This is a genomic window from Paracholeplasma manati, from assembly GCF_025742995.1.
Classification (GTDB): Bacteria; Bacillota_I; Bacilli_A; order Acholeplasmatales; family UBA5453; genus Paracholeplasma; species Paracholeplasma manati.
The window spans coordinates 1-115,343 of record NZ_JAOVQM010000001.1 but is presented as its reverse complement, the minus strand read 5'-3'; the positions used below and the strand labels follow the sequence as shown (position 1 = coordinate 115,343).

At 35.5% G+C, this 115,343-nt stretch carries 93 protein-coding genes and 1 tRNA gene (1 of these 94 running past the window's edge); 78 read left to right on the top strand and 16 right to left on the bottom strand.

Going from position 1 to position 115,343, the window contains the following annotated elements; all coding sequences use genetic code 11:
• The 5 genes from N7548_RS00470 to N7548_RS00450 all read left to right on the top strand — a co-directional run.
• Positions 1-431, top strand: the final stretch of a protein-coding gene (locus N7548_RS00470; RefSeq protein ID WP_263607412.1) for a diacylglycerol/lipid kinase family protein. It extends 475 nt beyond the left edge of the window; 431 of the gene's 906 nt are visible here — the last part of the coding sequence; its start codon lies beyond the left edge, outside the window; it ends in the stop codon at positions 429-431.
• 138 nt (positions 432-569) lie between these two features.
• Positions 570-3,953 (top strand): efflux RND transporter permease subunit, encoded by a 3,384-nt coding sequence (locus N7548_RS00465; protein WP_263607411.1) that lies wholly within the window; start codon positions 570-572, stop codon positions 3,951-3,953.
• Positions 3,934-4,515, top strand: a complete 582-nt coding sequence (locus N7548_RS00460; protein ID WP_263607410.1) for a TetR/AcrR family transcriptional regulator — start codon at positions 3,934-3,936, stop codon at positions 4,513-4,515. The genes N7548_RS00465 and N7548_RS00460 overlap by 20 nt, the downstream gene beginning before the upstream one ends.
• A 209-nt stretch (positions 4,516-4,724) precedes the next feature.
• Positions 4,725-7,322 carry a bifunctional acetaldehyde-CoA/alcohol dehydrogenase gene (gene adhE, locus N7548_RS00455; protein WP_263607409.1) on the top strand — a complete coding sequence of 866 codons (2,598 nt, stop codon included), beginning with the start codon at positions 4,725-4,727 and terminating at the stop codon, positions 7,320-7,322.
• Between the two features lie 184 nt (positions 7,323-7,506).
• Positions 7,507-8,604, top strand: a complete 1,098-nt coding sequence (locus N7548_RS00450) for an RNA-guided endonuclease InsQ/TnpB family protein (RefSeq protein WP_263607408.1) — start codon at positions 7,507-7,509, stop codon at positions 8,602-8,604.
• Between the two features lie 107 nt (positions 8,605-8,711).
• Here N7548_RS00450 and N7548_RS00445 read toward each other — a convergent pair whose 3' ends face one another.
• The gene (locus N7548_RS00445) at positions 8,712-9,827 is read right to left on the bottom strand and encodes a GNAT family N-acetyltransferase (protein WP_263607407.1); all 1,116 of its coding nucleotides are present in this window, start codon (positions 9,825-9,827) and stop codon (positions 8,712-8,714) included.
• 84 nt (positions 9,828-9,911) lie between these two features.
• On the opposite strand from N7548_RS00445, the gene N7548_RS00440 reads away from it, so the two are divergent.
• The 6 genes from N7548_RS00440 to fabV all read left to right on the top strand — a co-directional run bounded on the left by N7548_RS00440 (position 9,912) and on the right by fabV (position 17,241).
• Positions 9,912-9,987, top strand: a tRNA-Thr gene (locus N7548_RS00440).
• Positions 9,988-10,320: 333 nt separating this feature from the next.
• Positions 10,321-10,905: a hypothetical protein gene (locus N7548_RS00435; RefSeq protein WP_263607406.1), complete on the top strand. Its 585-nt coding sequence runs from the start codon at positions 10,321-10,323 to the stop codon at positions 10,903-10,905.
• Positions 10,906-11,550: 645 nt separating this feature from the next.
• Positions 11,551-12,600 carry a Fic family protein gene (locus tag N7548_RS00430; protein WP_263607405.1) on the top strand — a complete coding sequence of 350 codons (1,050 nt, stop codon included), beginning with the start codon at positions 11,551-11,553 and terminating at the stop codon, positions 12,598-12,600.
• A gap of 395 nt (positions 12,601-12,995) precedes the next feature.
• Positions 12,996-14,288: an ATP-binding protein gene (locus tag N7548_RS00425; RefSeq protein WP_263607404.1), complete on the top strand. Its 1,293-nt coding sequence runs from the start codon at positions 12,996-12,998 to the stop codon at positions 14,286-14,288.
• A gap of 298 nt (positions 14,289-14,586) precedes the next feature.
• Positions 14,587-15,909 carry an APC family permease gene (locus N7548_RS00420; RefSeq protein ID WP_263607403.1) on the top strand — a complete coding sequence of 441 codons (1,323 nt, stop codon included), beginning with the start codon at positions 14,587-14,589 and terminating at the stop codon, positions 15,907-15,909.
• 120 nt (positions 15,910-16,029) lie between these two features.
• Positions 16,030-17,241: an enoyl-ACP reductase FabV gene (fabV, locus tag N7548_RS00415; RefSeq protein WP_263607402.1), complete on the top strand. Its 1,212-nt coding sequence runs from the start codon at positions 16,030-16,032 to the stop codon at positions 17,239-17,241.
• A gap of 45 nt (positions 17,242-17,286) precedes the next feature.
• On the opposite strand, the gene N7548_RS00410 is transcribed toward fabV, so the two are convergent.
• Positions 17,287-18,903, bottom strand: coding sequence for a leucine-rich repeat protein (locus N7548_RS00410; protein ID WP_263607401.1), 1,617 nt, complete (start codon positions 18,901-18,903; stop codon positions 17,287-17,289).
• 353 nt (positions 18,904-19,256) lie between these two features.
• Here N7548_RS00410 and N7548_RS00405 point away from each other — a divergent pair, with 353 nt between their 5' ends.
• Genes N7548_RS00405 through N7548_RS00395 form a run of 3 tightly spaced genes read left to right on the top strand, consistent with a single transcriptional unit; the run spans position 19,257 to position 24,159 of the window.
• Positions 19,257-21,962, top strand: coding sequence for an McrB family protein (locus N7548_RS00405; RefSeq protein ID WP_263607400.1), 2,706 nt, complete (start codon positions 19,257-19,259; stop codon positions 21,960-21,962).
• A gap of 5 nt (positions 21,963-21,967) precedes the next feature.
• Positions 21,968-23,521 (top strand): hypothetical protein, encoded by a 1,554-nt coding sequence (locus N7548_RS00400; RefSeq protein ID WP_263607399.1) that lies wholly within the window; start codon positions 21,968-21,970, stop codon positions 23,519-23,521.
• 11 nt (positions 23,522-23,532) lie between these two features.
• Positions 23,533-24,159, top strand: coding sequence for a chloramphenicol acetyltransferase (locus tag N7548_RS00395; protein ID WP_263607398.1), 627 nt, complete (start codon positions 23,533-23,535; stop codon positions 24,157-24,159).
• A 23-nt stretch (positions 24,160-24,182) separates the two neighbouring features.
• On the opposite strand, the gene N7548_RS00390 is transcribed toward N7548_RS00395, so the two are convergent.
• Positions 24,183-24,713, bottom strand: a complete 531-nt coding sequence (locus tag N7548_RS00390) for a hypothetical protein (RefSeq protein ID WP_263607397.1) — start codon at positions 24,711-24,713, stop codon at positions 24,183-24,185.
• Between the two features lie 282 nt (positions 24,714-24,995).
• Here N7548_RS00390 and N7548_RS00385 point away from each other — a divergent pair, with 282 nt between their 5' ends.
• Both N7548_RS00385 and N7548_RS00380 read left to right on the top strand, forming a co-directional pair.
• Positions 24,996-25,283 carry a hypothetical protein gene (locus N7548_RS00385; RefSeq protein WP_263607396.1) on the top strand — a complete coding sequence of 96 codons (288 nt, stop codon included), beginning with the start codon at positions 24,996-24,998 and terminating at the stop codon, positions 25,281-25,283.
• Positions 25,284-25,320: 37 nt separating this feature from the next.
• A complete protein-coding gene (locus N7548_RS00380; RefSeq protein WP_263607395.1) occupies positions 25,321-26,952 on the top strand; it encodes an InlB B-repeat-containing protein in 1,632 nt (543 codons plus the stop codon).
• A gap of 33 nt (positions 26,953-26,985) precedes the next feature.
• On the opposite strand, the gene N7548_RS00375 is transcribed toward N7548_RS00380, so the two are convergent.
• Complete coding sequence (locus N7548_RS00375; protein ID WP_263607394.1) at positions 26,986-27,333, bottom strand: DUF7670 domain-containing protein; 348 nt, start codon at positions 27,331-27,333, stop codon at positions 26,986-26,988.
• A gap of 218 nt (positions 27,334-27,551) precedes the next feature.
• Here N7548_RS00375 and N7548_RS00370 point away from each other — a divergent pair, with 218 nt between their 5' ends.
• Positions 27,552-31,100, top strand: coding sequence for a pectinesterase family protein (locus N7548_RS00370; RefSeq protein WP_263607393.1), 3,549 nt, complete (start codon positions 27,552-27,554; stop codon positions 31,098-31,100).
• A 32-nt stretch (positions 31,101-31,132) separates the two neighbouring features.
• Here N7548_RS00370 and N7548_RS00365 read toward each other — a convergent pair whose 3' ends face one another.
• Complete coding sequence (locus N7548_RS00365; protein WP_263607392.1) at positions 31,133-32,116, bottom strand: aldo/keto reductase; 984 nt, start codon at positions 32,114-32,116, stop codon at positions 31,133-31,135.
• 105 nt (positions 32,117-32,221) lie between these two features.
• The gene (heR, locus tag N7548_RS00360) at positions 32,222-33,049 is read right to left on the bottom strand and encodes a heliorhodopsin HeR (protein ID WP_263607391.1); all 828 of its coding nucleotides are present in this window, start codon (positions 33,047-33,049) and stop codon (positions 32,222-32,224) included.
• A 285-nt stretch (positions 33,050-33,334) separates the two neighbouring features.
• Between heR and N7548_RS00355 the strand changes: the two genes are divergently transcribed.
• Positions 33,335-33,967, top strand: a complete 633-nt coding sequence (locus N7548_RS00355) for a deoxynucleoside kinase (protein ID WP_263607390.1) — start codon at positions 33,335-33,337, stop codon at positions 33,965-33,967.
• Positions 33,968-34,004: 37 nt separating this feature from the next.
• Here N7548_RS00355 and N7548_RS00350 read toward each other — a convergent pair whose 3' ends face one another.
• Complete coding sequence (locus tag N7548_RS00350) at positions 34,005-34,517, bottom strand: SOUL family heme-binding protein (RefSeq protein WP_263607389.1); 513 nt, start codon at positions 34,515-34,517, stop codon at positions 34,005-34,007.
• A 139-nt stretch (positions 34,518-34,656) separates the two neighbouring features.
• On the opposite strand from N7548_RS00350, the gene N7548_RS00345 reads away from it, so the two are divergent.
• Together N7548_RS00345 and N7548_RS00340 are read left to right on the top strand one after the other, a co-directional pair.
• On the top strand, positions 34,657-36,042 hold the full coding sequence (locus tag N7548_RS00345; protein ID WP_263607388.1) for a TldD/PmbA family protein: 1,386 nt from the start codon (positions 34,657-34,659) through the stop codon (positions 36,040-36,042).
• A complete protein-coding gene (locus N7548_RS00340) occupies positions 36,042-37,352 on the top strand; it encodes a TldD/PmbA family protein (RefSeq protein ID WP_263607387.1) in 1,311 nt (436 codons plus the stop codon). Before N7548_RS00345 ends, N7548_RS00340 begins: the two co-directional genes overlap by 1 nt.
• A gap of 26 nt (positions 37,353-37,378) precedes the next feature.
• Here the strand turns inward: N7548_RS00340 and N7548_RS00335 are convergent, their stop codons facing one another.
• Entirely contained in the window at positions 37,379-37,834 is a 456-nt protein-coding gene (locus tag N7548_RS00335) for an ASCH domain-containing protein (protein WP_263607386.1), read from the bottom strand.
• A gap of 75 nt (positions 37,835-37,909) precedes the next feature.
• Here N7548_RS00335 and N7548_RS00330 point away from each other — a divergent pair, with 75 nt between their 5' ends.
• Positions 37,910-38,371 carry a GNAT family N-acetyltransferase gene (locus tag N7548_RS00330; protein WP_263607385.1) on the top strand — a complete coding sequence of 154 codons (462 nt, stop codon included), beginning with the start codon at positions 37,910-37,912 and terminating at the stop codon, positions 38,369-38,371.
• A gap of 159 nt (positions 38,372-38,530) precedes the next feature.
• On the top strand, positions 38,531-39,487 hold the full coding sequence (locus N7548_RS00325) for a sensor domain-containing diguanylate cyclase (RefSeq protein WP_263607384.1): 957 nt from the start codon (positions 38,531-38,533) through the stop codon (positions 39,485-39,487).
• 129 nt (positions 39,488-39,616) lie between these two features.
• Here N7548_RS00325 and N7548_RS00320 read toward each other — a convergent pair whose 3' ends face one another.
• Positions 39,617-40,402, bottom strand: a complete 786-nt coding sequence (locus tag N7548_RS00320; protein WP_263607383.1) for a helix-turn-helix transcriptional regulator — start codon at positions 40,400-40,402, stop codon at positions 39,617-39,619.
• Positions 40,403-40,699: 297 nt separating this feature from the next.
• On the opposite strand from N7548_RS00320, the gene N7548_RS00315 reads away from it, so the two are divergent.
• The 15 genes from N7548_RS00315 (at position 40,700) to N7548_RS00245 (ending at position 59,192) form a co-directional block, all read left to right on the top strand.
• Positions 40,700-42,487: a glycoside hydrolase family 3 protein gene (locus tag N7548_RS00315; protein WP_263607382.1), complete on the top strand. Its 1,788-nt coding sequence runs from the start codon at positions 40,700-40,702 to the stop codon at positions 42,485-42,487.
• Positions 42,488-42,507: 20 nt separating this feature from the next.
• Complete coding sequence (locus N7548_RS00310) at positions 42,508-43,386, top strand: HAD family hydrolase (RefSeq protein WP_263607381.1); 879 nt, start codon at positions 42,508-42,510, stop codon at positions 43,384-43,386.
• Between the two features lie 24 nt (positions 43,387-43,410).
• A complete protein-coding gene (locus N7548_RS00305; RefSeq protein WP_263607380.1) occupies positions 43,411-44,913 on the top strand; it encodes a sugar ABC transporter ATP-binding protein in 1,503 nt (500 codons plus the stop codon).
• A gap of 13 nt (positions 44,914-44,926) precedes the next feature.
• On the top strand, positions 44,927-45,904 hold the full coding sequence (locus N7548_RS00300) for an ABC transporter permease subunit (protein WP_263607379.1): 978 nt from the start codon (positions 44,927-44,929) through the stop codon (positions 45,902-45,904).
• 38 nt (positions 45,905-45,942) lie between these two features.
• A complete protein-coding gene (locus N7548_RS00295; protein ID WP_263607378.1) occupies positions 45,943-47,106 on the top strand; it encodes a sugar ABC transporter substrate-binding protein in 1,164 nt (387 codons plus the stop codon).
• A 61-nt stretch (positions 47,107-47,167) separates the two neighbouring features.
• Entirely contained in the window at positions 47,168-48,196 is a 1,029-nt protein-coding gene (locus N7548_RS00290; RefSeq protein WP_263607377.1) for an ABC transporter permease, read from the top strand.
• 95 nt (positions 48,197-48,291) lie between these two features.
• Positions 48,292-50,541, top strand: a complete 2,250-nt coding sequence (locus tag N7548_RS00285) for a glycoside hydrolase family 2 protein (RefSeq protein WP_263607376.1) — start codon at positions 48,292-48,294, stop codon at positions 50,539-50,541.
• Between the two features lie 93 nt (positions 50,542-50,634).
• Positions 50,635-51,426 carry a Cof-type HAD-IIB family hydrolase gene (locus N7548_RS00280; RefSeq protein ID WP_263607375.1) on the top strand — a complete coding sequence of 264 codons (792 nt, stop codon included), beginning with the start codon at positions 50,635-50,637 and terminating at the stop codon, positions 51,424-51,426.
• A gap of 189 nt (positions 51,427-51,615) precedes the next feature.
• Entirely contained in the window at positions 51,616-53,097 is a 1,482-nt protein-coding gene (locus N7548_RS00275) for a tagaturonate epimerase family protein (protein WP_263607374.1), read from the top strand.
• Positions 53,098-53,118: 21 nt separating this feature from the next.
• Positions 53,119-54,192 (top strand): PfkB family carbohydrate kinase, encoded by a 1,074-nt coding sequence (locus N7548_RS00270; protein WP_263607373.1) that lies wholly within the window; start codon positions 53,119-53,121, stop codon positions 54,190-54,192.
• Positions 54,193-54,204: 12 nt separating this feature from the next.
• Positions 54,205-55,659, top strand: a complete 1,455-nt coding sequence (gene gnd, locus N7548_RS00265; protein ID WP_263607372.1) for a decarboxylating NADP(+)-dependent phosphogluconate dehydrogenase — start codon at positions 54,205-54,207, stop codon at positions 55,657-55,659.
• Positions 55,660-55,669: 10 nt separating this feature from the next.
• Positions 55,670-56,521: an SDR family oxidoreductase gene (locus N7548_RS00260; protein ID WP_263607371.1), complete on the top strand. Its 852-nt coding sequence runs from the start codon at positions 55,670-55,672 to the stop codon at positions 56,519-56,521.
• Between the two features lie 2 nt (positions 56,522-56,523).
• Entirely contained in the window at positions 56,524-57,789 is a 1,266-nt protein-coding gene (locus N7548_RS00255; RefSeq protein WP_263607370.1) for a nickel-dependent putative hexonate epimerase, read from the top strand.
• 26 nt (positions 57,790-57,815) lie between these two features.
• On the top strand, positions 57,816-58,358 hold the full coding sequence (locus N7548_RS00250; protein ID WP_263607369.1) for an ECF transporter S component: 543 nt from the start codon (positions 57,816-57,818) through the stop codon (positions 58,356-58,358).
• Between the two features lie 72 nt (positions 58,359-58,430).
• Positions 58,431-59,192, top strand: coding sequence for a uridine kinase family protein (locus N7548_RS00245; RefSeq protein WP_263607368.1), 762 nt, complete (start codon positions 58,431-58,433; stop codon positions 59,190-59,192).
• A gap of 158 nt (positions 59,193-59,350) precedes the next feature.
• On the opposite strand, the gene N7548_RS00240 is transcribed toward N7548_RS00245, so the two are convergent.
• A complete protein-coding gene (locus N7548_RS00240; RefSeq protein WP_263607367.1) occupies positions 59,351-59,527 on the bottom strand; it encodes a hypothetical protein in 177 nt (58 codons plus the stop codon).
• A 307-nt stretch (positions 59,528-59,834) separates the two neighbouring features.
• On the opposite strand from N7548_RS00240, the gene N7548_RS00235 reads away from it, so the two are divergent.
• The gene (locus tag N7548_RS00235) at positions 59,835-61,478 is read left to right on the top strand and encodes a hypothetical protein (protein ID WP_263607366.1); all 1,644 of its coding nucleotides are present in this window, start codon (positions 59,835-59,837) and stop codon (positions 61,476-61,478) included.
• Between the two features lie 2 nt (positions 61,479-61,480).
• On the opposite strand, the gene pdxT is transcribed toward N7548_RS00235, so the two are convergent.
• Together pdxT and pdxS are read right to left on the bottom strand one after the other, a co-directional pair.
• Complete coding sequence (pdxT, locus tag N7548_RS00230; RefSeq protein ID WP_263607365.1) at positions 61,481-62,053, bottom strand: pyridoxal 5'-phosphate synthase glutaminase subunit PdxT; 573 nt, start codon at positions 62,051-62,053, stop codon at positions 61,481-61,483.
• Positions 62,053-62,928: a pyridoxal 5'-phosphate synthase lyase subunit PdxS gene (gene pdxS, locus N7548_RS00225; protein ID WP_263607364.1), complete on the bottom strand. Its 876-nt coding sequence runs from the start codon at positions 62,926-62,928 to the stop codon at positions 62,053-62,055. Before pdxS ends, pdxT begins: the two co-directional genes overlap by 1 nt.
• A 236-nt stretch (positions 62,929-63,164) precedes the next feature.
• Between pdxS and N7548_RS00220 the strand changes: the two genes are divergently transcribed.
• From N7548_RS00220 to N7548_RS00140, 17 genes are all read left to right on the top strand, one after another.
• The gene (locus N7548_RS00220; RefSeq protein ID WP_263607363.1) at positions 63,165-65,195 is read left to right on the top strand and encodes an ABC transporter ATP-binding protein/permease; all 2,031 of its coding nucleotides are present in this window, start codon (positions 63,165-63,167) and stop codon (positions 65,193-65,195) included.
• Positions 65,196-65,331: 136 nt separating this feature from the next.
• Positions 65,332-66,708: a MocR-like pyridoxine biosynthesis transcription factor PdxR gene (gene pdxR, locus N7548_RS00215; RefSeq protein WP_263607362.1), complete on the top strand. Its 1,377-nt coding sequence runs from the start codon at positions 65,332-65,334 to the stop codon at positions 66,706-66,708.
• Positions 66,709-66,811: 103 nt separating this feature from the next.
• Positions 66,812-69,478, top strand: a complete 2,667-nt coding sequence (locus N7548_RS00210) for an ABC transporter ATP-binding protein/permease (protein ID WP_263607361.1) — start codon at positions 66,812-66,814, stop codon at positions 69,476-69,478.
• 164 nt (positions 69,479-69,642) lie between these two features.
• Entirely contained in the window at positions 69,643-72,357 is a 2,715-nt protein-coding gene (locus N7548_RS00205; RefSeq protein WP_263607360.1) for a glycosyl hydrolase, read from the top strand.
• Between the two features lie 223 nt (positions 72,358-72,580).
• Entirely contained in the window at positions 72,581-73,276 is a 696-nt protein-coding gene (locus tag N7548_RS00200; RefSeq protein WP_263607359.1) for an InlB B-repeat-containing protein, read from the top strand.
• A 22-nt stretch (positions 73,277-73,298) separates the two neighbouring features.
• Positions 73,299-74,651 carry a hypothetical protein gene (locus N7548_RS00195; RefSeq protein ID WP_263607358.1) on the top strand — a complete coding sequence of 451 codons (1,353 nt, stop codon included), beginning with the start codon at positions 73,299-73,301 and terminating at the stop codon, positions 74,649-74,651.
• A gap of 20 nt (positions 74,652-74,671) precedes the next feature.
• Positions 74,672-75,376 carry an InlB B-repeat-containing protein gene (locus tag N7548_RS00190; protein WP_263607357.1) on the top strand — a complete coding sequence of 235 codons (705 nt, stop codon included), beginning with the start codon at positions 74,672-74,674 and terminating at the stop codon, positions 75,374-75,376.
• 126 nt (positions 75,377-75,502) lie between these two features.
• On the top strand, positions 75,503-75,997 hold the full coding sequence (locus tag N7548_RS00185; protein ID WP_263607356.1) for a hypothetical protein: 495 nt from the start codon (positions 75,503-75,505) through the stop codon (positions 75,995-75,997).
• Positions 75,998-76,125: 128 nt separating this feature from the next.
• Positions 76,126-76,626 carry a hypothetical protein gene (locus tag N7548_RS00180; protein ID WP_263607355.1) on the top strand — a complete coding sequence of 167 codons (501 nt, stop codon included), beginning with the start codon at positions 76,126-76,128 and terminating at the stop codon, positions 76,624-76,626.
• A gap of 42 nt (positions 76,627-76,668) precedes the next feature.
• A complete protein-coding gene (locus N7548_RS00175; RefSeq protein WP_263607354.1) occupies positions 76,669-77,517 on the top strand; it encodes a hypothetical protein in 849 nt (282 codons plus the stop codon).
• 24 nt (positions 77,518-77,541) lie between these two features.
• A complete protein-coding gene (locus tag N7548_RS00170) occupies positions 77,542-78,915 on the top strand; it encodes a nuclease-related domain-containing protein (RefSeq protein ID WP_263607353.1) in 1,374 nt (457 codons plus the stop codon).
• Positions 78,916-79,149: 234 nt separating this feature from the next.
• Positions 79,150-79,545 (top strand): hypothetical protein, encoded by a 396-nt coding sequence (locus tag N7548_RS00165; RefSeq protein WP_263607352.1) that lies wholly within the window; start codon positions 79,150-79,152, stop codon positions 79,543-79,545.
• 11 nt (positions 79,546-79,556) lie between these two features.
• Positions 79,557-80,024: a hypothetical protein gene (locus N7548_RS00160; protein WP_263607351.1), complete on the top strand. Its 468-nt coding sequence runs from the start codon at positions 79,557-79,559 to the stop codon at positions 80,022-80,024.
• A gap of 15 nt (positions 80,025-80,039) precedes the next feature.
• Positions 80,040-81,143: a WYL domain-containing protein gene (locus N7548_RS00155; RefSeq protein WP_263607350.1), complete on the top strand. Its 1,104-nt coding sequence runs from the start codon at positions 80,040-80,042 to the stop codon at positions 81,141-81,143.
• 1 nt (position 81,144) lies between these two features.
• A complete protein-coding gene (locus N7548_RS00150) occupies positions 81,145-81,390 on the top strand; it encodes a hypothetical protein (RefSeq protein ID WP_263607349.1) in 246 nt (81 codons plus the stop codon).
• Between the two features lie 21 nt (positions 81,391-81,411).
• Complete coding sequence (locus N7548_RS00145; protein ID WP_263607348.1) at positions 81,412-81,693, top strand: hypothetical protein; 282 nt, start codon at positions 81,412-81,414, stop codon at positions 81,691-81,693.
• A gap of 16 nt (positions 81,694-81,709) precedes the next feature.
• Positions 81,710-82,000, top strand: coding sequence for a hypothetical protein (locus tag N7548_RS00140; protein ID WP_263607347.1), 291 nt, complete (start codon positions 81,710-81,712; stop codon positions 81,998-82,000).
• 187 nt (positions 82,001-82,187) lie between these two features.
• Here N7548_RS00140 and N7548_RS00135 read toward each other — a convergent pair whose 3' ends face one another.
• Positions 82,188-83,012: a hypothetical protein gene (locus N7548_RS00135; protein ID WP_263607346.1), complete on the bottom strand. Its 825-nt coding sequence runs from the start codon at positions 83,010-83,012 to the stop codon at positions 82,188-82,190.
• A 260-nt stretch (positions 83,013-83,272) separates the two neighbouring features.
• Between N7548_RS00135 and N7548_RS00130 the strand changes: the two genes are divergently transcribed.
• The 22 genes from N7548_RS00130 to N7548_RS00025 all read left to right on the top strand — a co-directional run bounded on the left by N7548_RS00130 (position 83,273) and on the right by N7548_RS00025 (position 108,669).
• A complete protein-coding gene (locus N7548_RS00130) occupies positions 83,273-84,013 on the top strand; it encodes a hypothetical protein (RefSeq protein WP_263607345.1) in 741 nt (246 codons plus the stop codon).
• The gene (locus N7548_RS00125) at positions 84,010-84,444 is read left to right on the top strand and encodes a hypothetical protein (protein WP_263607344.1); all 435 of its coding nucleotides are present in this window, start codon (positions 84,010-84,012) and stop codon (positions 84,442-84,444) included. The genes N7548_RS00130 and N7548_RS00125 overlap by 4 nt, the downstream gene beginning before the upstream one ends.
• Before the next feature lie 14 nt (positions 84,445-84,458).
• On the top strand, positions 84,459-84,776 hold the full coding sequence (locus N7548_RS00120) for a hypothetical protein (protein WP_263607343.1): 318 nt from the start codon (positions 84,459-84,461) through the stop codon (positions 84,774-84,776).
• 215 nt (positions 84,777-84,991) lie between these two features.
• Positions 84,992-85,273: a hypothetical protein gene (locus tag N7548_RS00115; RefSeq protein ID WP_263607342.1), complete on the top strand. Its 282-nt coding sequence runs from the start codon at positions 84,992-84,994 to the stop codon at positions 85,271-85,273.
• On the top strand, positions 85,263-85,649 hold the full coding sequence (locus N7548_RS00110; RefSeq protein WP_263607341.1) for a hypothetical protein: 387 nt from the start codon (positions 85,263-85,265) through the stop codon (positions 85,647-85,649). The genes N7548_RS00115 and N7548_RS00110 overlap by 11 nt, the downstream gene beginning before the upstream one ends.
• The gene (locus tag N7548_RS00105; RefSeq protein WP_263607340.1) at positions 85,646-86,236 is read left to right on the top strand and encodes a hypothetical protein; all 591 of its coding nucleotides are present in this window, start codon (positions 85,646-85,648) and stop codon (positions 86,234-86,236) included. Before N7548_RS00110 ends, N7548_RS00105 begins: the two co-directional genes overlap by 4 nt.
• Before the next feature lie 260 nt (positions 86,237-86,496).
• Positions 86,497-89,145 (top strand): RNA-dependent RNA polymerase family protein, encoded by a 2,649-nt coding sequence (locus tag N7548_RS00100; protein ID WP_263607339.1) that lies wholly within the window; start codon positions 86,497-86,499, stop codon positions 89,143-89,145.
• Positions 89,146-89,357: 212 nt separating this feature from the next.
• Positions 89,358-91,307 carry a DUF262 domain-containing protein gene (locus N7548_RS00095; protein ID WP_263607338.1) on the top strand — a complete coding sequence of 650 codons (1,950 nt, stop codon included), beginning with the start codon at positions 89,358-89,360 and terminating at the stop codon, positions 91,305-91,307.
• A 67-nt stretch (positions 91,308-91,374) separates the two neighbouring features.
• On the top strand, positions 91,375-92,274 hold the full coding sequence (locus tag N7548_RS00090; RefSeq protein ID WP_263607337.1) for a hypothetical protein: 900 nt from the start codon (positions 91,375-91,377) through the stop codon (positions 92,272-92,274).
• Complete coding sequence (locus tag N7548_RS00085) at positions 92,255-92,728, top strand: hypothetical protein (protein ID WP_263607336.1); 474 nt, start codon at positions 92,255-92,257, stop codon at positions 92,726-92,728. Before N7548_RS00090 ends, N7548_RS00085 begins: the two co-directional genes overlap by 20 nt.
• Positions 92,725-93,780: a DUF4238 domain-containing protein gene (locus N7548_RS00080; protein WP_263607335.1), complete on the top strand. Its 1,056-nt coding sequence runs from the start codon at positions 92,725-92,727 to the stop codon at positions 93,778-93,780. The genes N7548_RS00085 and N7548_RS00080 overlap by 4 nt, the downstream gene beginning before the upstream one ends.
• Before the next feature lie 244 nt (positions 93,781-94,024).
• Entirely contained in the window at positions 94,025-94,438 is a 414-nt protein-coding gene (locus N7548_RS00075; RefSeq protein ID WP_263607334.1) for a hypothetical protein, read from the top strand.
• A 1-nt stretch (position 94,439) separates the two neighbouring features.
• Entirely contained in the window at positions 94,440-96,263 is a 1,824-nt protein-coding gene (locus N7548_RS00070) for an AAA family ATPase (protein WP_263607333.1), read from the top strand.
• 602 nt (positions 96,264-96,865) lie between these two features.
• Positions 96,866-98,647 (top strand): type I restriction-modification system subunit M, encoded by a 1,782-nt coding sequence (locus N7548_RS00065; RefSeq protein WP_263607332.1) that lies wholly within the window; start codon positions 96,866-96,868, stop codon positions 98,645-98,647.
• Positions 98,640-99,872: a restriction endonuclease subunit S gene (locus N7548_RS00060; RefSeq protein WP_263607331.1), complete on the top strand. Its 1,233-nt coding sequence runs from the start codon at positions 98,640-98,642 to the stop codon at positions 99,870-99,872. The genes N7548_RS00065 and N7548_RS00060 overlap by 8 nt, the downstream gene beginning before the upstream one ends.
• Positions 99,873-100,292, top strand: coding sequence for a hypothetical protein (locus N7548_RS00055; RefSeq protein WP_263607330.1), 420 nt, complete (start codon positions 99,873-99,875; stop codon positions 100,290-100,292).
• 4 nt (positions 100,293-100,296) lie between these two features.
• Positions 100,297-103,290: a type I restriction endonuclease subunit R gene (locus N7548_RS00050; RefSeq protein ID WP_263607329.1), complete on the top strand. Its 2,994-nt coding sequence runs from the start codon at positions 100,297-100,299 to the stop codon at positions 103,288-103,290.
• A 98-nt stretch (positions 103,291-103,388) separates the two neighbouring features.
• Positions 103,389-105,449 (top strand): DUF262 domain-containing protein, encoded by a 2,061-nt coding sequence (locus N7548_RS00045; RefSeq protein ID WP_263607328.1) that lies wholly within the window; start codon positions 103,389-103,391, stop codon positions 105,447-105,449.
• A gap of 201 nt (positions 105,450-105,650) precedes the next feature.
• Positions 105,651-106,547, top strand: coding sequence for a nucleotidyltransferase domain-containing protein (locus tag N7548_RS00040; RefSeq protein ID WP_263607327.1), 897 nt, complete (start codon positions 105,651-105,653; stop codon positions 106,545-106,547).
• A 92-nt stretch (positions 106,548-106,639) separates the two neighbouring features.
• On the top strand, positions 106,640-107,587 hold the full coding sequence (locus tag N7548_RS00035) for a macro domain-containing protein (protein WP_263607326.1): 948 nt from the start codon (positions 106,640-106,642) through the stop codon (positions 107,585-107,587).
• 105 nt (positions 107,588-107,692) lie between these two features.
• Positions 107,693-108,337 (top strand): vWA domain-containing protein, encoded by a 645-nt coding sequence (locus N7548_RS00030; protein ID WP_263607325.1) that lies wholly within the window; start codon positions 107,693-107,695, stop codon positions 108,335-108,337.
• Positions 108,338-108,423: 86 nt separating this feature from the next.
• The gene (locus tag N7548_RS00025) at positions 108,424-108,669 is read left to right on the top strand and encodes a hypothetical protein (protein ID WP_263607324.1); all 246 of its coding nucleotides are present in this window, start codon (positions 108,424-108,426) and stop codon (positions 108,667-108,669) included.
• A 76-nt stretch (positions 108,670-108,745) separates the two neighbouring features.
• Here the strand turns inward: N7548_RS00025 and N7548_RS00020 are convergent, their stop codons facing one another.
• The 3 genes from N7548_RS00020 to guaB all read right to left on the bottom strand — a co-directional run bounded on the left by N7548_RS00020 (position 108,746) and on the right by guaB (position 114,179).
• Positions 108,746-111,328 carry an ABC transporter ATP-binding protein/permease gene (locus tag N7548_RS00020; RefSeq protein WP_263607323.1) on the bottom strand — a complete coding sequence of 861 codons (2,583 nt, stop codon included), beginning with the start codon at positions 111,326-111,328 and terminating at the stop codon, positions 108,746-108,748.
• 201 nt (positions 111,329-111,529) lie between these two features.
• Positions 111,530-113,059 (bottom strand): glutamine-hydrolyzing GMP synthase, encoded by a 1,530-nt coding sequence (gene guaA, locus N7548_RS00015; RefSeq protein WP_263607322.1) that lies wholly within the window; start codon positions 113,057-113,059, stop codon positions 111,530-111,532.
• The gene (guaB, locus tag N7548_RS00010) at positions 113,052-114,179 is read right to left on the bottom strand and encodes an IMP dehydrogenase (RefSeq protein WP_263607321.1); all 1,128 of its coding nucleotides are present in this window, start codon (positions 114,177-114,179) and stop codon (positions 113,052-113,054) included. Before guaB ends, guaA begins: the two co-directional genes overlap by 8 nt.
• 172 nt (positions 114,180-114,351) lie before the next feature.
• Here guaB and N7548_RS00005 point away from each other — a divergent pair, with 172 nt between their 5' ends.
• Complete coding sequence (locus N7548_RS00005) at positions 114,352-115,140, top strand: CPBP family intramembrane glutamic endopeptidase (protein ID WP_263607320.1); 789 nt, start codon at positions 114,352-114,354, stop codon at positions 115,138-115,140.
• Positions 115,141-115,343: the final 203 nt, after the last annotated feature.

The following is a 115,343-nucleotide window of genomic DNA, read 5'->3' as shown; positions in this document are numbered from 1 at the left end:
TTGTCAGAGGTATTACAGATCTGTTATTTGATTATAAAATGCCTATGAAGATCACTTATGATGGTGGTGTACTAGAAAAAACCTTTACGTTATTATTATTCTTAAACGGGCCACGTGTGGGTGGTAGAAACCTATACTTGATGAAAAAATCCAAACTCAACGATGGTAAGATTGAAGCTCGCATTTTCGAACACAGACGCTTTTGGATGTTGATTAAAATATTGACATTCTTCGCGATTGGTGGCTTGGTGATGCGTGGGGGACACCGATTAACATCCTCTTTTTATGAGATAGAAGTTGAACACGATCAAGCCGATATCGATTGGAACACCGATGGCGAAAAAACAGAGAAAAACAGTGTTCGGATCGATGTCATTCAAGAAGCCATAGAGATTTATGTCTCGAAGAGAGCAGCCAAATACATTTTCTAAACCACCACCCGGTGGTTTTATTTTTCGTAAAATACACATATTCGTAAAAAGTGTGCAAAGTCATTGATTGTGTGTGCGTATGATGGTATACTTTGAAATACCGACCGACCGTTCGGTCGGCTTTGTGGAGGATTATACATGAGCGGATATAGTGTTAGAAAACCGATCACTGTGATCATGGGTGTACTCATCGTCATCGTGTTAGGGTTATTCTCAATAACCAGATTACCTTTAACCTTGTTTCCAGATATTGAGTTACCATTTGTCGTAACCATTACCGAGTATCAAGGGGCATCACCAGAAGAAGTGGAATCAGAGGTCTCGAAGAAAATCGAATCCACTGTCGCAACCATTTCAAACTTCTCAGAAGTGTCTTCGATGTCGAATGAACATTTCGCGATTTCCATCGTCACATTCGCCGATGGTGCGAACATGGATTCGGTTGTCATCGAACTACGTGAATTACTCAATAACATCCAATTTGTGGATGGGGTTGGTAACACGCGTATTTTAAGAATCAGTCCAGATATGTTACCGGTAATGACAGTGACACTATTCAGAGATTATGAAGAAACATTGACCGATGAAGAAATCTTGATTCGCAACACCGAATGGATTCAAAGGGATTTACTCATCGATTTACAAAGCATTCCGGGGGTCGCTGACGTATCGATTTCAGGACAAGCGGACGTTGTTTTACAAATCAATTTGGACAATAACAAATTAACTACCTATGGGTTAGACCACGCAGCTGTTTTACAAACCATTGAAGATCAAAACGAAGGTGGTTTGATTGGGGTTGCGTTAGACTCTGGCGAATTACGCATGCTATATTTAGGGAACAAAATTACCCAATTGGATGAAATCGCAGCGTTACCGATCTATTTTGATGGCGCTGAAGTGATTTATCTAAGTGATTTGATCGTCGATAATGGTATTAAATATATCAACGCGAATACCGATACCTATTCTAAGATTAATGGTACCCAAGGTATTCAAGTGTCATTCACCAAACAATCCAACTATGGTATTACTGAAGTCTCGAACGCGATTGCAGACCGTTTAGACGATGTCATGGCGCGTGAAGGTGAAGCCGCTCATTATGAGATATTGCTTGACCAAGGTGAATACATCACACAATCCATTGGGTCTGTACTCAATAACTTAATTGTGGGTGGTGTACTCGCGATTGTCATCCTATTCTTATTCTTACGAAACATCAAACCAACCATCATTGTTGGTTTAGCCATCCCAACGTCTGTCGTTGGTGCATTCATGTTGATGTACTTTACAGGTGTCACATTAAACCTCATTTCGATGGGTGGATTGGCACTCGGTATTGGGATGTTGGTTGATAACGCCGTCGTTGTCATCGAAAACATTTACCGTATGATTTCTGAAGGTAAATCCAAACGCGAAGCAGCCACACAAGGGGCGAAAGAAGTCGCTGGTGCGATTACCTCATCGACCATCACCACTGTCGCAGTATTCTTACCAATTGTCTTCATCGAAGGCATCATCGCTGACGTCTTTATTTCCATGGCGTTAACCATTGCTTACTCATTAGGCGCATCGCTCATCATCGCTTTAACACTCGTACCGATGATGGCGTCCCGCATGCTTGATGACCACAAACCTCAACACGATGGTAAGTGGATGGTATGGATGAAAAAGGCCTATGAAAACTCCGTTTTATTTACCCTCAAACATAAAATTACAACCTTGATCGTGGTCTTATTATTGTTGGTAAGTTCGGTATGGATTGTCGCTTCTAAAGGGTTCATTTTACTCCCTGAATCGGATGAAGGTGTCATCGATATTACCGTGCTAACAACCTCACAAACCACTTTCGAATCCAAAGCTGCATATACCGATTTATTGACTGAACGATTATTAGAAAATGGCGATGTTGAGACCGTTTCCGCTTCTATTGGTGGGGCTGGCGGTTTCGGTGGTTTCGCAGCGATGATGGGTGGCAGTTCAGATATCGAACTCTCCATCAATTTAAAAGATAATCGTGCAAAATCAACCAAAGAAAACGAAGCCATCATTAAATCACTGTTGGCTGAATTTGATTATTCCAGCTTAACTGGATTTGATGCCAATAACATCATTGAAACCAGCATTTCCGCACAAAATTCTACAGGGGCTTTGGGTGGTGCATCCGGTATTTCGATCAAAGTATCGGGTTATGATTTACAAACCTTAGAAGCGATTGCGAATGATATCACTGCGATATTAGAAGGGACCCCTGGTGTTGTTAAACCAGACAACGGCGTTTCTCAAGGCGCAGACAATGTTAAAATCACCATCAACAAAGACAACGCGATGGTCTATGGTTTAACCGCTGCCGATGTGAATGCCAATATTGCCTATTTATACCAAGGTTTGGGTGGCTTAGGTGAAACCCAAACATTGACCCTAACCATTGAAGGTGTTACCTACGATATCTCGTTACCAAATGACGCAGTCTCGGGTGGCTTGACCTTTGATCTATTTGGTGATTATCTCAACTTCTTATCAGGCATCATGTTATTTAGCGATGAAAACCGTGCGATGATTGATCGATATACCGCACAAACCGGTGAAGGTATCTATACCATTGACCCAAGTGCTTTAGCAACTGGTGGTTACCTCAAGTTCATCATCAACCCATTCTTAAGAGTGGTCGGTGGTGAGATTGTATTCAATCCTGACCTCATGAGCGCAGACCCAATGTTATTGAGTAGAGCGGTATCTCCACTCTATGTGGATAACGCAAACTCTGTCGCATCCATTGATTACATTACCGGGTTTACGACCATTAACACGGATGGTTCTAACCGTTATGTCACGGTGACAGCAGAAATCGAAGATGGTAAGAACGTTACTTTGGTTTCACAAGAAGCGACCAGAAAAGTAAACGACTACCTAGATTCCAATGACTTTACACAATACGGTAATGGTTATTATGTATCGTTTGAAGGGGAATCCGAAGAGATCCTTCAAGCGGTTAATGACTTAGTCCTAGCAGCGTTGGTTGCGATATTATTGGTATACATGGTCATGGCTATTCAGTTCCAATCCCTTGTTTACCCATTCATCATTCTATTCACCATCCCACTCGCATTCACTGGTGGTATGTTGGCCTTATTGATTACGAATTCTTATTTAAGCTTAGTTTCAATCATGGGTCTAGTTATTCTGGTAGGTATCGTTGTTAATAACGGTATCGTATTGGTGGATTACATTAACCAATTGCGAAATGAAGGTATGACCATCAAAGACGCGATTGTCTTGGCAGGTAAAACCCGTTTAAGACCGATCTTTATGACATCCTTAACCACGATTTTAGGTTTAGCTGCTTTAGCATTAGGCTTTGGTGAAGGGTCTGAACTATTACAACCGATGGCCATCACGACCATTGGTGGCTTGATTTACTCAACCATCTTAACCTTGGTGGTTGTTCCGACCATCTATGCGTTATTAAATCGTAAGCATATGAAAAAAGAGGCGTTATCCAATGTCGCAGACGAAAGATAAAATCATCCAAGTCTTGGTTGAACACATCAAACAAGGGAATAACCTAAATGATATTTCCTTGTCTAAAGTGGCACAAGAAGCAGAGATTGGTAAGAGTACGGTGTATGAACATTTCAAAAACAAAGAAGAAATGATTTCTAGTACCTATGCTTACCTATTGAATAAGTACCACGGTATTTTATTAGAAGATATGCCTATGACCACCTTTAAAGCATCCTTTATTGCTCAAATCAAACGCATTTTATGCGTCATGAGCGATGCGAAAAGTGTCATGGACGCGATCATGAATACGCAACTAGAAGGCATACCATCGCTCAATATTGAACATCAAAAACTGATGGAAAATATCCAAGAACAAATGAACATCCGTTTTACAAACATCATGGCTTTGGGCATTCAATCCAAAGAGATTGTGGTTCAAACAGCGAATCCATACGCAAAACATGTTATTCAAGCCCTCATCTCAGGTATTCTTTTACAATACGTAAAAGGTGAGATGGAAATCGACGATGATGGGGTATGTGAACTTGTCTATGCACAGGTTATAAAAGCACTATCTTAATGAAAATAGACACCAATGATTTTATATAAATCAGGTGTCTTTTTTTGTTAAAACATCTAAATAAAGCGATTATCTGGTTTTAATATTAGTGAAAGTGTTATGAAAACATTTTCAAATTCGACGAAAACGTTTACCAGTTTAGAAAGATTGCTTTCGTGAAAATGATTTGAGAGAATAAGGGTAAAGAACACGAAAGGAAATTGAATATTGTGGAAAAAGACATTCAAAACACACAGTCACCTGTGGGTAGTCTTGTCCTAAACGCTCAAGAAGCGCTTGAGGCTTTTTATACATACACTCAAGAGCAAATTGACCACATCATTGCGAAAGTATCGGTTGCTGCATTAGAAGCACATGGTAAGCTCGCTATGATGGCTGTTCAAGAAACAAAACGAGGCGTTTTTGAAGACAAAGCTACGAAGAATTTATTTGCAGTAGAGTATGTAGTGAATCACATCCGTCATCTAAAGACAGTTGGCGTGATTAGTGAAGATGAGGTCAGCGGTATTACCCAAATTGCTGACCCTGTGGGGGTTATATGCGGTATTGTACCAGTAACCAATCCAACCTCCACGACCATCTTTAAAAGTATTATCGCTTTAAAAACAAGAAACCCGATCATTTTTGCTTTTCATCCAAGTGCACAACAATGCTCTGCAGAAGCAGCACGCATTGTCAAAGAAGCAGCGATTGCTGCAGGTGCACCTAAACATGCCATTCAATGGATTGAAAACCCATCGATGGAAAATACGTTAGAACTCATGAAACATGAAGGCACCAGTCTCATTCTCGCTACAGGCGGTAACGCTATGGTGAAAACCGCTTATTCTTGTGGGAAACCTGCCCTTGGGGTTGGTGCCGGTAATGTGCCTGCGTACATCCACAAATCAGCCAATATCAAACAGGCTGTTAATGACATCGTGATGTCTAAAGCGTTTGATAACGGGATGGTTTGTGCCTCTGAACAAGGTTGTTTCATTGACCATGACATCTATCATGAAACCATCGAACGATTTAAACAATTCGGTACGCACTTTTTGACAGAAGCCGAAAAACTCAAACTGATGAAATTAGCATTTGGTGTAGAAAGCTATGAAGACTATGCCAAAGCGAAACTCAATCCAAATATCGTTGGACAATCCGCTTTATGGTTGGCCAAAGAGGTTGGTATTGAGGTCCCAGCCAACACGGTTATTTTAGGTGTTCACTGTCAAGAAGTTGGACCAAAAGAACCATTCAGCAGGGAAAAACTCTCTCCTATCCTTGCCTTCTATGAGGTGATGGATGATGTGGATGGCATCGATAAAGCCAAGAAAATGGTTGAATTCGATGGACTCGGACACAGCGCATGTATTCATGCCAATGATAACAGCGTTGTGAAACGATTTGGTACCGTCACCAAAGCCATCCGCATCATTCACAATTCACCTACGACCTTTGGAGGGATTGGTCAAGTATACAATCAATTTATTCCTTCTTTAACATTGGGCTGTGGGTCCTATGGTAGAAACAGCGTTGGTGATAATGTCAGCGCGAATCATTTACTCAACATTAAGAAGATTGGACGAAGAAAAAACAATATGCAATGGTTTAAGATTCCATCGAAGATCTATTTTGAAAGGGACGCGATCGAGTATCTAAGACAGATGCATGATGTGTCCAAAGTATTCATTGTTACCGACCGTGTGATGGTCGATTTAGGGTATGTTCAAAAGGTTACTGACCAATTAAATCTAAGACGTAACAAAGTCCAAGTTCAACTCTTCTGTGATGTAGAACCAGATCCTTCGATTGATACCGTTCAAAAGGGGTATCAAATCATGAAGAGCTTTGAACCTGACACGATTATCGCGATTGGTGGCGGTTCTCCAATGGACGCGGCTAAAGCGATGTGGCTATTCTATGAACACCCAGAAGTGAACTTTAATGATTTAAAACAAAAATTTATGGACATCCGTAAGCGTGCGTTCAGATACCCAGAATTGGGTAAAAAGAGCAGTTTGGTCTGTATCCCAACCACTTCAGGTACAGGTAGTGAAGTGACACCATTCGCGGTTATTACGGATAAAAAAGACAATAAAAAGTATCCTTTGGCGGACTATTCATTGACACCGACAGTCGCGATTGTTGACCCTGCTTTGGTACTGACACAACCTAAAACAGTTACTGCAGATACCGGTATGGACGTATTGACTCATGCCATTGAAGCCTACGTTTCTACTCTAGCGAATGACTATACCGACGCACTCGCGTTATCAGCGATTGAGATGGTATTCAAATATTTGAAACGTGCTTGGGACAATGGTCAAGATTTTGAAGCCAGAGAAAAAATGCACAATGCATCCACCATGGCTGGTATGGCATTTGGTAATGCTTTCTTGGGGATATCTCACTCCATGGCGCATAAGATTGGTGGATTATTCCATGTACCTCATGGTCGCTTAAATGCAATCTTATTACCTGAAGTCATTAGATACAACGGTCAAAAACCATCTAAGTTATCCACTTGGCCAAAATACAATTACTATCAAGCTGATGAGAAGTATCAAAAGATTGCGACCGTATTAGGGCTTAAAGCGAATACGCCAGCTGAGGGTGTAGAATCCCTCGCACAAGCTGTCTATGATTTAGGTGAAAGTATTGGAATTCAAATGAGTTTACGTGCACAAAAAGTCAACGAAAAGACATTCATGGCGAATGTTGAAGGTTTGGCCTATGCTGCCTATGAAGATCAATGTACACCTGCCAATCCAAGACTGGCACTTGTAGAAGATATGAAACAAATCATGATCAAAGTATTTCGATAAAAATAAAGGACATCCGTGAGGGTGTCCTTTTTCTTTAACAACACAATCAAGAAGTCCACACCCACTTTAGGTAGTGGGATGAATTGATTTGTTTTCACTTTTTATATACAAACACCCATAAATAACGTTATAATATAGTTGAATAATCACTATACATAAATACTATGAAATGGGGGTATCTCTGATGAACAAAGCCTTTAAGTTTAGAATCTATCCAACTCAAACTCAACAGACTTTGATTCATATGACCCTTGGCCATAATCGCTTTCTCTGGAACAAGATGTTAGAAGATAAGCAGAAACAGTATGAACTTGATAAAACCATGTTATACAATCGTCCTGCACAGTATAAAGATACTTATCCATTTCTAAAAGACATCGACTCTTTATCTCTAGCCAATACGCAACTCAATCTAGAAAAAGCTTTTAAACAATTCTTCAATCATAAACAAGACTTTCCTAAATTTCATTCTAAGAAACAAGACTACGGGTATACAACCAACCTTGTTAACAATAACATCGTTCTATTAAAGGGTTATATCAAACTACCTAAACTCGGTGAAGTGAAAATCAAACAACACAGAGCCATACCTAGTGATATGTCTTTGAAGAACGTAACTGTTTCTAAGAGTAGTACAGGTAAGTACTATGTCTCGATACTTTATGAATACCAGAAAGAGATTAAGAGACAAGAAATCAAAACATCGATTGGTCTAGATTTCTCGATGAATCATTTTTATGTGGATCATCAAGGATTCAAACTAGATTACCCAACCGATATTCAAACAGACTATAACAAACTAAGTATTCTTCAAAGAAGTCTATCTAGAAGAATCCAAGGTTCTAATAACTATCATAAAAAAGTATTAGAGATCGCTTTATTACATGAACGAATCAGACATAAAAGAGATGACTTTTTACAAAAATTATCTAACGCGATAACCAAGCGTTACGATTTGGTGAGTGTAGAAAGATTAAATCTCATAGAGATGTCTCAAACGAATCCTTATTACGCCAAACAGATTTCGAGGTTTGGATGGACTAGATTTGTTTCATTCTTAAAGTATAAGTTAGAAATACAAGGTAAGACCTTAATGGTGATGGATCAGTGGTATCCATCCTCAAAGACCTGTAGTACCTGTGGTGAGATTCATAGTGAACTCAAACTCAATAATCGAGTATTTGAGTGTAAGCAGTGTGAACTACACTTAGATAGAGATCACAACGCAGCGATCAATATCAATAAAGAGGGATTAAGACAGTACAAATTAGCTTTTCAGTAATAAGACACATTAAGAACCGTAGGGACTACGGGGATAGCCTATTGAGTCACTGGCGGGTACGCCGGTATGGATAGGAAGCCCCCACTTCTAGTTAAGTGGTGGGTAGTTCACATGGCTTTTTTATAACAACGTCTACGCTTGTGATTGATATAATCAAAGTCTTTCCACTGGGCTTGTATCGCGATGTTATTTTCAAGTTCTGGTCCAGTTTCAGCGAATTGAATGTTTCGTTTCATGGCTTTTTGAATACCATCATTTAACATGAGGGCTGGTAAGCCTTTACCATGATGTTTAGGGTCTACGGCGATGAAATACAAGTCTACAACATCATGTTTCTTTAATGCTTTTAAGATTCTAAAAATACCAAATGGGAATAAATGACCGTTGCTCTTTTTATTGGCCATCGCTAATGATGGCATCATCAATCCGAATCCAGCCACCTGATCTTCATTATCCAATACGAACCATAGATAATCCAGTTTAACGATGGTAATCATTTGCTTGATGTAATAATCCATGACTTTATCACTAATTGGGTGAAAGCCATAAAGTTCATTGAAAGCTATGTTATACATTTTAAATGCAGGATAGATGTACTTAAAGACTTCTTTCTTTTTCTTACAAACAACCAATTTAAAACCATATCGACGTTGGGTGATATCTGCAACCTTACTGATCTTTTCCGGAATGGAGGTCATCATAATACGTTTTTCTATCCAGTCGACATCTTTCACAAATCCCAATTGTTCTAAGTGCTCACTATAATATTTAGGGTTCCATATGGTGATGAACATGTTTAAGTACTCAAAACCATCTACCAACATACCCATACGGTCCAAATCGGTAAATCCAATGGGTCCAATCAACGTATCCATCCCTTTGGATTTATTCCACTCAGTCACCGCAGCCATTAAGGCTTTGGTCACTTCAATATCATCAATCATATCAATTCTAGAGAAACGACCAATTTTGGTTTGTTTAGCCTCATTCCATTGATGGTTAATGATACCGGCCACACGACCCACAATTTGATTGTCTTTATAGGCTAAAAAACACTGTGAATCACAATATTCGTGGGCAGGGTTTTTCTTTTTATCGAAGACATGCATTTCATCGATGGATAAGGCTGGTACGAAACTGGGTTCATTTTTAAAGAGTTTATTTGGAAATTCTGTGAATCGCTTTAAGTCTCTTTTGTTCTGTACTGGTTTAATCGTAATCATAGGGTTACCTCGCACGCAATTACCCTTATTTTAGCACAAATCAAATTGCTTGATTCTTTTTTTTGTGTTATCATAATGGCGCGTGCCGAAATAGCTCAGTCGGTAGAGCAGCTGTCTCGTAATCAGCAGGTCGTAGGTTCGATTCCTATTTTCGGCACCATAATTAAGATAATTCATTTTTGAGATAGATCATTGATGTTCAATGGTCTTTTATATTTATGGTCAAGAAGAGTGATGATTATTTGATACAATAGGTAAAAATATAAATCATGAACATCTAAGGTCAAAAGAGGTGATTTGTGTTTTGACGGGACACTTGAAATTTCTTGTAAACACTTCATCGAAATCAGCACAAACAATTTTATGCTTTTCTATCAATTTTATGAGTATTAATTCGTTTTTCACTTTCACCAAAAATTTTTACACTATGAAATACGAGTTAATAAATATGTTATACTGAACTAAATTAGTTTATATATTTGGGGGTGTCAAGATGATTCATGAGATTATTTTCAATGCTGTTGCTTCAATAATTTTGATTTATGTTCTCTTTTCGCTATTATCACTTTTATTCAATACGATTTTGGCATATAAGCACAGGAAATTGTTACAAGAACTAAATAGTGAGGAACGTGCTGAAGAGATAAAAAAGATCAAAAAAAATCAAAGTAAACGTATTTCTTGGTTAATCAGCAATCGACTTATATTCAGTTATTTCACTTTGGGGGATTATAAAAAAACAGTCATTGAATCACAAGATATTAAAAATGAACCATTAACGCAAAAACCTGGTGTCGATAGCATTATTTTCTCGATATTTATCTTAATCTTCACTTTACTAGTTATAGGCTCTAGTTTTAAAACAGATTTAGTAATGATGCAAATACTAACAAATACCACAAGACTTATAAGCATCGTCATAGGCTTATTCTTGATTTTTCGAAACTTACAAATAAACTATTTACAGTTTAAACAAAAAAATAAGTTAATAGCCTTGCTTGCCTTGCTTTTTAATGTCTTGTCTATATGCTATTTTGGCTTTGTTTCATTTTATGCAATAATTGAAATAGTAGGTTAAAATTAAATATTTGGTTTAGTTACCATAAAGTGGACGCAATAACTAAAAATTATTCAATTAATTTAAATCACCTGATAATATCTAGTGATTTTTGTAATTACAGAAGTTATTTTTGGTGGCTTTGTTAAGCCGTAAATAGTGATGAATATATGTATAAAATTCGATCCCCTTTTCGGCATCATTATTTACATTAATTAAATTTAGGTCATTGATATTCGATGGCCTTTTGTTTTTAATAACATGCAAGCACACTCATATTAATATAAACTATAAGAGTTGCAAGCCATGAATTTCTAGGGTAAAAAGAGATAAGTTGAATTTATATGTCGCCCAAGGATATCAACAGAATCTACCGTATAAATGCTTAGTCAAATTTAGCATTGGAAATAACAACTTCCAACGATTGTGTCTACATAGTTGACTTAAAAGTATCACCACCTTAAGTAGGATAAAATACTTTTTATTCAATGTTTAACCATCTCTGAATGCCGGTTAATGGAATATAAGTTTTATATACATTATAACAATTCATAACGTGACTAAAACATGACGAAATCTATCCTCGTAACCTTGACGCGACTAGTTTTGTATGATATGATGACTACGAGGATAAAAATTAAGATTTACTAGTCACGAGGTGATATTGTGAATAAACTCCCCTTTAACATAAATTTGAATGAAGTAGACATATTGAAAGAACTCAATACTGCAAATCATCACATAGGCGAATTAAAAGGCATACTTAAACTACTTCCAAATCCTGGAATTGTTTTGAGTTTAATCAATTTAAGTGAATCGAAAGACTCATCAGCTATAGAAAATATCATTACAACCTATGATGAAATATTTAAAGAGATTGTTTCAAAGATACCTATTGGAGGAAAACCAAAAGAAGTAATCAATTATAAGCATGCTATCGCTCATGGTTTATTGGTTATGAGACAAAAAGGGTTTATCAGCACAAATATACTTGTAGAAATTCAAAATGTCATTGAGCCGAATAAAGGTGGCATAAGAAAACTGCCTGGAACAGTAATCATTAACGATAAAACCAATGAAGTCGTACACACACCTCCACAAAATGAAATTGAGATTCGTGAACTCATGCATAATCTTGAATTATTCATCAATCAGAATAATGATTATGACCCACTGATTCAAATGGCTCTCATCCACTTTCAATTTGAGAGTATTCATCCGTTTTATGATGGTAATGGTAGGACAGGTAGAATTTTGAATATCTTGTATTTAGTGTTAAAGGAAAAACTATCTGAACCTATACTCTATTTAAGTAAGTACATCATGGAAAATAAAGCCCAATATTATGCTCTTTTGAAAAAATGCAATGAAAATATAGATAACATTAAGGATTTTGTTCTATACATTTTAAAAGGTATTTCTGAAACTTCCATCAATACGATCAATCTTATATTAAGAATCAACCAATCCATAGAGTTAACAAAAGAAATGATGAAAAAACGATTGCCAGATATTTATCGTTATGAGATAGTCGAGCATTTGTTTTCTTACATGTATACCAAAAATGAGTTCTTCAGAGAAAACTTGAATATCTCTAGAGCAACTGCAACAAAATATTTAAAGTTGCTTGAAAAAGAAGGTTTCATTGTTTCTGAGCAATTAGGAAAAGAAGTTATCTATAAAAATGTGCAATTGCTTAACCTCATTAAGGAATAAAATCATGAACATGTCAAAGAAGAAAATGGGTTATGGTGTATTTTGAAAAGCGTCTCTATCTTTTAAAATACATCGTCATTAGTGATAAAAATTAAGCTTGAAAGTAATATGATTTGAGCCTTATATAGATTACCACAAAGTAAGAATAAGAAATTATCAATCAATGTGTCAACTTTTTTGATATAAAAGCATCAATATTAGAAAGGTGACATGCCGCTCGGTGTTAATTTTATTTACAGTAAACTTGCTGTTAAAATATTCTTCACTAGATATTCATTCAAAAGACTCCGTTAAAATATAACAAAAGTCTCTTTTAAAATAATGCAAAAGTCTCCATTTACACTTGCGTATTTACGGTCTGCGTGCTAAAATAAAGTAGGAAAGTGAGTGATATCATGAATACAACATACCTTATTCGAAATATTGATAGTGAACTTGAGTCCTATCTAGAAGCTTTTGGTGCCATACTTATCACAGGACCAAAATGGTGTGGTAAAACAACAAGCGCATCCATGAAAGCAAAAAGTATTTTGAAATTGCAAGACCCAGACAAATCCCAGGGTTATTTATTAACTGCACAGACAAAACCATCCTTGTTACTTGAAGGTGACAAACCACGATTAATTGATGAGTGGCAGATGGCACCTGTGCTATGGGATGCGATTAGAACATCTGTTGATAATTTGAGAATTGAAGGGTTATACATTTTAACAGGATCAACAGTTGTGGATGAGTCAAAAATCATGCATACAGGAACAGGTAGAATCGCTCGTTTGATGATGTACCCAATGAGCTTATTCGAGTCAAAAGAGTCCAATGGATCTATATCATTAAAACAATTATTTAACGATAAAAATTACAATATTGATGGATTAAAATCTAATTTAACCATTGAAAACTTGATTTTTGCAACTTGCAGAGGTGGTTGGCCTTCTAGTTTAACTAAGAAAACAGAAACTGCCAAATTACTGGTAGCTAAGTCTTATCTAGATAATATTATTCAAACAGATATTTCAGCAGTTGATGGTAAGAAAAGGGAACCATTGAAAGTTCAATATTTACTTAAGTCATATGCAAGAAACATAGGCACAATCTCATCGAATAAGACCATCATCGACGATGTTAATTCAAACACCAGTCTGTCTGAATCTGCATACTATGAGTATATTAATGCACTGAACAAACTTTATGTGATTGAAGATATACCCGCATGGAATCCATCAATTCGCTCAAAAACCTCCATCAGAAGTTCGAATAAACGGATGTTTATTGACCCATCTATAGCTGCTGCTGCTCTAGGTGTTTCACCTCAAATGTTGTTGCAGGATTTTGAAACTTTTGGCTTTATGTTTGAGAATTTATGTATAAGAGACTTAAAGGTTTATGCATCATCTCTTGGAGGTAATATATCGTATTATAGAGATCGAATGAATCTTGAAGTTGATGCTGTGCTACATTTAAATGATGGAAGATTCGCATTGATAGAATTTAAGTTGGGGACAAAGCAAATAGAAGAAGCAGCAAAACATCTTCTTGAAGTCGTTGATCTTATTCGAAAAGCAAACGAAACAAGAAGTGCTCACAAATTGAAGGAACCAGATTTGTTGGTGATTATCACTGGTGGTGAAATCGCATACACTAGGGAAGATGGCATTAAGATTGTACCAATAGGTTGTTTGAAACATTAACTTATTTCATCTACACTTCTCATATGGATAGCAGAAGCATTAACTTCACAATGCTCTGAAAGACCTAAAGTATATGTATCAATTTTAGTTTCTCTTTTCGGTACCACTTTTTGATTAATCAAATCTTCGTTAAATATTCAGAAGTTCAGTATTCTTTTTTTACTCGATTTCATGAATAGATTCAACAGACTCAAGACAACCGACATCCCATCGGTTGTCTTTTGAATATCAAAGCATTCCTTTTGGTTTTAATCACCCTTTTATGTTATCTTGAGGGTGAATGAAAGGAATTTTAAAAATGACAACATTAAAGAAAGAAATCGGCCTGTTTGGTGGAATATCCATTTTAGCAGGTATTATGATTGGTTCAGGTATATTTGTTTTTGGTAGTTCCATCTTAGAACGGGTCGGATTCTCCTTAGGATTATCCCTGCTCGCCTGGTTACTAGGTGGTATTTTAACCTTGGTTTCTGCGCTTACTTACGCTGAGTTAGGTACCTTATTTCCAGAGACTGGCGGCTATTATGTGTATTTAAAGAAAGCCTATGGTAAAAAAGTCGCTTTCTTGAGTGGGTTGATGAATTTTGTATTATCTTCCAGTGGTTCTATCGCTTTACTCGCTTTAGCATTCTCAGAAGTACTCAGTTATATCGTACCTTTGGGTGTTTTATATAAATGGATAGCAGGGGTGGTCATTGTATTACTGTCTGTAGTTAATTATATGGGTGTCAAAGCAGGTACGTGGGTTCAAAAGATATTCTTGGTTGCTAAACTCATTCCCATCTTTGGGATCATCGTGGTTGGATTATTTATGGGTACAGCATCTCCGGATTTATCATTCACAACCGCTGAACCGGTAGGGTTCTTCCAACTCCTCACCATGATTGGTTTTGGGGTAGTAGGTACCTTATGGGCTTATGAAGGCTGGACCAACTTAAATACTGTGGCTGGTGAAATGAAAGATGTTAAAAAAGACTTACCCAAAGCCTTGTCTATTTCAACCATTGGGGTTTCAGTCATCTATCTATTATTCATCTTTTCGCTATATCGTATTCTCGGTACTGCAACCACCATGTCGTTATCCGAAGGTGGAGCAGTCTTACCGATTCCAGCGATGATGACCCTCTTTGGTGAAACCGGGATGAGGATTGTATTTTTTTCTATCTTGATTTCCATATTTGGATCCTTGAACGGTTCAATCATGGTATTTCCAAGGGTATATTACGCCATGGCAGAAGACCAAGTATTCTTCAAAGCATTCTCTAAAGTCAATGATCGCTATAAAACCCCTGGTATCGCGATTATTGGTTCAGGATTGATGGCTTTAGTATTGTTGGTATACAATTTCCAAGACTTACTTACCTTTGTGGTGTTTGGTGGCTTGATTTTTAACACCTTGATTTTCATATCCATCTTTATCTTTAGAAAACGTTCACCTGAATTAGAACGACCTTATAAAGTGATTGGGTACCCAGTCATCCCTGCTTTAGCAATCCTCGGGATGTTGTTACTCATTGTTTCAACTTTAGTCGAAAGTCTAGTCCCATCCCTCATCGGTTTTGGTGTATTGGTAGCTGGGTATTTCTTATACGACATTTTCATCAAAGTGAGACAAGCATAAAGACGGGCAATCCGTCTTTTTCTTCATTTTGAACATTCAGATTGTCTTTGTTTTACAGGCAAATTCAAACGATGAATCCATAGGATGTTGTAAAATAGTCCTAAAAGGGGATGAACTTTTATGATCATTAAACCAACACTGAGAAACAACATTTTTTTAAGTGCACACCCATTGGGTTGTGAACATTACGTCAACGATTTATTTGAAGAAGCCAAACAATTGCCCAATTTTGGCGGACCTAAACGGGTTTTAATTATTGGTGGTTCATCCGGTTATGGGTTATCGAGTCGTGTCACACTTGCACAAAATGCCCAAGCCTCCACCATCAATGTATCCTATGAATCGAGACCTAAAGACCAACGTACAGGTACAGCTGGGTATTGGAACAATGTAGCGTTTATAAAACAAGCACAATCCCTAGATTCTAAACACTATGATATCATCGGTAATGCTTTTAGTCATCAAACCAAAGCCATCACCATCGATAAAATCAAAGAAACCTTTGGACAAATCGATCTATTGGTTTACTCTTTAGCCTCAGGGGCTAGACCAAACCCTGACACGGGCGAAGTCATCTATTCCGCCATCAAGCCTATTGGTGAGGATTTGGTTGGAAAAACAGTGGATATCGCGAGTAAGGAGATTAGAGACATCCACATCAAAGCAGCGACACCTGAAGAAGTACAGGGCACTGTTTATGTGATGGGTGGCGAGGACTGGCAACTATGGGTTGAAGCCTTAGAAAAAGCCGGGTGTCTTTCGAAAGGATTTAAAACCATTTCTTATTCTTATGTCGGTAGTGGTGCGATGGATCAAATCTACCGTAGTGGTACCATTGGAAAAGCCAAAGACCATTTAGAAGATACTGCTTTAGCCATGAACAGTTGGCTCAAAGATAAATACCAAGGGGAAGCCGTGATTTCATCTTCTAAAGCTGTAACCACCAAAGCCAGTGTGTTCATTCCTGGGTTTGTATCCTACATCTCTTGTTTATTTGAAGTGATGAAGGAATTAGGCAACCACGAATCGATTTTAGCGCACAAACATCTCTTGTTTAAAGACATGGTATATGGGGATAAACGATTGGTAGATGCTAAAAATAGAATCCGTGTTGACCATCATGAGATGGAACCGCGTGTCCAAGAATTGACGAAACGATATTTACAACAATATCAAAACGAATCCATATTTGAATTGTCGGGTACTCAGTTATTTTTAACCGAAGTTCACCACAATAATGGATTTGGTTACGCAGATATCGATTATGATCAAGACGTTGATTTAGAAGCCATTTTGCCAAAATTAGACAACTTGTTCGACTATAACGGATAAATAAAAAAAAAGAAGATTTGGATAAAAAATCTTCTTTTTTCTTGATTAGTTTTTCGATGAAATGGGTAAAATAAGCTCTGCTAAAGGCACATAACCAGGTGCTGTTTGATAAGCACTCAATGAATCATCCGGCACATAAATAACAAAGTTGGTTGGGTAAGTTTGTGCTAATGATCCAGCGATGGTAGTAATCGTGCCTTGTGTGATTGCACTACGATAGATGATGAGTGTTTGAATGCTCGATAAATGTAACGCACCATAACCTATCGTTAAAACTGAAGCAGGTAATGTCAAAGTGGTTAGCTTATCTGATTTATAAAACACCTCTTGATTAATATGCGTTAGTGTGTCAGGTAGAACCAAGGTTTCAAGGTTTCGGTTGTTTGAAAAAGCTCGATTGTCTATGCTTTTAACAAATGTAGGTACAGTGAATTCAGACCCCGACTTATTGGCTGGATATTTGATTAAGCTATTGTTGGTGTAAAGTACACCATCGATGCTTTGATATCTGGTATTCCCTGTTTCAACCAATATTTCTTTTAAACCATGGAGGCCTTCAAACATCAAATCACCAGTAAAATCAGCAGGGATGACTAAAGTTTCTAAGTAATCATTCTCGATATTCACAGGCATATTATTTAATCCATTAGGCAATGTATAACTGGTTTGTTGTAGGTAGGACGGGTAATAAACCAATTGGTTGAGATCACGATTGAATAAAACACCATCCTGCCAACGGTATTTTGCATGATTATCCGTAATAACAAGGTTTTCTAGTTCATTCAATCCAGAAACGATATATGGATTAAACTGGGTTTCACCCTTTGGAATTTCAAGCGTTTTTAAATGGATTGAACCTTTAAAGGCACTGTCTGTAAAGGTGTTACGAATCGGTTTATATAGGATGTTTGAGTTTATTAAAGCAGTATAGCTTGTAACGGTATTTCCACCAATAACCATAGATCTTTGATTTAATACTTCTAGGATAGGACATTGCTCACCGTAAGGGTATGGTTGATTTACCAATTCGCCCCCTTTAAATTGACAAGTAGAGGTGTAACTAGATAAGAGTTCATCCCATTGACTTTGGTTATAAGATACTTCATAAGGAATGACATAATCACCATAAAATGTCACACTTTTTAAGGACAAGATATTTGAGAAAGCCAAATCACCAATTACAATATCTACGGGTAGTCTGACATCGATGACTGATGAGCCAGCGAAGGCATTTGAACCAATAGCAGATACGTGTTTCCCATCAATCGTGGCTGGGACAGCGAGACGGTCTACATCGCCTTTATACGTATCGATTCGAACCAACTCGTAGCTAAAGGCATCAGAAAATTCACGACTTGGGATTACGGTGTAGGTAAACATGTCGTTGACAGGTTTATATACAGCCGTTAGGGTAGTTGAATCAGTGAATGTGTATGTATCAAAATAGGTTGTGGTACCATCAGACCAACCGATAAATACTTGGTTATCTGCACTTGGGATTGGTAAAGACACCACCTCATTCTTTTCTAATTTTGATAATGACGCCATGACTTCACCCTCATTTTTTAGGGTGAGTGTCGCACTTTTTTGGTTTTGACAACCCATAAGAACGAACATTGATACCATGAAAATTAAAAACGTAAATACACGAATAGATTTCATTTTTTAATTACTCCTTTCGACATGAATAATACTAACACATTTGATAAGTAATGTAAATAACTGAAAATATTTGAATTTAATTAAATAAAAATAAATGCATAAAATTAGATGGAATAAAAATGTTACATTGGATTTATTGGTTTTAAAAAAGGTCTAAAAGTTGACCATGTCACTGTAATCATTGAGTATTAGGCTTCTATGTAACAGATTTTTTACGCGTGGACATGCTTTTCTTTCGAAAAGACTTCGTGGTTCTGTGATACAATGATAACTAAAGTAGGACCTGTTCATCGGTCTATTCTCCATATTAAAGGTTAGTATTAGACTTTTATTCCAATCGAGGTGTCATAGCTATGAAACAACTGATTAAAAAACCATGGTTTATCGGTATCATCATCACAGCCTTATTGTCTGTGATTGCACTCATTAATTTATGGGCACTATCCACGCCGCTCTTATCACCGTATGAAACCGATGATTTCTTTTCATTAGCAAGCAGAATTGCTGATGGCGGGGTATTGGTCATTTTTGGTTTTGTTATGGTGATTCTCTATTATGCATCCCTAACATCCATCGTATTATCGATCGTTGGTATCCTTCGTAAGACACAATGGGGGATGTTGCCAGCGTTGTTCCTTTTACTCGGTTTTTCCAGTGCATTCATCGTATTTCAAACCATCAATGGGTTGTTAGCACCTATCGCCTTGATTTTAATGATTGTAAATTTGGTATTTATTATTGGGTTGGTCATTTTAATGGTATATCGAAAACGATTATTGGTTGGATCAACATCAATTAAAGAGGATACAGTAGAAGTTAAACCGGTAGGCAAATCCATTTTAAGAACGGTTTTAGTCATCAATGTCTTATCGATCCTAGTCTTTATGACAACCTTTGTTGTGCCTTTGTATACTTTAACGGATGTGTCACCAGATTATCACGCAATCATCATTAGAGCACTGTTCTTTGGTGATACCAATCTTGAGATTGTCGGCTATTTCTTAGCGAATTTCACCCTATTACTAGGGATATTCTTATATTTTTCAGACATCATCTCACACTATTTCTTTGATCAAGAACGATTCATCCAAAAGTCAAAAAACCTCATCAACTTTATCTTTATCTCAACGGTTATTTTCTTCATTGCTGGGCTAGCTTTAAATATCTATTACACACTAGAAGGCAATGAAGTCATCACTTTCGCATTCATTCCGGTAGCGATGATGGTATTTGTCATCTTTGGATTTGCGATTCTTAAAGGTAAATACCACATCGATCATCCGATGTCGTATAAAGTATTGAAGTTCCGATACGCGAAGATTGAACCTTTATTATATGTATTGTTACTCACTGCAGTGACTGCATCGCTGTTATTGATGCCAATCATTGTGATGCAAATCACGTTTGGCAACTTTGAATACAACGTGAATTTGACTGGGTTAAAGATTTTATTGGATTACCCAGTGTTAGACCCAGGTTATCGCTTGGTTGCTTATGTGTTGGTTGTTATGCTCATATCGATCGGGTTGACTTTGGTCATCACCATCAGTAGTTACTTATCTAATTTCAAACAATTTAACGCCATTGTTAAACTCTCCGCCATCGTCAATGTGTTCTTTGTGTTCATCATTTCGATTGCTGGGTATTATTTCCAAATCGCTCAAGAAATCAACCAAGCGGTGATGCTTGATATCTTTGAATTCTACGGTATCAGTTTACCTACAGGATTAGAATATGAGTATAACATCGGTACAAACGCGATTGTCGTATTGTTTGGTTCGATCGCAGTCCTCACTTGGATGTTTTTCCGTAAAGCGTTCGACCGTGAAGCCCCATTGTCGGTTAGTTTAGCCCCAGGTGCTGAAGATACCTTACCACTCAATACTAATCAACCTACAGATGAATTCAAACCATCCAATGATGAACCAGTAGAAGAAGCCTATCAACCATTTGATCCGTGTCCAGCATTTACCGATTTGGATTCGAAGAAACCATTGTTTGATGCAGACTTAGAAAAACGTAAAGGCTTAAAAACCAATTTTACCAGTCTCAATCAATTGGTTAATTTTGTTGTCGATTACGCGAGAAACTCCAGATTACATCTATCCTATACCCCAGAAGATATCGCGACATTTGTTGCGGGATTGGGGGCTTCAAAGCTATCGATCCTTCAAGGGATGTCAGGGACTGGTAAGACCAGTTTGCCGAAAATCTTCTCTGAAGCGGTGTTTGGTAATTGTGAAATCATCGAAGTTGAATCCTCATGGAAAGACAAAAACGAACTCCTCGGTTATTACAACGAATTCTCGATGAAATATACCCCTAAGAAGTTTACCTTAGCACTTTATAAAGCCGCTTTAAACCCTGAAGTATTTACCTTCATTCTATTAGATGAAATGAACCTATCCCGTATTGAGTATTACTTCTCAGACTTCTTATCCTTGATGGAAAATGAAGAAAACCAACGTGAAATCAAACTCATCAATATCCGTTTAACCCGTAAAGAAGCAGAACAAGAAAACGAATATTTGGCATTAAATGATGGCAACACCCTCAAGGTTCCGAAGAACGTTTGGTTCATCGGTACCGCGAACCGCGATGAATCCACCTTCGTGATATCTGATAAAGTGTATGACCGTGCACATACGATGAACTTCACCAAACGTGCACCGAAGGTTAGAAACTATTCAGAGCCAATGTCGAAACAGTTCTATGATTATCAAACCATCCAACAATTGTTTGTGGATGCGAAAAAACAAGGCAATTTTGACGCTGAGAATTCTGAACTGATCAAGAGCGTGGAAACATTGTTAGCGCCATTCAACATTTCCTTTGGTAACCGTATCTTAAAACAAATCGAAGAATTCGTGAATATTTATAAAGCCTGCTTCGCCGATGAAGACGTCGAATCCGAAGCGGTTGAAAAGATTTTATTAAGCAAAGTGGTTGCGAAACTCGAAACGAAGACTTTGGACGACAAAGAAAAACTCGAACTCGAATTTACGAAGCTCAAATTGCACCAATGCGCAGCCTTCATTCGCCGCTTAGATAACGACTAATTCCTATGGATAAGCAAAAATTAGATGCTTATAGACGTATAGAATCCTTGTTAGCAGGGATTGAAAAATTCGTCGTTAAGCACCCACAGCTCTCATACATTGAATTTGATTATTATGTCGTCCATGATATGACGTTATTTTCAATTGAACCAGAGTTTGATTTTGATCAATTAAAAAACACCATTCAAGTGATAAAAAAATCGATGCCTGCATCCAAACGCATCTTCAACAAACCCATCATCGTATTGAAAGATACCGATGATGTTTTGCCTGTTGAAAATGCGCGAATCATCAATCAAAACACTTTATTACATTTAGCAAACCACAGCCAACATGTGTCTAATCTTACCAACAGTGGGGTTAAACCGAGAAAGCTACTGACCCGTATTTATGAAGATGATTACGCGATTTATGAGAACATCGTGTTTTGTAACTACATCGATGAAGTGATCCGATTCTCGAATCGTAATAGACGTATCTTAAACGCGATCATTTACGCTTCAGACATCATGGAGTTTAACTTACTAGAAAAAGCCAATCACCTTAAATACTTCCTAGCGTTAGGGAAACTTCATACGGGTTATATCCGTGATTTCTCACAGTATTTTAATCTATCTAAAGAGATGCTCAATGAGCTAGGTTCTGTGACAAGGGTCATTCAACCGCGCTTAAGTAAACCTGTTTATAAAAAGAACAATCATCGAAACCCAAATCTATCGATTAAGAAAACCAACATCTTCCTCATGCAAAAGGATTACCGTCAAGTCTACAAAACCTATAAGTATTTATTGAATAGTCCAATCGTAAAAAAAGAAGAGGACAAACCACTCGATGAAGTTTGGTTACGTAGAACTTACATGTTATACGTTCAACTATTAGCCATTTTCGCAGCGGGTCATTTTAATTTTGAACTGGATTCAAAAACCAAAATGAAGCTGAATGAATTAAACGTGAACTTTACATTTAAAGATTGGAAACTCAATATTCAAAACAACAACAATGAATCGGTTTTATTGTATTTTAAAAAAGATCAAGCGTATCGTGTCATGATTGTCGACAGTCAAACCGATGAAGAATTCATTCGCACCCAAAAGATGAGAAGAAGACTGCACGAAGTGATTGTTGTAGACCCATTCGATGAAGACTATTTAAAGCGTGAAGATGTATATATCAGTATGACCGATATTGACTCATTTAGACGACTTCAACAAATCATTTTAAGAGGTATGATTCACGCGGATACAGAGCGCACCACCTGTCCATTTTGTGGGGGAAAACTCGAAAAGAATAAGCGTCATGATTACTACCAATGTGGTGATTGTATGACACAAATCAAAACAGATACCTGTCCTACCACCAAACAATCCTTCTTTTATACAGATTCACCACACCGTCGTAAAAACCCATTATTTGGTAACATGACCGTTGATCAGGATGAATGGTATTATGAACGCCAAGTAGAATCTTTGATGTATTTTAGAAACATCACCAAGATTAACCCGGCGGGTAAAGTCATTTGTCCTCATTGTAATATGGTTCATAAAGAAACCATCGGCTAAGGAGATTATGTATGAAAATCATCGATTTGGAGCATTGGGATCGAAAAGAAGTCTATGATTTTTACAAAGGATTAGACCATCCTTTGTTCAGTGTTACAGTTCAAGTAGATGTCACCCATTTGTATCAAAAAGTAAAACTCGAGAAAACCTCTTTCTACTTGAGTTTTATGCATATAGCCTTACAAGAAATGAATAAAATTGAAGCCTTTAAGTATCGTTTTGTGCACGAGGCACCAGTCATTTTTGATGTAATTCATCCATCATATACTGACCTAATACCGAATACAGAACGCTTCAAAATCGTGACAGTTGATTTCTCAGAAGATCGACAAACATTTATTCAATCTGCACAGGAAATCTCACGTAACCAGGGCGATCAATTCATCGATCTATCGAAAGAAGCACAAGCGGATTTGGTCTACATATCGACCTTTCCTTGGGCGAGTTTCACACAGATAACCCACGCGCACAATCACGATAAGTATGACGCGATACCGCGTTTGACATGGGGAAAATATGTGGATGTAAACGGGCAAAAAATGATGTCTTTGAACATCGAAGTACATCACGCATTCGTCGATGGCTACCATGTCGGTAAATTCATCGAGCGCTTACAAGAACAACTCAATCAAGCATAAATAAAGTGGCTAGCGATAGCCACTTATTTTTTTAGATCTGGGAGGTATTCTGAATGTATGACTCGATAATGTGGGTGATATAAATCACGATAAGTATCGCTATGATGGATGGCAGGATACCCCAATGAACGATACTGATTAAGCCATGAGATGGATTGATCAAGATCGTAAGGTAACACCCCAAGCTCAATCATGTGTTCTAGTTCCTTTAAAGCGTGATCCATGACGGATACCGGTTCTTTTTCTATATGCTCAGGATTCATGCTGGACAGAAATGCTTGACTTAATAATTCAATGGTGGTTTCTCCCTTGAGAACCAACCCCAAATCCACACGAACAAAATCATGACCAATCTCAATGATATCATCGCCACATTCGTTCACTTTCATTTCATAGAGTTCACTAGTCATATATTGTTTTACTTTATCCAAAGAAGGTTGACTGTGCGCATGTGCAGGACCAAAAATCATCTGATGGATGCGTTTAACGTGGTCTTGTAAAAGCATATTTGGGTATTTATTTTGATGGTATAAAATTTGTTCCTTGTTGGTCATAAACAACACCTTGATCCTTTCTAATAATATAGTATCACGGTTTCACAGATATGATAATATGTACGATTGGATTTGCCAACTATTCGATTAATAAAACTAAAATTAGTATGAAAAATAAAAAAGTTGTTGCAATTATTAATAGTTATGGTAAGATTGATTAAAATAGAACGGTTATAAATAGGTATGTTTCGGGGACAGTGTTATAACTTGTCTTTTTCCATATATACTCTAAAATCAGTGCTATTTATCATGTATGTGTACATGACGAAGGAGGTTGTTAAAATGAGAAGATTGGTAATGTTGATTTTTATGGTGATTAGTTTGATTGCTTTAGCTGCAATCACGTATTCAGTGAGTGATTTGATGTCTTTACTGAATTCGACATCATTTAGTTGGTCAGAGTTACTGGATCTAATCGAATCCACGCCGCTCGAGGATTTAATCCCTGCACTCAGTGTTGTTTTATGGGGACTATTCCAGATTTATGGGATTCCATTGATTGTATTTTTAGTTAGTTTCAATGGACTTATGCAAAAAACAAAAGTTGTTGTGAAACAAAATCGTTCCTAAAAAAAATAATACGTTCAAAGATAAGGAGGACGCTCACATGAGAAAACACATTTGTTTTGTATTATTAGTAGTTGTTTCACTGATGATTATTTCAGGATGTAAAGAGAACGTCCCTGAGATTGAAGTTCATCAAATTACATTTAACTTTCAAAACGGTTCAACCAATTTAGTAGTGGATGTTATAGACAGTGGTGTGGTTATAGAACCAGAAATACCATTAAAGACTGGTTATGAGTTTGTTGGTTGGTATGATGGTGATACCCCTTATACATTTAATCAACCTGTGGATTCGAATGTCAATTTGTTTGCTAGATGGGTTGTTAAAAGTTATCCGTTTAAAGTTTTAGATTTCAAAGGGAATATACTTGTGGATGAAAATTTACCATATGGCACCTATTTTAAAGATATGATTCCCGAATCACCATTTATGTTTGGATTCGAGTTTGCTGGTTACAGTTCAAATGCAAACACAATGATCGATGAAGCCATTACCCTTCAGCCAATATATAATAATGTGACTGATTTTATTCAAAGCTATACATTTAATGCTGAAATTCGTAAATTAGCTACAAATCAGTTCTCAAATGCAGTATTGCTAGAAAATGGAGAACTCTATATGTGGGGTCATAATGGCTCGCCATACTTATTATGCGGCGGTTTTGACCATAGTTATGACACATTAACCCCAACTGAAATTTCAGGACAATTTGACTTACAAATGAATGAAATCATTGTAGATATTTATCTAGGTTCTAATGGAAACTATGCCATTACTAACCAAGGCCGTTTCTTCACTTGGGGTCGATGTTTTGATTGCAATCTTGGCTTATGTGAAGACGATGTAGTTGGTCATCCAATCGATATCACCGATTATTTCCAATTTGGACAAGAGATTATTGAACAACTCTATATCATTGAAAACTATATGATAGTCGTGACTGAAAGTGGTAAAGTTTATAATAGTGGTAGTTATATTGATAATAGTAATCTAGACTTGGTTGATAACAAACAGTGGGTAGATCAAACCGGCTATTTCAATTTCATGCCAGGTGAAAGCATTCTAAAAGCGAAAAAAAGTTATGACCGTAGTGGTGGTTTGCTCACTAGTGAAGGGCGTTTATTCCTGTGGGGTAATAACTATTCTGGCGCACTTGGACTTACCGAAGATGTGAAGAGTATAGAGATTCCTGTAGATATAACTAACCTTTTTGCTTTAAATTCAAATGAGTATATTATAGATTTTGAGTTTGGTAATACACACACGCTCGTTCTAACCAATCAAGGAAGGGTGTTTGGCATGGGTCGAAACAGTGTAGGACAATTGGGTTATGATGTTTCATTGTCTGTTCAATATGGTCCAGTCGATATTACTCCTAATTTAGATTTGAATCCTTCAGAACAAATCATTCAAGTCATTTGCAACTTCGTTAATAATTCGATTTTTATTACAAACCAAGGAAGAGCAATCGCCTTGGGAAGCAACAAATTTAGTAAGTTTTCTTTATCTGAGATAGAATATTTTAGTGATCCAATCGACATCACCGATGCTTTCGGATATGATGAAGACACTTACAAACAATGGATGATTGCACCAAAATATGTCATTTATGCATCGAAGTATCAAATATCAGTCAGTGGCTTTAGAACCTTTGAGTTTTACTTTGAATAGAAAGAAAACACCTTCAACGCGAAGGTGTTTTTTCTATATAAAACGATAATCAATATAATACAAAATAGCTATTATGATAGCCGGGAGTCCCAAAATCACCACTGAAAGCCAATCTTCTAAACCTTGATTTGTAAAAACCAAGATTGTATTGAATAAACCCGCTGCAGCGAACACGATCGAACCAATTAGGGGTCTTTTCCAAGCGAGAAAAATCACAATCGCGAGAATCAATGTCGGAATATTGTGTATCAAGAATCCCAACAATAATTCATACCATGGGGCAGCCATTTCAAAAACGTCGAATGAAAACATCGATAAAAATAACGTGAATAAAATGGATAAAACACGGGGAGACCATTGAACCAAAGTCTTGATAGACATCCAATCACCTTCTATACCTATAGTATACCCCCTTTTAGATATAATGGTTAATCGTATATTATAATAGACAAAAACCCACAAAAACTAATTAAATTATCTATCATATTAGACGATATACTAAATATTGGTAAAAGTGGGTTTTTTGCATTGACATATGTAAAAATATCATTATATTGAAAGATACAAGCGCTTTCATTTTAAAAAGGAGAAATGTATTCGTGAAGAAGATTGTAACGCTATTCGTGTTTCTATTTTTAGGAACGATTTTACTCGCATGTGAAAATCCATCTGTGGATTACGATGCTTTGATTCAACAGAATATTCTCAATATTCCGAGTGAAGTTACAGAGAATATCACTTTGCCTACGACAGTTGAAGTTGAGGGAGAAACCTTCAATATTGTTTGGGCATCCAGCCAACCTGCAACACTATCCACCAGTGGTGTGGTCACAAGACCAAGTCATTCCACAGGGGATATTGAAGTCACATTGACTGCGTCTGTGACACGCACCAACTTTAGTAAAAACTTGAGTTACACCGTTACGGTTAAAGCCTTACCAATCCCTACATTTACCCTGACCTTTAATGCCAATGGAGGTTCATCCGTGAACCCACAAACGGTTAATGAAGGTGCGAAAGTAAATGCCCCATTAGATCCAACCAAAACAGGATATACTTTTATGGGTTGGTTTAAAGAAGAAAGTTTAACCACCCCATGGGTATTTAATACCGATATCGTAAACGCCAATATCACCTTATATGCTAAATGGGAAGCAATCCCTGAAGTATATACGGTCACATTTGAAACTGCAGATGGTTCAACCCTATCAACCAGTCAAGTGACTGAAGGGAACCTCGTGGTTAAACCAGAAAACGATCCTGAAAAATTAGGTTATGCCTTTGTTGAGTGGCAGCTCAATCAAGTCGCCTTTGATTTTTCACAAACCATCATCGATCAAGACATTACTTTAAAACCTGTATTTGAAATCGTCGAATATACCATCAGTTATTGGAAACCTGTAGACGCAACCATTTTAACCATGGGGGATGACACTTACACCATCGAATCAGAACCAGTCTTTAGAACCATAGAAATGACGGGTATGATCTTTGTTGGGTGGTTTACACAACCTGAAGGTGGTACATTGGTAGAATCCATCCCACTCGGTTCTACGGGTAACTATGAATTGTATGGTAGGTTCGAAACAGATCCTGATCTACCTACGGGTACCTTATTATATACACCCGAAGATGTCTTAAACCTCATTACCAATGGCGCAACAGGCCAAGTGCATTTGATGAATGACATCGATATGACTGGCACCACGTTAACCGGTAGTGCGAAAACATTTGATGGTATTTTAGATGGCCATGGATATACCATTCGTGGTGCAGTCATCAACGCCTCCGGCAATAAGATGGGCTTCTTATTCAAAGAAGTACTCAATGGCGGTGTTGTTAAGAACATCAACTTCGTGGATTCCATCCACAATGGTGGTGGTTCCTCCGAATCCTCTGCATTCATCTCAGCATTTGCTCAAGGTGGATCTCGATTTGAAAATATCTCATTCTTCAATGTATCGGTTATTCATGCCGGGTCTTACGCAGCTTTATTGTTTGGGGATGTCATCAATGACGCTAACGAAACCACCATCATCATTCGAAATATTACCGTCATCAATGATGAAAATCACTGGATTGAAGGTAGTTCCTATGTGGGTGGGTTGATTGGTGCCGCAAGAAAAGCCGTTACCATCGATGTTGAAAATGTTTACTTTGATTCTAAAGTGGCTGCACCTAACCAAGCGGCAGGTGCGATTATGGGCCGTTTAAACGCAGCAGGTATTACATTAACCGTCAGACAAATTGTGGTTAAAGGCAGCGTTTCTTCTGGTAAGAATGTCGGTTCTATTTTAGGTACCAACATTTCAGGTTCAACCATCATCGCTGATCAAGTGTTTATATCTGATATCACACAAACCTCAGGGACCAACACCAACAAAATCGGTGTAGGTAACTTACCAAGTGGTTCAACAGCGACCTTAACCAATTTATACTACGCCAGCGAAACCACCGTATTTATGGTCGGTACAGCACCGATTGCGATGCCTGAAGGTACTGGGTTAACCAACGCTGAAATTACGCAAGCCTGGTTTGACCAAAGTGGATTTAACGCAACCTTCTTTAAATACTTAAATGGCTCTATTGCAAGACAATCAGATGATACTGGCCCTGTGGTTGAAACTGGATTCTCACTTTCAACATCACAAGTCAAAAAGTATTATTTGGTAGGTGAAACCTTGGATTTAACCAATCTAGCTGTTTACGCTACCTTCTCGGATGGTTCTAGTACGTTATTAGAGTCCGCTTTATATCAAATCGATTCAACCCTATTCGATAACACCCAAGATGGTGAGTATGATATCACCATCACGTATAACAATGAAACCAAGGTATTCTCAGTGAAAGTTGTTTCGGTCACCCACGTATTAGCAGATGACTTATTGATGAAACAAACATACGCTGTGGGTTCAAGTCTCAATACCGATGGTTTGGTGGTTAAAGCTGTATTAACCGATGGGACATTCTTGAAGCTTAACGCCAATGAATACACCATGGATATTTCACAAGTCGATTTCAATACCCCTGGTGATTATCAAATCAGCATCACATACAAGACCTTTGATGTGGTTCATATCAATATCTATGTCCATGCGCTAGATGTATCTATTCCAACAGCGATTTCGATTTATGTCGATCAAAGTTTCTTAGGGTATGACAGTGAAATCATCAATAATCATATGATGTTTAAAACGGTTAAATCTGCCTTACAATATTTAGTGAATCAAAACTATCCAACCACAACTTTGAAACATCTTTATGTGATGGCAGGCACTTATCGTGAAAAAGTCACGATTACTGTGCCAAGTTTGATTATGATTGGTGAAGATGAAGCAACTACGATCATTACCTATGACGCAGCATCTGGTACACAACAACCGAATGGCTCAACTTGGGGTACCCAAGGTTCAGCTACCGTTTCAATCAAATCATCCGCCACAGGCTTTATGGCGAAGAACATCACATTCCAAAATGATTTCAATTTCAATCAATCGACCATCGCAGATAAACAAGGGGTCGCCTTGGTGAATGAAGCTGACCAAGTCATTTTCTATCAAGTCTCCTTCAAAGGTTATCAAGATACCCTCTATGCAAAATCAGGTCGTCAATATTATCTAGATGTGTATATTGAAGGTGTGGTTGATTTCATCTTTGGTAATGGTGGTCCAGCCTTCTTTGAAAATTCTGAGATTCGTTCCTTGGCACGTTCAACCGGTGTCATCTCAACCAACAAGGGTTATAACACTCAAAATACACTTCTCGTCAGTTTTGGTTATGTGTTCTATAACAACACATTTACCTTTGAACAAGGCGTTCCAGTGGGCTCCGTAGACTTAGGCAGACCATGGGATAAGAGTGCAGCCATCATGTACATTCAAAATACATTTGGTGAACACATCAGCAGTAGAGGGTGGACAGAAATGTCTGGCAACTTACCTCAAGATGCACGATTCTATGAGTTTGAAAACAGGGATGTTAATCAACAACTATTACCAACCACTACCAATGGTAAAACCTTATCGTCTGAACTCGTTTCCAGTGCGATTGATAAAGCCGTTGTATTCGATGAAACCAATGGTTTGGTTACCTTTAGTAGCGAATGGCTCTACCAAAACGCGTTAACTTACTTACAATCTATAGCGTAAAAAAAGAGGTGCCTTTTGAAAGGGCACCTTTTCTACCACTTATGATGAACGAGTGGTCTGATATATTGATTGTAAATCGCTTCAACCTGTTTCATTTGAGCTTCGGTTAATGGGGGTAATAGGGATGCTGTCGCATTCTCTAAGATTTGTTCAGGACGGCTCGCCCCAGGAATCACGGTACTGACCGCGTCAAACATCAAAATCCATCTCAACGCGATGAGCGGTAAGGACTCATTTGGGAAGACTTTCTTTAACTCTTCAACCGCTTCTAAACCGGTGTTATAATTGACCCCACTGAAGGTTTCACCCATATCAAACTTTTCACCCTGACGGTTATAAGTTCGATGGTCGTTTGGATTGAACTGTGTATCTTTCTTAAATTTACCTGTGAGTAAACCAGATGCGAGAGGTACTCTAACAATAATACCAACGTTTTGTTTCTTGGCTTCTAAGAAGAAGTGTTCTGCTGGTTTCAAGCGGAACATATTAAAGATGATTTCAATCGCTTCAACCCCAGGGTATTGGATGGCATTTAAGCCCTCTTCCACAGTTTCAACACTGACGCCATAATGTTTGATCAGACCATCCGCTTTGATGATATCTAAGCTTTCAAAGACCTCAGGCGTATCGTAAACTTCACTCGGTGGACAGTGTAACAACACCATGTCTAATGCATCCACTTGAAGGTTTTTCAACGATTGTTTGACAAATCTTCTGAGGTTATCTTCATGATATCCCGCAGCGATGTGTGGGCTTTGAAAACGACCCATCTTCGTAATCACAAATGGTTTTTCATCTAATGTTTGAAGGTATCTACCAATCGCTCTTTCGGATTCACCACCCATATAAACATCGGCGGTATCCAAACAGTTGATGCCTTGTGATGTCGCTGTTTTCAGTGTATTTAACGCGATTTCTGGGTTGAAAGGTTCACCCCAAACCGCACCGAGTTGCCAACAACCGAGGGCGATTTCACTGACCATCACACCGGTCTTTCCGAGCATTCGTTGTTTCATAAAATTGTTCTCCTTTATTTGAGTCATTACATTTATTATAACCGTAAAACCCATCAAAATAACAAAAAAAGCCATTCATAAAGAATGACTTTGATTGAATCAAGATTAAGGTTGGAACGCACCAAATAGCACTAACCAAGTTAAAATGGTCTTCGCTACTAAGGAAAGAATGATATAACCTCTTTCACCATAAAGATAGTTTTTGAATTTACCTTTACCTAAGTATTGTAATACCATGTTGACTGGGAATGTGTTGAACGCAACAAAGTAAGTGACTAAGATGGCCCAAACAAATCCGGGTACATTGGCTAAATTAGGGTTAACTCCAATATAGAACGCAATCGCTACCCAAGGGGCTAAACCGATGATTGAACCGAAAATAAATGGTAACCAATTGACTTTTTTACCAGCTTTGGATTCGCCCGCATTGAGTAATTCCATGTCTAAACCGAATAAGTTCATCGCAGCATTTGCGAGAGCAATCAACGCGAATACGGCAACGTCTCTGACACCAAATAATGAAGAGATCAATACGATCATCAATGAAGAAGATAGGGCATATTCGTACCATCTGAGTTTGTTGATACCGACTTTTAAGTCAGCGACGTATTTGTCTTTATAAGGGAAAGCAATGATGAAATGGAACAATGCAGAAATGAGTAAGAAGCTAGCTGTTAATGGTAAGAATGGTAATTCGAATAAGGTTTCTGTAGGGGTTAAGACCAAACCTTGACCTTCAACGAAGTTTAAGTAATTCCCAATCACAGGAATTGTAAATGTTTGTGTACCGGTGCCATCCAAATTAGGATAAACTAAAAATGCAAATAGCATCATCAAGACGCCTTGAATAAGGTGAACCGAACCCATGATCTTGTTGAAGCGAATTAGACTATCAAACGCAAGTGGGTCTCTTTTTAACGCTTTTTCTGACATAAAAATCTCCTTTTCTACCTTTTGTACCGTTATCATATCACGCAATATTACGGTTTCAAAATAAATTGCACTTAAAAATATATTAAAAAATAGTGAATGGATTTTTCAATGAAATGAATACTGATTTTGACTAATTATAGACCTAATCATAATGATTTTGATAACCTTGACACCATAAAGTAACTTCTATTACAATAGGTATAAGTGCTATAGAAGCAACTCAAGTGAACCATGCTCATTCTAAATCTTTAGATACGAGCATGTTCTATTTATAAAGGAGACAAAATGGTGATAGTCATTGGCGGTATGATCGGTCTGGGTAAGACCACAGTAGCAGAAATCTTAGCAGAACAACTCGGTAGTCAAGTATTTTATGAATCGGTCGATGATAATCCCATATTACCATTATTCTATACCTCTTCAAAAGAAGAGATTGAAGCGAAAAGATACCCATTTCTTTTACAACTCTATTTCTTGAATTCTAGATTTAAGACCATCAAAGATGCGCTACAACATGAAAACAACATCATTGACCGTTCTATCTATGAAGACTGGTATTTCGCAAAAAGAAATCGTGATTTGGGCAGAATCTCTGATCTTGAATTTGAAATGTATGAAAAACTTCTAAAAAACATGATGGAAGAACTTACAGGGTTACCTAAGAAGGCTCCAGATTTGATGGTCTATCTCAAAGGTTCATTTGAAACCGTACTTAAACGCATTCAGCTCCGTGGTAGAAGTTATGAATTAGACCAATCCTTGGTGGATTATTACAAATTCTTATGGGAAAACTATGATGATTGGGTCTTACACCATTATAAAGCTTCTAAAGTGGTCATGATTGATATGGATAAGTATGATGTGAGAAATGCTTCTGATCGTCATGAAGTTATCCAACTCATTACTCAAAACCTATAATATATGAAAACCGATAGTTTGCGCTATCGGTTTTGTTTTAGGTGTATTTGATTTTAAAGGCGATTTCATTTCGTCTTAAGAACCCTGGTATGAACGGTGGTTGATACCTGAAGATGATTCGATTTGACAGGATTTCATAATGGTTTTGATTCAAATAATCCATAAGTCTCTCTTCAGCAACCTTAAAATTCTTTTCACGCCAACCCCCACTGAAACGAATCACTGCGTATATCGAAGCTTCGTTTTCTTGGATGAAGACATGTTCACTGGTCGGTTTTGGAACGTTTGTCTTATCGTACTTGGAAGGCACATAAAACCCCGTGACCAATTGATCATCCTCTTCATAAGATACCACTGGGGTGGTCATCGATATTTTTTCAGAGGTATGGTTATCGCCTGAGATATAATTAAACACATTCATAAAACCCGAATCGAATTGCTTATTAGAGAGCGTTTTGGTGGATGCGAGTAGGAAGACATCGTATTGTCTAATTTCGATGTTTTTATCCTTTTTAATCAATGTGTAACGAATGGTTTCAAAGAAGCCCATGGTATCATCCCCTACCTATAGTATAGCCCTATTTCTAAATAAAGGTATCAAAATGACTTATTTTTGTGTGATTTGAGGGTATGTATTGCAAAAAAGTATTCAATGAGATAGAATTGATAACAATAAACGAGGTAAGACTATGTTAGAAAAACAACAGCTACAAATCTTATTAGAAGATGCCCTCCAAACTGGGGCTGACTTCGCAGAAATCTTTTTAGAAGACACCGCGTCTTCGATCATTCGTGTGATGAATGGTGAAGTCACATCCATCGACCGTGGAAATGTCCACGGGGCAGGAGTTAGACTCATTCAAAACACCGATGAAGTGTATGGATTTACCAATGATGTTTCATTGGAATCGTTAGAAAAATTGGTTAAGAATTTACGCGCTTCTTTTTCAGGACCATTGCATAATGCAGTGCCTCTAGGGGAGCCAAAACCTTATATCAATAACATCAAACGTCCGATGGAAAGTGTTCCTGTCGCTGAAAAAACAGTGAAACTTCAACACTTATCACACATCATGAAAAACCACGACCCTAGAATCGTTCAATCGATGGTTCAATTGATTGAAACAAGACAAAAGGTTTTAGTGGTAAATAGTGAAGGTGTTTATCAAGATGATCTCAGAACCTACACTCGCGTGTATTTAATGGCTGCGTCCTCAGAGAACGGGGTTATGCAACAAGCTGGAGAAGGTCCAGGGCGTTACATGGGATTAGAAATCTTTGATGAAATTGATTTTGATCAGCTTGCGAAAGAAGTAGCAACCTCCAGTATCACATTATTATCAGCCGAAGATATGGTGCCTCAAGTCATGCCTGTCGTTTTACACAATGGGTTTGGTGGGGTTATTTTCCATGAAGCTTGTGGTCACCCACTCGAAGCGACAGCGGTGGCGAAAGGGTTATCTCCATTCGTCGGAAAACTCGGTGAAAAAGTCGGTTCTGATAAAGTTACGGCGTATGACGATGGTGACGTGGAATCGGCTTGGGGTAGATTATCCTTTGATGATGAAGGCAAACCAACCCAAAAGAATCTACTCATTGAAAATGGCGTATTAAAAGGATATCTCATCGATTACCGAAATGGTCGTAAGATGAAGATGGCACCGACTGGATCCGGTCGTAGACAATCTTATAAATTCTCACCAACCTCGAGAATGAATTCTACTTATATCGCACCAGGTACCGATAAGTTTGAAGATATTATCAAGGATACTAAGTACGGTCTATTCGCGAAAAAACTCGGTGGTGGTACCGTTGTACCAGCCACAGGTGAGTTCAATTTCGCGGTTCAAGAAGGGTATCTCATTGAAGATGGTAAGCTCACCAAGCCAGTCCGTGGTGCGATGCTGATTGGACATGGTAAAGATGTCTTATTTAAGATTGACCGTGTCGCTGATAATCTAGAATTCGGACAAGGTATGTGTGGTTCACTATCCGGTAGTATTCCAGTCGACGTGGGTCAACCAACCATTCGTGTGTCTTCGATGACCGTCGGTGGTGCAGGGGGTAAAAAATAATGTATCAAACATGGTTAAAATTAGGGTTAGATAAAGGCATCACTGACCTTGAAATATACGCAGTTAAGAACAGAAGTTTAAAGCTGTCTGTTTATCAAAATAAATTGGATCAACACGTTCAAAGCGAAGTTGAATCGGTCACGATTCGTGGGATTTATCAAAACAAGTTATCGACTGTACGTTTTGAAAACCTCTCTTTAGAAAACGTGGATCATATGCTTAATCAATTGATTGAAAATGCGAAAGCATTGACAGTTGTTGAACCAGCCATCATTTTTGAAGGATCTAAATCCTATCCAGTGGTTGAAGAAGACAAGTTTGATTTTAGTGCTGTACCAGTCATCGATAAAATCAACCTCTTGAAAAAATTAGAACAAGGTTTACTTAAAAATCCAGCCGTATCTCAAGTTCAAACCACACAGTACCAAGAAGTTGCGTCAGTAACTACTTTAGTGAACTCCAAAGGATTAAACCTATCAAGAACACAATCTTATGCTTATGCTTACGCGATTGGTGTATTTAAAAAGGATGAATCCGATATCCAAACCGCTTATGATATCAAGTTAGCCAAGAAGTTTGAAGACTTCAATGTGGATCAAATGATTCAAACGACTTTAGACATGGGGCTTGCGAAACTGGGTGGTAAATCGATTCCAACCAAAGCCTATCCAGTGATCTTCAACAACGAAATGTTCTCAGACATTTTAAATGTGTTTTCAAGCATTTTCTCTGGGGAAGCTGCATATCGTAACATCACCCCACTGAAAGATAAAGTTGGTAAACCCATTTTTGACTCAAAGATCAATTTGGTCAATGATCCACTCCATCAAGATGCATTCTTCAAAGTACCATTTGATGATGAAGGTGTCGCATGTCAACAGCGCTACGTGGTTAAAGATGGTGTATTCACCGGGTTTAACCATAACTTAAAAACAGCGAAGATTTTCAATACGGAACCAACCGGCAATGGCTTTGGGGGTTCTATCCAAATGTCAAACTTTGTTTTACAACCAGGCAATACCTCTTTAGAAGATATGATTAAAGGGGTAGAAGATGGTGTATTAATCACTGATTTGATTGGACTACATGCCGGTGTTAAAACCATTTCTGGTGAATTTAGCTTACAAGCAGCAGGTCAAAAGATTGAACAAGGCAAGATTGTTCGTGCTGTTAAGATGATTGTGGTTTCAGGTAATTTCTTTGAGATGATGAACCATATAGTCACTTTAGGTAGTGATTTAAAGTTCAATTTATCTGGGGTTGCTAGCCCATCGGTATTGGTTGAATCACTCGTGATTTCAGGTGAATAAATAAGACAACGGCTAAAAATGCCGTTTTATTCTTGATAGACCACTTCAAAATCTTCGAATACAACCAACATATCCTCACTAAAGGTATATCCAAGTGCTTTGCCTTCAGCTGTAAAGAATCGGATGTGTCCTTGTTGCCAAGACTCTAAATTGTCATCCTCACCTTCACGTTTCACAATTTCGTAGGTAAAATCTTTAAAAGGCAGGATGGTGATTTGTTTGGTTTCAACCACACATCGAGGGTTTCCTGCAAAATCGGTGATGATATTTAAATCACCTTTTTTGGGAAGGGTTTCATTGCCTAATTTGAAACTGTCGTAACTGGATGCTGTAGCTTTCTTTTGTCCAATGAGCACCAAACGTAACAATTCATTTGCCCAGTACTCGTTGAGCTCAAAATGATACACATCGACATAACGTGCATTGGAATCTCTATGGGATTGTTCAATGAATCTATTAAAAAAAGATTGAATGTCATTCATATGCATTACCTCACGCTTTATTATATCATCTCTAAATAACGAAAAAATGTTACAATAAACTAAGGAGATGATATCATGATTACCTTAAGAGAAATCACACCTGATAATTTTAGAGCCATCATTCAATTATCGGATACATTGGATGAATCCCAAAAGAAGAGCGTCGCACCGAATGTGGTGTCTATCGCTCAAGCGTATGTAAATTTAGAACGCGCATGGCCAAGAGCGATTTATTTAGATGAAGAACCGATTGGGTTTGTGATGATGGCACTCCAGGACGATGATATTCCAGAAGCGGACCAACCCGCTTATTTTTTATGGCGATTCATGATTGCGAAACCATACCAAAACAAAGGCTATGGAAAACAGGTCATCGACATCCTCAAACAAAAAGCGATAGAAGATGGTATGGCTTATTGGTATGTGACTTGCACAATGCATGACCCTATGCCCTATCAGTTCTATATTACATGTGGTTTCGAAGACACCCATGAGATGGATGACGATGAACAAATCCTCAAAATGCGGTTAAAATGATCGTTATTCTTAAATAAGTATTAAATTTATGACCATAAAGAACCGTTTGAAACAAATTTATAAGGAATTATTAAGATGTACTGTATAATAATTAACATATCCAGTTGTTAACCCTTGGTTGCTAACAGGATCACTTCAAAAGGATTGGGGGAGAAACCAATGAAGAGTTTACTCACTAAAGAAGTTATTTCGTATCAAAATTTTGATATGCTCGCAAGCGACATTTTAAGTTTAGCTTCTGAGATTTTACCGAATCAAACACTTTACATCAACTCACTCAATGATTTCACTCAAGTGACTTTGAAAGTTCAAAAAAATGATTTGAATATCCACCTTGAAGAAGGCACGACCATTCCTGTGGAAGATGCTATATGTAACTTAATTGACTATAGGAGTGATGCACCACTGATTATTGAAAACCTGCAAAGTACTTCAGGGTTAGAAAAGGTTAAACAAACCATCAATGATATCAATGCAGTTTCTTATTTGGGCATACCAATTACAATGAAGAATGGCACTCGATTTGGTACACTTTGTGCTGCAAGCAGTGAAGCCTACCATTATGATAACAAGAGTGTCATTTTACTTCAAAAATTAGCGAAAATGTTTAGCTATTATTTAGAACTTGAAAATCTAGCGTATAGAGATTCTTTAACAGGTATTTACAATAGACAACATTTATATCGTTTTTTTGATGAATCCCCTTATGAACATGGGGTTGTATTAATGGTGGATTTGGACAATTTCAAGTCTATCAATGATACTTTTGGTCATGATGTTGGAAATCAAATTTTACAAGAGTTTGCTTCTAAACTAGAGTCTTTTACAAACCAAACCAAGTATGGTTACCCTGTCAGACTAGGCGGAGATGAATTTGTAGTTGTCTTGCCAATGTGTGATCAAACCGATCAGATTGAGCACAATATGTCGCGCTTGTTGAATTTGTTAAGCCATTGGACAACACCAATTGGGGAGATTAAGTTAACTGCAAGCATTGGCGTTGTCATCTTTAATGATGATTACCATCCGACCATTAGAACCTTATTAAAAAAAGCAGATGATGCTTTGTATGAAGCAAAAAAGTTAGGAAAAAACGCATATCATTTAATTAAATAAAAATTAAGCATTTTGATTTAAACATTTGTTCATAAGATATCACTACAATACCTACTTTCACAGTTAATAAGTTTGAATAATCAATATATAAAAACACCTTCGTATGCATGATTGATATGAAGGTGTTTGTTATTGGCCTTTTGAAGGAGGTACACCAAACACTTTTAAGTACGTACGATAAAATGTGGAGTAGTGACTGTAACCACATCTTTCATAAATTTCGATAGGAGAGTGTCCCTCTGTTATTAATTTGTGCGCTAAAATGATTCTTTTGCTGCGAATATAAGTAACTATTGGTACTTTTACGACATCGAAAAATATCTTATACAATTTTGACTTAGATAAAAAAAATTGTTTACAGATGTCATCGATAGAAATTTGACGATTAATATTAGAATTAATGTAATCGATAATGTTAGAAACGTTCACATCAATAATTTCCGCTTCTGCCCCATTGTTACCATCAATCGAAGAAAAAAGAATGAGTAATTCAGTTAGTAGTGTATAGAACATTAACTGTAGTCTGTCTCCAGTAAACGACTCGTTATACTCATCAAATCGTTTAAGCACAGGTATCAACGGTGTATCTTTGATATTATAAACATTTGTATTCCTGTTTATATCGGATAACAAAATATTAGGTATGATGTATTCTGGGAAGCGAATAACCATTCTATCGTACCGAACAGGCTTAATGATAATCATGTGATGATGTTCGCCGGGTTTTATGAACAACAAGTCATGGGGTTTTAAAGTATATTTTCTACTCTCGATATAAAAATCAACTTCACCCTCAATGAAATATAAAAACTCGAATACAGCATGGGAGTGTTTTTCATAATTATCGATTTTAGAATCTGGAAAATCGATCTTATGTGAGAATTTAAAATTGTTAAAGTTATAATTGTATGCCATACACTCAGTATATAAAAAGAATGGAAGAAATGCAATATAGAAGTATAAATAATGCAATATGAAATAATGTAAGCGTTTGCTATAATGACATTATGAGTAAGAGAAGACGAGTATGGTATTGCTTGCAACTCGAACAACATAGATTAATAAATCGATCATAATCCAATGTGCCTTCAATACTTTGTTTATCATATTATTGAGTGGCAAAAATAACCATTTACAAAATAACCATTACAGGCATAATTAATTAAGAGAGGAATTAGACTTTCATAATCGAATAAGATATGGAAATCAGGCATGAATATGATTAATTTATCAAATAAACCGTTCAATTTATCTAAAACAGACATCGATTGGGTGCATAAGACTTTAGAAAGCATGACACTAGATCAAAAAATCGGACAACTCTTTATAGGAATGTTAGCAACAAATAATGAGGCATATTTAACATCCACTCTATCAAGGACGCAAGCAGCAGGTTTTAGATATAGTCCCAAAAAATCAACAGAATTGAAAGAGATGGTAAGATTTCTTCAGTCCAAAGCACAAATCCCTTTATTAATCGCATCCAATGCGGAAAACGGAGGTAAAGGGGCTGTAGAGGATGGTACTTTTATTGGCTTTGAAATAAAAGTAGCTGCGACGCAAGACCCAAAATATGCTTTTGAATTGGGACGAATCGCCGCGCAAGAGGCGATGTTATCTGGATCTAATATGTTGTTTTCTCCAATTGTAGATTTGAGTAAAAACTGGAGAAATCCAATAATACAAACTCGGACATGGGGTGAAAATCCAGATCAAGTCATTCAATTCAGTAAGGCGTTTTTGGAAGGTGCAAAATTATCCAATGTTGCATGTACCCTCAAACACTTTCCTGGTGATGGTATTGATGAGCGAGATCATCATTTGTCTTCATCGGTTAATAGTATGTCTACTCGAGAATGGGACGAAACATTTGGTAGAATTTATCAAACATTAATCAACGAAGGTGTTCAAGCTGTTATGGCAGGACACATCATGTTGCCATCTTACCAAAAAGAACTCAACCCTTCTTTAAAGGAAACGGAATACTTACCAGCAACTTTATCAAAGGAATTACTACATGATTTATTACGTCAGAAACTCGGATTTAATGGTGTAATTATTTCAGATGCTTCACATATGGTTGGACTTACAGGAAGAAAACCTAGACGCGAACTGGTGCCGATGTGCATTGAAGCTGGGTGTGATTTATTCTTGTTTCATAACGATATTGAAGAAGACATTCTTTATATGAAAGAAGGACTCCAAACAGGATTACTATCAATGACTCGGTTAAATGACGCTTTGATACGTGTTTTAGGATTAAAAGCATCACTGGGATTACACAAAAATCCTCAAGTAGGTAGTGAATCAACCATTGTTGATAACATTGAGTTTAAAAGAATAAGTGATGAAATTGCTGATCGAGCAATCACCCTTGGTAAAAGTACACAACCAAACATATTACCCATATTAACAAATAAATATAAGAAGATTTTACTCGTCCCACTTGAAAATGAAAACACTATGATTAGACTTCTCAAGGGAGGCTTGAAAAAAGATATCGGTAATATTCTAAAGAATGAACTTGAAAAGTATCGATTTGAAGTAGATATTTATAATTCGCCAATAAAAAAACTCATATCTGATGTAGATAAAATGACGAACGACGAATTTATCGAATTTACGAAGAACCCGGAAAAAATTAATAACATTATTTACGGTGGAAAATCATCGGTAGAAATCTTTAAACAAAGTTATGACTTAGTGTTGATATTGGCAAATATCAATGCTGAAATGCAAACTGTCAATCGATTGACATGGTCATCATTTAAAGGCGGCTATGAAAAACCATGGTATGTTAATGAGATTCCAACTATTTTTATATCATTTAATTCACCATTTCATTTAGCTGATGTGCCCCAAATCAAAACGTACATTAATTGTTATGATAGTGAAGACAACACAATTAAAGCATTGATCAAAAAATTACTTGGTGAATCACCTTTCATAGGGAAATCACCAGTGGATATTTTTTGTGGCATGATAGATACAAAACTATAAATATACATTGAGGTCATACTATGAATGATTTAAACAAATTAATACCGACCAAACCATTCCTGGTTTGTATAGATTCAGATGGATGCGTATTTGATACGATGGAATTGAAACATAAAGAGTGCTTTGTTCCAGCAACAGTTCTCGTTTGGAACTTACAAGGAATTTCAAAATATGTTAGAGAAACAGCAGAATTCGTTAATTTATACTCCAAGACAAGAGGCTATAATAGATTTCTTGCACTTATTCGAACATTTGAATTATTAAAAACGCGTCAAAGTGTCTTGGAACGCGGTATTGAAATTGCTGACTTAACCCCTTTAATTAACTGGGCTAAAGAAACAGACAATTTAAGTACTAAAGGATTGGTTGATTATATAAATATGCAAACAAATCCTAATCCAATCATATTACAAACATTGGCTTGGTCTAAAGAAGTTGATGAAAATATCAAACGTATGGTAAAAAATGTGAAGCCTTTTCCATATGTACACAAAACATTAGAAAAAATATCCAAAAAAGCCGATATTGTGATTGTTTCTTCTACCCCTTTTGACACCATTGTGAGAGAGTGGGAAGAACAAAACATGATGCAATATTTACATGGTGTTGCTGGACAAGAACAAGGCACAAAAGAAGCTTGTATTGCGCAGTTGTCCCTTAAATATAACAAACAAAACATTATTATGCTAGGAGATTCCCTAAATGATCGTGTTGCAGCAGATTTAAATGATGTCTTTTTCTATCCTATTATTCCAAATAATGAGACAAATAGCTGGAAAGATTTCTATCAAAAAGCCTTCGTCCCATTCATAGATAAATCGTATAATAATAATCTTAATCCATACTATTTACAATTTCAAAAAGAGTTAATCGATACACCTAAATGGGTATTAAAATAACCCATAATAATAGGGAGAATAATTATGCATGAGCCTTTAATGAAGATTTTAAAAATGAGCAAAAACTTTGGACCAACAAAAGCTTTGAAATCCGTAGATGTCTCATTTTATAATGGGGAAATTAGGGGATTGGTTGGCGAAAATGGTAGTGGAAAATCTACAATTACCTCTATCATTTCAGGTATGCAAAGACAATCAGATGGTAAGATGTATTTTCGAAATGCATTATGGCAACCCCAAAGCATGGCAGAAGCTCAAAAGTTTGGTATTGGTATGGTGCTTCAAGAGGCATCTACTATTAAGAACGTAACGGTAGCAGAAAATATATATGCTGGTAACTTTGACCTTTTCACAAAGTTCGGAATTTTAGACAAAAATAAAATGAACAGAGCTGCTAGCGAATTACTTAAAAAACTTGGTATAAACCATATAAATGCGACTGATATGATCAATAAATATAATTATGAGGATTGTAAATTGATCGAAATTGCACGTTGTATGCGCGACGACTTAGAAATATTGATTTTAGACGAGACTACAACAGCTATTTCCCATGAAGGTCGTGATTTAGTCTATAAAATCATGCAGAGATTTAAACAAGAAGGTAAGAGTGTCATCTTTATTTCACATGACATCAATGAAATTATCTCGCAATGTACCCATCTTTCTGTTTTAAGGGATGGGCAGATTGTTGGTCATTTAGAACCTGAAGACATGCATAAAAATGATGTGGTTCAACGGATAAGAACTTTGATGGTCGGTAGGGATATCGGTGATGAATATTATAGAAAAGATTATGATTATAGTTGTTCACCTGACGTCGCATTAGAGTTTAATAACGTCAGTGTTGGTGATTTGAAACGTATTTCATTTCAATTGCATAAAGGTGAAATTCTCGGCTTCGGAGGCTTAAATGGTTCGGGAATGCATATCATTGCCCGTGCAGCATTTGGACTAGAAACACCTGACGAAGGTGAAGTATTACGACATGGACAAATTGTCAAAAATCCACATGATGCAATCACTAAAGACATCGGTTTTATCTCGAAAAATCGTGATGAAGAGGCTGTTGTACTAAAAGCATCTATACTAGAAAATATCGTTTTGCCTTCACTGAGCCAGTTAAAGAAATTTGGTTTTGTTAATCCACTTAAAGAGAAGAAAATCAGTAAAAAGGAAATGAACTTTTACAGTATAAAAGCTCGAAATGTATCACAGATTGTGAATACCTTAAGTGGTGGCAACAAACAAAAAGTATCTTTCGCGAAATGGACTTCAAGAAATTCAGAAGTGATTATCATGGTATGTCCAACACGTGGTGTGGACGTTGGTGTAAAACAATCGATGTATAAATTAATGTATCAAATGAAAAAACAAGGTAAATCCATCTTAATGATTAGTGAAGAATTGCCAGAACTAATTGGGATGTCGGATCGTATTATCATTATGAAAAACAATGAGATAACCAAAGAGTTTTACAGAAGTGAACAACTATCAGAACAAGATATTATCCAGTACATGATTTAAGGAGTGGTAAACCATGAAAAGCAAATACTTAAATTCAGTTTTCAACTTCATCAAAGACCATAACCTTATCTCTTATTCGGGTTTTATAGTTGTTTCCATTTTGTTCGTTATTTATAGTGGTAGAAGACTTGAATATAACATTGGCGTTTTACTTCAAACGGTGTCACCCTACATCATAATTGCACTGGGTGGTGTTTTGATATATTCTTTAGGGAATTTGGATATTAGTATTGGACAACAAATTGGTGTTTATATCATTTTGATGGTCATGATTACCAATGCTTTAGGAGCAACATTCTTTACACTTTTTATCGCATTCATGGTTATTTTAGTTTTAGCGTTATTTAGTGGTTGGATCAATGCATATATATCAGCCCAGTTAAAACTACCCTCAATTGTCACTTCACTATTTCTCATGTTTATATTCACAGGTGTTCAATTTTTGTTGATGTCAAGCACAGGGGTCAATAGCATTAACTTAAATATCCGGATTAGACCAACCAATCGCGAGGATTACAACGTGTTATTATTAGTAATTATTATTATATTTTCGCTCATATATTCGTATATATTTAGGTTCACCAATGTTGGAAAATACATTCGCATTATTGGTGCAAATACAAAAGTAGCGGTTCAATCAGGGATTCAAGTTAGCAAGTATAAAATTTATGCGTATTTTGGTTTTGCTGTAATGATTGCTGTGGGGTCGTTCTTAATTTTGATGAGAACAGGTTCAGCAGGTAATGGTACGGGTTCAGGTTATCATCTCGATTTAATGGTAATTCTTATATTGGGAGGTATGCCACTGTCTGGTGGAATGAAATCCAAAATGAGTAGTGCTATTATAGGCTCACTCATATTTGTTCTACTGTCAAATGTGCTTGCAACGATGGGTGTTTCGATGATTATGATTAATCTAGTTAAAGCACTCATATTCATTGTCATCGTATTATTAACTTCAAGGTCTAAAGATTTAATATTGCCAAGGTAATAATGTAGAGATTACATTTACATAAAAAGGAGAAAAGTATGAAAAAGTTAGTTTTATTTGCATTGGTTTTGTTTTCAATCGTTTCATTATCCGCATGCAAAAACGACGTAAAATTACAACATTTTACAATCGGTGTTGCACATTATAGTGATAGCGGTCCATCTGTAACAGCTATCAAGAGCTATCTTGAAGGTCTAGGAGAAGCGCTGGACTTTGAGGTCATTTACACGAAATTGACCCAAACAGATGAAGCAACCAACTTGACTAAGATTCAAGAACTAATCGCTGCTGGCGCAGATGGTATTTTAATTTCAATGGATTTAGGCATGCCTTCCATCGTAGAAGAATGTGAAGCTGCCGGGGTTTATTTAGCTGGTTTTCTATCTGATTTTGATACATCATATAGAGATTCATTTGAAGAAGTATACGAGAGTGAATACTTTTTAGGAACTGTTGCAGACGGCTACATCTCTACTGAAATTGATCGTGGTAATTCATTTTTCCGTTCATTGATTGAGTATAACACAGCTAACCCAACAGAAATAATTGATCATGTTTCAATGGTCGTGTTTCCTACTTGGGCATTTCCTACACACCACACTGCAGCCGCTCAATTTGTTGCAGCTGTGAACGAATATAATAAAACTGCTACAAATCCAATCACCGTAGATCCACTTGATTCTGAAGTTGATATCATTTCGTTTAGACCGATTAGTAGCACTTACTTTACTAAGCATCCTGGTATTGATGCAGTCATTAGTTTTGCAGCAGGCGCAGGTTTCGTTTACCCTCCAATGGTAAATGCGGGCTTACACAACTCATTAAAAATCTTTACATCTGGGTGGGAACAAGGCATGGACGATAACTTTGCCACCACTGGTGCAAAAACATACCAACACACTGAGGTTGTTGCTATTGAGTCCCTTACATACTCATTGGTATTAATGTTGAATAAACTATATGGTGTTGAATTTGATGATATGCCAGAGGTAGCTCAACGAATCAGTCTTGAACCGATAGTCATCAATAGTGAGTCTGATTTGACAAAATTCAAAACGAACATTTACTATACAGGTTTATATGAGGATGCATTTTTAGATTCAGATGCTGTATTAAACTTAACAGCATTTGGCAATAGCAATTCAACATATGCAGGCTTGTTAGAAGCGTTATCACAAATGACAATTAACGATATTCAATAAAAATATGTGTAGTTGAGGGTGCAAAATGCACCCTCAAGAAACACAAAAGGATGATTAAATTATGAGCATAAAGACCAAAACCACATCTCTATTAAAAAGAATCGGATTATCTGCACTGTTCCCAGTTGCTATGTTTTTAGTCATGGTACTTGTTACAGTGACCAATGAAAATGCTTATGTAAATGGAAAATACATATATTTGGGTTCAGACTTGATCAATACTGTCGTGTTAGGCACATGTCTATCTGTCTCTATTTCATTGGCAATCCGTTTACAACTTAAAAATGGACGATTTGATTTCTCATTAGGCGCATCCATCGCATTAACAGGAATCATAGCAGGTAATATTGGTTTGATGACGGGGAGCCCTGTTATCGCATTAATTTCAGCTGTCGTGATTGCAGTCATTCTTTCTACAGTGATTGGTTTAGTCTATGTAATAGGTAGAGTTCCGATTGTAATAACATCTATTGGGATGACATTATTATACGAGTCTATCACATATTTAATTTTTGATGGCACAGGAATTTTCGGGTTTTATTCTCAAGAAAAACTCTCGTTTTTCGGTAGAATTCCACTCATCTTCATCCCTGTGGCACTAGCCGTATTACTTTATATTTTGTTTAATGAAGTATTGACAATAGGTTATAAGAGCAAAATGCTCGCAAATAATCAACATGCTGCCATAAATGTAGGAATTAATGAAACTAGAAATGTTATTTTGACCTATGTTTTTAATGGTTTAATTATAGGACTTGCAGCGATTATTTACGTTTCACAAAATGAAATTCCGCCACAATCAAACCTATCTACTGCAAGCATTATGTTCTCATACATTGTTCCGGTTTATATGGGCATCATCATTGGAAGTGTATCAAAAGATTATATAGGCATCATCATGGCAGCTATTGCTATGCAATTCTTATATTACGGTTTAGATACCATCAATCTAGGTGATGGTGGAATTGAAAGAATTATTATGGGAATGTTTGTATTTGGATTTTATGCTGTGTCAGCACAGTCTTTTAGAGTTCGTCAGTTTGTGCAAAAACTTAAAAAAAATAAGACAGCCAATACTACGACAAATTAGTCGTTTTTATAGATTGAAAATCTCCTCCTAATCCAGAATAACGGAACTATATGTTCCGTTATTGTCTGAAAAAGGTGCAGTCAAGGATGGATAAAATGAAAAAAATCAACATCAACAATGATTGGTACTTTACGAAAGATGACATTGAAAATCAACCTACTTGGACAAAAATATCATTACCACATACATGGAATAATATTGACGGACAAGATGGTGGAAGTGACTACTATAGAAGCGTCTGTCATTATCGAAAATCGTTGCGTATCAGTGATATTTCAGGCGCTCTATACTTAGAGTTTGAAGGTGCCAATAGCGTTTCTACGGTGTATTTTAATGGGATTTTATTAGGTACACATAAGGGTGGATACTCAAAATTTAGATTCGATATCAGTGGTTTAGCTTTAATCGGTGAAAATCATATTTTAGTGAGTGTGGATAATTCTCATCATGAAGAAGTATTCCCGTTAATGGCAGATTTTACATTTTATGGTGGCTTATATAGAGATGTGTTTCTCATTCAAACCAACACAATTGCTTTTTATCTAATGGATGAAGCCTCCGATGGCGTATATGTGTTTCAAGATGATGTTACATCTCAATATACTAGATTTCGAGTAAAATCAATGATATTTAACCGGGATATCTCACAAACAGTTGATGTTTTAATCCGATTAAATGATGCGAAATCCAAAACCGTTTTAAGTGATTTAAGACAGCTTCCTGTGAAGGGTCTTAATATATCAGAAGTTTCATTAGTTTTAGAAAATCCGCATTTATGGCAGGGAATTGATGACCCGTATTTGTATACTTTAACTGTGAGTTTAATCAAGAATAATATGATTTTAGATAGTAGAGAGATTGCCATAGGGTTTAGAAAGCTTTTAAAAACTGAAAATGGTCTATTCCTAAATGGGAAAAAAATAAGATTAAATGGTGTTTCAAGACATCAGGACATTCAAGGCTATGGTAATTGCTTAACCAAATCCATGATGGAAGAGGATATTAAGCAAATCTCCAAATTAGGTGCAAATGCTATTCGATTAGCACATTATCAGCATCATGATTATTTTTATGAATTATGTGATCGTTATGGTTTCATGGTTTGGGCAGAAATCCCATTTATTTCAAGAGGATCAAAAACCGATACATTGGGTTTGAATGCGCACCAACAACTCAAAGAACTTATACTTCAAAATATGAATCACTCATCAATTGTCATCTGGGGTATTCAAAATGAAATCACAGCTTTTGGAAAAAATGATGGTGTTGAAAACGTGGTTATATCATTGGTAAATTTAGCTAAAACGCTAGATCAAAATCGTTTAACTGTGCAAGCTCAATTGGCAAGACAACCAATCATTGACTCGATTCATACACATACTGATTTACTTGGATATAACTTATACTTTGGTTGGTATATGGGTAAAGTTGAAGACTTCGATTCATGGTTGTCTCATTATGAACATACAAAACCAAATGAGTTATTAGCCATTAGTGAGTATGGTGTTGAAGCAATCGTAGAGTACCATTCTGATCAACCACAAATGCAGGATTATACGGAAGAGTATCAGGCTATATGGCACGAGAAATCTTACAGCATATTTAGCAAATATGATTTTATATGGGGAACATTCGTCTGGAACATGTACGACTTCGCTTCTGATTTTCGAGAAAGTGGTGAGTTTAAAGGAAAAAACTTTAAAGGATTAGTAACTTTTGACCACAAGGTGTTAAAAGATGCTTACTATTTTTATCAAGCAAAATGGCTTAAAACCCCAATGCTACACATCACTTCTAAACGATTTAAGTATCGACATCAAAGAGACATTATTTTAAAAGTTTATTCTAATCAACACAATATACAGGTAAGTCATAATGGGGTATCCATCAGTCAGATATTCAAAGATGATGTAGTCTTCACTGCACCGATTCACCTAGAGCTTGGTAAAAATGAAATCATTGTCAAAGCCAATGGTTTGGTGGAATCTGTTGAATGGATTACTGTTGATCAACCAGTTTTACAATACACTTATCAAAAACAAAATACAGTCAATAATGTGTTTGGCATTAATCCTTCAGATTGGATAGATACGGTTTCAAATGAGGATGCATTGGAAAACATAAAACCGGACTATTTTAGTATTTATGATACCATTCATGAAGTAATAAATCATCCAGAAGCAAAACAAGTATTTAATCAATATTTTCATTCTATGGATGAGAAAACAACTTTAGCAAACATTCGTAGTATGAGTATTAAAATGATCACGAGTTATAATTCCAAGTTGTTGCCAAAAGCGCTTATGGTAGCCTTAAACAAAGCATTACAGAAAATTAAAAAATAAGTAGAATACCTGAAGTAAATTTGAATTATGAATAGTCAAACATAAGTTTAAGAATAATAATAGTGTATAATGGCACTGGAGTGCTGATAAATTATGAAAATGATTATTGCTGATTTAGATGGGACATTGGTCAATAAAAAAGAGATGTCCGACAAAACCAAACAAACCATACTACGCCTTCAAAACGAAGGCTATGTATTCACCCTTGCGACTGGACGTCATAAAGACGCGGTTAAATCAATGGCTAAAACGCTCAACATTAAATGGCCGATTATTTGTACCAACGGTGCGATGATCTATGATTTTAATCAACAAAAAGTATTACATCAAGATGTCATCGAACCCACGGTGGCTAATCGAGTTTTAGCCCTATTAAACCAACATCAAACCGATTATCTTTTATACACCACACAAGTCATCGTTTCAAACCAAAGCGCGAAAGCATTGTTAGAATCGCGCATTGGTACCTTTGAATCTGTGGTGGTTGAATCCGAACAGATTGAACCTTATTTAAAGCAAGGGTTGTTAAAAATCCTGATCATTGAACCCAATGAACATAAGTTTAATACCTTAAGAACAACATTATCTCGAATCGATGACGTTTATGTTTTATCTTCTCAAGCTTCATTTATCGATGTGGGCAATAAAATCGCGAGTAAAGGCAGAGCTTTAAATATTCTATGTGAACATTTAGGGATACCTTTAACCGAAGTTTTGTCGATTGGTGATCAAGAAAATGACTTATCGATGGTTCAAATTGCTGGCATCGGTGTAGCGATGGGCGATGGCGAAACTACCTTAAAAGAAAACGCGTCTTATGTGACCAAAACCTTTAAAGAAGATGGGTTTACACACGCTATCAACACATTCATATTCAAACAGTAAACACGGCTATCAACGGTGCTATAAAAAGTGTCGTTGATAAAAATGTGTCCGCATATATAAACAGTGTTTACAAAATAAAAAATGTGGTAAAATAGTATTATGGTAGCGGTTGCTTATTCATAAAAATGGTCATTCATTTTTAAGCAAGCCTATTTCTAAAGGAAATATATACACAAGAGGAGAGAACATATGTCAAACAAAAACACGGATTTTTTAAAGGCATTATCGGGCATTCAAGGTGTCTATGGATCAAAGGTATATCCTAAATCCATTCAACAAGTCGAAGATACTTACGTTTGGATGCAAGCAGCACCACACGCAGATGAATTGGTAGCTTATGGCAGATTAGCAAACCAATTTAAGGGTCAAATTGATGATGTTTCAGGAGTACCTGTGGTCATCGCACCACTCACCTTTGAAAATGGACAAGTACTGAGAAGATTGTTCCCATTTACCAAACCCATCCCTGTTTTAAATAAACAAAGAAGTTTTGGTTTAGGTGACCGTTTGGGTCTAGCAACCCCAGGACATGCGCGTGTGTTTAAACAATACGATGCTTATCCAATTTTTGCTCAACAATCCATCAGAGAACTCACATTAACCCATAGAACCTATGAGGACGTGTTAGATGCTGCGTCATTTGGTGCGTTTAAAGTGGGATTCACCAGAGGCTTTGGTGCTGATGGTGACCATTTAAAGAAACCAGAAGACATTAAGTACGCGTTATCTTTAGGGTTTACAATGATTACTTTGGACGCGAGTGACTATATTCGAAATGATGTAAATCACATGACCGATGAACAAGTTCGTCGTGAAGTTCAAATCGATGACATGCTTAAAAAGCGTTATTTAGGTCACCCAATTCAAATTGAACACAGTGTGGTAGAGTTTTCTGAAAATGAATTGAACCGTTGTGTCTTGGTTTATGGAAAAGCCATCGAATTCGCAGCCAAAATTTATCAAACATTCTTTATCGATCAAAAAGCCGAAGCGAACTTCGAGCTATCCATCGATGAAACCTCTACACCAACCACCCCGGCACAACACTATTTTGTTGCGAACGAATTGAAACTCAGAGGGGTTAAACTCGATACGTTGGCACCACGATTCTGTGGTGAATTCCAAAAAGGGATTGACTATGTAGGCGATATCAAGCAATTTGAAGTCGAACTCATGGTACACGCTGCGATTGCGAGACATTTTGGTTATAAGTTATCGATTCACTCAGGGTCAGATAAATTCTCAATCTTTACATTGATTGGTAAACACACCAGAGGTCATTTCCATGTGAAAACCGCTGGCACCAACTGGCTTGAAGCGATGCGTGTCGTTTCCGCGAAAGCACCGAAGCTTTATCGCGACATCCACGCCTACGCCATCAGCATGTTTGGTGAAGCTCAAAAGTTCTATCATGTAACGACCGATTTAAACCGTATACCAGCATTAGAAACTTTAAAGGATGAAGAACTACCAAACTTGTTCCATAACAACGATGCTAGACAACTCATCCACATCACTTATGGGTTCATCTTAAATCATAAAAATGAACAAGGTGAATTTGTATTTAGAAACCAATTATTCGCTTTATGGCGCGATGAAGCACAAACCTATAGCGATATGTTATATGCCCATATCGGGATGCATTTAGAGCTTTTATACAAAGGATTTTAATATTTCAGGGGAGAACATTGTATGAAATTCAGAGAACACAGCAAGTACGCACTCGTATCACCATCGTCGATGGGGGTTAGAATCACCCCATTTGACAGACAACCTGTCCACACTTCAAGCCTATTTCAGATGCAAGCTACATCGGCTGAAACGAATGTTTTAAGCATCTCTGCAGCGCTTGGACTCAAAACCAAAGTGTTGACCAAATTTGTTAAAGATAGCCCAGTCGCTTTACTCATCAAAAATGATTTAAGACGTCGTGGGATTGACTTTGAAGGTAAAGACATTGAACAAGGTGGCCCTTGGGGCTATCGTCACCAATTTAACATCGCCGATAGTGGTTATGGGATGCGTGGACCACGCGTTCAAAACGACCGCGCTGGTGAAGTAGGCAGAACGATTGCTTTGGAAGACTTTGACTTAAACCGCATCTTTAAAGAAGAAGGCGTACAATTATTACACCTCTCAGGACTCATCGTGGCGTTATCGAAAGAAACCAGTGCGTTTTGTTTAGAACTCGCGCGTTTCGCGAAAGCCAATGGTACTGTGATTTCATTCGATTTAAACTACCGTGCATCATTCTGGAAAAATAGAAAAGAAGAACTATCCAAAGTCTTTAAAGAAATCGCTTCTTTAACCGATATTTTAATTGGTAATGAAGAAGACTTCCAGCTCGCTTTAGATGTCCATGGACCTGAAGCTGGTGGGAAAGATATTTCAAAACAAATTGACAGTTTTAAAGGCTTGATAGATAATGTTAAGAAAGCATTCCCGAACGCATCGACTTACGCAACTACACTCCGTCAAGTGGAAGATGCGAATGAGCATTATTGGGGTGCGATATTGAACCAAGGGTCAGAATGGGTCGTCGTTGAACCGAGACGCATTCGTGTTTTAGACCGCATTGGTGGTGGCGACGGGTTCGTCGGTGGCCTCTTATATGGTCTATTAAAAGGATTTTCTTTAGAAAACTGTGCACATTTCGCCTGGGCGAGCGGTGCTTATGTTACAACTGTAGTAGAGGACTTCGGTTTGCCTGCAGATGAAGAGGTCATTTGGAGTATCTACGAAGGCAACGCTCGAGTGAAGCGTTAAAAGGAGAACAACATGGAAAAATTATCAGATATTGGATTAACTGGACTCGCCGTGATGGGGGAAAACCTCGTCTTAAATATGGCGTCTAAGGGGTTTCAAGTCACTGCTCACGCACGTCAACAAAGCCGTGTCGATGAATTCTTGAATACCCGTGCTAAAGGCTTACCAATCATTGGTACCAACGATTTAAAAACATTGGTCCAATCCCTAAAGAAACCAAGAAAAGTCATGATGATGATCAAAGCAGGTGACCCTGTCGATCAAGTCATTGAACAATTGTTACCGTTATTAGAACCAGGCGATATCATCATCGATGGTGGAAACTCCCACTATCCAGATACCGTTAGAAGAACCAAATATGTGGAATCTAAAGGGTTCTATTACATTGGTACAGGTGTATCTGGTGGTGAAGAAGGCGCGTTACTTGGACCTTCCATCATGCCAGGGGGATCCCCTCAAGCATGGCCAACCGTCAAACCAATATTCCAAGCCATCGCAGCCAAAGTCGCGGATGGTTCAGTCTGCTGTGACTGGGTGGGCGAAGATGGCGCAGGCCACTTCGTTAAGATGGTCCATAACGGGATTGAGTATGGCGATATCCAACTCATCACCGAAGCGTATCATTTGATGAGAAACGTCTTAAGCATGTCTGCCGATGAAATGGCGGATGTGTTTAAAGCTTGGAATAAAACAGAACTAGACAGTTATTTGATTGAAATCACAGGGGAAATCCTCTCCTTTAAAGATGAAGATGGACAACCACTCATCGATAAAATTTTAGATACCGCTGGTCAAAAAGGGACTGGTAAATGGACAGCCGTACAATCATTAGAAGATTCAGTACCTCTAACCCTCATTACAGAAGCCGTTTATGCCCGTTTCATTTCTTCGATGAAGGAAGAACGTTTGGTCGCTTCTAAAGCATTTAAAGCGGTACCTGTTTCCTTTAAAGGCGACAAACAAGCCTTCATTGAAGACATTAAAAAAGCATTATACGCAGCGAAGATTGTTTCATATGCTCAAGGCTACGCTTTGATGAAAGCGGCTGCGAAAACCAACAACTGGAATTTAAATTATGGCGGTATCGCTTTGATGTGGCGTGGTGGCTGTATCATCCGTTCTGTGTTCTTAGGTAAGATTAAAGAAGCGTTTGAACAAAACCCTAACCTAGCCAACCTATTGTTAGACCCTTATTTTAAAGATGTGGTTGAAAACATGACGGGTGCTTGGCGCAATGTCATCTCAACAGCTGTATTGAATGGGATTCCTACCCCTGCAATGTCAGCAGCGTTAAACTATTTTGATTCGTATCGTACCGATAAATTGCCAGCCAACCTATTACAAGCTCAAAGAGATTTCTTCGGTGCCCATACATATGAAAGAACCGACAAACCAAGAGGCGAATTCTTCCATACCAACTGGACCGGTCGTGGTGGTAAAACATCCTCAACGACTTATAACGTATAGGAGAAATGCCATGAGCTATCCTTTACAGTTTGATTTATCCAATAAAGTCATCGTCGTCACCGGCGGTGCAGGTGTCTTAGGCACAGAATTTTCGAAAGCTTGTGCACAAGCAGGCGGTAAAGTTGTTATTTTAGGCAGAAGTTTAGAAAAAGCAGAAAAACTCGCTTCCGAAATTAGAGCTTCAGGTCAACAAGCGTTGGCAGTATCCGCAGACGTTTTGAATAGAAGTTCAATCGAAGTGGCACATCAACTCATTAAAAACACCTTTGGACCTGTCGATATTTTGATCAATGGTGCTGGTGGGAATGACCCTAAAGCAACCACATCCGATGAGTATTTTAACCCTCAAGCTTTAGAGACCGAAGGGGCGAAACACTTTTTCAATATGGATTTAGATGGTTTTAACTATGTGTTTGGATTAAACTTCACGGGATCGTTGATTCCTTCACAAGTGTTTGGTAAAGACATGGTTGGTAGAAAAGGTTGTAGCATTCTAAACATCTCATCGATGAGTGCCTTTAACCCACTCACCAAAATCCCTGCTTATAGCGCAGCCAAAGCAGCGATTAACAATTTTACCCAATGGATGGCTGTACACTTCGCGAAAGAAGGCATCCGTGTCAATGCGTTGGCACCAGGCTTCTTCGTGACAGAACAAAACAAAAATCTATTGATTAAACCAGATGGGTCTTTAAGTGACCGTTCCCTCAAAATCATTGGCAGTACACCGATGAAACGCTTTGGTGAACCAAGCGAACTCATCGGTACGTTACTCTGGCTCATTGATCCAAAACAATCGGCGTTCGTTACTGGTGTGGTCGTCCCTGTCGATGGCGGATTTAACGCCTATTCTGGTGTATAACTATGGAATTATTCTTTAGAGAACAAAGCCCTGAAGGGTTATCCAAAGAAGACATTTTAAAAGGGTTAAAACAATCACTTGAAGGTAAAACCTTAAAGAAAGTATTGTTGATTCCACCCGATTTTACCCGTTTTCATTCCAATGCAGGATTGATTACGAACTTATACTATCATCTACTCAAAGACCACGTTCAAGTGGACATTCTACCAGCTTTAGGTACCCATGAACCGATGAGTTCTTCTGAACTCGATGAAATGTATGGTGATATTCCTCATGACAGATTCATTGTCCACAACTGGCGTGAAGACATCGTCCATGTGGGTGAGGTCCCTGGCGATTATATCGCATCCATCACCGATGGGTTATGGGATCGAGGCGTTGGGATGGAAGTGAATCGTCTCATCATGGACCCAAATTATGATTTGATTGTTTCGATTGGTCAAGTGGTCCCTCATGAAGTCATCGGTATGGCGAACCACGCGAAAAACGTGTTTGTGGGGTGTGGCGGTAAAACCACCATCAACCAATCCCACATGATTGGCGCTGTATACGGCATGGAACGCATGATGGGTAAAGACTTTACCCCTGTCCGTAAATTACTCGATTACGCCTTAGAACACTTCTTAAAAGACAGACCACTCATCTTCGTTTTAACCGTAACCACCGCACCTAAAAATGTCATCAAGACCCATGGGTTATTCATTGGGGATACCCGTAAGGTCTTAGAAGCAGCGATTGAAGTTTCTCAACAAAAGAACATCAATTTCTTAGACCGTGGGATTAAAAAGTGTGTTGTATACCTAGACCCGAAAGAATTCAAATCGACTTGGTTAGGCAATAAATCGGTATATCGTACCCGTATGGCTATCCAAGATGGTGGAGAATTGATTGTTTTAGCGGCGGGTGTCACTAAGTTTGGTGAAGACCAACGCATCGATCAACTCATTCGCAAGTATGGGTATTGTGGGCGTCTCAATGTCCTAGAATTATTTAAACAAAATGAAGATTTACAAAAGAATATGGGTGCGGCAGCACACTTAATCCATAGTTCATCCGATGGCAGATTCAACATCACCTACGCCGTTAAAAACATCACCAAAGAAGAAGTTCGAGGGGTACATTTTAACGCAGTTGATTACGATGAAGTCGTGAAAAAATATGATCCAACCACGCTAGAACCGGGTTGGAATACCTTGAGTGATGGTGAAGAGATTTTCTTCATCCCTAACCCAGCTTTGGGTTTGTGGATTGACAAGAATCGATTCTAACATCACAAATTGAAAGAGAGAAATTCATGCAAAAAAGTCCTTTATATCCCTTGGTATTATCGAGCTTGATGATTGCGTTAGGGATTGTATTACCGTTTTTAACCGCTTCAAACCCAGCGTTGGGTTCTGTATTCTTACTCATGCATATCCCTGCTTTATTCACAGGTTTAATCCTTGGACCTAAATATGGTCTATTGGTTGGATTGGTTACCCCACTCCTTAGAAGTGTATTGGTAAGCATGCCGCCACTATACCCACAAGCATTGGTCATGTCCTTTGAAATCGGTGCTTATGGTTTATTCGCTGGTCTTACAAAAAAACTATTACCAAAGAAAGATATATTCGCAGTAGTAGCCCTCATTGTTGGGATGCTTTTGGGACGTGCAGTATGGGGATTAGGGGCAGCCATTTTCTACCCACTGGCAGGTCTTAATTTCAGTCTAGATATCTTCGTGAAGGCTGCATTTATCACTGGATTACCTGGTATTGGAATCCAATTGGTTTTAATCCCAGTTTTGTATTTCGCATTAAAGAAAACACATGTACTGGATGCGTTAGAAAATGCCTAAAGGCGAAAACTTAAATAAAACGAAAAAGGCTCTATATAGCCTTTTTATGTTAATGAGAGGAATGCAAAAGTGATGAAAACAAACACAGCATTGGATAAATTTGGTTTTACACTGGTGTATCATAAAAACCATCATTTTGGATTCAATATACACGAAAAAGGTGATTTTTATCTTTCAAAACAGACACTATCACGCTTGGTCGAAGCTTCTATCATGTCCATCCAACCAACAAAGGAAAAAGTGGACTTTGTAATGATTAATCGATACACATATAACCTATTAAAAGTATTGGCTAAAATCGAAGAATTACTGGATAGTAAAAATGAATTGTGGGTTGCGATTGACGGTTATGCAGGTGCTGGTAAAACCACACTTGCTAATCAGTTGGGTTTGATTTTGAATGCTCAGGTGTTTCACACAGATGATTTCTTTAAAAAACCGGTGATGGATACCAATCAACCTTTATCACAGTATGGATCAAATATCGATTATGAAAAAATCAAAGAAACCATCTTTAAACCAGTCGAGTTAAAACAACCTATCCAATATCGACCTTTTGATTTTAAGACTCACAAACATGCTTCGATGATCGAAATACCACACCAACCCATTCATATATTTGAAGGTGCTTTTGTATTACACCCGTATATGAGACAGTCCTATGATTTAAAGGTGTTTTATCATAAACCATTATTCAAACAGTATAAAGACATATTAAAGAGAAATGGGTTTAAACGCCTTTGGAAGTTCATGACAAAATGGATACCAAATGAACGAAGGTATGTCAAAGATTTGAGCATTACGCATCAATGTGACATAATCATAAACTCATAAAAAAGAACCATCCAATACTACTAAGCAATAGTGATACAGTTGGATGGTTTTATTTTCTATAATCGCGGTTAATTGTTGCAATTTTGAAAGTGTGTTTTCAAAAAATAAAAATCCTTAACTTTGAAAAAAACCACAATCTTATCGAAAGTGGCTTTGTATTATCTAAATATAAGTGCGACAACAAATACAACAACGACAAATAATATACCCAATAAGAGACCTAAATAAGAACCGCGATTTCTTTTTTCATCATTGGTTACGTTATCTTTTTGATCAGCTTCACCCTTATCCCAAAGTTGACGCATTTGCGTATTATCTGTACGATTGATTCTCAATTCAATCATCTCCCATAGTTTTATAAGAGTATTATATCGTGAATATATTAAAATCAAAAACAATTTTTTTGAATTCTATTTAGTTATAGTAGATAACAATGTTCATAGTCATAAGATAACTGTTCATTTGCATCCGAAAAATGTGGATCGAAAATGAAAATATTTATACAAATTATTCGATATTAACGAATTTGTGGAATACTAAGAAAAGTTGAAAAATCGCTAGTATTTATATATTATCGATGTTATAATCTAAATATAATGACTCGATGCAAAACTAAAGCATACGTACGAAGGGATTAAACTCATGAAAAAAATTCTTGTATTATCGATGTTCCTGTTAATTATTTTGAGTGGATGTGATGTTTTAACGGCTTTAAAAGCCAGTGAAATTCAGAGTGAAATCAATGCATTTGAAAGTGGCAGTAATCAATTCACTTACACATCTGAAACGAAAACAACCGTTCATATTGGACAGGCTAGAACCATTGACCGGGTCAAGATTGAGGGTAAAATCCAAAAAGACATTGAGTATTATGAACATACCCTAAATAACCAAACATTCGTTCAACAAAAGATTGGCGATACCGTTTATAGTTACACCATGAATAGAGAAGATATCATCAACGGCATTCAGTTTTTCAATCTAACAACTAGAAAGCTTGCTGAGGATGAAACGTTCAATGGTCCAATGACGGAGAATAAACTAGATTTAAATGGTATTAAAATCTCAAGAGATGGTGATGCGTACATATTTGACGGGAAAGCTAAAGACATGTTATCGGATAATGATTTAGCTCAAATAGAAACCATCTATCAACAATCCGGCATTGATCTAGATGAACTATATGAAGTACCAGCTAAACTGAGCATTACCATTTTAGAAGATCAAATGATCCAAATCACTGAAATGGCATTCGATTTGGATCTTGTAAAGATTGAATTATTGATTACATTTACCATGAACTATGGCGAATTTACTGTTAGAGACTTCAATGATCATCGTCTATACAGACAAACCAATTCTCAATTACCAGAAACCATCGATTTAGCTAATCCCATTTATTTTCGCTCATCCCAAGGTGGATTTGCCTATTATAATGCCTATTTTGAAGCAGGTATATATTTTGTGAGTACGAATACACCACAAAACTTATCATCTGGTATCAGCTATGATATTTATGATAACAATCGAGTTTCACAAAGACGCTTTGGTATTCCCATCAATTATGATAGTGACTATTTAGGTGCGTTCTTCGAAATCAAGTCAGATGGCTATTATGACATGTCATTCAAATACAACTTGATTAACTTCTTATATGAAACACGTATTATCCGTACAAACTATACAAACAATGGACTTCAAGAAATAGACAGTGTATTTTTCAACTCAGGTAATATTCATTATGATATCGAAGGTCCATATGATTTTATTGGTTTACAATTCAACACAACCCAAAAGACATTGGTTATATTAGAAAACACACAAGCGTTACCATTCACCAATGTATATGCTATATCAAAGACAAATAAACTTCTAATTGAAGATGGTAGTGAAACCGTATATATGTATCATAAAAATGGTGTGATTGAAGGTAATTTGAAAGTTTCATATTTACCTTTAGAAAACCACGCCACAGATTATGATGATCCTCGGATGAAAATCATGAGCAGCGAATATTCGTTGCCACTGATTTCAACCGAAGCACAAATCATGAAGATTGTTATTGAACAAAAGATTGAATTTAGAATCAGTTTTGATTATTTATATGGTCGACAAAATGGCATCGATATTGGTATTGTGAATGCACTCACCAATGAAAAGACGGTATATAGGTATTATCAAACAATCACTTTATTGCCTGGTACCTATTATTTTGAACCTGTATATAATGAAAATCTTGTGGTATATAGGGTTGCTTTTACACCCGTAACGTATTTTTATGATTGATACTAAACCACAAGATGATTCATCATTGATATAAAGTAGGCATGAACCGTTGTATCTAGGGTGAGTTCAGGATGAAAAGCAGTGACCAACATATTGTGTTGTCTTCCAGCAATCACTTTACCTTGATAGGTAGCTAAGACTTCGAAGTCTTTACCATAAGCATCGATATAAGGTGCCCGGATGAATGTCATCGGAATAACTTTACCATCAAATGGGTGATTGACTTGAAAACTACCCAATTGCCTGCCATAAGCATTTCGTTTGGTATGGACATCGAGTAATCCAAAATGTGAGGTTGTATCATCATCAATCGATTTAGACAGTAAAATCAATCCAGCACAGGTCCCGAATACGGGTAAGCCTTGCTGGATTTTTTCTTTAATGGGTTCATAGAGATTTAAGTCTTTTAATAATTTACCCATGGCGGTTGATTCTCCCCCCGGCAGAATCAAACCGTCCATGGGGCCTTGCAAGTCAGTTAAGTTTCGGATTTGAAAGGATGATACTCCCAATCTATCCAACATCTGTTGATGCTCAATAAAAGCCCCTTGTAAAGCAAGCACACCAATCCTCATTACTTGCCTCGTTCAGCCATTAAGAGGGCGATTTCAGACTCATTGATTCCAACCATGGCTTCACCTAAATCGGTGGAGATTTCAGCCAATATCTTTGGATTGTTGTAGTTGGTAACGGCTTTAACAATCGCTTGAGCACGTTTCTCTGGGTTACCAGATTTAAATATACCAGAACCCACGAATACGCCTTCCGCACCCAGTTGCATCATCAGTGCCGCATCCGCTGGGGTCGCGACGCCACCAGCTGCGAACTGAACGACTGGGAGCTTGCCATATTCATGGACATATTCGATTAAGTCTAGCGATACCCCTAAGTCTTTTTGTAAAACATAGAGTTCGTCTTTCTTTAAAGATTGGATGCGTCTGATTTCTTTTTGAATTTCACGCATGTGTCTCACCGCTTGAATGACATCCCCTGTACCAGGTTCACCCTTGGTACGGATCATCGAAGCCCCTTCACTGATGCGTCTTAAGGCTTCACCTAAGTTCTTAGCCCCACAGACAAAAGGCACTTGAAATGCTTTTTTATCAATGTGATGAATATCATCCGCTGGTGATAAGACCTCAGATTCATCGATATAATCGATTTCTAAGGCTTCTAAGATTTGGGCTTCAACAAAATGTCCAATACGGACTTTCGCCATCACTGGAATCGTCACTGCGTCTTGAATTTCTTTAATCAATTTAGGGTCACTCATTCTAGAAACCCCACCGACTGCGCGAATATCGGCTGGAATTCGTTCTAACGCCATCACAGCAACAGCCCCTGCTTTTTCTGCAATCTTTGCTTGATCAGCATTCATAACGTCCATAATGACACCGCCCTTTAACATTTGAGCGAGTGCTTTATTGAGTACATAACGATCGTTTGACATGATAATACCTCCGAAAGTGCTATAACAACATTTTAGATGGAAAACTGGTATAAGAAAATAACCAGAAAACATTATTATAACCATACCAGTTTAGTATAGTATAATTTGCCTTTTATGGTTAAAAATGAATATTTAAAATATTTGAATGTTAACATTTACATCAGTTTAAATATTTTATATAATGAATATATCCAAGAATGAGTTTATTGACGTAGAAGTTATGATAGGTAATATAAATGATCAATTTCGAGAACGTAACCAAAGTTTATAAAAATCAAAAAACAGCTTTAAGTCATATCCATATGAACTTACCAGACACTGGTATGGTTTTTATTGTTGGCGATAGTGGTAGTGGGAAAACAACATTACTAAATATGCTAGGATTACTAGATATCCCTACCAGTGGTCGAGTCTTATTCAATGACTTGGATATTACAAATCTTAGTAAAAATAATCAGGATGTTTTTCGAAACCAACACATTGGCATCATTTTTCAAGGGCTAAATCTAATAGATGAGCTCAACATACAGGAAAATATCGTATTACCGACGCAACTCCAACAAAAAATTGTTAGTACTGAAGAAATCATAGAACAGTTGAGAAAAGTGAATCTAAATGAGAGTATAACCGATTATCCAAAGTTTCTAAGTGGTGGCGAAAGACAAAGGGTTGCGATTGTAAGGGCACTATTAAAAGAATCTAGTGTAATTATCGCCGACGAACCCACAGGATCATTGGATGAAAAAAATGCCAATAATATCATGGCGTTATTAAAAGATATATCCCAAAACCGATTGGTTGTGATTGTTTCACATCAACTTCAATTGGCTGAAAAATATGGTGATCGAATCATTTATTTGGAAAAAGGAAAAATCATTGAAGATAAAGTTATCCATGAACTACCTATGAAAACAGTCACCAAAAATAATGACATAATCCATAAGTATCACTTGCCTTTTAATGTCAGTTTTAAATTTGCCTATAAGTGGTTTACTTATAAGTTTTCAAGAATGATTTTCGCACTAATGACGTTTTTTCTCACCTTGTCCTCATTCATATTGGCTTTAACAATCTATAACTTTAATGAGATTACAGCCATGCAAAATGGATTTCAAAACGAAAATGTAACTTATGTCATGATTCAAAAAGTGCCCTCACCCGACTTGGTGATGAACGATTTAATGTTTACACTAACAGATAAAAACGAATTGAAATCACTTTTTGATGAAAGTAATATTATTGGCACTTTATATAATGATGGGATTGCTCAAACCATATTGGATAATGGTAGTGATGGTGTGATTCAAGGGTACACCAATGTATCCTTAACTCAAGTCAATGGATTTGGGCTATCATTGGTTGGTAGATTACCCGTCGATCATAGCTTAACCACTGAAGTCGTAATCACCAATTATATTGCATATCAAATGGGTTGGGTAAATGAATCGAACTATCATGATGACACCGTACTACAAAGTATCATCGACTCAAGAACATTGGATATCAATTTTATAGATGGCAATGATTTACACAAATATACCTTTACAATCGTCGGCATCATAGACACGAACTATACACTACCAGATCAAACCATTGAAAATAGTACTTATCAGTTTATGTTTGAAAATGATCTCAAATTTGGTCTGCATACAACGTTATTCTTTGGCAGTGACATGGTAAATTTTATCGCCGATTTAGACCAGAACATTGGAAACTATGGCGCAGATAAAGTAGCCTACCAACTTTTTGTTACCGTCAAAGATGATGGATACAAGAAAGCACTGGATTATCAAACGACTATGGGTGAATCCAATGTATGGGTGAACTCAAAACTCGATTATTCACTGCATATGATTAAAGAATTCAAAAATGTGGTTTTACAAGTATCATTGGTATTGGGCATCGTATTTCTTTTGACCTCACTGATTTCGTTTGTGGGGTTCATACACAATATGGTTGTAAACAAAGAAACCAGTATTCGAATCATGAGATCATTAGGAACCAGATTCAAAGATATGAATTTTATATTTTTGATTCAAGATGCATTTTTAGCCATCTTTACAACGGGATTATCAACCATAACAGCATTAATAGCAGGTCATTTTATCAATCAATCGATTGCGACCAATATTTATGTCATCATACCATTGGTGAATCCAACTGTATGGATTCCGATGGTCATATTAATAATTACATTCTGTTTCGCATATCTTATTACATTTACTGAACTTAAACGAACTTACAGTAAAACAAAAGTGATTGAATAAAAAAATGAGATTTCCAATACAAGTCACAATCAAACAATCGAAAGTTGACTATGTGGAAGTCTTTTTTTGTCTAGGTACAACTGGTATAATAAAATAACTATAAAGCAGTATTTATACCATACCAGATGGAGGGTATATGAAAACCAAATCTCAATCCGTATATGAAGAACTCAAAAGACTCATCTTAGAGGGTAAATACAAACCCAATGAAAAACTACCTTCCAAACGAAAACTTGCCTACGCCACCCAAGTGTCGATTTTTACCATTCAAAATGCTTATGATCAACTCTTGATGGAAGGGTATATCTACACCAAAGAGAAGATAGGTTATTTTGTCAGTGAAGGCATTACCCCCATTCAAACAAAATCTACAACAACCATCGTTAAACCCATCATTCAACCAACCACTATTTATGACTTATCCTTTAAAACCAATGTCGTTGATAATGATTTGTTTCCACTATCCACATGGACAAAACTATCGAGAGAAGTCTTATCCACCAGTATTTATCCTTTGATGAATGTAACCCCCTCAGAAGGTATCTTAGAACTTCGTATGGAAATCGTTAAGTACTTAGAAATCTATCGACACATCCAAGTCATACCAGAACAAATCATCGTAGGTTCTGGTTCTCAACCACTACTCAATTTACTGGTTGAGTTACTAGGTAGAGAACACATATATGCCTTAGAAAACCCTGGGTACCCGAGAATCTATCAAACCCTCAAAGGGTTAGGTGTAGATATCAAACCCATTGCGTTAGACGAATCTGGGGTTGAAGTAGAATCGTTAATCAAATCAAACGCTTCGATTTTACACATCACCCCTGCCCATCAATTCCCAACGGGTATTGTGATGCCAATCCAAAGACGATTGGCATTACTTCAATGGGCTATGGAAAATAATCGTTATATCATTGAAGATGACTACGACAGTGAATTTAGATTTGGTGGAGCTCCAGTATCCACCATGTTTGGATTAACCAAAGAACCCAAAGTCATTTATATGAATTCCTTTACCAAGAGTTTAGGACCCGCATTTAAGATGGGTTATATCGTTTTACCTATAGAATTACTGCCAAGATATCAAGAGATTAAAAGCCATCATAGTAGTACCGTACCGAACTTCGAACAGTATATTTTATACAAATTCATGAAAGAAGGCCATTTTGACCGTCATTTAAATCGAACAAGACTCATTTATCAGAAAAAAATCCAAATCATTCAGTCTGTAATCAAAGCATATCCAATGCTTGAAATGAAGGGAAATGAAGCAGGACTTCATTTCATATTAAAGGTCCATACGAAGATGTCTGAATCCGATTTGGTACAAGCCTTAAGGACACACAAAATCGATATTAAAGGACTACACGAGTTTGATATTGAACCCACAGGTTCTGAATCACCTTATTTAGTGATGGGTTACTCTGGTATACACATGGAAAATATTAAACAACAAATTCAACAACTTTGTGAGTATATTCATCAAATAATCAATAGAAAAATTGAATAAAATGTTACTTATATATAATCTTTATATTTAATGAAAAAAGTTGGACAAAATCATGGTTATTTTACGTCTTATTATAATAGATAATACGTTACAGGAGAGTGCCATGTTAACATTAAAGAATGTGTCAAAATCTTACCATCCCAAAAAAGGCAAAGTCGTTCAGGCCTTAAAAGATGTCTCATTATCTTTTACCGAAACTGGGATGGTCTTTTTATTGGGTAAGTCCGGTAGTGGTAAATCCACACTGATGAACATCATCGGTGGATTAGACAATACCGATCAGGGTGAAGTTATATTTTTAAACAAACAAGTATCCTCATTCAATCAAAGTGAATATGATGCTTATCGAAACACTCAAGTGGGCTTCGTATTTCAAGAGTTTAATTTGATTGAATCTTTTTCAGTGTATCAGAATATCGCTTTATCCAAGAGACTACAAAATCAAGAGGTCACTCGAGAAGAAGTGGTTAATCTTTTGGAAACTTTAGATTTGAAAGATGAAATCGATCGTATGCCTTATGAGCTCAGTGGAGGTCAAAAACAACGCATTTCAATTGGAAGAGCACTCATAAAGAATCCTAAAATCCTATTGGCCGATGAGCCTACTGGTGCGCTCGATTCGGATACCAGTAAACAAATATTTGAATTACTTAAATCGTTATCCAAATCTCGTTTGGTCATCATTGTTTCACACGATCGAGACTTCGCTACAGCCTATGGCGATCGTGTGATCGAGTTATCGGATGGGAAAGTAATAAAAGATTCCAATCCAATAGAACCGATGGAAACCAATCAACACATGGATTTAAAAACACCCCATTTACCTTTAAAAGACGCATTTATGATAGGACTTAGTGCTTTTTTAAAGAAACCAGTAAGAATGGTCATCACGATGTTGATATTGATATTTTCATTCACCTTATATGGATTTTTGGACAGCATTACGAACTATTCGATAGATGATGTAGTAATTAAACAAGCTTACTTGGCTGGGCAAAAAACAATTACAATCAGTAGAACACCTGAAATAGGATTATTTGTTTCTGAAATGCCTTCTAATTTTGGGCAATCTCAATTCGATCAACTTCAGTCAAAATACCCAAACCGTTTTATGAGGCCGGTATACGAGAAAAGATATTTTTTATCCACCGTAAGCAATCCCACACAAGATTCGTCATATTACCCATATAAAACTTCAGGATTAATATATATAGATAATGATTTGTTAGCCAAAACAGGGTATTCAATCATAGGTAGATTACCACAAAATGAATTTGAAGTAGTGATTCCTTTACATTTAGTAGAGACATATCAAAAGGATGGTTATATCATTGATGATGAGATATTCGAGATCAATCAGCCAACAGATTTGTTAGGAAAGCAATTGTTTAATTACACAGATCTGATCATCGTTGGAATTATTGATACCCATTTCAATAAAGAACGGTATCTCCCATACGTTGAATCGAGCGATGGTGAGACTAAGTGGTTGCTTAGAGAAGAACTGGATGCAATCAACGACAATAGTCCACACACGTTTCTTTATGTACATAAGACATATTTGGATCAATTGTTAAATCAAAGTAACTATTTGTCATTTGGAAATTCAAGACTATTTAAGTACGATGAACCAAATAAAGACTTAGAAGAAACATATCAATCCAATGATACATTTATGATTGATTTTAAAATAATCAAAACAGATTCAATACCGAATGATGTTATTTTTAAACCTGGGGTTGATATGGATGGTTTAACAGAAAACCAAATAATCATTGGTATAGACACTTTGGATTTTTGGCTTATGGCGAAACCGTTCCCAGACTTTTACCCACTATATGAGGTGCTATTTGAAGAACTTGTTCAAAATTACGCGAACGAAAACTACGAAACATATAAGGATGATCTTGCATCATTAGATCAAATTTACACCAAAGCAGAGTTTGTACTAGCCTTAAGAGATTTTAACTACTTTAATGCCCTTGAATCAAGTCCATCTTACGCACTAGAACATAATGCAATGAATCAGGCATCCATAACAGTCATCTTAAATGATTCGAGAACCACCACCATGGCAACTTCTTTTCAATACGGATTAAGAGGTAGTCGCATAAGTGTATTTGATATCGAAATTGTTGGATTTTACCAAGGCGCATTTTCACTAGTTAATCAATCATTTTATGAACAGATTCAACAACAAACTGGTGCTTATCCATACCGTTCAGTGTTGGTTAATTTAACAGGCAATATGAATAACGACATTGCGTTTTTACATAGCGTTAGAAAATTAGGCGTTAGTTATGAAGTGACAAATGAGATTGAGTATATGATGTCATATAATGATAATTCGATGGTTTTTATGCAGAGCATGATTATTTGGGTTTCACTTGTTATTGCAATATTCGCTTCAATCTTATTCCATAATTTCATTCATATCAGCATTTCAAATAAGAAAAAAGACATTGGTATTCTTAGAGCACTTGGTTCAAGAAAAGTAGATATTTTCAGGATATTTTTGAGTGAAGTTCTATTCATGTCGTTAATCATAACCATCTTGTCATTGATTTTTACGACGATTTCTATTCACTACTTAAATGATTTTGTCCTTGACTACTTAAATTTAGACATAGATTTATTTTGGGTTGAGTTAAAACAAGTTGTATCTATACTAACCTTGACAATACTTGTATCAACCCTTTCTTCATGGTTACCTATTCACCGATATTCCAAACAAAAACCGGTCGATGTGATCAAAATCATCGAATCCTAAACATGAAATCACCCAAACATCTCTCCCTGTTTGGGTGTTTTTTTCTATATAGTAGGCTCGTTTTCTAGATAATTTGCCCGTTTAGAAATCTTTTAAAAGGAAACAAAACGGCAACAACTTTCCTATGATATACTGAGGTATACAGTAAATTATGGAGGTTTTTCATGTTCAAAAAGAGATGGCTCATGGTTTTAATCCTTACATTGATTCTACTTTCAGGGTGTAAACCCAAATCCAATATACCAGAGGATGAGGATGAAGTCTTACCAAAGTCAATCGAATCGATTGAAGGCTTAGAGGATATCACGATTACTCAAAACCAATATTTCCACCCACTTCAAGGGGTAGAAGTACTCAATGAAAAAGACGAAAACATTTCATATCTGTTTGAAGTCACCGGCCATGTCAACTATGGTAAGCTTGGTGAACAAACCTTGTCTTATAAGCTTAATTATGGCGATGAATCGATCGATAAAACCCGTAAAGTCACTGTGGTTGCGGGAACCATTACCAGACCTACGATCACACGAAATCAAGTTTCTCAACCACAAGTGAATTTAGAAGCGGGTTCATACCGTGTCGGTACGGCATCCGATTTAACCCATCCTATTAACCCACAATTCATTAACCCAGAACTATTAAACCAAGCTGTACCTTCTAATGGTTGGTGGACATCTTTACTCGTTCAAAACTATGGCGGCAGTAATGGGATTTATACGAACCCACTCAGAAGTTCTTTCTCCAATCTAGGGGCTGAAGTAACAAACCCAGGGGCTGGTTTTGTTCAATATTGGAATCCTGATGGTTTTAATACCATGGCGAATTTCTCTCTAGTATTACCAGATATGTATTTAAAGACATCCACACTCAATGAAGGGTATCAAACCCATGTGGTCGATTACTCACAAAGTTCAGTCAGTGTCGCGATGCGCAATGTCTCACAACCTCAAGACCACATGGTACTCACCTACAACCAAGGGTCACCATATATCTTCGCAGAAGTGATGAATAACAGTAACCCATACATCAATGTGGTGCCAGCCGGCGCTTCAGGGATTGAATTTTATAACATCGATGGTCAAGCCGTGACAGGCACCCACAATGGGGACGCTTTAATTGTAAAATATGTTCAAAAACACATTGGCTATCAAACCAGTCGTCCAGCCCAAGTAGGACAACCCATCTTTGGTGATCGTTTCTTCTTAATCTCAACCACCGAAGGCAGTAGTTTTTCAATCAATAACAACCGTATCAGTATGAATCTATCGGATAACTATTTTACAGTCGCTGCGATTCAAAGTCTATCGGAAGCACAGTTTTATCATGAACACGCGTTTGTTAAAACCATTAAAGGCGAAGTGACCTATGAAGTAAATCACAAAACCTCCATCGTTGAAACTACGTATCATAACGCTATTCAGTATCTAAAAGACGATACCGATACTTCGGTACAATTCTTATTACCACACCATTACTTAAACAGTGATGTTGAATTACTCGATTATGAGTTTGAAACCGTGAGAGGACACCTCAAACTGATGGCAGGTAATACCTTTAAAACACAATTATCCTTTTATGGCTTATTACCAGCCATGACCACACCAACCAATGGTGAATTTAGTAAAGACACCATGAACGATTATTTGGCCGATTTAAGCCTTCGTACCAGAACCAATGATACGGAGAACTTCTTAAATGATGAAGGGCCTTATTGGAACAGTAAAGCCATCTATCCACTCGCTCAAGGGATCATCATCGCTGATCAAATCGGTAACGATTCGATGAAAGATGATTTGATTTTGAGATTACGATATGTCTTATCCGATTGGTACACCTATTCTGGTTCAGCCGACAAACGCTACTTAAACTACAACGAACGTTGGGGTAGTGTGTATTATTCAAACAATGATTTCAATACCGCGAGCGAATTATCAGACCACGCGTTCACGCATGGCTATCTGATTTACGCGTCTGCGGTATTAGCGATGTATGATAAATCCTTCACCACCGATTTTGGTGGCGTGGTAGATACGTTACTAGCCGATTATATGACCCCTGTTAAAGGTGATTATAATTATGCTTATTTGAGATCCTTTGACGCATGGGCAGGTCATACCTGGGCACATGGTTTCGGGACCTTCGCAGAAGGGAACAACATCGAATCCTCAAGTGAAGCGATTCAGTCATGGGTTGGTGGTTATCTATGGGCTTTACAAAAAGGCGACAAACAGTTAAGAGACGCTGCAATCTACGGTTTTGTGCATGAGTTATCGAGTGCGAAGACCTATATGTTTGATTATGAAGGGGTTGTCTTTAAAGATAACTATAAACAATACGCTGCTGTGGCAGGGATGATTTGGGGCGGTAAATACGATTACGCCACATGGTTTGGTGCGAACCCTACGTTTATCTATGGCATCCAGTGGTTACCAAATGGTGAATACATATCAAACTACGCAGTTACCCCAGAAGAAAAGACCAAGCTCGCTGCCATCTATCAAACGTATTTAACCGCTAAAAACAACACCTTAGATACGTGGTTCGCCAATATGTGGAGTATTCAAGCGTTAATCAATCCATCACTCGCTATTTCACAATTTGACGCCAATAAGATTTTAAATGATGATTACCCTAGTGATTTATCTCAAACCTATTACTTACTCCATGGTTTACAAACCTATGGTAGTAGAAGTAGTGATTACATCATGGAAATCCACAAGCATGTATCCTCATCGGTCTATGCTAAAGATGGTAGTGTGTATGCGTTGGTTTGGAACCCATCGGATAGTACACAAACGATCACTTTCCATGGACCAAACGATTCAACCATCACCAAAACGGTGAAAGCGAATACCTTTGTTTCAATCAAACTGAAGTAATAATAGACCCACAAGCGATGAACTTGTGGGTCTTTTTCTCGTGATAAAGCCATTCTTTGTATTCGTTTAGAGTTACCTATAACTTTGTCATTGGATAGGTGATATAATTGAAAAATTTTTCAGTAATAAAAAATCAAAAAATAATCTATTCAAATAAAACAATAATGATATAATGAATGTGTCAATATTTCGATTATTTCAAGGTTGGATGGGTGGGTTAGCGATGAAGAAAAAGATGATATTGGTAATGTTTATCTTAATGATGACCCTTACCGGTTGTATACGCCATGATTCAAGAGATAAAAGAGCCTATGCGGTTCATATCATTTATAACAATGAGTTGTTTTCTAATCCAAGGTACGTCACTGAAGGCAACACCTTAGGCGATACATTAGGTATCCCTAGAAAAAATCATCATGTGTTCTTGTATTGGGAAACCATGGATGGACAACGCTTTTATCCAGAAGACACCATTCATGACAACTACTTTTTCTACGAAGTTTTTGAACCAATTCAGTATTCGATGGTTTTCGAAACCAATGGGGGAGAACCCATCAAGCCGAAATTAATCAATGAGGGTACAGCCTATTTTCCACCGACCCCAATCAGACCAGATTATGATTTCATCGGTTGGTTTGTTGACCCTGAGTGCACCACCCGTTATTTTGAATATGACGCTGTTCAAGCTGATATCACATTGTACGCAAAATGGACATTGACCAGTTATACCGTATATTATCAACTATCTGAAAGTCAATGGTTCAGGTTCACCGCTTATCCTGGGGATGATTTTCCAACCATCAGTATGAGCAAGTATGACGATTTTGATTATTGGTATGAAACCAATCCGATGGTACCATTCGTGTTCCCTAGTGATATGCCTAAAAGAAACATCACGCTGTATGCGAAATATAAATAAGTCTTAGAAAGAAGGTCGTATTATGAAATTATTAAAATGGGTTTTTGTGATCTTATTTGGATTGAGTTTGGTGGGTTGTGTTTCTAAACAACCAACGGAAGAAACACCAGAAGAAATCACATATAAGTATACCTATGATTTAACGCTAGAAAACTATTCAAAATACATCACTTTTAGACACCATCATTTAGATAGGGTAGATGCAGATAAACAACTCGAAGTCTTCTTTGAAACCAAATACCCAAATGGCATCATGGTCGATGTTGAAGCGACAGTCCTTTTACAGACTGAAGTGACCGTTTTAGGCACCACCTATCATTCTGATGAATTCCCCATTTCATTTACCAATTTGGCTCAAGCCTCTGAAGTTCTCACTTATTCAGGGCTAAAGACGTTTCTCTTAGTCGCGGTTACTGAGATATCTGGTAAAGTCATGACCAATGACGTAACCGTCGCGTTAGCAGAACAAGCGAGTTTAACCGCGAAACAAAGTTTAGATACCATGTTAGAAAAATACAATCAACCGTACAACACCTTATTCACTGAATCGTATATTCACATCACTGAAGGTGGGATTACCACCACCAGTTTTGTTAAAAACACGTTCCGTGCTGAACCGTATTATAACGAATCCATCTATAGCGATTTATCCGGTACGCTCATGATGGAAAACAGTGATGGAGACATCGATGTTTTCACATTGAGTCAGTATCAAACCAATCAATACATTCAAAAACAAATCGTGATTGCGAAAGAAGACATTGAGCAAGTCGTTGATAGTACACTCTATGAACTCGATGACTCATGGGAATACAGCATAGAGAATGGTGACTTTGTCGTTAGAGGACCTAGCGATGAATTGTTTGAAGCTTTATTTATGGATGAAGAAACCTTACATGCGTGGCAAAACACAGTTCGTAATGAAGATATAGAAATCACATTCGCAGACCTACATACGAGACTGCTCGTATCAGTCAGTCTTTGGGTGGGTTTAAGACGGATTCAGATTGAAACCTATTATACATTTAATGTGTTTAATCCAATCAATCTAGAAACCTATCATGTTTTACCAGTTCCAAACCCTGTTTTAGCAGATGAGTCCATTCTACTTAATGAGACTTATTACGGGTATATTCCACCTGAAGCACAGTATTATTATCGTTTGGATGTCGATGGTGGTTTTTATCAGATAGACTTGAGTGCAACTGCATTGTTTCAAGTATATGACTCTATGGGGAATTTGGTTGAACCTATACCGAATATGAGTCATATTACCTATGAAATAACCCTAGGCACTTACTATGTCATGGTTTATAGTGAACGTAGTTATCTCGTGAACTATCAGTTTAAATGTACTGAAGTGAATTTATCATAAATATTAGGAGACGAATTCATATGAAAAAAATAATACTCATCCTTTTATTATTACTCCTAACAGGGTGTTCCAAACAACCAAGTGAAACAACTGAAACCATTCATATCCATTTCACCAATGACTTCTACGCATTTACACCTATGACTGTGGATGTGATGCCTGGGGAATCATTAGAATCACATTATTATGAACCAAAATTGCCTGGATATGAATTTGTAGGATGGAAAACGCTTGGTGGTCCTGTACTCAATGAGGAAACCATTCTCAATGAAACCACCTGGTTATTTCCGGTATTTGAAGAAAAGTCTTTTGAGATTCAGTTTGTTACAAATGGAGACACTACCATAGAACCAGTAAGCATTTTACATACTGAATCACTCATTTTACCGGATTATACCCCTGAAAAAGAAGGCTATGATTTTGTGGGTTGGTATTTTGATGTAGAATTGACTCAAAACGCTGATCAAGTCACCCTGTTAACGAGGGATATTACTTTATATGGTTATTGGACACCTAAAATGTACAAACTAACATTTTATATATCAGAATCCGCTCAAATCACGGTCGATTTCAAGGCAGGAGATACAGTCATTCCTTATGAGCCCCTGTATCCTCTAGACTTCATCGGATGGGTCGAAGCAGATTCAGATACCTTATTTGATTTTAGCAGCATGCCACAAAGAGATGTGGTTGTCTATATGAAAACAGATTCCAATTCAAACTAATTAAACATACCCAAATAGGTCAGTGAGAAAAATCACTGACCTATTTTTATAAATTAAATGTTTAAAATGTAAGATTTATTGATAAAATAAGAATAATGAATCGATTCATATTAAAGAGGTAAACACATGACAAATAAAGTTCAAAGCAGTGGTGTATTAGACATCATTCAAGAGAAGTTCCAAAACGATTCAATCGTTTTGGTTGTTACAGCAAAAGACAATGTCCCTACAGTGAGATCTGTCGATAGCTTTTATTATCAAGGTTCATTTTGGATTGTTACCGATCTGAATTGTAACTATGTTAAAGAAATCCAAAGCAATCCTTATGTGATGATATCCGATGGTGGACACAACCGCTTTTGGTGTAAAGCTTATGTTACAGGACACCCATTGGATGTAGTCAATAAAGACATTAGAGAAGTATTCTTAAAAGTCTTTCATCATTGGTATAAAGAAGTCAATAATGAAGATATCCAAAGCGTTTGTTACATTAAGGCAACCCCTTATAAAGGTTATGTTCATAAGGATAAGATTGGCTATTCTTTTAATTTGGATGAAGATGTTGTTACCATTGCAGATATCAAGCATCACATCGATGTGAAGCTTGAACCCTTTTGGTAATCAACTACAACCATGTTTATATTTCTAAACAATAGACTATCTTAACGTTTATAAACCTAAACAAATGGATAGGTTATACTTACTTGGACAGATTTAGAGTATTATGATTTGAATTGGAAGGTGATACCATGATTAAAAAATTATCATTATTGTGTATCGTGATTTGTTTGACTTCGCTGGTTACTAGTTGTAAAAGGTGGCACACCAAGGAGATTGTCGAAGGCATCTATGAAACACGAGAGATAATTACTAATGGGGATTTTATCCTTTGCAAAGTAAAAGTTCAGTTCATCGAACTATCTAAGGATAACTATGATGTTTCTAAAGGTATTGATGTATTGGATGACTTAGCTTCCCCAAGAGATAACCATAAGTATTATCAAGTCAAATTATCCATTCAAAAAAACGATGAGGACGAAGTATATTATCCACTCCTCTTTTTAGGTGGAAATGCTATAGGAGGTAATCCTAATGAATACAGATTTACGTTTGAATATGTTTTTGATGAGGTAGTATATACTGTAAACTTATTATTGAAAGTAATTAATTTGCCATCCAGTATTTCCTTACGCATGGACAGTTTAGGTCCATATGACATTGATTGGTTTAGAATGTGGGAAGTTAAATAAAATAAACACGAGATTGAACCTAGGTTACATAAGGAGTTGACTATGAAGAATTTTTCATCTATTTTATTATTAATTGTATTATCACCTTTATTAGCGGTAATCTTGCTGATATGGTTAATGGGGTATTTGGTTGTTTCACCTTTTGAACGATATCGATATAAGAGAAGTCCTTTTTATCAACAAACAAAACTGAATTACTTCCTATTGGCTATGACCAATGAAGTATTGAGAACCTATCATACAGCATTAAGATTAGGACTGCCGATTGAAGTATGCAAATCAGAACAAGACTACGTGTACTTAAAAGATAATCAAGGGATGGTTTATATCTTTCCAGATACGACAACCCTCATTTATAAGAAAAATCAACTATTCATTAGAACCGCTAAGAAAACATTGATACCTTTTGAAACAGGGATTGAAGATGAATTGAAGTCCTATAGTATCACAGACATAAAAGAAGTGACTTTATTGATCCATAAAGATAGCATCTCTGATAAGGAAGCATTCCATGCTACTTATCAGTCGATGTTTAAATACCATATTTATAGTACTACCAAAGACATCATCCAATTCATATCGAAAGATCAAACCATGGATGTAGTAGAACTACGTATGGCATTACCGAATAAGCTCTTTTTATTCTATTTCGCTTTCTTAGAGTTATTGATGATAATTTCAGCGGTTTATTTTTTAAATAATCCAATATCAAGGTTCAGTGTGGAAGATAGTATCATCATATCATTATTGGCTACTCCAATTATGCTCATTCATATATTATCTTCGGGTGTATTTAAAAGGATTAAAATGAAGTATCCTAAATTCATAGACACTCAATGGGATTTTCTCTTTGGAGCGATGCTTGTTATCCTGTTTTTTGCTTGGCTGTAAACATAGATTAATCAGGTGGTTATCATGAATATACTAGAAAGCATCAAGATAGCTTCATGTAAATATAGTCTTAAACGATTGAATAAGAAGATTAACCAAAAACATGTCCTATTATCTAATCCAACCTTAGATAAAACAAATCAGAAGGTTCGATACATCACATTGAATGTGGATAAAGGATCTAAGAATGCGAGTTATATCGAAAACATTCATAAGCTACATTCTAATATTTTAAGTAACAATGAATATGTTATGGGATTAATTGAACGAACAAAACTATACCTAGCGGATATTCATGATCATAAGCTAAACCCTAGGAGCTTGGATTTCGCAGATCAAATCAAATCCTATGAAGATTTAATTTTCGCAATTAAAGATAAAAAGACGAGAATGGTCAGTTTAAAGTCTGCTATTCAACAATATGATCAAGATAATTACATTTACCGAGAATGGCGAATAGATTATGATTTATTCGAATCAATCAAGGCAGCAGATGAGCTAAGAAAAGCTTTTATCGATAAACACGTTGGATTGAAAACCAAACCACGATTGATGCCATATAAAGATATAGCACTTCAAATTAAGAAAAGACAAAAAGGATTTCAATTCGATATATCACCATATACAAGCGTTTTAGAGTTTTATATAAATATAGACAAACATATTTCTAGCCACAACCAAAAGTTCTTATATGATCATATCAAAGGTTACTATGAGGCTAATAAGAAGAGTAAGTTCTCATTAACCGACTATTTTGAAGTTCTGTTGAGCTTAGAAGATATATCAAAAAAAGACATCGAAGACTATTTTGATCACCTTCAAACCAATGCTACCAATGATTTTGAATCCTTAATTGAAACAGGTCTCAGAAGAAGATTTCAAACCTGTAAAATCATCCGAAGTTTATACTTAGAAACAAATAATAAGTCTTTACCCACGACTGAAATCGATATGATATTGTTTTATAAAGGACACATATTCGTTATTGAATGTAAAGATTACCAAGGTACCATATTCGGTTCATATACAAAAGACCCTTGGTTACAAGTCATTAAAAGTAGTTATCGATATAAACCAGGCGGTAAATTGTATACCCAATCCAATTCATACGATGTCATCAATCCTGTTAAACAGAATGAAATGCACATTTCAATCCTCAACAAGTATGTAAAATTTGATTATCGGAATATAGTTTTATTCTCAGATGAATCAGAACTCAAAGTGTCTTGTAAAGAAGTACAACATAAACACGTGTTTTATGAGATGTTAAAAACCATCAATATCAAAGAAATCAATACCGATGACATATATTATCAATTGTTGTTAGAGAACAAAGGATTGAGCAATAAAGTCAAAAGAGATCACATCGCTGCGATTCAAACCAAATATGTCAACTGATGCTTTTAAATCAACAAAGAACTTCCAAACGGAAGTTTTTTCGTTTTAAAAGGTATATAATATACATAAAGTATGAACAAAAAAGACATATAAAGATTTAAAAATGGCTCTTAATATGAACTTTAAAATATTTTTACACACCTCTAATAATCATAAAATCAATATGCGATAATGAAGATGTAAGGGATGGCCATCCATTATAAAGATTACCAATTACGTCAAGAGGTGAACAAAATGACATTATCGAATCTAGATCAATACATTCAGACTTACATCCACAAACTTCAATTGAGTAAAGCCATTTCAGGCATTCAAAACATTGAGTATAGTGTGAAAAGATCAACCAGATCCCAATCCCTATACATCTACTTGATGATGAGCTTATATGGAAAGACCCATACAAAGATCATTCGAATCAGTGACCATTACAATGCGTTAATACATTCTGAATCAAAAAACTTTGAAGACATCTTGATTAAACCAAACGAAGATTTAAATCATGAATCCAAAAGATACATCGAAAAAGTCATTCAAAAGAAAATCAAAGAATTACTGAGAAAAACGACATTGGGTGCCATGTATCACTACATGGACAAAGTCAAACAACAAAATAGTTATTCACTAAATTAAAGGAGAAAACCATGAAAGACAGATCAAAGTTTACCAGCCCTACCGCTCGTGTGTATTACATCAATAAAGCAAACCAACCCATCATCGATCAAGCAACCAAAGTGGCTTATGACAAAAACAAAGAGTTCGCACTTGTCTATAGCGAATCGGATATCATCCATATAGACAAAGTCTTAGAAGCTGAATGGAACGAACAACAAGCACAAAAACGCTCTTATGAAGATGAGATATATGAATTCTTTCTCGAAGAAACCGGTGTTGAAGCACCTAAAATATTGCCTAATCATCATTTAGTTTTATCAGTAGATACAAACACTGAGATGATTGTTGATTTTGAATCATCGGAAAATGTACCATTCATAACCCTCATCCGTAAGCTAGACGCGATTAAAGGCGGATCAGAGGTCATATTCCTGATTGGATCCAGTGAATCAGATGAGAATACAGTCGGCTTGTATGTCGACATCGATGAAGCATAGAAACGAGGCACATATATGAAAGAAAAAGATACCTTCACACTGAATGAAGAATACAGATTACACATCAATTTATCTGCTCATGCAATGAACATCATTGAAGCTGACATGATCAAATTTCATGATGACTATGAACTCACCAACCGTAGTGGGTTCATGAATACCATCATCAAAAACCATTTGGATGATTTCCCACTTTCAAGAGCTTCAGCCCTCAAACAACTTAAAGCCATTGAAAGAGCGACTGACAGTGCTCAAAAGAAAGCATTGAATCAAGAAAACTTTTACAATAAGCTTTCTAAATTGATCATCGATGAATTCTCGAATGAAATCATGAAAACAATGATTTATGAATACTCAAACAAATACCCAAACGATCATCAATTTAAATTGAAGCTGAATAAAGAAAATGCGTCCTTATTGTTGAGTGTAGAAGATGCGAAATACTTCAATATGTACGCCCCAAGAAATGCAGGCATTTCCTTCTTCATCAAAATCATATTGGAGTCTTACGCATCCTTAGACCGAGAACAAAGAGAACGCATCATTTTTAAAGATACCATCCAGATTTTAGAGAATGCAATCCAGCATTACCTCGTTGTTCGATATAAAGATAAAGATACTTATATCAAGATTGAACCGATGGCAATCCATAAGCCAAAAATCCAACAAAGCCTTGAACTGCTATATAGTGAATATGAAGATCATAATGGAAAGATGCTTGGAAACATCACCATCAAAGAATTGTCCAAGCGTGAACTCAAAGGCACTAAAGAAAAATATGAATATCACGACTTTACAGGTGTGATTCAACAGCTGTTTGAAGAACGAGAAACCAAGTCTAATCAACCAGATGAAGTCTTCACTGTGAAGTTCACCAGTCTAGGTTTAAGACGATTCATGTATGAAGAAGATCGATTGCCAATCATCGGTATTCAAGATCCAAATAATAAATACACCTATACCTTCAAAACCAATGAAACTGCCATGTTCATGCATCTATTTAAGTTTGGCTCACAAGCCCAAATCTTGAGTCCTGTAGATGCGAGAAGACGTTTCAAATTATTGTACAAAGCATCCTTTGATGCTTATGCGAAGTTAGATCAAAAAACAACTGTTTAATATGAAAAAAAGACGTTGTCAACACTGTGGTGAGGATATATCACATCGACCAAGCCACCATTACTTATGTTATAGTTGTTGGTCTGGTAGTCAGTCTACCAGTCCAACCACTAACACCTACATCAGTGATTTCGAATCTAAACCAAGTCGATATAATCCAACGTATGAAGAACGCTATAAAGGGGATGCTGAGTACGATATGGGACCGTATTGGGATTATGATGAATACCCACCAGAAAACTTATAAAAACAGAAGAGGATAAAAACAATGAAACTAAAAAATATCGAAACCAATTTTTCTAAATACCATGCTTATCTTAAAAAAGAAGGTAAGAATAAATCATATTATTACGACACCATGATCTATAAGCTAATCAAGGATAATCTAACGTTACTGGTTCATCGACCTGAGGATTTTCCTAAAGAATACTTGGAATGTGACATCAACAACTTTGATTTAGAGATCGAACTCGACAATCAAAGTGGGATAACATCATACAATAATAGTTATCGTGGACAAAAGAAAACCATGACTCTATGGATTCAGTGAAAACAAGGAGAAAAATATGAGCAATGCCATACTATTTAAAACCGAGTTTAATAAGGGTTTAATTTTTAAAATAACTGTAGAACAAGGTAGTGTTCACGAAGGTGTGACATATCAAGTAAAAAAAGATTATTATGCAAAAGCGAGTAGTATTATAAAAAGCAATAACTTAATTTTAGCGAGATCAACGATTTTTGAAACACATGCAGGCGATACAATTAAATTATTAATCAATAGCATTGATCAAATTTGTATTATAGAAGATAGAAGTGACTTACATATTGAATTAACAGTCGAAATGATTGAATAAAAGCACAATGGACATATTAGTTTGAACTTTTTACAAGTATCTATGTGTACTGGAGCATATATTATTATCTCGAGCTATGGATACAAATACATCGAAAATGCCTTTTTGATTTTTATTACCGATAGCAAATGTCTCATAATACTCATTTAAAAACCAGAAAATCTGCTATCGATTTTCTGGTTTTAATTTATATAGCTGTGAACGACTGTAATAGAAGTAATGTTTCGAGTATTTGATTGCTGTCCAATTGTGAACCTAACGATGAATATTGGAATGATGAGGATTCGAATTGATGAACCAAATCGGTTGTATTCGAACTCATGGATTCGAAAAGTTGTGAATCATCTAATGATAATTGAACAATTCTCGATAGTCTTATCGATAAAGTATCCATAGTCAGGTGACCATCTCCAATTAAGAAATGACATTCATCACCAAATCTTATTATTTTATAAGGATGGATAGATAATAAACCTTGATCACGCAATTGCAGGTGTAATATAGCCTTCTTATCAATTGCGTTTTTAATCGTATCATATTGACTTGAAAACAACATACGTTCTCGCTCAATTCTCGATAGTCTCGTATACTGGTATAATAGGATTCTTAAGAAAGCAGTAAATCCATTCACATCTTCTAAACCCGCCGATTTGAATATACGGAAAATGCTGGAAAACTCTAAGATCTCATCTTGATTGATACGTAAAGTGATACTTTCCTTTTTGTGTTTGATTTCAGGGGTATCTTCAAAGGATAAGTATACCTTCTTAGATACTTTTAAAACCTCATCTAATACGCGTTCATCAAATATAATCTTTTTGAGTTCTTTTTTGAGTTTTTTATCTTTATCAGCCAATCTTGACAAAAAGTATTTATATGATTTCTTAATGACAAGTTTACTAAATTGATGGACAGAACCAATGTGAAAAAAATCTGCATCTTCTTTAAGTGTTTGACTGGTTTTAATGTCTAATGGTACTTTGATTGGGTCGACGAAAAGTGTTTCTTGCATGAGAAAACCTCCTAAATGTAGTACAAATATCCTATTTTAAGATAACGAAATGGCTTTATTATGGGTTAAAGCCGTCTAGTCATGTAGTACTATTAAATGATTGGATTGCCCTCTATTTATGGATTGTCAAAACCATTATAATAGAGATAGAGTGGCAATTCTCGATATTAGTCTGTTAATATTATACCAATTAATGATTCATATTTTGATTACCAATCTTGTAGTATTGTTGAATTTCCATGATTAGGAGAACTAAAAAGATGAAGACATCTGCTAGAGGTATTACATTAAGGATGTTGTATGAAACAGTCTGTAGTACCATTAGCGCTCATGAACAGGATTTAATTAAGATTCATGAGGTATATCAAACTAATCAAATTGATTACAGTTTAATGCTATTAAATCAACCATTTCAGATTTTGAATGAATCAGAATTTAAATTACTAGAACTAAAAGAATATGTCTTCCAAGACTCCTTGATGGATTTAAAAAAAACCTTAATGAGATTGTTTTATGAGAGTGGTTTTCGTGTCGATGTGTTCGAGTTTGATGTAGAACTCATGGATAAAATCATAGATTTAGATGAATCACTGAGCCTACATGAATTATTGGTTGCGATATTTTATATGGCTATGAGTGATATCTCTGAATGGATGATTCATATCTTTGAAGGCAGGTTCTTACTCGCAAGAAAGCGTTTAAAAGAAAAACTCAATCATCCCGATATGAGGATGGATTATGAAATCATGAGTATTTATCAAAAAGCACTCAATCGATTGTTTAATATCGCTCAAGATAAAGAAATCGCGATGAAGAGTTATCAAACGCTCAACCGTTTAATTAAAAAAGAAAGACCACTGAAACCAAGTGCAGCTTTCAACGGTAACGATCATCGAATCATATGTCCATCTTGTAAAAATGAATTATCGTATCAACATCAAACATATTGTATGTTTTGTGGGCAAAAATTAGCCAACAATAAAGAGGGTAATCTGATATGAAAGTCAACATTCCAATCAATCAAGCAACACAAATCAGCTATACCATCAACCAAGTCATCCCATTACCTGACTTCACCAGAACGGATAATGGCATGACGTTTACAAACAATGTGGTTTTATACCTGTTGTTTAAAGTGAATCATGGTGAAGTACCTGAATACTGTTTCTTTACAGGTGCCCCACACATTTTGGGTAAAATCGTATCTATTAACACCATAGACCATAATCGTTATGTCTTGGTTCAACTCATGACTCAAGGTGAATCATATCTACAAAACCACATCGACACCATTGAACAAAGGATGAAAGAACGACGTGATATCGTACGTTATCGAGGGGTTGGTATTAAGACCATTCGACTTAATAAACCCGTAGATTTGGATATTACAAATCTAATTAGTGAATTTAGTGAAAGACACCCTAATTATTAACCATGGAGGATATCATGACAACAAAAACCGAAGAACTACTAGACATACCTTTAAGACCCAGTGACTATGAAGACTTTAACAATGCACCATTCAAGATCACAGTATCTACAAATAGCCTGAATGAATTAAAGGTGATGTTAAAGTCATTAATTCAGTTGGACTATGAGACTTATCAATTAGACATACATTATCAAGAAACCATTCGTATCCATGAAATCAAACCACTATTAGATATCTTGACTAAAAAGGCTAAGTATTTACCTAATTATTTGGTTGGTGTATCGAAAAAACCGATAGATCATTTATATTTTGTTCAACTATGGGCACAATAACCGCTCGACACTTTATCCATGAATCACATCAAGATATTTCCAATCTTTCTGGATTATTCTTTATCATTGACGGAGAAATCTATATTGATTCCACCACCAAATCAGTCAAACACAATAGCCATCGTAATCTATATCAAACCATCCTTGATTTGTATCCAATGGTAAGTCACAAATATCGGTTATATCCTTATTTGTATTTTCCTAGGGGGTTCATATTGTATGAAACTGATATTGAAAAGCTGATGTTGGGTTGTCCAAATGAATTATCCATACATCAAAGAGAAGCACTCATTAAAGCATTCAATCATCCAAAAGATAGGGTATATCTTTATATGGAAGATGATCCGCACTATAATCTAGAATGGTTAATCGCACGTGTGCACAAGGTACAGACGTGGTCAAAAGACATTATAATAGAAGAAACAGAATGGTTTAAGTCGTTTTATTTGAATCAAATCGCACAATTAACCGTTGAAGGAGAATCCTATGGGCTATAATAAATTCAGATGGGGTACATTTGAAGATAACAATAAAAGTGCACTTGAATACAATGGTAGAATGATTCAATTCTTAGCGGATTCAGGTGTTGAAGTATTACAGCTAACCTTAGAAATCACAGAACTCAATACATATTGGGAGGGTGACATAGTAACCCGTGATTACGATGGTAAAGGTTCATTTTGGATTGATGAAAATGATGTTGAAAGGTTTATGACCTATGTAGACACATTTTATAAACATCTGAATCCAAATGAACCTAATATATTATCAGTCATCTTAATGGATGGTGATGAGATATCTGAACTGGATCCATTCGATAGGGAAGATTATCTAGGGAATATCAAGAATGAACAAAATACGGAGGATGTATGAAAAAATCAAAAGAATTGACGATTCAACTGATTAAAAGTCTGCTCGATTGTTACCATCAATCCAGCAACAAACAAGATTATTCTATTGATAAGAAAAACATCAAATATATACTTAATCAAACCTTAAGACAAATGTGGATACCTGCGAATAAACTATATGTTTCGGTTAAGGCGGATCAACTATGGTCAATGCTGACAACTGGTGAGCATTTTGTTCAATTTTATAAGGACGCTGTTGTTATTAAAAATAGGGATGCTATTGATTTGGACTTGTATAAAGGCAATGCGAAACTACCCTATACAAAAAGAACATTTTACAGAAATAATAAATTCTCATTTAGAGAAGTCTTTCACGATGATCATATTATTCCACTAAAACTTATCGTGAATAAGTTGATAGAACTTGAAGACATAACAGATGAAAAAATATCTAATATCATCAGTAGTATCAGTGTTTGTAGAATGTTGAAGTCTGAAGATAGAGCGATTCCTAATAAATCAGCTAGAGTGTTTGATGAAAGAAAAGTCATTGTTGAGCTGTATAAAGAAAAAGCGGGTATTGTAATAAAAGATTATCCATATGTATAGAAAAAATGAAAGATTCGTGTTGTTTAGACATGAATCTTTTTATTATTTTAGATAATTATTAAGAAAACAATATATTTCTTAAATAAAAGTGATATAATCAAGCCATAATGTGTCAAATTTATTAAGTTCTTTGTGGGAGAAGGTATTTAATAAAGACTTTTTGGCAAAACATTATCTAACCGATGTTCAGGGGAAAACATAGTGGCATAAATAAACCGACAGATTCAAATCGGTTTTTTATTGTAATAGGGAGGATTCAAATGAAATACACAATGGAGATATTAGAAGGTACATATTCAAAACTAAAAGCAAAAATCTTTTATGACAATACCGCAATGATTGACAAGTTAAAAATTGCTCAATTTGAAGCGGATAATTTATCATTAAAATTAGAAACTGTTTCCGAAATAATTAATGAGAAAAATTATGATCAATTTGAAAGAATGATTGAAAGAATTGACATTTATCCATTTGTTAAGAAAAAGGTTAAAAACGGCTATGACCTGAATTTCATGATAGATATCCCTATAGAGTTACATATAATTGACACACTTTGGACCATATATCTAGCAGAATACATACACAATACAAATTCATTCAGTGAACACATATATGGTAATCTTATTGATCGAAAAAATATGTTCAATAATGATACTAGACATATCAATTGGGACAATAAATATCTTTTTGAAAGATATGTTAAAGGGTATAACAAGTGGCTAGAGAAACTAGAATTCAAGCTTGAAACGCATCGTAATATTCATGATAATATGACCGTAGTTGTTTCAGATTTTAAAAGATTTTATTATTCGACCGGAAATCCATTCGAAAAAGTCAATGAATATTATGAATTTATTGAAAACCATGAATGGTTAACCGAAATAATTAAGCGAATTTATGATCAGTATAGAGTGAAATTACTTCAATACTCCAAAATAAAGATTAATGATGGTTCACTTCCGATTGGTTTATCATCCTCTATGCTCTTATCGAATTTATATTTACATGATTTTGATGAGAGTATTGTCCACGATAATCGAGTTCTTTTCTTTGGCAGATATGTTGATGATATGATACTCATACTACGAGATGAACATGATAAGAGGGATGCGTTAGAATTTTTAAGAAACAAACTTGAAAAAACGATTGTTAATTCCAAAATACAATTGAACGATGACAAAACTGAAGTGTTCAATTTGTCGAGCAACAAGTATCTAAATGAGTATGACAAATTAATGATGTTTTTATTTCAAAAACAGATTAACTATTACAGTAATGAAGATGAAGAAAATTTGTCGTTTAGACGTTATGTGAATATAAATAAGAAAAAACTAAACCGACAATTAATCTTTAAAAAGATTGAAAATGAGGATTCACTATTAAATCTAGAATTGACCGATAGTATCCTTTTTATGAATTATATTTATACCTATGTGAATTTCAAAGATAATACGATTAATGACATGATGGATAAAATTGATAAGAGTTTTGACGATAATTTTAAAGCATCTATGTGGAAGGAGTTTTATCGTTGGTTTTCTTATTTTAAAAACAAACCTGATAAATTTGAAACACTTAGTAATAGTATAGAAAGACTCATCTATACTATTAACAAGATTAAATTGAACGAAGTTAAGAAAGAAAAACTATCTGAATTAAGAAAAAAATTGGTTAATACATATACCAGAGTGCATGAAATATCTAAAACACTAAGTAATTCCAATATGTTTGGTAACACTCAAACAACACTTATGTTAAAGAATGCGCGTATGATAAACTCAATATCTCCGGTAAGATATTTTATCGAAAACTATAAGAATGATAAACTAACAAATAACGATAAATTCTACATAGAGCATTTCGAAAACTCCGTACAATTTATACACCTCTGGGAGATACTAACATATGATCAATTAGTGAATGTCATTTTCGGACGCAAAAAAACAATCAAACAAAGCATCAATGATTTCATTAGAATAAATAAACTAACTGAATTTGATTATATTAAAGAAGAAAAAGTAAAAACAGTTAGTGGTTTTGATGCCAAAAAAATATATATTGATTATCAAGATGACTTAGATAAGGATTATATCATTAGTCATCCAAATGTTTGTCTTGACACAAAAGAAGGTGAACCACTAAATTCATGGAATTCAGGAGTTGATTTTCCAGATACGTTTAAGCTATTAGATAACATCTTAGAAGCAAAAGATAATGGTACAAATATATTGGTTTTACCTGAGCTGTACTTAAATTATTCTTGGTTACATCTAATCGGGCTAAGTGCACAAAATTTTAATATGATTATTTATGCAGGAATGAAAGCTTTGGTCAAAAACAAACAATTTTTCAACTTAATGTTGTCCATGCATCCGTTTAAAGACATTAACAAACGAAGAAATACACTAGTCACTATCAGAGAAAAGAATTTTTACTCTTACGAAGAAATCGATTGGTGTAACAAGAATTTTTACACTTATGCTAATCACAAAAAACCTGTTTATCATATGGTCAACCACAATGGTATCTCTTATTCAGATTACTTGTGCTTTGAAGTTACAGACATATGGTCTAGAGCTTTATTTAAAGGGTTAGTTGATGTTATCGTCATTCCAATGTTAAATAAGGATACCAGTTATTTTGATTCGATCATACTATCTCTAAGTAGAGATCTTTCTTCAATGGTTATCACTTCAAACTCTGCTACTTGGGGAAATTCCTCAATAATATTGCCCAAAAAAACACACGAAAGAATTATCACAGAGTTTAAAGGCGGATTTAATCAATATCTTGTATCAACAAAGTTTAATGTAAAATCATTAATTAACTATAACAACGAATTTGAGCACCCTAAAGACGGTGATGAGTTTAAACCTCATCCAGCAAATTCTAAGTATTATAATAAGTAAATTCTTTTCAAATCCATGAAATTATAAACAACCAATCAATGAATAATAGAATTACCTTTATACCTCAATAGTTCAAATCGCACAAATTAGATAAAAGCTTAGAGTAGAAACTAACTATTAGAAGTAAATAAACATAATGTAATAGCACAAAATCCAATAGATAGATGTTGCGGATTTTGTATGTATATCAATAGATAAAGAAGGATGATATTGTGAAAGTTGAATCAGTTAAATTATTAAGCTTTATATCAAGAATGGATTATCAATTCGAAATACCACTATTTCAGAGAAATTACTGTTGGAAAATGCAGCAAATTGAGCAACTAAATGAAGATTTAATCGACATTTCAGATAAACCATATGACCATTTCTTTGGAAGTTTTTTACTATACTTAAAAAATGACAATTTGTTTGAAATTATTGACGGACAACAAAGATTTATGAGTTTGTCATTACTTATAAAGGCACTTTCTACATACAAGACAATTAACCAAACAATTAATAATTTGCAAGCCAAATTAAAAAACATGATTATTTCACTAGATGGTAAAGTAAAACTCAAACCCCAAAGTGTTGATGAAGAAGAATTCAATAACATCATTTTGAATTCCGATCCTAAAGGAAATACCTCCTATCTTGCGACTGCATATTTTGGATTTAAAGAAAGAATAATAAACGATGAGATGTTCAATAAAATTTTAAGTGGACTCGAAAAATTGATGGTTTCTATCATTATCGTAGATGATGGCGACCAGAACAAACAGACTATATTTGAGAAAATGAACTCACTAGGGATTGACTTATCATTATTTGATATGTGTCGAAATCAGATTTTTTTCAAAGTACCTACAAGTGACGACCTAGAAAAATTATATTCAGATTATTGGATATTTGTAGAAAAAAACTTGACAAATATCCCCAAAGACGAGTTTATAAGTATTTACATTGATTCATTAAGTCAATTAGAGCTAGGTGATGATAAACGTAAATATTCATCATTTAAAAAAGTTGTAGACGATGAACTCATTAAAAGAGGAACATTAAGACACTTATTTATCGATTTAAAACGCTGTTCAAGAATTTACGCTAACATCAAAGGGACATCCTCGGATTATCAACATCAAATTGAAACTTATCTTAAGCAATTTAGGATATTGAATTATACCTCAGTATATCCTTTCTTATTAAGAGTGATTCGAACTTACGAAAATCTACAAACAAAATCAACGTCCATTGAAACAGTATTATTTACCATTTTAACCTATTTAGTAAGAATGCTCTCGATAGATAACAAGACCTTTAATTTTAATAAGTCTAACTATATGATTTTCCAATTACTGAATAACCAGCAACTATTGGAATTTGATCCTAAAGCTCAAAATGAAACAAGAAACAGGAACGAAGAATTGGTTGGTTTTGGTGGACAAGTGGTTAGATACATATATAGATATTTAGGGATACCATCCGATACAACTGTCCAAGAAAACATAAATAAAGGAATATTTAAAACGGGTTCTAAGGGACGTTTCTATTTATCGATAGGTTCGTTTGATTTGGACAAAATTAATTTCGAAAACCTGAAGAAAGTCAAATTTGTTGATGATAATAAAAATTATGAAGACAGAATAGGAAATTTAATGTTTAGCGATCTATCAGAGGTAGACCAATATATACAAAACTATCAGGATCGAGTCATAGCTCTTTCAACAATGGTTTCCGGGAGAGAGTCATATCTTGTAGGCAATATCTTAGATAATTATCCAATAAAGTACAATTTACCTAAAAAACCTCAAAGAATTACAGTTAATATTAACTCATCCATGGATTTCAGTAGAGTTAAGCTCGATTATTACAAAATTCAAAGAATGAATCCTAGTGGTACGAAATATGCCGATCTTTATAGAGATATAATTATTTATTGTTTTAAAAGAAATCCTATGCAATTTGTTGAGTGGGCTGATATAGATAAAAACTTCACAGAAAGTGGAAAGACACCACATATCTCCTATTCAGATGAAAATATGAAAGGTAGTATGGTTTTGACGTATAAAAATAAAACAATATATTGCAACACAAATCTATCTACCAATCAAATAATCTATAATGCCAGGGAAATGTTGGATCAAAACATAAAGTATGTTAGTTTGACTATAACTTTGTAACGATGATTATTAGAATACATGAATCAATTTCGTAAAAGAATGACTAAGTTAAATGAGGTGTACCATTATGAAATTTCAAGTGCTAACAATATCTGTTGTAATTGATCATGATTTGTTTCATGATTATAATCAATATGAGAATAAGGATTTTAAGAATTCTTTAGTAAAAAAATTATTGGATAAAATCGCAACTCAAAAAAAATTGCAAATTAAAGGTAGGAAGAAAACGTATGTTCTCTATTCTGAAAAGGATATTACCAATGATATAGTCATGTTTAAATTAGGTAAGAGAAGTATAACTGAGTTACATGTCGAAATGGATGATGATATTGAATCAACAAAAATTGAGGATACACCTTTTGTTTTAGGATTCATTTCTTTAAGTAAACAAGCTATATTGGTTGGTATGGATAATAAGATAATAAACAAAGATACTATAATAAATATCCTTGAAGAAGGTTTAAACAGTGTTCAAAAAGATAACGTAGTAAGTTATGATTTTAAGATTTCACCATTAAAAGAAACACAATATTTTTGGGATTTAGTTGAGCATAACAGCGATTCTATTAAAGAAATACAGTTAGACTTCTATCCGCCTAATTTTATAGGCTACAGCAAGCAAATTAAAGAACAGCTAAAAGCTACTAAAGAAGAAACAAACAACTCTAAGCTTTCACTAATTTACAAAAACGAAAATGGATTTTTAAAAGTTAAACAAGACTTTTTTGGTGACATGGTTGAATATACAAATACCTCCGGTGAGTGGAGACTGGTAGTCATCAAAGACTCGAAGAAGCGTACATATCAAAGTAAAAACGCAGGCTCATCAAAGGTAATAGAAAAAAATGTAGTTGATTTCTTTAGTGAAAATATGACTAATAATGAAATATCAATCAATGAAAAGAATAAGTATATTTCGAGAATTGTCGAAATAGTGGAACATATATATGATAAAGAAAACAACTGATTTATTTCAAAAAAGACAAATAATCAGAATTCTAATTTTTAGTATTATTGGTGTTATGGTGGCATTGATTTTTAGCGTAACCAGTCCTGCATTTAGTACCTTAACACCAAACAACATAGTTTCAGTAATGTCGACATTTACTGGCTTTACATTAACTGCATTAATCTTTGCGAAAAACTTTTTCATGAACTTAAAATCAGATAGTACAATCCAAACTACTTTTAGAAAAGGTGCTGTTTTGTTGATATTTCAATTCACTATATTGTTATTATTTATAGTGCTTATTATTTTGTTCGATTTTAATCCAAATATCAAATTTTATGCTATTAACATAAGAGCATTCTTTTTATACTTCTTGCTCTATATGTTTTTAGTCAATATGGCTGATATAATCAGTGGGTTATACCAAATTTTGCTCTACTCAAGAGATTTAACTCCAAGAGGTGAAAAATGAAAATTAATAACCATTTTCTACCGAGATTCCATATTAAAAAATGGGATGATTTGGGTGGTAAAATACACAACAAAACTACTAATAAAACTAGAAAAATATATAGATATGATTTCTCCAAGAAAAAATATTATCAAACACAAGGTACTGATGAACTAGAAAATAGAATTTCAAGGTTTGAAAGTTATATAGCGAATATTATCTTATTAATTGACAATTCCGAGGAGTCAATAGAACTAACAGGTAAGCAACTTTTTCTACTGAAACTTTACTGTGCATTCTGTTCATATAGACAACAATTCACATCAGAAGTGATTATTGAGGATGATTTTGCCATGTATAAGAGTAACAATTATTTATGGGGGGTAAAAAGATATACAGAGAAAAAAGACATCCTTTTTATGACCGAGGAAATAATTAAAGTATTTGAATTGGTTGAAAAAGATGACACTTTTCGTCACCTAGAGGAATTTTCTCCAATATTAACAATCTCAAAAATGTTATCTCTGGGTAATCCAGATTTAGCAATGTATGGGATTCATTTATCCATTATTCGAAGTAATGAGAATTGGATGTGCATTTCTGAAAGATGTGCAATTATTGAAAATACTTTAGACTCAGATTATCTATTTACTTATGTACCTGTTTCTCCAAAAACTGCATTGTTATTAGTTAAAACAAAATATTATAGAGATTTAAAAACATATAACGATTCACGAGCACGATTATCTTATAAAAATGGAGGTAGTAGACCTGATCCATATCTCTCAGTTATTTTCGGGTCTTGTGCGAGAGAAAACTATGATAGTTCTCTTTTTTGTAGTTACTATAAACCATTTGTGAGATCAAATGTACATGCTGAAGAGAACTATTTACCAAATGTGGATTACTCAAAAGTAGTAATAAAGATCAATATTATTCCTCGATCAATAATAGATAATTTTAATGCTATATTTTATCAGGATGGTTCGAAATTTCTCTATCTTCATGATTTACAGTTAAAAATAGCGTCATGTATTGACACGGATTATAGGCACATAAAGTTAAACTTCTGAGTAACATCAAATGTGCAACTAAGTTTTAAGCATTTTCAATTTTTAAGAAAGAGTATTGTGCAAAAACTGAGTAATTAATAGCGATTTGTCTAGTAGAAATTTTCTTCATCTAATCGTCATAAACACATCTAAATTACGAAAAATGTAAAACCATATTTACAAAAAATGTAAATGCTGATATAATGATATTGAAGAAAGTAGTTGATGGACAGTGACAATAAGAAACAAGTTAAAGGAATCTCAAATGCGATTGGTTGAATTATCAACATATTTAGAAGTATCTAGGCCGACATTGTATAGATACTTAGAACTATATGAACAGAAAAATTTTAACGGTATAGAGAAAAAGTGTTTTGATTTCTTTGTGTTTATTGAAAATACCCGAACTGTGACAAGACCTCTAATTATGGACTATTTGATAAATAAGGTGTTACCAATAGAATCACAATCAAATGTCGATACCGAAGTCTTAACCGCAGTAAGGAAACTATCTGAATCAAGATCTAAAATTGATAAGAAAAAAATGCAATTGATAAAATCAATCGCATCTGATAATGTATTTGATGATTTGCTAGACGTATTGTTAGATTCAACAAAAAATAGCGATAAAGTGACATTTGACACTATTATTAATAATGCGAAAAAGGGAGATAATTAAAATGGCTGAAAGAAAAATTAGAATTCAAAACTATCGTAATGTGGGTGTAAACACACCACAAGAATTGATCCTTAACACAAGTTTCTCCAAAGGTGAAATGGGTAATTTAGTTATTGTTGTTGGCCCAAATAATAGCGGAAAAAGCAACTGCCTAGATGCATTGTTTGCTTTAGGGACAAAAAACGGTATTTCTGCATCTGATATTCCAGACTTCAATAATGATAACCCCAAACCAGAATTATCTCTTGTTTATGCAACCGATGAAGTAACTCTTGGTGTAAATAAAAACTTAGTAGACAACAATAACGCTATTGATAGTTATTTTTATTCAAGTAAAGATAAGAAAATCAATAATCACAAAAATGAATTAACCGCAAGTCCAAGTCCCGAAGCTAGAAAACTAGCACTTTGGATTATTACTTTTAATAATCATAATGGGCTTTTAAACCGAATCCCACAAAATTATCATGATATGGCTAGAAAAATAGTTAATGAGCAAAAATTCAACGATAATTATGAACTATTAGATAAAGTTCATAAAGCAAATACTGCAAACTGGGGACCTGACTATGTCAGAACCTATTATGACCAGATGATGAAGCCTGATCGAGCAAATAGCCTAGTGGAAGAATTTAAACCTTCAATCCCGTCTATACCAACAGAAATTATTGAATGGCAAGAAAAAAACAAACTCGATGTAATGCCAAATATCATTCGATTCAAAGAAGAGGTTACATCACACAGTCAACTTACGATTACTCCTGATCAAGTTAAGACATCGAATTTCTATTTAACTCTTTTTGCAGCAATCGATTATAACGTTGAAGAATTAGTTAACTGCTATTCTAAGGCGAAACAACAAAGTTTATTTGGACTACTTAAGAAGACTCAAAAAGACATCAACACTAAACTTGATGAAGTAACCAAACAATTCAATAAGCTATTCTATTCTAAAGAAAAGAAATATTCATTTGAAATTTCTCTAGAGAAAGAATCCATTTATCTATCCATATACATGGATGAAATTGCACTTCATTTAGATAAGCAATCGGCAGGTTTTAGATGGTTCTTTAACTTCTATTTTACTGTAATTGCTCAAACTAAGCTAAAACGTGGGGATATTATCATCATGGATGAACCCGCGACCAATCTACACATGCAAGGTGTTCAGGAACTTCGAAAATTCATGAAAGAATATGCAAAGAAGACAGAATTGACATTCGTAGTTAGTACACATATCCCATTCTTTATCGATATAGATTATCTTGAAGAAATAAGAGTGGTTAGTCGACAAGGTGATGGTGCTGTCATTGATAATAAGTTCCATGCGATAGGGGGACAAGAAACCGATGCACTTAAGCCTATTAAAGATGCACTTACTGTAGGTAGACATGTGTTATATGACCAAGGCAGTACACATACCATCTTTGTTGAAGGTATCACAGATTATTGTTATCTAAGCGCATTTAAGCTTCTAAACAAAATAGAAAATATAGTGTTCTTGCCTATACAAGGTGTCAAAAAATCTGGAATCATAGAAACATTATTGAAGATTGAAAAATTACCAACAATTTTAGTTGATGGTGATGCTGCTGGATTAGATTTCCAAAAAAAACATAAAGACCGCAAGAATGTTGAAATTATATCACTTGCTGATGTTAATCCAAATTGGAAAACGATTGAAGATTTATTCTCTTTAGAAGATAAGCAGAAGACTAAGTATTTTAACGATTGTGTTGCATTTAAAAACAGACTTTCACTAGCAAAGTTATCTAAAGAAACGAAAGACAATTTTAAATCATTATTAGATCATATCTCACTATAAAAAGATTACATTATTTCAGTAGCTCACAATTTTATGGATACGGTTTAGGTCTAAGTTTCTGCACCATGTAAGAAGAACGGGTTTGATACAATATGTGTCAGACCTTTTTACATACATAAAGGGACAATTTCCCCTATCAGCTAAGATAGTATTGCCCTATAGAGATTTAATTAATAATTTTGTAGACTTATTTTATTTTTCATTTCAACAATTTAAGGATTACCTAAATATTTACACCATTACTTTCAGGTTTCTTAGAAAAGGAGGAGGGATCTCACAAAGAGGGAGATGTGAATATTCGAGACTTTTTAGAGAAAATATAGAAAATCAACCATTTAAACGAAGGGGGTTACGAATGTTTATAAGAAGTGCTATAATAATGTTAATTATACGATGAAAGGATAGTCCTATGATATAAATAAGAATACTTAGAGAAAAAAATGTTACTTTCCCAAAAAGAACTAGCTGAAATACTAGGGATTTCATTTGTTTCACTTAATCGATGTTAAACAAAGAAATTTAATCCTAATATTAAAGTCAAGAAAAAATAAATGATTTGTTCATTAAGTATAACGTCAACACAGAAAAGAGGAGTATCAATAATGACAACTGCAGAGATTGGTAAACAAACAACAACTAATATTCAAGAAAAAGCAAATCTAATATGGGCAATCGCGAACCATCTTGTTGGATTATTTAAGCCACACGAGTACGGTAAGGTTATCTTACCAATGACAGTTTTAAAGAGATTTGACGACGCTTTAAGAGAAACAAAACAAGAAGTTTTTGCACTTAATAAAAAATTAAACGAACAAAAGACAATTGATGCCATTAGGGATGGATTACTATGCAAAACCACTGGTTATGATTTTTATAATGTTAGCCCATTTACTTTTGCAAACCTATTAGCAGATCCTGATAATATTGCATCTAATTTTGATACATATTTAAAAGGATTCTCTGATAACGTAAAAGATATTATTTCCAATTTTAAATTTGAACAAGTTTTAGAAACAATGCATAAAGGGAATGTGCTTTATATCGTTATTCAAGAGTTTAATTCTAAGAAAGCAGATATGCACCCAGATAAAATCACATCCATGGACATGGGCTATATTTTTGAGGAACTCATTCGTAAGTTTTCTGAATCCTATGATGAACAAGCAGGAGCGCACTTTACATCAAGAGACATCATTTATCTAATGGCTGAACTTTTAGTAGCTAATGAAAAAGACCATTTCAAACAAAATGGTGTTGTTAAGACCGCGTATGACATGGCAATGGGTACATCACAGATGTTAGGATGTTTGGATGAAAAAATGAAAGAGATTAACTCCGATTCAAAGTTATCTCTATTTGGTCAAGAGTTTAATCCTGAAACCTATGCAATCGCAAAAGCAGATATGCTCATTAAAGGTGGAAATGCTCAGAACATGAAGTTTGGCGATACACTAAGTGACGATCAATTTTCAAATTATGAATTTGACTATATCATTTCTAATCCACCGTTTGGTATTGATTGGAAGCTTGAAGAAAAACAAGTCAAACAAGAATATACTAAATTAGGTTATGATGGCAGATTTGGACCAGGCTTGCCTGCAATCAGTGATGGACAAATGCTCTTTCTACTTAACGGTGTAAAGAAGTTAAAAGAAGGTTCTGGTAGAATGGCAATCATTCAAAACGGATCTTCGCTCTTTACAGGAGATGCCGGTAGTGGCCCGAGTGAAATAAGAAAATATTTAATTGAAAGTGATCTTTTAGAAGCAATCATTCAATTACCAACTGACCTTTTTTACAATACCGGAATATCAACTTATATATGGATAGTATCTAAAAATAAGAATAAGGATCGTTTAGGAAAAATTCAGCTACTTGACGCTTCTAATTGTTATGTGAAAAGAAGAAAAAACATTGGTAAGAAACGTGTTGACTTAGATGATGCATCCATTGACTTAATTACTAAAGCCTATTTAGATTTCAAAGAAGCAAAATATGAAGAATATGAGTTAGTTGTTGAATCAAAAATATTCGATAATGACTTCTTTGGATACACAAAAGTAACTGTTGAATCACCAATTACAGATGAAAATGGTAAACCAATTCTTAAAAAAGGAAAACCTCAAGCAGATTCAAAGAAACGTGATACTGAATTAGTACCACTACAAGAAAATATCGACGCTTTCTTTAAAGAAAATGTATTACCTTATAATTCATCAGCTTGGATGGATCGAAGCAAAGATAAAGTCGGTTATGAAATACCATTTACAAGATTATTTTATAAGTTCGTTCCGCCCAAGGCATCCTCAGATATATTCGCTGAGATTAAACAACTTGAAGAAGAAGAGACACAACTGATGAAGGAGTTGTTTGGTAATGAGTAATACTGATTGGTATGGGGTAGTTCCTTCGTCTTGGAGTATTAGTCGAATAAAAAATATTCTTATTGAAAGAAATGAAAGTAACAATCCTATTAAGACAGATTTTATCTTATCATTAACCAACGATAGAGGTGTTATTCCATATTCAGAAAAAGGTGCAGTAGGTAATAATTCAAAAGAGGATATTAAAGGCTATAAGTTAGCATATCCAGGAGATTTAGTACTAAATAGTATGAATGTTGTTATAGGATCTGTTGGTATCTCTAATTACTTTGGATGTGTAAGTCCTGTTTACTACATGTTAAGACCCAGAAATCAAAATGACTCAATAGAGTTTTATAACTATTTATTCCAAACGACTGAACTTCAAAATGCTCTAAAAGGTTATGGTAATGGGATTTTAGAAATTAGAATGAGAATCGCTATGTCTAAACTAAATACTTTTTTGCTACCCAAACCTGATTGCAGCGTACAAAACAAAATCGTCCGAAAAATAAAGGAATCAGAAGTTAAAATAGATCAACTTATCAATAATCAACAGCAACAAATCGAAAAACTTAAAGAATATAAGCAATCACTGATTAGTGAGGTTGTTACTAAAGGATTGGATCCTAATGTTGAGTTTAAAGATAGTGGTATAAAGTGGATTGGTAGAATACCCACTAAGTGGCGTATAGTTCCATTAAAACACTCACATTTAATAACGATGGGTCAGTCACCAAAATCTGAATCATACAATACCGATCAAATGGGTAAACCGTTTTTAGGAGGCAACTCAGATATTAGTGAGGGTTTTAGTAATCCAAAGTATTATACTACTGAGATTACAAAAACATGCGATAAATACGATATATTAATGTCTGTAAGAGCACCAGTTGGGACAGTTGCTGTATCTTTGCATGATGCTGTACTTGGTCGAGGATTATGCAGTGTTAAATCCAATATATCAAATGAATATTCTTTTTTTTACATGACTTTCCTTGAAAATAAATGGGATGAATTTATTTCTGGAACAACTTTTGAGTCTGTAAATGCTGATGATATAAAAAATATATCATTTGTTCTACCAAGCTTGAAGGAAATACAAGAAATGGTTGTGTTTTTAAGAGATAAAACAATGAAAATTGAAAAACTTATCAAGTTGAAGAATGATAAAATAAGCTTACTAAACGAATATAAAAAATCCCTTATCTATGAATATGTAACAGGTAAGAAAGAAGTATCATAAATGAGAGATGTAAAATCAATGATTGGTGGCATTATTTTATTGATACTAATTGCTACTGGAGTATTCTCAGTCCTATTAGAGTTGACTAGTGAATTCATTAAACTGACTCTATGGATATTTCAATTAAGTTTAACTGATTTTGGATTACCACCAGCAATTGAAATCATTATTAAATCACTGACATTCATACTATCTTATGCTTTAGTGGGTATTATATTTAATTTGATTGGACTATTTGATTCAAATGTGATGAAGTATGTTTATTTTGTAATATCAACATTAATTGGCTTTGCATTAAGTGCAGTTATCATGTTTTTACAAGAACATATCATCATAATCTCCTGGACCATATTAGGGGTAACTATTATTACGATAATCACTATATTATTACTAAAGAGAAGAAACACTTTAAAGAGGTGAATCTATGCAAGATAATGAAAAAAGGTTTGAAGAGGATATCGAGTCTCATTTAATCAATCATGACTATAGAAAACTTTCGATGCAGGGTTATGATGTATCAAAAGGCATTTATCTGGATATCCTTGTAGAGTTTATCAAAAAAACTCAAACTAAATCATGGGAACGATATGAAAAATATTATGGTGATGATGCACCAAATAAACTATATCGTAGACTAGAAGATTCTATAAGCCATCATGGACTCCTTCATGTCTTGAGAAACGGTATTAAAGATATGGGCATAGATCTTTTTGTCTGTTTTTTTAAGCCCGAATCTGAGTTGAACCCAACATTAGTAGAACGTTATGAAGGTAACATATTGGGTGTTACAAGACAATTTGCATATTCACCAGTTAATAACAATACGATTGATATGGTGCTATCTATCAATGGTATTCCTTTTATTGCAATTGAACTTAAAAACCAATTAAAAGGTCAAGATTATAGAAATGCCATGCATCAATGGCGTTATGATCGTGATCCTAAAGAACTAATATTCAGATTCAATCATAGAATATTGGTTTATTTTGCTGTCGACTTGTATGAAACATGGATGACTACAGAGTTAAAAGGTGCGGATACATATTTCTTACCGTTCAATCAAGGATCTAATGGATCTGGTGTAAGTGGTGGCGCAGGTAATCCACAAAACTATGATGGTTATACCACATCGTATCTATGGGAAGATGTATTATCAAAAACATCCATCATAGATATACTCCATCGTTTTATATCAAATCCAAAAGATTCTAAGAAAATAATATTCCCTAGATATCATCAGTATGATGTCGTTAAAAAAGTACTATCCGATGTTAAAACAAATGGTGTAGGTCAAAAGTATTTAATTGAACATAGTGCTGGTTCTGGTAAATCCAATTCAATCGCTTGGATTGCATACCGATTAGCATCTGTTCATGATTTGAATGATAAACCAATATTTGATTCAGTCATTATTGTTACTGACCGTGTAGTATTGGATTCTCAACTACAAGACACGATTAACGGATTTGAACATAAAGTGGGATTAGTTGAAGCAATCGATGATAAGAAACGTTCCATAGGTCTTACTGAAGCAATCAATGATAAGAAACGTATCATTATCTGTACGATTCAAAAATTCTTATTTGCCTATAAAGATTTCGATGAAATGGCAGGGAGAAAATTTGCAATTATTGTGGATGAAGCCCATCAAGGTCAGACAGGTGCGAGTGCTAAAACTTTAAGAAGAGCACTGATTGATAAGAAAATTGCTATTAAAGAGTATGCAGAGATGGAAGGCATTGAAGAAGACGATGTTGATGATACTGATGAACTTGTTGCCGAAGTATTAGCACAAGGACAACACAGTAATCAATCCTTTTTCGCTTTCACTGCAACACCTAAAAACAAAACAATTGAACTCTTTGGTAGAAAAAATCCAACTACTGGAAAGCATGAACCATTTCATATTTATTCGATGAGACAAGCCATAGAAGAAGGGTTTATTTTAGATGTACTCAAATACTATACAACGCTTCAAGACCAATTTAGAATTGTAAGAACAACACAAGATAATCCAGAAGTTATCGAAGGACAAGCAAAAAGAGTCCTTGTAAGGTATTACAAAGAACATGGATTTACCATTCACAAGAAAACAGAACTTATTATGGACAATTTCTTAAACAATGGTCAATTCAGAATTGATGGTAAAGCTAAAGCGATGGTAATCGCTGATTCTAGACCAAACGCAGTAAGGTATTATCTAGCAATCCAGGAATACATAAAGAATAATCCCAATATAACTTCTAGTATTGGTGTGCTGGTTGCGTTTTCTGGTGAAGTCCAACTTGATGGTAAGTCTTTTAGAGAAGCAGAAATGAATATCGATAAAGATGGGCATTACATTAACTCTGATAAAAAACTAAGAAAAGCATTTCGTAGTGATGAATTCAATATCTTAGTTGTTGCTAATAAATACCAAACTGGATTTGATGAACCTCTACTACATTCGATGTATGTAGACAAAAAGCTTCATGGTGTGAATGCTGTTCAAACACTGTCCCGATTAAACCGCGTTAATCCAGGTAAAGTGGATACATTTGTAATGGATTTTGTTAATACACATGAAGAAATGAAAAAATCTTTCCAACCATTTTTTGAAACAACCTATTTAGATGGACAAACAGACTATAATCGTGTATATGACTTAAGAACAAAGATACATAGTTATATGTTATATAACGATCAAGATGTCGATGTTTTTGCGAAAATCAAAATAGAAGCAGCAAAGAAACAAGATGATAAAGCGCTTGGACGTGTTACTAGCATCCTGAAACCTGTGATTGATCAGTATCTAGAATTATCTGAAAAACAAAAATATGAATATAGAGATTTGTTAAGGAAATTTAATCACGCTTACTCATATATCACTCAAATAGTAAGAATAAATGACAAAGAATTGTTCAAGGAATTCATGTTCATTTCATATCTCATCAATTTATTACCAAAAGATACTGCAGAAAAAATCAGTATTGACGACAAGATTACGCTAGAGTTTGCTAAACTTAAAGAAACATATAAGGGTAGTATAGAATTAGAGAAGACGTCAGCTGACTTGAAACCTGAACAAACACTTGATGCGAAAAGAAAACCTAAATCTAAGGATACGCTACAAAGTATCATTGATAAAGTGAATGAACTATACATGGGTCAATTTACTGACAGCGATAAAGTGATTATTTCTGGTATCTTTGAGATGTTCATGAATGATCCAGAAGTTAAAAAATATGCTCAATACGCAAAAGATAATAACCCTGAAATGTTTATCAAGAGCTTATTCCCTGATAAGTTCAAAGATATAGCCCTTAAATTATTCAGTGAAAATAATGACTCATTTGAAAAGTTATTCACAGATACCTCATTTTATGAGAGAGTCATGGATGCAATGGCAAAAGAACTATATAAAAAACTACGAAAATAGCAAAAGTTGTATCAAATAACATTTGATCTAAAGAATAATATCAAGAATAGTATATAGATTGGATCAATTTTTCTAATACATGACAATAAGGAGACAATATGGAAGCAAGAGAAAAACCATTGTTACAAGAGATTATCGGGGGTATTAAATGCCAATTTGTAATACCTGTGTTTCAACGCAATTATGAGTGGAAACAAAAAGAGTGTGAAAAACTATTTAATGATGTACTTGAACTAGCAAAATCTAGTATTGATTATCCAGACCGCAAGCACTTTGTAGGTGCGATAGTCTATAAATTTGTTAAAATAGTAAATCAGTCATTTAATCAATATGTTCTCATTGATGGTCAACAAAGAATAACCTCAATTACACTTATTTTAAAGGCCTTGATCGATTATTTGTCCAATACGAATGAACTAACCAATGTAAAAGATGAGATATTAGAAACATATTTAACGAATAAATTTGTTCCAAGTGATAACTTTAAGCTAAAACTAAAACCTAATAAAGTTGATAACATTAATTTTAATAAATTGATGACTGGTGATGGTGATATTGATCAATTATCACTTATTTATCGTAACTATAGATATTTTTACGATCGAATCAGTAAGCTTGAAGTTCCGATAGAAGATTTCTACAACGCTTTGCAAAGACTAGAAGGTGTATCTGTTTCTTTAGATGAAAAAGACAACCCACAAGTAATTTTCGAAAGCCTAAACCATACAGGAATTGATTTAAGTGATGCTGACTTAATTAGAAATTTCCTTTTGATGAATACACCTGAAGGAAAACAAGATGAATTATATAATAACTACTGGATAAAAATTGAGCAATTATTGGATAAGAATTTACTAGGATTCATCAGGGATTATTTATCGTTTAAAAATGGATCTATACCCGCAACAAAAGAAGTATATAGCACATTTCAAAAACATTATCGTAATGAAAATGTATCTATTGAGAAATTTCTGTCTGATTTTTTAGAGTTGGCTAAAATTTATAATTTATTATTAAAGCCAGTAATACCTGCAAATGATTCTTTACAAAAGGCTTTAAATGATTTTATTTCCTTAGGCATGCAAACGACCTACCCGTTTATTTTCGCATTACTCATTGACAACAATAAAGAACAGATATCTAATGATTCTTTAGCAAATATAATTAATCTAATAGAAACATACGTTCTTAGAAGAAACATATGCGGCGTTCAAGGTGGAGCATTATCTCAAATTATGGCTGGTTTATATAATACCTTGATAAAAAAACATAAACAGAACTTTTATAAGAATACATATGATAAAATTGCGATTTACTTAATAGGAATAACAACTAATGCCAGATTTCCGAAGGATGATGAGTTTGAAAGAGAATTTATATCAAAAGACTTGTTCACCAATAGAAATATTTTTTATATACTTCAAAAGATTGAACAAAAAGTACAAACTAAAGAGTTGGTCGATTTCTCTAATCTTACTATTGAACATGTTATGCCACAAAAACTCACAAACGAATGGAAAAAAGTACTCGGAGAAAATTTCCAAACAATTCATGATAATTTTAAGAACAATATAGGAAATCTAACACTTACTGCATATAATTCGGAAATGTCAAACAAACCTTTCAATGAGAAAAAGAAGCATACAGATTTTTCACGTTTAGTGCTAAATCAATACTTTAAATCGATTGAATTATGGAATGATATTGAGATTAGAAAACGAGCCAACAATTTATTCAATGAAGCCAAAAGTATATGGAAATATCCAAGTGTAAAAAATATTGAGGATATTAGTGAAAACTTTGTTTTTATCATGGAAGATGAGGACTTTCCATATACAGGTACATTGCCTGTAGGAATGAAAGTAAATGATGTTAATATTGTGGCTAACAACTGGGCACTATTAATTTCTGAGGTTATTAAGTATTTTTATAGTCTAGATAGAGAATTTTTATTGAGTCTATTAAGTTCAGAAAAATATAATGGTAAAAACGAAAGTTTTTTTGGTAACAACAAATCACTATTTAGAGCACCAGAAAAAATAGTAGATAACTATTACATTGAAACAAACTCATCGACAATTAGCAAAATAAAGACGATTAAAAATCTATTTGAAGACTTCGAACTGGAATCAAACAATATCATCTTATTTATTCAGTAATTATTCGCACAAAGATTTCGTATGTAAGTAGAATATTCTTTCCTGAATATTGATATTTATATATCATATAACGTTTTTACAAGATTTTTTATAAACACTGACATAAAAATGTATTGTATACTAACGGTGAGAAAAGATTACTTTACGAGAAGTTTACACTAATTTTAAACAGGTTCATACAAGAGAATAGGGGACAAATAGATGGATTTTCAAATTGCATCGAAGAATTTAAAAGTAGATATAGATTTTTTTGTTAGCAATTATCCTAAAATTAAATCAATATATTTATTCGGATCAAGAGCATATAAAACTAATAGTACGAGGTCTGATATTGATATCATAATTTTTAGTGATGAGCCTATACCGATTATATTTATAAATACCTACCATAGTACGCATGAATATCTAGATATTTTTACAGGAGATGAAAATAGTATTGTTTCATCAATAAATGGATCACGAATATATAAACGTGGTCGGGCTAAATTGATAAAACAGCTAGACGCAATTGAACTATGGAATAATAAAGAAAAACACAAAAATGTAGATTATTATAGACAAGATATCTTTCAAAATCAAAGATTTATTGATAGTGTTAGACCGACTACGGAAGGATTATCTTCATTTAAGAAAAAAATAAATATAATTTCTAATGATGAATGTTTGGTTTATTTTAACGAATCCATGATTGATTACCATCATGGATGCTTAACATCATGTGTATCCATGATTGGATTAGCCTGTGAGATGTTAATTGAAAGTTTAGTCACTTCATGTGAAAAGAAATATGCTCTAGATAACCCTGGTCGGATCTGGATAAACACATATGCTAACGGGCAAAAAACTGCAAAATCAAGATTGAATGGATTAGAAGAATATTTTAAAGCAGAAAAACCATTCTTTGAATCAAATGGACATAAAAAGCTTCAAGAGATGCTTGTCTCATTTGACGTTATACGAAATTATAGAAATAACGCTGATCATCCATCACAGTATATGTTTGAAAAAGGTGAATGCGATCAATTATATTCTTCAATAAGTATTCACCTGGAAAAAATTGTTAAACTTACCGAGTTTATGCAAACTCTTTATCCTTAAATTTAATTCCTGACATTTTTTCTATCAAAATGCGTGCTAATTTTTGATTTAAGTACATTCATCGCTTTAATTATCGATAGGAGATGATCTACATGCCTTTTGAAATTCTTAGAAACGATATATTGACCATGAAAGTGGATGCGATTGTAAACTCAACCAGTTCAGAACCCTTCATCTTTGGTGGATTGGATGCGAAAATCCATCAACAAGCCGGTCCTGAATTGATTCAAGACCGTCGTATGTATGGCACATTAAAGTTGTCTGAACCCATCATCACCAAAGGATACAACCTATTATCTAAATACGTCATCCATGTGGTTGGTCCCATCTATAAGAATGGCAAGTTCAATGAAAAACAACAACTGAAATCTACCTATCAACATGTGTTAGAATTGGCTCAAAACAAGAACCTTGAAAGCATTGCCTTCCCTTTAATCTCTTCAGGTGTATATCGATACCCTAGAAAAGAAGCCTTAGAGGTTGCTTTAGAAGTCATCAAACAGTTTTCTTTAACCTCTGACATGATGATCTATTTGGTCGTTTATGACGATGCTTCCTATGAAGTATCGAAACCATTCATAAACAAAACTGAAACTGATCAAACCTTGTCTATGAATTACTTTGCAGAGCGTGCAATGGCTGTGAAGGTGTTACGAAAGAAACCCAGATCCATCGATGAACTCATCGAAGAAATTGACTTTACTTTCCAAGAGATGCTCTTTAAGTTCATCGATCAAAAAGGGTTGAATGATGTCGATGTTTATAAGAAAGCGAACGTGGACAGAAAACTCTTTTCAAAGATCAAATCCAATCGCTTCTATCAACCCAGCAAATCCACCGCTTTAGCATTCTCTATCGCATTAGAGCTCAATTTAGATGAAACCCTAGACTTATTAAAGAAAGCCGGATACACCTTATCCGATGCGATACCACTCGATATCATCGTGGCTTATCATATTGAAAAAGCCATCTATGATATCTATGAAATCAATATGGTACTATTTGATAAAGGGGAGCATTCCATCGGTTCAATGAACTGATGAATTACTCAATTACTTTTAGCTTGTCATAATCAATGTCGCTTTTGAAACGACCAATTCCATCTTTATATTGTGTATTATGAACTCAGAAAGGGTGAAATACATATGAAAAAAGATTTGGTGGAATTGGTTTTTATTTTAGACAGAAGTGGTTCGATGTCAGGCTTAGAACAAGAGACCATTGCGGGATTCAATCGTTTGATTCAACAACAAAAAGAAGTTCAAGGTGAAGCCTTGGTATCAACCGTATTGTTTGATGATCGATTTGAAGTCTTGCATAACAGGGTGTCTATTCAAAAGATTGAAAATATGACATCGAAAGATTACTACGTGAGAGGGTCAACCGCTTTGTTGGATGCGATCGGACGCAGCATCTTAAAGATTAGAAATGTCCATAAAGCATTAGAAGAGGCACAAAGACCTGAAAAGACTGTATTCTTCATTACCACCGATGGTATGGAGAATGCATCGGTGGAATTCAACTATGAAAATCTCAATGAATACATTCAACTTCAAAAGGAAAAGTATGGTTGGGAATTCATCTTCATTGGTGCGAATATTGACGCGATTGGTACTGCTAGGAAATTTGGTATTGATGCAGATAGAGCGGTCAATTATCGCTCCGATAAAAGAGGTACTAACTTAAACTATAAAGTGATGAATGAAACCATCACAAACTTACGTCAACACAAGTCGATTGATGTGGATTGGAAAAAAGACATCGATGCGGATTTTAAAGAACGTAAATAAATCTTTCAAAAAGGTGAAATCCATTTGATTATTGTACAAAAATAATCATTTTGTAGTACAATGAAATCAAAAGAGGAGGATTTACCATGTATAAAACAGTCGTTATCGATCGTATTAAAAAGGCACACGAACGTGCAGTTAAAGTAGAAGAAGTCATCAATCAATATGAAGCAGATGGTTGGGACTACATCAATTGTATGGGTACCGCGAAACAAGAAACCATTCTTGTGTTCCAACAAAATCCAACCGCTAAACTCAATAAAGATATCAATAAAGGTATCCAAGAAGTGAAGGGTAAACTCAATCAAATCGTGGATGTCATTAAGAAATAAATCACATCGAACTCAAATGAAAGGCACCAGCATTTTTTGCTGGTGCCTTAGTGTTTTTGAGTTCTATGGACATAAACTATTTTAGAATTGAGATAATCGATTTTTTCATAAAACGTCGTATTGGCAGTACTGTATATATAACCACAATGATGACTAAACCAACGATTTGAAACAACATACTCACAAAAGACGGTTGTAGATAATTAAAATAAATGCCAAACGATGTTTTCATGAATGCGTTAAAGCCACGCATGGATATCTGTATTAACATGACAGATAGGGTAGAAACAACCACTGTAATGACGAGGTTTTCAGCCATAAAGATATGAATGATATTTTTAGTAGAGAACCCAAGGGATCTAAGTATGCCAATATGACGTCGATGTTTTTCTATGTGACTTTGAACAAACAAGAATATTAACACGATGGAAAGTATGGTAAATACAATCGAGAATACGAATGAAATGAATGCAGTTAATTGAGTTGTTTGTTTCATTTGGTTAACCAAATAAATGGCTGGTGATGTGTACTCAAATTCGGGGTTCTCATTCATAAATCGGATGAGTTGTGAAGTGTCTGCACTCACCACATAAATTTGCTCAATATAGTTGAAGTGTTTCAGGATTAAGTCTGCATACAAATCGTTCGAAATAATTGTATCAAATGTTGTGAACCCAACAATTTCAATGTTTTCTAAGTAGATGTCATCTGTTGAACTAACAATACTTAAATTTGAAAAGACATTCCCGTCAAGTGCATTCAAGTAATCCTTTTGTGCGATGTTCTCGAAATAGGCTTGATTGTGTTCTAAATCATACATATTAATTTCATGGCTAAGAATATATGTGACATAATCAGTCGCGGTTGATGAAGGACCAAAATCCGCCTTAAACTGTGCTTCAATCGATGGAAAATGCGATTGTGCATAATCTTGTATCATCTCATATATTTGATTCGATGTGGTGAAATGAAAATCATCAATTGATGTATTGTTTGCAGTTAAAAATGTATTTAATCTGATTACCATTTGATTGTCAGTTAATGTGTCGATAGGTTCATTTAACCAAATGACATCATCGTTTTCGAAATCCAGTATTTTAATAGAAGGCATCCATTGACTCAAATTTTGAGTCACGATATTGGATTGATTATCATAGTGTATTCGATAATAGTCATTTAAATTCGCACCATACTGCCCAATTATCGTGGGAAAAGTAAATCTAGATTCGATGGAAGGTGTATCTTCAAAGGCATCTTTAACAAACACAAATCTTTCTAACCCACTCTTTTTAAAATCGACAAATTCTGGATTCACTTGAGTGGAATCCTCCAACCAATAGCGTTCATTAAAGTGCGTATCCAATACCCCAGAGATCAAGTATTCGGTATCGTCAATGATGAAATATTTGCCAATCATACTTTGATGGTCTTCTGGAAAAAACGACATCGTTTGATATTGATAACCCAATGTATGAAAGAACTGATAAGTATAGCTTGTGATGACAATATCAGTAGGCTGGATTGGTAAATCACCGATTAAGGTATAACCACTTAAATCCAAAAATGATTGATCAATCGACATGAAACCTTCGATGGATGCATTATGATATATGTCGGTATTGATGAGTAACTCATTAAATCTAAAAATATGTGGGAAATAGTTGTATAAACCTATATTTGGATAGTTTGCTTTTAACGCATTAAACTCAAAAACGGTTAAATATTGTTTTTGATTACGATTGTAACCTGCAGATTCATGGTTTATACTCATGCTACTTAAATTCAATGAGTCAAGCGTTTCATAGATCGCTTTTGACTCATTAAAGTGCATACCTGCGAGGCTTAAAGCAAGGCTAGTCATAGACAACGTTAAGGTGAGAAGAATGATCAGTGATTTCACCAAACTTTGGCGAAATGACTTTAAGCCAATGTGTATTGAGTCCTTGAGTTTTAATAAGGATGGTTGAATGAGGGATGCCTTTGCTGGGTTACTCACAACATTTGAATCATCGATGGTGCCTGCTTGAATCCTTAACACCTTGTCCGCGAATTTCTGTGCATAACCTTCATCATGGGTAGCTACGATGATCAAGGTATCTTTTGAGAGTTTCTTAAGCAGATGAAATATTTGTAAACCGGTAGTTTCATCGAGTGCACCAGTAGGTTCATCTGCAATAATGACACTGGGCTTTTTTATCAAAGCTCGCGCAATGGCTAATCGTTGTTTTTGTCCACCAGAGAGTTGATGTGGCAATTTAAGTAAATCTTCATGCAGATCCATGTCAGACAGGGTAGCTTCTATTTCTTTTCGATCATAGGCACCATGGCTGGCGATACTGGTGTATTTCATGATATCCAAGATAGTCATGGTTTCAATCATATGATATTCTTGAAAAACAAACCCAATATGGGTGTTTCTAAACGCATCCAATTGTGTTTGGTTAAACATGTGTATTGGGAGGTTGTTGAAATGATATTCCCCTGAATCAACAAAGTCTAATCCACCGATGATATTGAGTAGCGTTGATTTTCCGCTACCTGATTTACCAAGGATACAGTATAGTCCTTTATGGTCAAACGATAAATGAATGTCTGAAAGGACATCTTGTGTATGGTCGCTAACGACATAAGATTTATCAACGTGTTTTAATGTAATCATTTTTTTTAGTCCTCTACTGGATGGGAATATGAAAAATGTAAAATATTAGATTTAATCCATTAATAACTATTATACCATGAGTTGATTAAGAGTAAAGATGAACTAATCTACGATGCTATATTTATTTAGAATAATCAAGTCTGATATGAGTGTATCAAACCAATTAAAAAGCACCAGCCTTTTTTCGCTGGTGCTCAGTGATCATTCCCATTCAATGGTACCAGGTGGTTTGGATGTGATGTCATAAACCACACGCCCTACCCCTTTAATTTCATTGGTGATTCTTGAAGATACTTTGGATAATACATCATAAGGGATGTGAGCGAAATCCGCGGTCATCCCGTCAATCGAAGTCACTGCACGAATCGCTAACACATATTCATAACTGCGGTTGTCACCTTTGACACCCACCGTTTTGATTGGTGTGAGCACCGTGAAGTATTGCCACACGGATTGGTTCAAACCGTGGGTTAAGAATTCATCTCTTAAGATTTGATCACTATTGGCGACGATTTTCAATTTTTCTTCGGTAACATCACCGATGATTCTAATCGCTAAACCAGGACCTGGAAAAGGTTGTCTTTGAACCAAGGCTTCGGGTAATCCTAGCGCTTGACCGAGTTTTCTAACCTCATCTTTAAACAATGTATTTAAGGGTTCAATTAGCTTTAAATTCATCTCTTTAGGTAACCCACCAACATTGTGGTGAGACTTTATCGTTTTCGCATGCTTTGTCCCAGATTCAATCAAATCGGTATATAATGTGCCTTGTGCAAGGAAAGTTGCGTTCTTTAATTTCTTGGTTTCAGCTTCAAATACGTCAATGAATGTCTTACCAATGATTTTTCGCTTGTCTTCGGGATTTTCTACCCCTTTGAGTTTTTCTAAGAATAACCCCTTCGCATCCACAACGACCAAGTTCAATTGGAAGTTTTGATTGAAATAATCGGCCACTTCTTGACCTTCATTTTTACGTAATAACCCATGGTCAACAAAGATACAGGTGAGTTGTTTGCCAATGGCTTTATCGAGTAATGCGGCGGCGACACTCGAGTCAACACCACCCGATAAACCCAGAATCACTTGTTGATCCAAAACCGTATTTTGGATTTTTTCCACTTGAGATTCGATGAATGTTGTCATCGACCAAGTACGTGACGCTTCGGTCAATTTGACAAACTGTTCTAACATGTAAAGCCCTTGTTCGGTATGGGTCACTTCAGGGTGAAATTGAATACCGAATAAACGTCTGGCAAGGTGTCTCATCATCACATGTTCTGTGGCACTGCTTTTAGCGGTACAGACAAAGAACGGGGGTAATACTTTCACTTGATCCCCATGACTCATCCATACCGATGTGGTTTTACCTAAACCAGCGGTTAAAGGATTTTCATCGATCAGGTCAATGTATGTTTTACCAAACTCATGGTGTTGACTACCTTCGACATAACCACCCAATAAATGTGCCATCAGCTGCATCCCATAACAAATCCCTAAGATGGGGATGTCTAGTTCAAACAATTGTTTTGGTACGGTAAAGCTGTCTTGGTCATAAACCGAATGTGGCCCACCCGATAAAATGAGGCCTTTAATCGAAGGGTCTTGTTTTATTTTATCTAATGAAATATCGTGTGGGACGAGTTCGCTATATACGCCAAGTTCGCGAATGCGTCTAACGATCAATTGGTTGTATTGACTACCAAAGTCTAAAACTAGGATTTTATCATTCATGGTAGTTCGGGGACGCTTTCATGTGTTTCACATCGTGGGGATGAGATTCTTTTAAACCAGCGTTGGTAATCTTCATGAATCTGGCGTAGAGTTTCATGTCTTCAATGGTCTTACAACCACAATAGCCCATCCCAGAACGTAAGCCACCCATCATTTGATAAATGACATCGTTGATTGGACCTTTGAAAGGCACACACGCTTCAATCCCTTCAGGGACCAACTTATTGAGTTCTTTAACCCCACCTTGGAAGTAGCGGTCAGAAGACCCTCGTTGCATGGCGGTTAAAGAACCCATGCCAATGTAGGTTTTGTATTTTAAACCATCGTGTTCAAAAATCTCACCAGGGGATTCAGTACACCCTGCGAGTAAACTACCCATCATCACACAGTCTGCACCAGCTGCCAAAGCTTTAGGAATGTCCCCAGACAGTTTAATCCCACCATCGGCGATGATGCCGACTTTGTATTGTTTCGCCACCGAATACACATCGTTGATGGCAGATAGTTGTGGGACCCCAACCCCTGCGACCACACGGGTCGTACAAATCGACCCAGGACCCACCCCGACTTTAAGACAGGTTGCACCAGCATAGATGAGATCGATCGCTGCTTGAGCGGTGACGATATTCCCACCAATGATGTCTAAATCTGGGTATTTGTGTCGTATCGATTTGATCGTATCGATGACGCCTTTGGAATGTCCATGGGCTGAATCTACCGCGATGATATCGACCCCTGCAGATACCAACGCATCGATGCGTTCTAAGGTATTCTTAGAAACACCCACCGCTGCCCCAACACGTAATCTACCCAATTCATCCTTGGTTGCGTCTGTTTCACTAAATGAGGCTGTTTTAACCAGTTGAATTTCTTTCACTTGGTCTTCAATCGACATATTCTTATGAATGATGCCTAAGCCACCCAGTTTCGCTAATGCGATGGCCATCGTTGACTCTGTCACCGTATCCATCGCTGCCGATAACACTGGGATGGCTAACGAGATCTTTTTAGTCAATTTCGTATCGAGTTTGACTTGAATGGGTACCACTTCGGAATACGATGGCACCAACAATAAATCATCAAATGTATAACCCTCCGCGGTTATCTTTTCTTTTAACATGCACCCTATCCCCCTTATTTATCAGCCATTTTATCATAGATAAGGGTAAAATAACCCAGTAAAATTGTAAAATAAGGGGTTAAGCGGTTTCATGGGGATTGATGATTTCACGTGCAGGTGTTACAATCAAATAGAAACGAATCGATACGAACTAAAAAAGGAAGAAACACTGATGAAAAAGGAAGCACTACTCGGTTTAATCATAGCTTGGTTATCGTATATCCCTCTAGGGTTTTGGATTGTCGAAACCCATACCTTCGGAGCGATTTATGATGGCTTGAATTTATCACAATCCATTCTTAGGTATTACATCACGGAAAATGCCTTTGATTTGGCATTTATGGGTATATTAACCATTGGATTATTTATCCTTGTTATCCATCGCTTTAGATACACCAAAAAAACCCATTTTAGAATCACAAACATCACCAAAATAGTGGTGTTATCGACCGTCTTAATTGCCATCCTTGGTATGGTTATTCAAGTATTCATCGTCGGTACTACCCACCCATTCCATGCGTACTTAGGTGAATACATCAAACAACTCTTATGGGTGGGTATGGTAGAAGAATTGATCTTTAGAGGGTACATTTTCATTGAGTTACTGAAACTAAAAACAGACAAGTTCAAACTCATCTATGTGGTCTTGTTATCTGCTTTGATGTTTTCAATCATTCATTTACCAGCTTATTTCTTATATAACAGCCAGTATGACTTCTTTTCTATCTTCTGGCGTCTATTATTTCCGTTTATGATAGGGATACTTTACGCTTATCTACTATATATGAATAAAGACATCATTTCGCTCATCTTCATTCACGCTACCTCCAACATGATATCCAATTATACCGGAACCATAGGCTTGGTTTGGGTCATTCTATTTTGGATAGGTTTAATCGGGTATACCTACTATGCTTATGTGGTTTATAAAAGAAATACAATGCAAATGAAAGTAGAATAATCGCCATCGTTATTCTATGATAAGTGAATAAAGTAGAATAAGCTACCTTGTTATTCTACGATAGTTGGAATATATAACAAAAAATTAGATAAAGGAAGTCAAGAATAACCAGATTATTTTTTATATCTATTTTTGTGCACACCTAAAAACCAGATTTGTAATCTAGTATTTTAAGTAGTATAATGAAATTGAAATTTATTGGT

Coding starts and splice junctions, on each gene's coding strand:
- N7548_RS00465 (WP_263607411.1), top strand. CDS start 570: ATGAGCGGATATAGTGTTAGAAAACCGATCACTGTGATCATGGGTGTA.
- N7548_RS00460 (WP_263607410.1), top strand. CDS start 3,934: ATGTCGCAGACGAAAGATAAAATCATCCAAGTCTTGGTTGAACACATC.
- N7548_RS00450 (WP_263607408.1), top strand. CDS start 7,507: ATGAACAAAGCCTTTAAGTTTAGAATCTATCCAACTCAAACTCAACAG.
- N7548_RS00445 (WP_263607407.1), bottom strand. CDS start 9,827: ATGATTACGATTAAACCAGTACAGAACAAAAGAGACTTAAAGCGATTC.
- N7548_RS00435 (WP_263607406.1), top strand. CDS start 10,321: ATGATTCATGAGATTATTTTCAATGCTGTTGCTTCAATAATTTTGATT.
- N7548_RS00425 (WP_263607404.1), top strand. CDS start 12,996: ATGAATACAACATACCTTATTCGAAATATTGATAGTGAACTTGAGTCC.
- N7548_RS00420 (WP_263607403.1), top strand. CDS start 14,587: ATGACAACATTAAAGAAAGAAATCGGCCTGTTTGGTGGAATATCCATT.
- fabV (WP_263607402.1), top strand. CDS start 16,030: ATGATCATTAAACCAACACTGAGAAACAACATTTTTTTAAGTGCACAC.
- N7548_RS00410 (WP_263607401.1), bottom strand. CDS start 18,903: ATGAAATCTATTCGTGTATTTACGTTTTTAATTTTCATGGTATCAATG.
- N7548_RS00405 (WP_263607400.1), top strand. CDS start 19,257: ATGAAACAACTGATTAAAAAACCATGGTTTATCGGTATCATCATCACA.
- N7548_RS00400 (WP_263607399.1), top strand. CDS start 21,968: ATGGATAAGCAAAAATTAGATGCTTATAGACGTATAGAATCCTTGTTA.
- N7548_RS00395 (WP_263607398.1), top strand. CDS start 23,533: ATGAAAATCATCGATTTGGAGCATTGGGATCGAAAAGAAGTCTATGAT.
- N7548_RS00390 (WP_263607397.1), bottom strand. CDS start 24,713: ATGACCAACAAGGAACAAATTTTATACCATCAAAATAAATACCCAAAT.
- N7548_RS00385 (WP_263607396.1), top strand. CDS start 24,996: ATGAGAAGATTGGTAATGTTGATTTTTATGGTGATTAGTTTGATTGCT.
- N7548_RS00380 (WP_263607395.1), top strand. CDS start 25,321: ATGAGAAAACACATTTGTTTTGTATTATTAGTAGTTGTTTCACTGATG.
- N7548_RS00375 (WP_263607394.1), bottom strand. CDS start 27,333: ATGTCTATCAAGACTTTGGTTCAATGGTCTCCCCGTGTTTTATCCATT.
- N7548_RS00365 (WP_263607392.1), bottom strand. CDS start 32,116: ATGAAACAACGAATGCTCGGAAAGACCGGTGTGATGGTCAGTGAAATC.
- heR (WP_263607391.1), bottom strand. CDS start 33,049: ATGTCAGAAAAAGCGTTAAAAAGAGACCCACTTGCGTTTGATAGTCTA.
- N7548_RS00355 (WP_263607390.1), top strand. CDS start 33,335: ATGGTGATAGTCATTGGCGGTATGATCGGTCTGGGTAAGACCACAGTA.
- N7548_RS00350 (WP_263607389.1), bottom strand. CDS start 34,517: ATGGGCTTCTTTGAAACCATTCGTTACACATTGATTAAAAAGGATAAA.
- N7548_RS00345 (WP_263607388.1), top strand. CDS start 34,657: ATGTTAGAAAAACAACAGCTACAAATCTTATTAGAAGATGCCCTCCAA.
- N7548_RS00340 (WP_263607387.1), top strand. CDS start 36,042: ATGTATCAAACATGGTTAAAATTAGGGTTAGATAAAGGCATCACTGAC.
- N7548_RS00335 (WP_263607386.1), bottom strand. CDS start 37,834: ATGAATGACATTCAATCTTTTTTTAATAGATTCATTGAACAATCCCAT.
- N7548_RS00330 (WP_263607385.1), top strand. CDS start 37,910: ATGATTACCTTAAGAGAAATCACACCTGATAATTTTAGAGCCATCATT.
- N7548_RS00325 (WP_263607384.1), top strand. CDS start 38,531: ATGAAGAGTTTACTCACTAAAGAAGTTATTTCGTATCAAAATTTTGAT.
- N7548_RS00320 (WP_263607383.1), bottom strand. CDS start 40,402: ATGGCATACAATTATAACTTTAACAATTTTAAATTCTCACATAAGATC.
- N7548_RS00315 (WP_263607382.1), top strand. CDS start 40,700: ATGAATATGATTAATTTATCAAATAAACCGTTCAATTTATCTAAAACA.
- N7548_RS00310 (WP_263607381.1), top strand. CDS start 42,508: ATGAATGATTTAAACAAATTAATACCGACCAAACCATTCCTGGTTTGT.
- N7548_RS00305 (WP_263607380.1), top strand. CDS start 43,411: ATGCATGAGCCTTTAATGAAGATTTTAAAAATGAGCAAAAACTTTGGA.
- N7548_RS00300 (WP_263607379.1), top strand. CDS start 44,927: ATGAAAAGCAAATACTTAAATTCAGTTTTCAACTTCATCAAAGACCAT.
- N7548_RS00295 (WP_263607378.1), top strand. CDS start 45,943: ATGAAAAAGTTAGTTTTATTTGCATTGGTTTTGTTTTCAATCGTTTCA.
- N7548_RS00290 (WP_263607377.1), top strand. CDS start 47,168: ATGAGCATAAAGACCAAAACCACATCTCTATTAAAAAGAATCGGATTA.
- N7548_RS00285 (WP_263607376.1), top strand. CDS start 48,292: ATGAAAAAAATCAACATCAACAATGATTGGTACTTTACGAAAGATGAC.
- N7548_RS00280 (WP_263607375.1), top strand. CDS start 50,635: ATGAAAATGATTATTGCTGATTTAGATGGGACATTGGTCAATAAAAAA.
- N7548_RS00275 (WP_263607374.1), top strand. CDS start 51,616: ATGTCAAACAAAAACACGGATTTTTTAAAGGCATTATCGGGCATTCAA.
- N7548_RS00270 (WP_263607373.1), top strand. CDS start 53,119: ATGAAATTCAGAGAACACAGCAAGTACGCACTCGTATCACCATCGTCG.
- gnd (WP_263607372.1), top strand. CDS start 54,205: ATGGAAAAATTATCAGATATTGGATTAACTGGACTCGCCGTGATGGGG.
- N7548_RS00260 (WP_263607371.1), top strand. CDS start 55,670: ATGAGCTATCCTTTACAGTTTGATTTATCCAATAAAGTCATCGTCGTC.
- N7548_RS00255 (WP_263607370.1), top strand. CDS start 56,524: ATGGAATTATTCTTTAGAGAACAAAGCCCTGAAGGGTTATCCAAAGAA.
- N7548_RS00250 (WP_263607369.1), top strand. CDS start 57,816: ATGCAAAAAAGTCCTTTATATCCCTTGGTATTATCGAGCTTGATGATT.
- N7548_RS00245 (WP_263607368.1), top strand. CDS start 58,431: ATGAAAACAAACACAGCATTGGATAAATTTGGTTTTACACTGGTGTAT.
- N7548_RS00235 (WP_263607366.1), top strand. CDS start 59,835: ATGAAAAAAATTCTTGTATTATCGATGTTCCTGTTAATTATTTTGAGT.
- pdxT (WP_263607365.1), bottom strand. CDS start 62,053: ATGAGGATTGGTGTGCTTGCTTTACAAGGGGCTTTTATTGAGCATCAA.
- pdxS (WP_263607364.1), bottom strand. CDS start 62,928: ATGTCAAACGATCGTTATGTACTCAATAAAGCACTCGCTCAAATGTTA.
- N7548_RS00220 (WP_263607363.1), top strand. CDS start 63,165: ATGATCAATTTCGAGAACGTAACCAAAGTTTATAAAAATCAAAAAACA.
- pdxR (WP_263607362.1), top strand. CDS start 65,332: ATGAAAACCAAATCTCAATCCGTATATGAAGAACTCAAAAGACTCATC.
- N7548_RS00210 (WP_263607361.1), top strand. CDS start 66,812: ATGTTAACATTAAAGAATGTGTCAAAATCTTACCATCCCAAAAAAGGC.
- N7548_RS00205 (WP_263607360.1), top strand. CDS start 69,643: ATGTTCAAAAAGAGATGGCTCATGGTTTTAATCCTTACATTGATTCTA.
- N7548_RS00200 (WP_263607359.1), top strand. CDS start 72,581: ATGAAGAAAAAGATGATATTGGTAATGTTTATCTTAATGATGACCCTT.
- N7548_RS00195 (WP_263607358.1), top strand. CDS start 73,299: ATGAAATTATTAAAATGGGTTTTTGTGATCTTATTTGGATTGAGTTTG.
- N7548_RS00190 (WP_263607357.1), top strand. CDS start 74,672: ATGAAAAAAATAATACTCATCCTTTTATTATTACTCCTAACAGGGTGT.
- N7548_RS00185 (WP_263607356.1), top strand. CDS start 75,503: ATGACAAATAAAGTTCAAAGCAGTGGTGTATTAGACATCATTCAAGAG.
- N7548_RS00180 (WP_263607355.1), top strand. CDS start 76,126: ATGATTAAAAAATTATCATTATTGTGTATCGTGATTTGTTTGACTTCG.
- N7548_RS00175 (WP_263607354.1), top strand. CDS start 76,669: ATGAAGAATTTTTCATCTATTTTATTATTAATTGTATTATCACCTTTA.
- N7548_RS00170 (WP_263607353.1), top strand. CDS start 77,542: ATGAATATACTAGAAAGCATCAAGATAGCTTCATGTAAATATAGTCTT.
- N7548_RS00165 (WP_263607352.1), top strand. CDS start 79,150: ATGACATTATCGAATCTAGATCAATACATTCAGACTTACATCCACAAA.
- N7548_RS00160 (WP_263607351.1), top strand. CDS start 79,557: ATGAAAGACAGATCAAAGTTTACCAGCCCTACCGCTCGTGTGTATTAC.
- N7548_RS00155 (WP_263607350.1), top strand. CDS start 80,040: ATGAAAGAAAAAGATACCTTCACACTGAATGAAGAATACAGATTACAC.
- N7548_RS00150 (WP_263607349.1), top strand. CDS start 81,145: ATGAAAAAAAGACGTTGTCAACACTGTGGTGAGGATATATCACATCGA.
- N7548_RS00145 (WP_263607348.1), top strand. CDS start 81,412: ATGAAACTAAAAAATATCGAAACCAATTTTTCTAAATACCATGCTTAT.
- N7548_RS00140 (WP_263607347.1), top strand. CDS start 81,710: ATGAGCAATGCCATACTATTTAAAACCGAGTTTAATAAGGGTTTAATT.
- N7548_RS00135 (WP_263607346.1), bottom strand. CDS start 83,012: ATGCAAGAAACACTTTTCGTCGACCCAATCAAAGTACCATTAGACATT.
- N7548_RS00130 (WP_263607345.1), top strand. CDS start 83,273: ATGAAGACATCTGCTAGAGGTATTACATTAAGGATGTTGTATGAAACA.
- N7548_RS00125 (WP_263607344.1), top strand. CDS start 84,010: ATGAAAGTCAACATTCCAATCAATCAAGCAACACAAATCAGCTATACC.
- N7548_RS00120 (WP_263607343.1), top strand. CDS start 84,459: ATGACAACAAAAACCGAAGAACTACTAGACATACCTTTAAGACCCAGT.
- N7548_RS00110 (WP_263607341.1), top strand. CDS start 85,263: ATGGGCTATAATAAATTCAGATGGGGTACATTTGAAGATAACAATAAA.
- N7548_RS00105 (WP_263607340.1), top strand. CDS start 85,646: ATGAAAAAATCAAAAGAATTGACGATTCAACTGATTAAAAGTCTGCTC.
- N7548_RS00100 (WP_263607339.1), top strand. CDS start 86,497: ATGAAATACACAATGGAGATATTAGAAGGTACATATTCAAAACTAAAA.
- N7548_RS00090 (WP_263607337.1), top strand. CDS start 91,375: ATGAAATTTCAAGTGCTAACAATATCTGTTGTAATTGATCATGATTTG.
- N7548_RS00085 (WP_263607336.1), top strand. CDS start 92,255: ATGATAAAGAAAACAACTGATTTATTTCAAAAAAGACAAATAATCAGA.
- N7548_RS00080 (WP_263607335.1), top strand. CDS start 92,725: ATGAAAATTAATAACCATTTTCTACCGAGATTCCATATTAAAAAATGG.
- N7548_RS00075 (WP_263607334.1), top strand. CDS start 94,025: ATGCGATTGGTTGAATTATCAACATATTTAGAAGTATCTAGGCCGACA.
- N7548_RS00070 (WP_263607333.1), top strand. CDS start 94,440: ATGGCTGAAAGAAAAATTAGAATTCAAAACTATCGTAATGTGGGTGTA.
- N7548_RS00065 (WP_263607332.1), top strand. CDS start 96,866: ATGACAACTGCAGAGATTGGTAAACAAACAACAACTAATATTCAAGAA.
- N7548_RS00060 (WP_263607331.1), top strand. CDS start 98,640: ATGAGTAATACTGATTGGTATGGGGTAGTTCCTTCGTCTTGGAGTATT.
- N7548_RS00055 (WP_263607330.1), top strand. CDS start 99,873: ATGAGAGATGTAAAATCAATGATTGGTGGCATTATTTTATTGATACTA.
- N7548_RS00050 (WP_263607329.1), top strand. CDS start 100,297: ATGCAAGATAATGAAAAAAGGTTTGAAGAGGATATCGAGTCTCATTTA.
- N7548_RS00045 (WP_263607328.1), top strand. CDS start 103,389: ATGGAAGCAAGAGAAAAACCATTGTTACAAGAGATTATCGGGGGTATT.
- N7548_RS00040 (WP_263607327.1), top strand. CDS start 105,651: ATGGATTTTCAAATTGCATCGAAGAATTTAAAAGTAGATATAGATTTT.
- N7548_RS00035 (WP_263607326.1), top strand. CDS start 106,640: ATGCCTTTTGAAATTCTTAGAAACGATATATTGACCATGAAAGTGGAT.
- N7548_RS00030 (WP_263607325.1), top strand. CDS start 107,693: ATGAAAAAAGATTTGGTGGAATTGGTTTTTATTTTAGACAGAAGTGGT.
- N7548_RS00025 (WP_263607324.1), top strand. CDS start 108,424: ATGTATAAAACAGTCGTTATCGATCGTATTAAAAAGGCACACGAACGT.
- N7548_RS00020 (WP_263607323.1), bottom strand. CDS start 111,328: ATGATTACATTAAAACACGTTGATAAATCTTATGTCGTTAGCGACCAT.
- guaA (WP_263607322.1), bottom strand. CDS start 113,059: ATGAATGATAAAATCCTAGTTTTAGACTTTGGTAGTCAATACAACCAA.
- guaB (WP_263607321.1), bottom strand. CDS start 114,179: ATGTTAAAAGAAAAGATAACCGCGGAGGGTTATACATTTGATGATTTA.
- N7548_RS00005 (WP_263607320.1), top strand. CDS start 114,352: ATGAAAAAGGAAGCACTACTCGGTTTAATCATAGCTTGGTTATCGTAT.